This window comes from Chitinophaga sp. CC14 (assembly GCF_048957795.1).
GTDB lineage: Bacteria > Bacteroidota > Bacteroidia > Chitinophagales > Chitinophagaceae > Chitinophaga > Chitinophaga ginsengisegetis.
The window spans coordinates 115,344-230,686 of record NZ_JARBFY010000003.1 but is presented as its reverse complement, the minus strand read 5'-3'; the positions used below and the strand labels follow the sequence as shown (position 1 = coordinate 230,686).

General features: G+C 47.3%; 102 protein-coding genes (2 of these 102 cut by a window edge). 45 read left to right on the top strand and 57 right to left on the bottom strand.

The window, feature by feature from the left end:
- The 4 genes from PV783_RS10925 to PV783_RS10910 all read right to left on the bottom strand — a co-directional run.
- Nucleotides 1-406: the beginning of a RagB/SusD family nutrient uptake outer membrane protein gene (locus PV783_RS10925; RefSeq protein ID WP_079468706.1), read on the bottom strand. 1,385 nt of this gene lie to the left of the window's left edge; only the first 406 of its 1,791 coding nucleotides appear in the window; it begins with the start codon at nt 404-406; its stop codon lies off the left edge, out of view.
- A gap of 17 nt (nt 407-423) precedes the next feature.
- Complete coding sequence (locus PV783_RS10920) at nt 424-3,807, bottom strand: SusC/RagA family TonB-linked outer membrane protein (RefSeq protein ID WP_420987968.1); 3,384 nt, start codon at nt 3,805-3,807, stop codon at nt 424-426.
- A gap of 91 nt (nt 3,808-3,898) precedes the next feature.
- Nucleotides 3,899-4,858, bottom strand: a complete 960-nt coding sequence (locus tag PV783_RS10915; protein WP_420987967.1) for a FecR family protein — start codon at nt 4,856-4,858, stop codon at nt 3,899-3,901.
- A 76-nt stretch (nt 4,859-4,934) separates the two neighbouring features.
- Entirely contained in the window at nt 4,935-5,522 is a 588-nt protein-coding gene (locus PV783_RS10910; protein ID WP_168771485.1) for an RNA polymerase sigma factor, read from the bottom strand.
- 197 nt (nt 5,523-5,719) lie between these two features.
- Here PV783_RS10910 and trhA point away from each other — a divergent pair, with 197 nt between their 5' ends.
- On the top strand, nt 5,720-6,364 hold the full coding sequence (gene trhA, locus PV783_RS10905) for a PAQR family membrane homeostasis protein TrhA (protein WP_420987966.1): 645 nt from the start codon (nt 5,720-5,722) through the stop codon (nt 6,362-6,364).
- Between the two features lie 16 nt (nt 6,365-6,380).
- Here the strand turns inward: trhA and PV783_RS10900 are convergent, their stop codons facing one another.
- Nucleotides 6,381-7,265 (bottom strand): AraC family transcriptional regulator, encoded by an 885-nt coding sequence (locus tag PV783_RS10900; RefSeq protein WP_079468710.1) that lies wholly within the window; start codon nt 7,263-7,265, stop codon nt 6,381-6,383.
- Nucleotides 7,266-7,365: 100 nt separating this feature from the next.
- Here PV783_RS10900 and PV783_RS10895 point away from each other — a divergent pair, with 100 nt between their 5' ends.
- From PV783_RS10895 to PV783_RS10880, 4 genes are all read left to right on the top strand, one after another.
- Nucleotides 7,366-8,319: an NADP-dependent oxidoreductase gene (locus PV783_RS10895; RefSeq protein WP_336386551.1), complete on the top strand. Its 954-nt coding sequence runs from the start codon at nt 7,366-7,368 to the stop codon at nt 8,317-8,319.
- Between the two features lie 64 nt (nt 8,320-8,383).
- Entirely contained in the window at nt 8,384-9,424 is a 1,041-nt protein-coding gene (locus PV783_RS10890; protein WP_420987965.1) for a hypothetical protein, read from the top strand.
- A gap of 113 nt (nt 9,425-9,537) precedes the next feature.
- Nucleotides 9,538-10,422: an NAD(P)H-binding protein gene (locus tag PV783_RS10885; RefSeq protein WP_420987964.1), complete on the top strand. Its 885-nt coding sequence runs from the start codon at nt 9,538-9,540 to the stop codon at nt 10,420-10,422.
- Nucleotides 10,423-10,424: 2 nt separating this feature from the next.
- Nucleotides 10,425-11,339: a helix-turn-helix domain-containing protein gene (locus PV783_RS10880; protein ID WP_079468714.1), complete on the top strand. Its 915-nt coding sequence runs from the start codon at nt 10,425-10,427 to the stop codon at nt 11,337-11,339.
- Between the two features lie 26 nt (nt 11,340-11,365).
- On the opposite strand, the gene PV783_RS10875 is transcribed toward PV783_RS10880, so the two are convergent.
- Nucleotides 11,366-13,057 (bottom strand): sodium:solute symporter family transporter, encoded by a 1,692-nt coding sequence (locus PV783_RS10875; RefSeq protein WP_111579609.1) that lies wholly within the window; start codon nt 13,055-13,057, stop codon nt 11,366-11,368.
- Nucleotides 13,058-13,197: 140 nt separating this feature from the next.
- Nucleotides 13,198-14,079 (bottom strand): inositol oxygenase family protein, encoded by an 882-nt coding sequence (locus tag PV783_RS10870; RefSeq protein ID WP_079470001.1) that lies wholly within the window; start codon nt 14,077-14,079, stop codon nt 13,198-13,200.
- 129 nt (nt 14,080-14,208) lie between these two features.
- On the opposite strand from PV783_RS10870, the gene PV783_RS10865 reads away from it, so the two are divergent.
- A complete protein-coding gene (locus tag PV783_RS10865) occupies nt 14,209-15,225 on the top strand; it encodes a LacI family DNA-binding transcriptional regulator (protein ID WP_420987963.1) in 1,017 nt (338 codons plus the stop codon).
- Here the strand turns inward: PV783_RS10865 and PV783_RS10860 are convergent.
- The 15 genes from PV783_RS10860 to PV783_RS10790 form a co-directional block, all read right to left on the bottom strand.
- Nucleotides 15,220-15,774, bottom strand: a complete 555-nt coding sequence (locus PV783_RS10860; RefSeq protein ID WP_079468718.1) for a DUF1415 domain-containing protein — start codon at nt 15,772-15,774, stop codon at nt 15,220-15,222. The genes PV783_RS10865 and PV783_RS10860 overlap by 6 nt on opposite strands.
- A 20-nt stretch (nt 15,775-15,794) precedes the next feature.
- A complete protein-coding gene (locus PV783_RS10855) occupies nt 15,795-16,712 on the bottom strand; it encodes a hypothetical protein (protein WP_420987962.1) in 918 nt (305 codons plus the stop codon).
- A 28-nt stretch (nt 16,713-16,740) separates the two neighbouring features.
- Nucleotides 16,741-18,339 carry an IPT/TIG domain-containing protein gene (locus PV783_RS10850; protein ID WP_420987961.1) on the bottom strand — a complete coding sequence of 533 codons (1,599 nt, stop codon included), beginning with the start codon at nt 18,337-18,339 and terminating at the stop codon, nt 16,741-16,743.
- Between the two features lie 18 nt (nt 18,340-18,357).
- Nucleotides 18,358-19,056, bottom strand: a complete 699-nt coding sequence (locus PV783_RS10845; protein ID WP_079468721.1) for a fasciclin domain-containing protein — start codon at nt 19,054-19,056, stop codon at nt 18,358-18,360.
- A gap of 18 nt (nt 19,057-19,074) precedes the next feature.
- Complete coding sequence (locus PV783_RS10840; RefSeq protein ID WP_420987960.1) at nt 19,075-20,544, bottom strand: RagB/SusD family nutrient uptake outer membrane protein; 1,470 nt, start codon at nt 20,542-20,544, stop codon at nt 19,075-19,077.
- Between the two features lie 21 nt (nt 20,545-20,565).
- Nucleotides 20,566-23,805 carry a SusC/RagA family TonB-linked outer membrane protein gene (locus PV783_RS10835; protein WP_420987959.1) on the bottom strand — a complete coding sequence of 1,080 codons (3,240 nt, stop codon included), beginning with the start codon at nt 23,803-23,805 and terminating at the stop codon, nt 20,566-20,568.
- A 39-nt stretch (nt 23,806-23,844) separates the two neighbouring features.
- Nucleotides 23,845-24,888 carry a DUF5007 domain-containing protein gene (locus PV783_RS10830; protein ID WP_420987958.1) on the bottom strand — a complete coding sequence of 348 codons (1,044 nt, stop codon included), beginning with the start codon at nt 24,886-24,888 and terminating at the stop codon, nt 23,845-23,847.
- Between the two features lie 2 nt (nt 24,889-24,890).
- Nucleotides 24,891-26,033 carry a carbohydrate-binding protein gene (locus PV783_RS10825; RefSeq protein WP_420987957.1) on the bottom strand — a complete coding sequence of 381 codons (1,143 nt, stop codon included), beginning with the start codon at nt 26,031-26,033 and terminating at the stop codon, nt 24,891-24,893.
- Between the two features lie 12 nt (nt 26,034-26,045).
- The gene (locus PV783_RS10820; RefSeq protein ID WP_159454228.1) at nt 26,046-27,521 is read right to left on the bottom strand and encodes a RagB/SusD family nutrient uptake outer membrane protein; all 1,476 of its coding nucleotides are present in this window, start codon (nt 27,519-27,521) and stop codon (nt 26,046-26,048) included.
- A 17-nt stretch (nt 27,522-27,538) separates the two neighbouring features.
- Entirely contained in the window at nt 27,539-30,538 is a 3,000-nt protein-coding gene (locus PV783_RS10815; RefSeq protein WP_420987956.1) for a SusC/RagA family TonB-linked outer membrane protein, read from the bottom strand.
- A 530-nt stretch (nt 30,539-31,068) separates the two neighbouring features.
- The gene (locus tag PV783_RS10810) at nt 31,069-31,257 is read right to left on the bottom strand and encodes a hypothetical protein (RefSeq protein ID WP_420987955.1); all 189 of its coding nucleotides are present in this window, start codon (nt 31,255-31,257) and stop codon (nt 31,069-31,071) included.
- Nucleotides 31,258-31,274: 17 nt separating this feature from the next.
- Nucleotides 31,275-32,237 carry a polyprenyl synthetase family protein gene (locus PV783_RS10805; protein ID WP_420987954.1) on the bottom strand — a complete coding sequence of 321 codons (963 nt, stop codon included), beginning with the start codon at nt 32,235-32,237 and terminating at the stop codon, nt 31,275-31,277.
- Between the two features lie 64 nt (nt 32,238-32,301).
- A complete protein-coding gene (locus tag PV783_RS10800) occupies nt 32,302-33,051 on the bottom strand; it encodes a DNA-binding domain-containing protein (protein ID WP_111579603.1) in 750 nt (249 codons plus the stop codon).
- Nucleotides 33,035-33,862, bottom strand: coding sequence for a DUF692 domain-containing protein (locus PV783_RS10795; RefSeq protein ID WP_079468731.1), 828 nt, complete (start codon nt 33,860-33,862; stop codon nt 33,035-33,037). Before PV783_RS10795 ends, PV783_RS10800 begins: the two co-directional genes overlap by 17 nt.
- Before the next feature lie 78 nt (nt 33,863-33,940).
- On the bottom strand, nt 33,941-34,279 hold the full coding sequence (locus PV783_RS10790) for a hypothetical protein (protein WP_079468732.1): 339 nt from the start codon (nt 34,277-34,279) through the stop codon (nt 33,941-33,943).
- A 325-nt stretch (nt 34,280-34,604) separates the two neighbouring features.
- On the opposite strand from PV783_RS10790, the gene PV783_RS10785 reads away from it, so the two are divergent.
- On the top strand, nt 34,605-35,327 hold the full coding sequence (locus tag PV783_RS10785) for a hypothetical protein (protein WP_420987953.1): 723 nt from the start codon (nt 34,605-34,607) through the stop codon (nt 35,325-35,327).
- 23 nt (nt 35,328-35,350) lie between these two features.
- Here the strand turns inward: PV783_RS10785 and PV783_RS10780 are convergent, their stop codons facing one another.
- Nucleotides 35,351-36,334: an acyl transferase gene (locus PV783_RS10780; RefSeq protein ID WP_336386560.1), complete on the bottom strand. Its 984-nt coding sequence runs from the start codon at nt 36,332-36,334 to the stop codon at nt 35,351-35,353.
- Nucleotides 36,335-36,483: 149 nt separating this feature from the next.
- Here PV783_RS10780 and PV783_RS10775 point away from each other — a divergent pair, with 149 nt between their 5' ends.
- The 4 genes from PV783_RS10775 to PV783_RS10760 all read left to right on the top strand — a co-directional run bounded on the left by PV783_RS10775 (nt 36,484) and on the right by PV783_RS10760 (nt 40,594).
- Nucleotides 36,484-36,915, top strand: a complete 432-nt coding sequence (locus PV783_RS10775; RefSeq protein WP_079468735.1) for a hypothetical protein — start codon at nt 36,484-36,486, stop codon at nt 36,913-36,915.
- 91 nt (nt 36,916-37,006) lie between these two features.
- Nucleotides 37,007-38,545, top strand: coding sequence for an acyl-CoA carboxylase subunit beta (locus PV783_RS10770; RefSeq protein ID WP_079468736.1), 1,539 nt, complete (start codon nt 37,007-37,009; stop codon nt 38,543-38,545).
- Between the two features lie 54 nt (nt 38,546-38,599).
- Nucleotides 38,600-39,433, top strand: coding sequence for a UbiA family prenyltransferase (locus PV783_RS10765; RefSeq protein ID WP_079468737.1), 834 nt, complete (start codon nt 38,600-38,602; stop codon nt 39,431-39,433).
- 60 nt (nt 39,434-39,493) lie between these two features.
- Nucleotides 39,494-40,594 carry a M42 family metallopeptidase gene (locus PV783_RS10760; RefSeq protein WP_111579600.1) on the top strand — a complete coding sequence of 367 codons (1,101 nt, stop codon included), beginning with the start codon at nt 39,494-39,496 and terminating at the stop codon, nt 40,592-40,594.
- Nucleotides 40,595-40,948: 354 nt separating this feature from the next.
- Here the strand turns inward: PV783_RS10760 and PV783_RS10755 are convergent, their stop codons facing one another.
- Nucleotides 40,949-41,725, bottom strand: a complete 777-nt coding sequence (locus PV783_RS10755; RefSeq protein ID WP_079468739.1) for a hypothetical protein — start codon at nt 41,723-41,725, stop codon at nt 40,949-40,951.
- A gap of 157 nt (nt 41,726-41,882) precedes the next feature.
- On the opposite strand from PV783_RS10755, the gene bioB reads away from it, so the two are divergent.
- Nucleotides 41,883-42,857: a biotin synthase BioB gene (bioB, locus tag PV783_RS10750; RefSeq protein ID WP_079468740.1), complete on the top strand. Its 975-nt coding sequence runs from the start codon at nt 41,883-41,885 to the stop codon at nt 42,855-42,857.
- Between the two features lie 229 nt (nt 42,858-43,086).
- Here the strand turns inward: bioB and aroQ are convergent, their stop codons facing one another.
- From aroQ to ytxJ, 3 genes are read right to left on the bottom strand one after another with little or no spacing between them, the layout of a single operon-like run.
- Nucleotides 43,087-43,512 carry a type II 3-dehydroquinate dehydratase gene (aroQ, locus tag PV783_RS10745; RefSeq protein ID WP_079468741.1) on the bottom strand — a complete coding sequence of 142 codons (426 nt, stop codon included), beginning with the start codon at nt 43,510-43,512 and terminating at the stop codon, nt 43,087-43,089.
- A 39-nt stretch (nt 43,513-43,551) separates the two neighbouring features.
- A complete protein-coding gene (locus tag PV783_RS10740; RefSeq protein ID WP_079468742.1) occupies nt 43,552-44,133 on the bottom strand; it encodes a UbiX family flavin prenyltransferase in 582 nt (193 codons plus the stop codon).
- A gap of 42 nt (nt 44,134-44,175) precedes the next feature.
- Complete coding sequence (gene ytxJ, locus PV783_RS10735) at nt 44,176-44,508, bottom strand: bacillithiol system redox-active protein YtxJ (protein ID WP_079468743.1); 333 nt, start codon at nt 44,506-44,508, stop codon at nt 44,176-44,178.
- A 310-nt stretch (nt 44,509-44,818) separates the two neighbouring features.
- Between ytxJ and PV783_RS10730 the strand changes: the two genes are divergently transcribed.
- The 9 genes from PV783_RS10730 (at nt 44,819) to PV783_RS10690 (ending at nt 54,837) form a co-directional block, all read left to right on the top strand.
- On the top strand, nt 44,819-46,180 hold the full coding sequence (locus PV783_RS10730; protein WP_420987952.1) for a UDP-N-acetylmuramate--L-alanine ligase: 1,362 nt from the start codon (nt 44,819-44,821) through the stop codon (nt 46,178-46,180).
- A gap of 34 nt (nt 46,181-46,214) precedes the next feature.
- Nucleotides 46,215-46,988 (top strand): 3'-5' exonuclease, encoded by a 774-nt coding sequence (locus PV783_RS10725; RefSeq protein WP_079468745.1) that lies wholly within the window; start codon nt 46,215-46,217, stop codon nt 46,986-46,988.
- 71 nt (nt 46,989-47,059) lie between these two features.
- Nucleotides 47,060-47,800, top strand: coding sequence for a polyprenol monophosphomannose synthase (locus PV783_RS10720; protein WP_079468746.1), 741 nt, complete (start codon nt 47,060-47,062; stop codon nt 47,798-47,800).
- Nucleotides 47,801-47,884: 84 nt separating this feature from the next.
- On the top strand, nt 47,885-48,760 hold the full coding sequence (locus PV783_RS10715) for a DMT family transporter (RefSeq protein WP_079468747.1): 876 nt from the start codon (nt 47,885-47,887) through the stop codon (nt 48,758-48,760).
- 59 nt (nt 48,761-48,819) lie between these two features.
- Nucleotides 48,820-51,666 carry an alpha/beta hydrolase family protein gene (locus PV783_RS10710; RefSeq protein WP_420987951.1) on the top strand — a complete coding sequence of 949 codons (2,847 nt, stop codon included), beginning with the start codon at nt 48,820-48,822 and terminating at the stop codon, nt 51,664-51,666.
- A 114-nt stretch (nt 51,667-51,780) separates the two neighbouring features.
- Entirely contained in the window at nt 51,781-52,533 is a 753-nt protein-coding gene (locus tag PV783_RS10705) for a zeta toxin family protein (protein WP_420987950.1), read from the top strand.
- A 131-nt stretch (nt 52,534-52,664) separates the two neighbouring features.
- Nucleotides 52,665-53,504, top strand: a complete 840-nt coding sequence (locus PV783_RS10700; protein WP_079468750.1) for a helix-turn-helix domain-containing protein — start codon at nt 52,665-52,667, stop codon at nt 53,502-53,504.
- A 161-nt stretch (nt 53,505-53,665) separates the two neighbouring features.
- Nucleotides 53,666-54,169 carry a cupin domain-containing protein gene (locus tag PV783_RS10695; RefSeq protein ID WP_079468751.1) on the top strand — a complete coding sequence of 168 codons (504 nt, stop codon included), beginning with the start codon at nt 53,666-53,668 and terminating at the stop codon, nt 54,167-54,169.
- Between the two features lie 50 nt (nt 54,170-54,219).
- Complete coding sequence (locus PV783_RS10690; protein ID WP_420987949.1) at nt 54,220-54,837, top strand: DUF4230 domain-containing protein; 618 nt, start codon at nt 54,220-54,222, stop codon at nt 54,835-54,837.
- Here PV783_RS10690 and PV783_RS10685 read toward each other — a convergent pair whose 3' ends face one another.
- Nucleotides 54,838-55,557, bottom strand: a complete 720-nt coding sequence (locus tag PV783_RS10685) for a hypothetical protein (protein ID WP_079468753.1) — start codon at nt 55,555-55,557, stop codon at nt 54,838-54,840.
- 253 nt (nt 55,558-55,810) lie between these two features.
- Between PV783_RS10685 and PV783_RS10680 the strand changes: the two genes are divergently transcribed.
- Nucleotides 55,811-56,131: an RNA recognition motif domain-containing protein gene (locus PV783_RS10680; RefSeq protein WP_079468754.1), complete on the top strand. Its 321-nt coding sequence runs from the start codon at nt 55,811-55,813 to the stop codon at nt 56,129-56,131.
- Nucleotides 56,132-56,265: 134 nt separating this feature from the next.
- On the opposite strand, the gene PV783_RS10675 is transcribed toward PV783_RS10680, so the two are convergent.
- The 4 genes from PV783_RS10675 to PV783_RS10660 form a co-directional block, all read right to left on the bottom strand.
- Nucleotides 56,266-57,585, bottom strand: a complete 1,320-nt coding sequence (locus PV783_RS10675; RefSeq protein ID WP_079468755.1) for a dihydrolipoamide acetyltransferase family protein — start codon at nt 57,583-57,585, stop codon at nt 56,266-56,268.
- A 70-nt stretch (nt 57,586-57,655) separates the two neighbouring features.
- The gene (locus PV783_RS10670; RefSeq protein ID WP_363433729.1) at nt 57,656-58,903 is read right to left on the bottom strand and encodes a CinA family nicotinamide mononucleotide deamidase-related protein; all 1,248 of its coding nucleotides are present in this window, start codon (nt 58,901-58,903) and stop codon (nt 57,656-57,658) included.
- Between the two features lie 18 nt (nt 58,904-58,921).
- Nucleotides 58,922-59,332, bottom strand: a complete 411-nt coding sequence (locus tag PV783_RS10665) for an acyl-CoA thioesterase (protein WP_079468757.1) — start codon at nt 59,330-59,332, stop codon at nt 58,922-58,924.
- A gap of 41 nt (nt 59,333-59,373) precedes the next feature.
- The gene (locus PV783_RS10660) at nt 59,374-59,781 is read right to left on the bottom strand and encodes a DoxX family protein (protein WP_079468758.1); all 408 of its coding nucleotides are present in this window, start codon (nt 59,779-59,781) and stop codon (nt 59,374-59,376) included.
- Between the two features lie 291 nt (nt 59,782-60,072).
- On the opposite strand from PV783_RS10660, the gene PV783_RS10655 reads away from it, so the two are divergent.
- The 3 genes from PV783_RS10655 (at nt 60,073) to PV783_RS10645 (ending at nt 65,946) form a co-directional block, all read left to right on the top strand.
- Nucleotides 60,073-63,150 carry a tetratricopeptide repeat protein gene (locus PV783_RS10655; protein ID WP_159454229.1) on the top strand — a complete coding sequence of 1,026 codons (3,078 nt, stop codon included), beginning with the start codon at nt 60,073-60,075 and terminating at the stop codon, nt 63,148-63,150.
- A 41-nt stretch (nt 63,151-63,191) separates the two neighbouring features.
- The gene (locus PV783_RS10650; protein WP_336386568.1) at nt 63,192-64,841 is read left to right on the top strand and encodes a hypothetical protein; all 1,650 of its coding nucleotides are present in this window, start codon (nt 63,192-63,194) and stop codon (nt 64,839-64,841) included.
- Between the two features lie 169 nt (nt 64,842-65,010).
- Nucleotides 65,011-65,946: a hypothetical protein gene (locus PV783_RS10645; protein WP_111579589.1), complete on the top strand. Its 936-nt coding sequence runs from the start codon at nt 65,011-65,013 to the stop codon at nt 65,944-65,946.
- A gap of 3 nt (nt 65,947-65,949) precedes the next feature.
- On the opposite strand, the gene PV783_RS10640 is transcribed toward PV783_RS10645, so the two are convergent.
- The gene (locus tag PV783_RS10640; protein WP_079468762.1) at nt 65,950-66,849 is read right to left on the bottom strand and encodes an SDR family oxidoreductase; all 900 of its coding nucleotides are present in this window, start codon (nt 66,847-66,849) and stop codon (nt 65,950-65,952) included.
- Nucleotides 66,850-66,957: 108 nt separating this feature from the next.
- Nucleotides 66,958-69,051, bottom strand: coding sequence for a prolyl oligopeptidase family serine peptidase (locus PV783_RS10635; RefSeq protein WP_420987948.1), 2,094 nt, complete (start codon nt 69,049-69,051; stop codon nt 66,958-66,960).
- A 171-nt stretch (nt 69,052-69,222) separates the two neighbouring features.
- On the opposite strand from PV783_RS10635, the gene pfkA reads away from it, so the two are divergent.
- The 3 genes from pfkA (at nt 69,223) to PV783_RS10620 (ending at nt 72,883) form a co-directional block, all read left to right on the top strand.
- Nucleotides 69,223-70,203 (top strand): 6-phosphofructokinase, encoded by a 981-nt coding sequence (pfkA, locus tag PV783_RS10630; protein WP_079468763.1) that lies wholly within the window; start codon nt 69,223-69,225, stop codon nt 70,201-70,203.
- Nucleotides 70,204-70,215: 12 nt separating this feature from the next.
- A complete protein-coding gene (pyk, locus tag PV783_RS10625; RefSeq protein ID WP_079468764.1) occupies nt 70,216-71,703 on the top strand; it encodes a pyruvate kinase in 1,488 nt (495 codons plus the stop codon).
- A 121-nt stretch (nt 71,704-71,824) separates the two neighbouring features.
- Entirely contained in the window at nt 71,825-72,883 is a 1,059-nt protein-coding gene (locus PV783_RS10620; RefSeq protein WP_420987947.1) for a linear amide C-N hydrolase, read from the top strand.
- A gap of 15 nt (nt 72,884-72,898) precedes the next feature.
- Here PV783_RS10620 and PV783_RS10615 read toward each other — a convergent pair whose 3' ends face one another.
- Entirely contained in the window at nt 72,899-74,074 is a 1,176-nt protein-coding gene (locus PV783_RS10615; RefSeq protein ID WP_420987946.1) for an MFS transporter, read from the bottom strand.
- 136 nt (nt 74,075-74,210) lie between these two features.
- Between PV783_RS10615 and PV783_RS10610 the strand changes: the two genes are divergently transcribed.
- The 5 genes from PV783_RS10610 to PV783_RS10590 all read left to right on the top strand — a co-directional run bounded on the left by PV783_RS10610 (nt 74,211) and on the right by PV783_RS10590 (nt 78,436).
- On the top strand, nt 74,211-75,566 hold the full coding sequence (locus PV783_RS10610; RefSeq protein WP_420987945.1) for an NAD-dependent succinate-semialdehyde dehydrogenase: 1,356 nt from the start codon (nt 74,211-74,213) through the stop codon (nt 75,564-75,566).
- A gap of 9 nt (nt 75,567-75,575) precedes the next feature.
- The gene (gene coaA, locus PV783_RS10605) at nt 75,576-76,532 is read left to right on the top strand and encodes a type I pantothenate kinase (RefSeq protein ID WP_420987944.1); all 957 of its coding nucleotides are present in this window, start codon (nt 75,576-75,578) and stop codon (nt 76,530-76,532) included.
- Entirely contained in the window at nt 76,533-77,111 is a 579-nt protein-coding gene (locus PV783_RS10600) for a Crp/Fnr family transcriptional regulator (RefSeq protein ID WP_420987943.1), read from the top strand.
- Nucleotides 77,112-77,194: 83 nt separating this feature from the next.
- Nucleotides 77,195-77,641, top strand: a complete 447-nt coding sequence (locus PV783_RS10595) for a DoxX family protein (RefSeq protein ID WP_079468769.1) — start codon at nt 77,195-77,197, stop codon at nt 77,639-77,641.
- Between the two features lie 36 nt (nt 77,642-77,677).
- The gene (locus PV783_RS10590; protein WP_079468770.1) at nt 77,678-78,436 is read left to right on the top strand and encodes an MBL fold metallo-hydrolase; all 759 of its coding nucleotides are present in this window, start codon (nt 77,678-77,680) and stop codon (nt 78,434-78,436) included.
- A gap of 86 nt (nt 78,437-78,522) precedes the next feature.
- Here PV783_RS10590 and tssD read toward each other — a convergent pair whose 3' ends face one another.
- From tssD to PV783_RS10565, 5 genes are all read right to left on the bottom strand, one after another.
- Complete coding sequence (gene tssD / locus PV783_RS10585; RefSeq protein WP_079468771.1) at nt 78,523-78,909, bottom strand: type VI secretion system tube protein TssD; 387 nt, start codon at nt 78,907-78,909, stop codon at nt 78,523-78,525.
- A 154-nt stretch (nt 78,910-79,063) separates the two neighbouring features.
- Entirely contained in the window at nt 79,064-79,588 is a 525-nt protein-coding gene (gene tssO, locus PV783_RS10580; protein ID WP_079468772.1) for a type VI secretion system TssO, read from the bottom strand.
- A 129-nt stretch (nt 79,589-79,717) separates the two neighbouring features.
- On the bottom strand, nt 79,718-80,893 hold the full coding sequence (locus PV783_RS10575; protein ID WP_420987942.1) for a hypothetical protein: 1,176 nt from the start codon (nt 80,891-80,893) through the stop codon (nt 79,718-79,720).
- A gap of 10 nt (nt 80,894-80,903) precedes the next feature.
- Nucleotides 80,904-81,758: a TssN family type VI secretion system protein gene (locus tag PV783_RS10570; protein WP_079468774.1), complete on the bottom strand. Its 855-nt coding sequence runs from the start codon at nt 81,756-81,758 to the stop codon at nt 80,904-80,906.
- Nucleotides 81,759-81,868: 110 nt separating this feature from the next.
- Entirely contained in the window at nt 81,869-82,831 is a 963-nt protein-coding gene (locus PV783_RS10565) for a type VI secretion system baseplate subunit TssG (protein WP_079468775.1), read from the bottom strand.
- Between the two features lie 232 nt (nt 82,832-83,063).
- On the opposite strand from PV783_RS10565, the gene PV783_RS10560 reads away from it, so the two are divergent.
- From PV783_RS10560 to PV783_RS10550, 3 genes are read left to right on the top strand one after another with little or no spacing between them, the layout of a single operon-like run.
- A complete protein-coding gene (locus tag PV783_RS10560; protein WP_420987941.1) occupies nt 83,064-84,119 on the top strand; it encodes a PKD domain-containing protein in 1,056 nt (351 codons plus the stop codon).
- 9 nt (nt 84,120-84,128) lie between these two features.
- A complete protein-coding gene (locus PV783_RS10555; RefSeq protein WP_079468777.1) occupies nt 84,129-84,560 on the top strand; it encodes a GPW/gp25 family protein in 432 nt (143 codons plus the stop codon).
- Between the two features lie 23 nt (nt 84,561-84,583).
- Entirely contained in the window at nt 84,584-86,410 is a 1,827-nt protein-coding gene (locus tag PV783_RS10550) for a type VI secretion system baseplate subunit TssF (RefSeq protein WP_079468778.1), read from the top strand.
- Here PV783_RS10550 and PV783_RS10545 read toward each other — a convergent pair.
- From PV783_RS10545 to PV783_RS10505, 9 genes are all read right to left on the bottom strand, one after another.
- On the bottom strand, nt 86,391-87,491 hold the full coding sequence (locus tag PV783_RS10545; protein WP_420987940.1) for a lytic transglycosylase domain-containing protein: 1,101 nt from the start codon (nt 87,489-87,491) through the stop codon (nt 86,391-86,393). The genes PV783_RS10550 and PV783_RS10545 overlap by 20 nt on opposite strands.
- Nucleotides 87,492-87,500: 9 nt before the next feature.
- Nucleotides 87,501-88,400 (bottom strand): hypothetical protein, encoded by a 900-nt coding sequence (locus PV783_RS10540; RefSeq protein ID WP_420987939.1) that lies wholly within the window; start codon nt 88,398-88,400, stop codon nt 87,501-87,503.
- A 117-nt stretch (nt 88,401-88,517) separates the two neighbouring features.
- Entirely contained in the window at nt 88,518-89,888 is a 1,371-nt protein-coding gene (locus PV783_RS10535; RefSeq protein ID WP_079470003.1) for a DUF5458 family protein, read from the bottom strand.
- A gap of 38 nt (nt 89,889-89,926) precedes the next feature.
- Nucleotides 89,927-90,373, bottom strand: coding sequence for a hypothetical protein (locus PV783_RS10530; protein WP_079468781.1), 447 nt, complete (start codon nt 90,371-90,373; stop codon nt 89,927-89,929).
- Between the two features lie 36 nt (nt 90,374-90,409).
- A complete protein-coding gene (locus tag PV783_RS10525) occupies nt 90,410-92,851 on the bottom strand; it encodes an AAA family ATPase (RefSeq protein ID WP_420987938.1) in 2,442 nt (813 codons plus the stop codon).
- A 371-nt stretch (nt 92,852-93,222) separates the two neighbouring features.
- Entirely contained in the window at nt 93,223-94,233 is a 1,011-nt protein-coding gene (locus PV783_RS10520) for a DUF3137 domain-containing protein (protein WP_420987937.1), read from the bottom strand.
- A gap of 14 nt (nt 94,234-94,247) precedes the next feature.
- Nucleotides 94,248-94,775: a hypothetical protein gene (locus tag PV783_RS10515; protein ID WP_111579577.1), complete on the bottom strand. Its 528-nt coding sequence runs from the start codon at nt 94,773-94,775 to the stop codon at nt 94,248-94,250.
- A gap of 19 nt (nt 94,776-94,794) precedes the next feature.
- On the bottom strand, nt 94,795-95,103 hold the full coding sequence (locus PV783_RS10510; RefSeq protein ID WP_111579576.1) for a hypothetical protein: 309 nt from the start codon (nt 95,101-95,103) through the stop codon (nt 94,795-94,797).
- Between the two features lie 127 nt (nt 95,104-95,230).
- Nucleotides 95,231-96,454, bottom strand: coding sequence for a PmoA family protein (locus PV783_RS10505; RefSeq protein ID WP_420987936.1), 1,224 nt, complete (start codon nt 96,452-96,454; stop codon nt 95,231-95,233).
- A 145-nt stretch (nt 96,455-96,599) separates the two neighbouring features.
- Here PV783_RS10505 and PV783_RS10500 point away from each other — a divergent pair, with 145 nt between their 5' ends.
- A complete protein-coding gene (locus PV783_RS10500) occupies nt 96,600-98,156 on the top strand; it encodes a C25 family cysteine peptidase (protein WP_420987935.1) in 1,557 nt (518 codons plus the stop codon).
- Nucleotides 98,137-98,412, top strand: coding sequence for a hypothetical protein (locus PV783_RS10495; RefSeq protein WP_133256249.1), 276 nt, complete (start codon nt 98,137-98,139; stop codon nt 98,410-98,412). The genes PV783_RS10500 and PV783_RS10495 overlap by 20 nt, the downstream gene beginning before the upstream one ends.
- Here the strand turns inward: PV783_RS10495 and PV783_RS10490 are convergent.
- From PV783_RS10490 to dnaK, 3 genes are all read right to left on the bottom strand, one after another.
- The gene (locus PV783_RS10490) at nt 98,388-99,428 is read right to left on the bottom strand and encodes a dipeptide epimerase (RefSeq protein WP_420987934.1); all 1,041 of its coding nucleotides are present in this window, start codon (nt 99,426-99,428) and stop codon (nt 98,388-98,390) included. The genes PV783_RS10495 and PV783_RS10490 overlap by 25 nt on opposite strands.
- A 62-nt stretch (nt 99,429-99,490) precedes the next feature.
- Nucleotides 99,491-102,103: a 4-alpha-glucanotransferase gene (locus tag PV783_RS10485; RefSeq protein ID WP_420987933.1), complete on the bottom strand. Its 2,613-nt coding sequence runs from the start codon at nt 102,101-102,103 to the stop codon at nt 99,491-99,493.
- Nucleotides 102,104-102,334: 231 nt separating this feature from the next.
- Nucleotides 102,335-104,242 (bottom strand): molecular chaperone DnaK, encoded by a 1,908-nt coding sequence (dnaK, locus tag PV783_RS10480; protein WP_079468791.1) that lies wholly within the window; start codon nt 104,240-104,242, stop codon nt 102,335-102,337.
- Between the two features lie 268 nt (nt 104,243-104,510).
- On the opposite strand from dnaK, the gene PV783_RS10475 reads away from it, so the two are divergent.
- From PV783_RS10475 to argS, 4 genes are all read left to right on the top strand, one after another.
- Nucleotides 104,511-105,875 carry an OmpA family protein gene (locus PV783_RS10475; protein ID WP_420987932.1) on the top strand — a complete coding sequence of 455 codons (1,365 nt, stop codon included), beginning with the start codon at nt 104,511-104,513 and terminating at the stop codon, nt 105,873-105,875.
- A gap of 65 nt (nt 105,876-105,940) precedes the next feature.
- Nucleotides 105,941-106,426, top strand: coding sequence for a GNAT family N-acetyltransferase (locus PV783_RS10470; RefSeq protein ID WP_420987931.1), 486 nt, complete (start codon nt 105,941-105,943; stop codon nt 106,424-106,426).
- Between the two features lie 81 nt (nt 106,427-106,507).
- Nucleotides 106,508-107,083, top strand: a complete 576-nt coding sequence (locus PV783_RS10465; RefSeq protein WP_420987930.1) for a porin family protein — start codon at nt 106,508-106,510, stop codon at nt 107,081-107,083.
- A gap of 106 nt (nt 107,084-107,189) precedes the next feature.
- Nucleotides 107,190-109,118, top strand: a complete 1,929-nt coding sequence (gene argS / locus PV783_RS10460) for an arginine--tRNA ligase (RefSeq protein WP_420987929.1) — start codon at nt 107,190-107,192, stop codon at nt 109,116-109,118.
- Nucleotides 109,119-109,304: 186 nt separating this feature from the next.
- On the opposite strand, the gene PV783_RS10455 is transcribed toward argS, so the two are convergent.
- The 3 genes from PV783_RS10455 to lepB form a co-directional block, all read right to left on the bottom strand.
- Entirely contained in the window at nt 109,305-109,688 is a 384-nt protein-coding gene (locus tag PV783_RS10455; RefSeq protein ID WP_079468796.1) for a hypothetical protein, read from the bottom strand.
- Between the two features lie 77 nt (nt 109,689-109,765).
- Nucleotides 109,766-110,254 carry a cytidine deaminase gene (locus PV783_RS10450; protein ID WP_079468797.1) on the bottom strand — a complete coding sequence of 163 codons (489 nt, stop codon included), beginning with the start codon at nt 110,252-110,254 and terminating at the stop codon, nt 109,766-109,768.
- A 109-nt stretch (nt 110,255-110,363) separates the two neighbouring features.
- Complete coding sequence (gene lepB / locus PV783_RS10445; protein WP_079468798.1) at nt 110,364-111,563, bottom strand: signal peptidase I; 1,200 nt, start codon at nt 111,561-111,563, stop codon at nt 110,364-110,366.
- Nucleotides 111,564-111,718: 155 nt separating this feature from the next.
- Here lepB and PV783_RS10440 point away from each other — a divergent pair, with 155 nt between their 5' ends.
- Nucleotides 111,719-112,609 carry a MerR family transcriptional regulator gene (locus tag PV783_RS10440; protein WP_420987928.1) on the top strand — a complete coding sequence of 297 codons (891 nt, stop codon included), beginning with the start codon at nt 111,719-111,721 and terminating at the stop codon, nt 112,607-112,609.
- Between the two features lie 7 nt (nt 112,610-112,616).
- Here PV783_RS10440 and PV783_RS10435 read toward each other — a convergent pair whose 3' ends face one another.
- Together PV783_RS10435 and PV783_RS10430 are read right to left on the bottom strand one after the other, a co-directional pair.
- A complete protein-coding gene (locus PV783_RS10435) occupies nt 112,617-113,264 on the bottom strand; it encodes an alpha/beta fold hydrolase (RefSeq protein ID WP_420987927.1) in 648 nt (215 codons plus the stop codon).
- Between the two features lie 12 nt (nt 113,265-113,276).
- Nucleotides 113,277-114,461 carry a sigma-54-dependent transcriptional regulator gene (locus PV783_RS10430; protein WP_079468801.1) on the bottom strand — a complete coding sequence of 395 codons (1,185 nt, stop codon included), beginning with the start codon at nt 114,459-114,461 and terminating at the stop codon, nt 113,277-113,279.
- A 102-nt stretch (nt 114,462-114,563) separates the two neighbouring features.
- On the opposite strand from PV783_RS10430, the gene PV783_RS10425 reads away from it, so the two are divergent.
- Both PV783_RS10425 and PV783_RS10420 read left to right on the top strand, forming a co-directional pair.
- Nucleotides 114,564-115,112 carry a GrpB family protein gene (locus tag PV783_RS10425; RefSeq protein WP_420987926.1) on the top strand — a complete coding sequence of 183 codons (549 nt, stop codon included), beginning with the start codon at nt 114,564-114,566 and terminating at the stop codon, nt 115,110-115,112.
- Between the two features lie 88 nt (nt 115,113-115,200).
- Nucleotides 115,201-115,343, top strand: partial view of a serine O-acetyltransferase gene (locus PV783_RS10420; protein ID WP_079468803.1) — the beginning only. 670 nt of this gene lie beyond the right edge of the window; the window shows 143 of its 813 coding nt (coding positions 1-143); it begins with the start codon at nt 115,201-115,203; its stop codon lies beyond the right edge, outside the window.

Sequence of the window (115,343 nt, the reverse complement as noted above, 5' to 3'; positions counted from 1 at the left end):
CTGCGCCGCCGGGCTGGTTAAGTATTTCCTGACACTTATCGGCGTTCTCCATAAAATAGGTAGCAGAACGGATGCCTTTATAATTATCTATCCAGAAATCAAAGAACCCGGAAGTAGGATCCCAGCTCCCGATGTTCATGAAATAGGAGTTGTAGCCGCTCCTGGCCCAGGTCATGTCTGCCTCATCGGAGGCGCCTGTCCACGGGTTACTTTGCCACTGATTGCTTTCATCCCTCACGTAGGAATATACATTGGCAAGATATTCTTCTGTAGTTCTTTTCCTGGAAAAAATTTCTTCGATGGTAATACGGTCATCCGGCACCTGGTCGAGGAAACCCTTTTTACAACCGGCCGCTATCACCAGGATCACCGCCAGCAAAGTATATTTTACAATCATGTTTTTCATCCCTTTAGATTTTAGCTTTAAAACTGAAATGATGCGCCTACGTTATAGGTAGTGAGCTGCGGATACTTAGTACCACGGCCTTCGCCCAGCTCTACGTCCCACAACTGAAAAGGACTGAAGGTAACCAGGTTATACCCCATCACATAAATGCGGGACCGCTGTACCCCTACCCGTTTCAGCCACTGCGGCGGAAGGGTGTAGCTGATCTCTGCATTTTTCAGTCGCAGGTAGCGCCCATTTTTTACCCACCAGGTGCTGGACTTATAATTATCATTCACATCGCCAAACGACAGGCGCGGATAAAACGCATGGTGATTAGGATTTTCGGGCGTCCACCTGTCGGTGATCACATCCATCAGGTTGCCGCGGGTACCGCCCTGCTGGAAGGGCACAAAGCCTTCTCCATAAGCATAGATATCCACATTGGAAATACCCTGGAAAAATAAACCGATGGAGAAGTTTTTATAGGCGGCATTTACGCCAAAACCATATACAATTTCAGGAACGGAACCATACCCGATGGCCGATTGATCGTAGGCATTGATGACACCATCTCCATTGATATCTTTAAACTTCAGGTCGCCGGGACGTACATTACCGTTCTGCACCGGGCTCCGGAGGATCTCTGCAGAATCAGCGAACAGTCCTTCAGCGATGTAGCCAAAACGCTGACCAATCTTTTGTCCTTTTCTTTCCAGGTAGGGATAGGCCCACGCGGGCAAATCGTCATCTATTACCTTGTTACGGTTGTAGGTAAAGTTGCCTTTAAGATTGAGTTGTACGGCGCCGATTTTATGGTTGTAATCTATCGAGATATCGATGCCTTTGTTTTCTGTTTTGCCGAGGTTGCCATAAGGATTGCTGCGCAGCCCTATCAAAGCAGGTATGGAAGAGCGGCGCAGGAAAATGTTCTTCCTGTTCTCTTTAAAAACATCCACCTGGATATTCAGCTTGTCCCTGAACGTGGTGATTTCCATCCCGAGATTTGTTTTCTTCGCGGTTTCCCAGGTTACGTCAGAAGCATATTCACCGATATCATATCCGTTAAACGTATTGTTGCGGTCTTTTCCGAAGGTATACCCGGTGGTAGATGCCACGATAGGGATATAGGCGAAACGGCGGATGTTATCACCATCGAGGATTTCCCCGTTACCTACCAGTCCGTAGGAGAAGCGGAACTTTAAGAACTGGATGGTGTTGGTGATGGATCTGAAAAAGTTTTCACCGGATACTACCCAGCCCAAACCGGCCGAGGGGAAAAATCCATATCGCCTGTTGGGGGAAAATGTTTCAGAGCCATTATAACCAAAGTTCACTTCCGCGAGGTATTTGTCGCTCCAGGAGTAAGTACCCCTTCCTGCCAGGCCGCGCTGCCGGCGTGGAATAGAGCCAATAAAATCATCTTTGAAGGCATCAATTTTATCGCTCTGGTTATACAGCAGTAATCCGCCTACGCGGTGTTTGCCAAAGGTATTGTCGTAGTTCAGCGCGGTTTCTGTATAGAACTGGCGGTTACCTCCGTTGCTCCGGGCGTAAGACAAATAGTTGGTCCCGATACGGGTTTGTTCAAATATAAGTTTACCGTCTGCATCCCTGCCGGTGGCAATCCAGTTATCTACTGTTTTGGTGCGGGCCATTTTATGCAGGTTATAGCTATCGAAAGAAAACATGGTGGTAAACGACAGTCCTTTCACGAGAAAACCGAGATCCTGCCGGAGGCGGATATTTGAAAAGATCTGGTTACGGAACTCGGTGGCATAGCCGGTTTGGGTGAGCAGGTCGTAGGGATTGGTTACGTCGCCGGTCCGTTGTCCGCCGATGCGGCCATCCGAATATTTGGGAGGATGCACGATTGGCGGCAGTTTGATGGCGGCATCAAAAATAGCGTCGGTACCGGTGCCGGGATAGTTACCATTGCCGATATAACCCTGTACGCCAAATTCGAGGCGGGTGGTTTTTGTCACCTTCATGTTCAGGTTGGAAGTGAAATTATACCTGGTAAATTTTATATCAGAATTGTACTTGGCGAGATCATCTCTCTTAAACAATCCTATTTCATCATAATAAGAAACGGACACATAGTAGCTGGTAACATCTGTGCCACCGCGCATATTCAGGTTGGCGCGTTTATTACTGCCATTCTTTCTGAAAATTTCATCTATCCAGTTCACGTTGGGATACAGCTCCGGATCTTCTCCGGTGGCGGTTTTCCGGATCGCTTCTTCCGAATACTGGGCCGTGCCTCCGCGGGTGGTGGTGGCTTCATTCGCCATTTTCATATACGTTACGCCATCGGCATAATGAGGCAGGCGGGTAAATTGGGTGATGCCTTTGTTGAGGTCGGCGTTGATCTGTGTTTTTTGTGCTTTACCGCCTTTGGTGGTGATCACAATAACGCCGTTGGCGCCTCTTACGCCGTATACAGCTGTGGCGGAGGCATCTTTGAGGATATTAAAGCTCTCAATATCTTCGGGGTCAATATTGGAGAAAGGCCGTTCAACGCCGTCTACCAGCACCAGTGGACGGCTGTCTGTAAAGGTGGAGATGCCGCGGATCCATATCTGGGCATCGTCGTAACCCGGCTCGCCGCTGCGTTGTACACCGATGATGCCGGCGAGGCGGCCTGCCAACAGGGTGCTGAGGTTGCGGACCGGTTGTTTGAGTTCTTCTATTTTAATGCCTGTTTGCGCGCCGATCAAACTTATTTTCCGTTGCTTGCCATAGCCTATTACCACTACTTCATTGAGTCCTCCTTCTTCTGCTTCCATCGTGATTTCCATTTCCAGGCGGTTGCGTACCGGCTGCAGCTGTTTCTTATAACCGATGAAAGAAAACTCCAGGGTGTCCAGTGGTTCTGCGTCGATCGCATAATGGCCGGCAGCGTTGGTGATGATACCTTTGCCCGTGCGGCTGATTTTCACCGTTACTCCCGGCAGCGGGTTACCGATACCATCTTTTACATTTCCGGAGATGACGACTGCCGGTTTCCGCGGTAGCTCCGTAACCTGCGCGGCGGGTGCATCTTTTTCTGATGCCGCTACAATGAGATACTGTTTATTATTGAGTTTACTACATCGCAGCTGGTGACTGGTCAATATTTTATCGATGGCTGTTATCAGCGGGGCTGCTTCCAGCTTCAGCAGTTGGCGGGGAAAGGTGATCCCTTCTATTTGCTGATCATTGTAAATAAACAGGATGCCTTTTACCCTGTATATCTCCTCCAGCGCAACTTTTAGCGTTAGCTGCGTATCGCGTGAAACTTTTTCGTTTACCGGCGTATAGGCGTTATGGTTATAACCATTACCGGCAAAGTTTTGCCGTAAGCCGTCGTCTGCGGCAAACACGTTGGTAGTCAGGCATAGCAGTGCCAGTCCCCACGTAAGTGGAAGCAAATTCTTCATAACGGGATTTGATTTATCTGATTTTAATTTTGGTTTTCCTTTTCAGTACACTGTTCCTGCCGGCAGGCTCATTCATTATCGTTCGATCTGTTTATTTTGGTTGAATAATTATTTGTTGTCCATCTTTTATTATCTCTACGCGCATAATAATTGAAATGGCTTTATGGAGACTGGCCTCATCACTAATCGCCATATGCCCGCTCATACTGCGTTGCTGCAATACTTCCGGCTGCCTTACCGTTACCTGGTAGCCATATACCACCTGCAGGATTTCCGCGATTTCGGACATCGTGGTATTATTAAAGTCGAAGTAGCCGGCTTTCATCATCCGGTAGTAGCTGCCATGCACTACCTGTTTGCTGCTTTTTCCATTTTCAAAGAAAACGCCTTCATCGGGTTTCAGCGTCCATTCTTTTCCCGGCAGCACCGCTCTTACCATACCATCGCTCACCGCTGCGGCGGCGGTGGCAGCGCCGCTGTTGGCAATGAAAGAGGTACCCAGTACTATGATGTCCATCTGCTGCATCTTTACCGTGAAAGGATGCTCCGTGTGTTTATTTACTTCAAAAAAAGCGGTTCCTTTCAGCGTCACTTTTCTTTCTTTTTCCCAGCCGGGGGCATAGCTTAGTTCACTGCCTTTCAGTAACCATACCTGGCTGCTGTCTGGCAGCATCACCACTTTGGGAGCGGCGTCCTTATTAAGGATGGTTACCAGGGCGGGACGCGCGGGGAACCAGGTGTATAATATGGCGGCGGCCAGGATCATCAATACGGCTACTGCTGCGGCCACACGGTACCACGGGTATAATACTTTTGCGGTGGCTGGCGCTGCTGCTAACCGGGCGGATACCTGTTGCCAGCGTTGTTCTGTTTCTGCGGCGGTTACGCCGGGTGCGGCGGTATAGTCCAGGATATCCTTTACCTGGAAATACAGCTGTTTATGTTGTTCGTTTTGATGCAGCCAATCCATCACCTGTTCCTTTTCACGGGCATTTGCGTTCCCTTCAATAAACCTGACAAGGAGATTATAATCAAAATCTTGTTCTTCCATGATAATATAAAGACGGATGAGTAAATCAATTCTACGTACGTGGATAAAAAAAAATTTGACCGGCCGGAGAGGGCGATCAGTATAACGACCAGAGGAGGATTTTCACCTTTTTAATACTGGAGCGGAGTTGTTTCATGGCTTTATAGAGTTGTGTTTCTACGGTGCGGGCAGATATGCCCATGATACCGGATATTTCTTTGGTCCGGAGGCCGTCTTTGTAGCGGAGTTCCAGTATAGCGCGGCATTTGGGAGGCAGTTGCCCGATGGCTTGCTGCACCTCATCGTCGCCCGCGGTGAGGACCAGGCTTTGCCGTCCTTTTTCGGGGTCGTACCAGGCTGCTTCTTCCAGGGAAAGGGCGGTAAGGGCGGCATCTACATAGCGCCGGTGTACCATTTCATGTCTCAGGTGATCCACACAGCTGTTGTGTACGGAGCGGAAAAGGTATCCGGGGAGGCTTTGCCTGATATCGCCGGCGGCGCCTTTATGCTGCAATTGTATAAACACATCCTGCACAATATCTTCCGCGGCTTCTTTCGTCACAAATTTGCATGCGTATCCCAGCAGGCGGGGATAATACAGGCGGAACAACTGCCCCAGCGCCTCCCTGTCGCTGCGTTTCAGCGCCTCTTTAATAGTGGCTTCATTTATTTCGTTCGTGTTCACAGGATTGAAGTGCTTTGAAGAAATATATTGGTGGTCTAACTTACGCTTATTTATGCTGAGAATCAACTACCCTTTATAAAACGAATAGTTTTATAAAGGAATAGATAAACTCGATCTGCCTTCTGAGTAATATTAGCTTATTTTTGCAGGGATACTGCACGGAAATGCAGCTTGCTAACATTAGAAAAAAGGAAGGGATGGCAGTTATAATGAAAGAAAAGGGGTACAGCCGTAAACAGGAAATTGTGAACGGGCTGATACATGGGGTAGGCGTTATTTTCGGGGTAAGTGCATTGCCCATGTTGGCGGGTATTGCCGCCACACATGGTAATACGCCGGGCATTGTAGGCGCATGTATTTATACCTTCTGTTTTATATTGTTGTTTACAAACTCCACTATTTACCATTTATCGCAGGAGCTGGCCATAAAAAAACTGTTCCTGATATTTGATCATATCAGTATTTACTTTTTAATAGCCGGCACCTATACACCTTTCCTGCTGGTGTATATGAATAATGCCTTTGGGATTACGCTGTTGTCGATCCTATGGGGGCTTACACTGGTCGGCGTCTTATTTAAAACCTGGTTTACGGGAAAATATGATATTGTGTCCACTATCATCTATCTTTTGATGGGCTGGATCATGGTATTTGGCGGCCGCCGTTTTTTTGACAACCTTCCCCTGCCGGTGATCATTATGCTGGCCATTGGCGGCGGATTATACACAATAGGGGTTATTTTCTATATCTGGGATAAATACACCTATATGCATGCCGTATGGCATTTGCTGGTACTGGCAGCGGCTATCTGTCATTATGTGGCGGTATTGATGGCCATGTAAACGTTCCGGGAAATTATCAGCCGCTTAACCCCGGCTGGTAATTTCTCTCTGCCCACATCTTTTTCCGGTAGTCGGTAGGATTGATACCGGTGTATTTCTTGAACGTCCTGTTCAGATGGCTTTCGTCCGTAAAGCCCAGTTCATCCACAATTTCACTCATCCGCATATCGCTGTATTGCAGCCGCGTTTCTACCAGCTTCAGCTTATAATTGGTTACATACCGTTGAATGCTCTCTCCGGTTAATTTCTTCACATATTCACTGATATAATTCGGGGAGATATTAAACCGCGCCGCCAGTTTTTCGGCACGCAGGTTTTCCGGGTAATAAATATTCTGATGGATATAACCGATGATATCGTTGGATACCTCACTGTTTACCGCCGTTTTTTCCGGTGTGAGCAGCGATACATTACGTGCCACGATGGTGATAATGGTATTTACCAGCTGCTGCACCACCTCGTTGCGCAGGGATTGTTCGCGCGGATACTCCAGCATCAGTGCATTTATCAGCGCATTTACAATCGGTCTGTCTGCTGAATTATATAAAATACAGCCGGGGAAATGATGATTATTATGGAAGATAAACTCCAGTTTCTTTGCCCAGTCGCCCAGGTTACTATGAGTACTGCCCGTACGCTGCGCTTCCAGGTAGATACCGTTAAAACGGATAAACAGGAAGCCGGTCCGGCTTTTTATGCGGGTATACTGTACGTCCTGCGGCATAAGCAGGAACAGGTTTTCCGGCTCATATTGAAAAGCATGCTGGTTGTTGTGGAAGGTGCCAGTCCCCTTCACAATATATACCAGCTCAAAGAAATTGTTACGGTGTTGTCCCATCGGGCATACCTCTTCCTCTATATATGCAATGTCAAACGGCTTAAAAAGATTCAATACTTCCATAACCTATAATTGTACAAAATGTACCCTGATTCGTACAAGGGTATACCTGCAAATTTATTGGAATTTTGACTCATCAAATCATAAAAAACAAAACAAGCATATGAAAGCAATCGTATTAAAGCAGGTAGGCGGTACAGAAAACCTGGAACTCAGGGATATCCCGGTTCCCGCTATTAAGGATAATGAAGTACTGGTACGCAACCATGCCGCAGGCATTAACCCGGTAGATGCCTTTGTAAGGGCCAGTGAAGGCGCACTCAACATGTTCCTGCAACCACAGGAAGGCGAGGATATTATCATTGGATGGGATATTGCGGGAGAAGTAACCGCCACAGGTAAAAATGTAAAACAGTTTAAACCAGGAGACGCTGTATTTGGCATGGTGAACTTTACCGGTCATGGTAAAGCCTACGCAGAATATGTAGCCGCCCCCGAAAGCCAACTGGCACTGAAGCCCGCCAACACTTCCTACGAAGCCGCAGCCGCCGCTTCCCTGGCTGCCCTCACTGCATGGCAGGCACTGGTAACCTATGGCAAAATAAAAAAGGGCGATAAAGTGCTGATCCACGCAGCCGCAGGCGGTGTTGGACATTATGCCGTACAAATTGCCAAACACTTTGGCGCCTATGTAATAGGTACGTCTTCCGCCGAAAAAAGAGAGGCAGTACTCCGTTTTGGTGCAGATGAGCACATCGATTATAATAGCCAGAAATTTGAAGAAGTAGTGACCGATGCAGATATCGTACTCGATTCGCTCGGCGCCCCTGATCATATCGACCGCTCCCTCGCAGCCGTAAAAGATGGTGGCCGCCTGATCAGCCTACTCGTATTTTTCAGTGATGAGCAAAAACAAAAAGCTGCTGCTAAAAACGTGTATACACACCGGATATCCGTGGTTTCCAACGGCGATGATATGAAATCCATTGCCGCGTTGCTGGAACAGGGAGATCTGCACTCTGAAATAGCACATGTGTATGCATTGGAGGAAACAGGCAAAGCGCATGAGCAGGTAGCTACCGGGAAGACGCTGGGAAAGGTGGTGGTGAAGATATAGCTGGATCGCAATAAATCTGTCCTGGCATACATTTTATTTGTATGTTGGGGCAGATTTATTACCTATGAAAGTATATGTTGTATTAATCGCACTGGCCGCGGCCATGAGCAGCTGCCATACAAACAGTAACGAGCCGCTGACAGACGCCACAGATAGCCTTCCCGGCGGATTCCCTCCCGTTATAGCTATTGAAAAATTAAAGACTACCGTATTTGTACCCACACTAGAAAGCAGGATTCCACATGATAAAAATGTGATTTATACGCCTACACTATTGTTTGCATGGGATGAGGTAAAGGAACATCTTCCTGGCGGGGTTTTGCCTTCTGATGGAAGTTCAGCGGATTTTTTATTGCTCAATAAATCCGCCAGCCATCAAGCCTCTCTGGGCAAGGCGGAGTTTAAAACAACCGTGTATGTTAGCCGCGACACGATCCGCGCTACCGCTTCCTTTAACAAATCACTCCCCTTTTACACTTCCATGCAACGATGGGATACTTTACTACGGTTTAACAAGCAGCCGGTGGTTTCTTTTGGCATTTACGATTATAACTACACCTTGACACAAAATGTAGATATCGTGTATTATAAAGATGATGATCACTTCTGTATTAAACTAATTCCCGCAGACAGCACCCAGGAAATTATTTTAATGAAAGGGATAGACACAGCCACCAATCTTGATGATATTATCAAACAACTGAAAAAACAGGAGCGCCTGGGCCAGGAAGAAGCCAATAACAGTGACTTATATTGGAAACGGTTTCTCACAACGGAAGATAAATTGCTGATACCAGCATTAGCATTCAACATTGCCGCCCATTACCCGCAATTGGAAGGACAGACCTTTACAACCGGCCTCCGTTTTTTCGAGGTAATAACAGCCGCCCAGCGTACTGCGCTTGTATTCAATGAACATGGCAGCATGATGGAAAGCGAAGCAGAAATAGCGGTTTCAGCCGTTGATTCATCAAGACCTCGTCCTAAGACAATGCTATTTGATAAACCATTCCTGCTGATGATGAAAAAAAAGACAGCCGCACAAGCTTACTTCGTAATGCTGGTGAATAACACAGAACTCATGATCCCTTCAAAAAAGGAATAATTACCTCCTGTTTAAATTGATAGCAACCTTCGTTTTGACTACAACAATAGCAGATCCGGCTACAGCTGTTTTCCTGATGCTACGGACCTTCGTAGCATCAAAAAAACAGCAACATGAAAATCATCGTTACAGGTTCCTTAGGGAATATCAGTAAGCCGCTGACAAAGGAGTTAGTACAGCAAGGTCACGCCGTAGTGGTGATCAGCAGCAAACCGGAAAAGCAGAAAGACATTGAAGCATTGGGCGCCACCGCCGCCATCGGCACACTGGAAGATGCGGATTTCCTATCGGCTACATTCACCGGGGCAAACGCCGTGTATTGCATGATACCTCCCGATCTCTCCGAACCCAACCAGGTTGCGTACTATCGCAGAATTGCCGGCAATTACATAACGGCGATTCAACAGTCAGGCGTAAAACGGGTGATCCATCTCAGTAGCTATGGCGCCCACCTGGATAAAGGTACCGGCCTGATTCTCGGCGCCCACCATGTAGAAGTGATGCTGAATGAATTGCCAGGCATAGCTGTTACGCATATGCGCCCCGCTTATTTCTACTATAATTTATTTAGCTTTATAGAAATGATAAAACACACGGGCGTGATAACGGCAAATTATGGCGGAGAAGATAGGATTGTACTGGTATCGCCAATTGATATTGCCGCCGCCATTGCCGGTGAAATAGTAACCCCCGCAGCTCCCGGCAGCAATGTGCATTATGTGGCCAGCGACGAACGTACTGCCAGTGAAATTGCAGGTATTCTGGGCGCCGCTATCGGAAAGCCGGATTTAAAGTGGACGGTTATCACTAATGAGCAAATGCAAAGCGGTATGGAAGCACATGGGGTACCGGCATCCCTCGCAACCAGCTTCGTGGAGATGTTTGCAAGCATTCACAGCGGCGCGTTAACCGCCGACTATTACCTGAATAAACCGGCTATGGGAAAAGTAAAGCTGGAGGATTTTGCAAAAGAATTTGCTGCTGCTTTTAAAAAATAATTATGGCAGGTGTACAACCATATAAAATTAAAACGATCAACGAATTTCACCAGCTCCGGAATTTGTCCAGGCCGCTGCACCCGTTAATCAGTGTAATCAATTTTGAAACGATTAAACGCATCGGCGAGGGTGAACCGAAAAGCCTGATACAGGATTTTTATTCCATCGCCCTGAAAAGGGCCGTTAATACCAGGGTGAAATACGGCCAGCAGGAATACGACTTCGACGGAGGAATCCTTTTCTTTATTGCACCCGGACAGGTGTATTCCATTGAAACGCAGGAAGATTTTCAACATTCGGGATGGATTGTACTGATCCATCCCGATTTTCTCTGGAACACCCCGTTGGCAAAGAAAATAAAGCAATACGAATATTTTGGCTACTCAGTGAATGAAGCCCTGCATATGTCAGAAAAAGAAGAGGAGATTATTACAGGCATTGTGCAGAATATGGAGCAGGAATATCATACCAGCATTGATAAATTCAGTCAGGATGTAATGATAGCGCAACTGGAACTATTATTAACCTATGCAGAAAGGTTCTATCATCGCCAGTTTATCACAAGAAAAATAGCCAACCACACTATTCTTGATCGAATGGAAAGCGTACTCACCGCGTGGTTCAACAGCGATTCCCTCGCAACCAAAGGGTTACCCACCGTTCAATACATCGCCGACACACTCCATGTATCACCCGGCTATTTAAGCGCATTGCTTAAAGTACTGACGGGACAAAGCACCCAGCAACACATCCACGACAAATTAATGGAAAAGGCAAAAGAGAAATTGTCCACCACCGGTTTGTCTGTAAGTGAAATTGCTTACGAGCTGGGGTTTGAACACCCGCAGTCGTTCAGCAAACTGTTTAAGAGTAAAATGAAGGTAACGCCGCTGGAGTACAGGCAGTCGTTTAATTGAAAATAACAAGCAAACAGCAAATCATCTTACCAAAACCTCACATAAATAACCGACAGCAACAATAATATCGTTACAATTAAAATCACGGAAGAAGGCTTCAGCTTAAACATCTCATAATCCAGCTCAAAAGCTTTGGCACTCACCTTTGGCCCCGCCAGGCTGATAGCCACCATTACCAGCACCGTAGTAAGGAAAGACCATCCCAGGCTGATAAAGAAAGGAATTTCGTATTCGCCCTTTGCATTGTGGAAAGCGGAATACAATACCGTTTCAGGACCAAATATTTTCACAGCAATCTGGTTAAAGAACAGCGAAGCAGCAAAACCAGTAATAATCCCCGCTATGGCAGCAGCGCCACTGGTTCTTTTCCAGAACATGCCGAGGATAAAAGTGGCAAATACCCCGGGACTGATAAAGCTGGAATACTTTTGTACAAAAGTATAACCGCCGGCGCCGCCAATATCCAGCACATCGTTCCAGGTGAATAACACGCCGATGACGATAGCGGCTATAATAGTGAGCCTGCCTGTCCATACCAGCTGCTTTTCATCTGCCTTGGTATTGATATATTTCTTGTAAACATCTAAAGTAAAAATGGTGGAAATACTGTTGGACTTACCAGCCAGCGAAGCTACTATAGCTGCCGTAAGCGCCGCAATGGCAAGCCCTTTCAAACCGGCCGGCAGCAGGGTTAAAATGGCCGCATAGGCGCCGTCTTTTTGTCCTCCTTCGAGCTGTGGCAGGTGCCCATGCTGATACAACACATACGCCACAATACCCGGCAGCATTACAATTACCGGCATGAGTATTTTGAGTAAACCGGCGAATAAGATACCCGTGCGGGCGGTTTGCAGATCTGCGCCCAGTGCGCGCTGCGTGATATACTGGTTACAGCCCCAGTAGTTAAGGTTACTGATCCACTGTCCGGCGATGTACATACCAAAGCCCGGCAGGATCAGGTATTTGTTCACATAGTCCTGCGGTGCGCCCACAGCGGGCTTCTTCAGCATCATATGAAAATGATCGGGTGCTTCCTGTATCAGGATATTAAAACCGGCCAACACATCTTTCCCCATACCAAACTTTTCGCTTACTACGGTTAACGCCATCCAGGTAGTGGCCAGTCCGCCGATGATCAGCACGCCCACCTGTATTACATCTGTGTAACCAATTACTTTCATGCCACCCAGGGTAATCACTACAGAGAAGATCGCCAGCGCCACCATCACTTCATGAAAATAGGCGCCCCCAAGTAGTCCGTTGATAGCGAGAGCGCCCAGATACAAAATAGAAGTGAGGTTAACAAATACATATAAAAACAACCAGAATACAGACATAATCAACGCTACGGTTTCATTGTAGCGCGTTTTCAGGAATTGTGGCATGGTGTAGATCTTATTTTTGATATACACCGGCATCAGGAATACCGCCACAATGATCAGCGCTGCTGCACCCACCCATTCATACACGGATACCGCGATGCCCACAAAAAAGCCATCGCCGCTCATCCCGATAAACTGTTCCGCTGAAATGTTGGAAGCAATGATGGAAGCACCAATGGCCCACCAGGTAAGAGATCCTTCTGCAAGGAAAAAATTCTTTGAAGCGCTTACAGCTCCTTTCTTCTTTCTTTTATAAATCCAATATCCGTAGGTAGCAACAATCACAAAATACAACGCAAATACCAGGTAGTCTTTGAACACAAGTTGATTACTCATAAGTGGAGCGGTTGATCAGCAGTTTTTTTAACGTGGGTAATACCTGGATATAATATAACACTTTCCGGCATGTAAAAAAAAGGATCACCGGAGAGACGTCAGCAAGCCGCATCTCCACCGGTAATCCATAATATCACTGTTCAAAACTTCAAGGTGGATGGTAGATATTTTGCTACCAGGTCTTCGTAATATGGTCTTAATACTTTCCAATCAGGTGGAGTGGGGCTCTTCGAGTACAGGTCGTACGGATTAAACAGATCCACCCATTTAAACATTTCCACATCATGCGCATTCATCAGGTGACCGTAAGCATGTTCCCTGTGCTGCGGATAAAAGGAGTGATAGCGCAGCATGTACAGGGCCGGTTCCGGCAAATGATTTTTCATGATCTGGTAAATATATTCGTCGTGTCCCCAGCTCAGGTGTACATTTTCCAAACCGCAGTTAGGTTCATATACGCCATACTTTGTGTTGTAATCCGGGTTGTTGATGTCCGGGTTATTTTTGAAGAATTCCGGGAAAACAATTTTATCGGAGAAGGCGCAGCCAACAGGAAACGTATCCCCTACCACTGCCCATTGCGGTTCGCCGAACAGGCATAATACTTTGCCCATGTCGTGAAACAGGCCGGTGAGCACCATCCAGTCAGGATGGCCATCAGCACGGATAGCTTCCGATGTTTGCAGCAAGTGCTGGAACTGGTCCAGGTCTGTATCCGGATCGGAATCATCTACCAGCTGGTTGAGAAAATCGAAGGCATCCCATACCGACATTTCTCTTTTATTGAAAGAAAGAAATTCCTTCTCTTTTTCTTTTACAAATGCGTAAGACTGGTAAGTATGATTTAACCGGTAAAACTCCCGCACGGTGTCGCGTGGAGGCGCTTCATAATTCCGGAATTCAGCAGTGCTTTTTTCCTTGTTGATATTGGCGGGATCAGGATATCGCTCCAGTAAATCATCTTCCCATTGATCAAGTGAAGTAAGTGGTGCAGGATTTGGCTGCCCGTTAACGCTATCCATAATATCAGATTTTAAAAGTTCGTGGAAATGCAGAAAAATATCCTCCTCTAAATATGCGATCTTTTTAAAAATCTTCCGCATAATAGAATAACTTTATTTACTTAACCGATTAAGTAACACGGCCGTTATATGGAAAACGTCACCATCAGGATGCTTGCGGAAAGGTTGCAGTTATCTACTGCCACCATTTCAAAAGCGCTGAGCAACAGTCATGAAATAAGCGAAGAAACAAAGCAGCGGGTGCTGGCGCTCGCCGCAGAGCTGAATTATGTACCTAATCCATATGCCAGCAGCCTGCGGAAAAAGTCCAGTCATACCATTGCGGTGGTCATCCCCGAGGTAGCCGACAGCTTTTTTGCAGAAGCCATCAACGGTATTGAATCTGTTGCACAGGAGAAAGGCTACCATGTGCTTATTTATCTTACCCATGAAAGTTTTGCGAAAGAAGAGGCTATTTTGAAAGATTTCCAGAGCGGACGGGTAGATGGCGTACTTATTTCTGTTACTACAGAAACATCGGCAGCAGCACACGGACTGACACAGCTGGTGAAAGAAATACCCGTAGTGTTTTTCGACAGGGTTTGTGAAGAAGTAACAGCCGCCAGGATCACCACAGACGACGCTAACGCCGCTTATAACGCCACCACACACCTGATTGCCGGCGGATGCCGTAATATCGGCCTGTTATCGGCATCGAGACAGCTTTCTATCAGCAACAGGCGGGCAGAAGGGTTCCGGCAGGCACTGGCCGATCATCAGCTTCCGCTTACTCCCGCCAGCATTCTCTATTGCTCCAACGATCCCGCAGCTACCCAGCAACTGCTGCAAACAGCCTTACAGCAAAATCATTACGACGGCCTCATTGCCACCACGGAAAAACTGGCCACAGCTGTTTACCTCGCCTGTGAAGAGCTATCCCTCACTATTCCCGGCGATGTACAGGTGATCGGCTTCTCCAACCTGAGCACTGCACGGTTCCTGCAGCCATCGCTGACCACCGTTTCGCAACCCGCCTTCGACATGGGACACGCCGCCGCTACCGTATTGTTCAAAGCGCTCAAAAGCAGCAGCTTCCCGCTACAGGAGCAGCAACAGGTGATTCCTTCTTCACTGATTATAAGAAATTCTACAAAGTCAGGGCTATAAACAACTATCCCGCAGCATTTTCATGTACGTAGTGCCCTTTTCACGGGCAAAGCTGATATTGCGTTCGGGGATGTTTTCAGGGTGGGGATATTGCTGCAACGCTTTCTCTATTTCCGCTTCCCGTAAAAGATGCAGCATCGGGTAAACGGACCTGTTGGTATAATTGGCCGCATCCTCCAGATCAGCGCCGGCAAACTGGTACAGCGGATGAAAACTCGCCAGCTGGTAAATACCGGTGTACTTCTTCTTATAAATCATTTTTTCCACCACCGACACCAGGTCGAGATAATCACGGAACACCGGGAAGCCTGCGGGAAAAATCAGCAATGTAGTAGATACAGCCGGTTCACTGTCCAGCAACAAACACTCCTGTAACAGCTCGTCACTGGCCACCTGCAGCGATACAGCGCCACTCACCTGGTACCGGATGCTGTTCTTCTTTACCTCCCTGTTTGCAAAGGGACAGAAGTTACAACCAATCACAAGTTCCCTGACCCAGTTCTGAGTTTGTGTTATTACCGCTGCTGCCTGTTCCGGATCATATACCATAGCAGTGAAGGTACGGATAACTATCTTCTGGTGATCACGGTACTCCTGAAGTGATCGCCTACTTTGTCGTGGCTGATATCATATTGCGCAGCAGGCAGGTAAGATTCAATCATAGGTAAAGCCGGCGCATAATGGTAACTACCGCCGGTTTGCAGCGATGCCAGTATCTCCATATACTTTTGGGCATAGCTCATATAAGCGCTGTTGCTGCGCCCGTGATGGTGCAGAAAATGATTGGAGAAAGACAGATTGGAGATGATAGTGCCCCAGCTGTTGGGCTCCAGGCGGTATTCCAGCCAGTCGGCAGACCCGAGATAACTTTCCGGCTGTTCAATAAACCGGTCTATTCCATATGCTTTGATGCCCTGTTTACGCAGGTATCGCACCAGGTAAGCATGTTGACCGCAACCGATATCCAGCACAGGACCTTTGATGGTAGCCAGGTTTAGCCGCAGCACGGATAATTGCGTGGCGGGTGTATATTCTGCACACACCACCCTTTTTACATGAGGCTCCAGGTCGCTGTTCAGCTCTTTTACAAATGGATTGGTGTGCAGCAACCACTTTGTTAAGCGTTGCCCATGCAGTTGTTCCAGATCATCGAAATTGGTTTGTTTTCTTTTGAGGCGGGTAACAATATCCTCCATTAAAGTAACATATACCGCCTTTAGCGACTCGCCGGCAATACCGGAAACATTCATATACTGGTTGGCAGCGCAAAAAGTAAGCTGGGCCTGGGTAGTGAGGTAATTAACCAAACCTGCTGTCAACCCATCCGCGTTCAATTGTAAAATTTCACGCGGATAGGTGGCCAGCAGGAACCTGGTATAAGGCGTCCACGCCAGTGCGGCGCTTTTCCCGCCATAAAAAAGATTCAGTTCTTTATGTTGATCATGTTGTGACGAAATACTTTTTATTATCTCCGGTAAAACATACATACCTCAAAGGTACGCTGCTTTTAGGGGATCACGGGTAAGTAATCCGTACAAACCTGTTGGCATCACGGTAATCGAACTTCGTAAAGGTACCTACTACCAGCAGCGACTTCTCTCCCACCTGCGGCAGGATCTGTGTAATACCGCCACTGTTGGCGTTCTGGTCCAGCGTTACACCGCCAATAGTGTTATACGAAGGATGAATAGCGCCTTTGTCGGTGAGCACAATCATGTTGTTGCGAACCAGTCCGCTGAACTCCGTAAAGATACCACTCACAATTACCTCTCCTCCGGGCATTACATGCGCATTGAACAGGTAACCATTGGAGCCTGCACCTACATTAAACGTGGGATCTACCACCCCGTTTTCGTTGATACGGGCTACGTTAGCGAGTTTAAGTCCGCCGAAAGTATTGAACCGACCTACAATAATCAGCTTTCCATCCGCCTGGCGGGTCATATTCAGGATATTCTGATCGGGGCCTGCTCCTGCCGAAAAGGAAGGATCAATAGAACCATCTGCATTCAACCTGGCAATACGGTTCACCGCTTGTCCGTTGTATTTGGTGAAAGTACCTGCAATCAGCAGTTTTCCATCGGGCAGGAGGATAGAACGGTTGATATAACCATTGGGCCCCTCTTTACCCATGTGTTTCGCCAGGTCGTAGTTGTAGGTACTATCCAGGCTTCCGTCGGGCATTAACCGAACCAGTCCGTTAATCTGTACGGAATCAAGATGTACGGAATCCTGACCGGCAGCGCCGGTGAGGTTGTAGTTGGGTTGTACATAAAAACGGAAGAAGCCTGTGAGCAGGATCCTGCCATCTGCCTGCACATGCATATTGGCTACCTGCCCGGAAATGCCGCCCTTCAGGGAAGACACGGTGATTTCCTTCCCGGTAGGACTGAATATTTTATCCGCAGCCAGGGAGCCGTTGTTATTCAACAACGCGATGCTGTTTACAAAATTTACGCCTTCATAGTTATTAAAGGCGCCTGCTACCAGGTATCTCCGGTCGGCGCCGGGCAGTGCGGCGGCGGTAGCCACAAAGGTATTGGTACCGTTTTTCTTCGAAGGGCCAAAACTGCCATCTACTTTACCATCGTGGTTAATCCTGGCCACGCGGTTCAGTTTTCCTTCTTTACCGGAGTTATCGAAGTCTGTAAAATCACCCACTACTAAATACTTCCCGTCTTCCACAGGTATAATATCCGAGATGCCTCCGTTAGCGGCTACTTTACTGGGGAAAAGGGTATCCATCTCGAAAACACCGGTTACGCGGAAGAAAGGACCAAAGAAATACTGCTGGTCTACCTGTGCAGCCACGTTACCAGTGGCTGCCTGCGCAGGCACTTTTACACGCGCGGTGGTATCTGTAAGCGCCAGGATAGGCGCGCTCACGCCGTTAAAAAGGATGGCCAGCTTATCCTTGTTTGCCAGGAAGCCTTTTCCGCTGATCAGCACTTCCTCTCCTACACGTGCACGAGCCGGGCTGATACCATCTTTATTGATATAGATCGCCGGCTTCACCTGCTCTTTATAAGGATCGTCCCCTTTGGAGCTGATCTTATCTTTGGTACAGGCGCCCAACACTGCCAGCAGCGCTATTAAATACGTATATTTTTTCATACTGAATGCGTTAATGAGTTATTGATTCTGCAGTTCCTGTTCCGCTATTCTGACAAATTCTCCCGGCCGGAAACCGAAGTTGTGCCGGAAATTCAGCACATGCAATACACCGTTTGTTGGCTGAATATCGGAGGTCATCACCTGTACTTTCTGATTATTGGCAAAAGTCACCGGATCATAGGTGATGTCTGTGAGCAGCAATACACGCGCACCTACCGCTTCCACGCCGTTATAGTTCTGGTAAATTAACCCGATGTTGAGGATATAGCCACTGTTCATCACGTAGTTAATTCCCGGGTAAGCATATACATTCACCGGGTCTATACGCGCAAATTTATTGGCGGTATACTTCCCTTTGAGCATGTACATACCCAGGAATTTCTTCCATACTTTAGGAGGAATATCAGCCAGTTTCACGCTGTCTTCCACCATCCGGTAACGGTATTCATTCAGATCGTCGATCGCATCCACAATGCTCTGATCTGTTGGGGTAAAGAAGGTAACGGAATCGTTCTGCAACATTTCTTTCAGCCCGGCTTTTTCTACTACATACGCCACGGTATCAAAAAGGTCCGGGTTCTGTACCAGGTACTCGTAAATGGTTCCTTTATAGTGCGGATCTGCAATACCGCTGTCGATATAATAATCTTTTTTACAGGAAGATAACAACAGACCTGTTATCAGCAGAATGCCGGCTATGGGCAATAGCTTTCGCATAGTGAATATTTTTTACAGTTATTGTATCCAGTATTGATTTCTGGTGACCAGCGGATTGTTGTTTACTGCGGATGTGGCTATTGGCCAGGTCCATGCACCTTTCTCCATCAGGTCTGGTGTAAGTGGATTTTCCGTCAGGGTTCTGTCGCCAATCCTGCCGGTGCGGATGAGGTCATACCACAGGTGTCCTTCTCCCATCAGTTCTTTTTCCCTTTCATAGAAAATAGCCGTTTTCAGGGGCTCACCACCACCTCCGGCATACAGTTTTGCGCCTGCCCTTTCACGTACCAGGTTGAGCATCGCTATGGCTTCTGCGTTTCTGTTACCCAGGTTGGCCAGTGCTTCTGCTCTCAGCAGAATTACATCTGCATAGCGGAACAGGATGAAGTTGGCATCGTAGTCCCTGGTAATAGGATTGGTGATCGCAGAAAATTTCAGGAACATCGGTTTCTTCTCTCCCTTGGAGGCATAAGGGTCATCAAACCACAGCTCCAGCCTTCTGTCGGATTCACCGCGGGGATATACCCTGTCCAGGTGCCTTACCATCGGGGTAATTTCGCTGTTACCGTTCAATCCATCCCGGATAATAGGATCGTGTAAAGTCCACTGGCAGATGAGATAGTGGAAAGCGCCGCCATAGTTGGCATCCAGCGACAGTTCAAAGATGCCCTCTTCAGAGCGGCCTTTGAAAATGGTCTGGAAGGTTTCTTTGGTGTAAGGCAGCAGTTTGTATTCGTGCAGATCCATCAGTTCTTTGATCAGATCGGCGGTTTGTGTCCAGTATTTTTGTTGATTGGCGGGATCAAAACCGGCGCTCCACATGTTGATATGTGCCATCAGCGCCAGTGCGGCGCCTTTGGTGCCACGCACAGCCCTGTTGGTAGGGTCATCGTAGGAAATTACCATATCCTCTTTGCATGCTTCGAGATCTTTGAGACAGAAGTCCAGCACGGTCAGCATTTTTTCACGCGGCCTCAGCGTGATATCATACGGGTCTGTTTGCAGGGGCACATCTCCGTATAGCCGTGTCATATAGAAGTAGATGAAGGCGCGGATAAAGCGGGCTTCTGCTACCAGGGCTTTCTTTTCTTTTGAGCTGAAGGCAGGATCTTCAATACCGGGTATCCTGTCGATACAAAGATTGGCAGTAGCAATGGCCTGGTAAAACAATCCCCAATCCGGGATATCTTCAATACCATCACCGCCGGCCTGCAACAGGCGGTTGGCGGCCAGGTTGCGGAACCCGTTCTTATCAAACCAGTTCCAGTTGCCGGGTCTGAAATCACCTACATTATATACAACACCTTTGGTAAATTTCTCCAGCAATCTTGCGTAAGCGCCATTGATGGCCTTCTGTGCATCGCCTCTTGTTTTCCAGAAATCCTTCCCGGAAAGCGTATCCAGTGGCTTTACTTCCAGGAACTTCTTACAGGAACCCACTCCCAGCAAAAGGCAGAAAAGTATTCCTATTTTAAACCAATGTTTCATCTGAAAATAATTTAAGTGTCATTAAAATTGAGCGCCTATACCGAATGTCAAACTGGTGGCATTCGGATATCCATTGATATCGTCCCTGCCGAGTGAAGTCACGGTCTCAGGATTAGGCCCTGTATACTTTGAGAAGATGCCCACATTGTATGCGGTGAGATAAGCACGCAATACCCGCAGTTTTAACTTCTTCATAAAATCAAAATCACGGAACTGGTAAGCCAGTGTGATCTGGTTAATTTTGAAGTAAGAGCCATCTTCCATGTACAGGCTCTGATCCAGCCTGTTAGGCGCTACCTGTGCATCGTGATCAAAAGACCCTACGATGGCAGGATGCGATGCTTTATCGCCCGGATTTGTCCAGTAATCGATTTTACTGATATCATACAGGTTGATAGGGCCGGCGGCGGTACCGTCTTTACTCAACAGTTGGGGATACTGCAGGCGGTAAATCCTCGCAGCAATAGCGTTATTCAGGATGCTGCGATCCGCCAGGAAAGTACAGTTGATATTGAGCGACAGGTTCCGGTAGCTCAATGTATTATTCAAACCGCCGGTGAACATTGGTTCCGGGTTACCCATAATCATATAGTCGGCTCCATCCAGTGCGTAGTCGCCGTTCAGATCTCTCCAGATAGGATCTCCTGCCTGGAAATACTGGGTACCGGGGCCTTTAAACGCTTTGTAACGTACACCCCTGATAGGATCTACCGGTACATCGGAAGTATTGCTGTATACACCATCTGTTTGATACATGTAGTTACTCTGCGGATTTCTGCCTACTTTCAAAGCAATGCTCTGGTAAGTGTTTTGATCCACTGCTATAAAAAGCTGTGAGCCGCCGGGTAATTCCGTGAGCACGCCTTTGTTGTAGGCGCCGTTTATTGAAAAGATCCACTGAAATCCTTTAGGATCGCGGTTCATAATAGGGCGCGTGGTGATAGACAACTCATGACCGTAGTTCACAATAGCGCCACCATTCACCTGCATCTTACCATACCCGGTAGAATTGGGCAACGGGATATCCCGCACCAGGTTGTAGTTGTTTTTATAATAAGTATCATAGATCACTTCCACGCGGCCTTTAAACAAGCCCAGGTCTACCCCGAAGTTGAACTGCGAAGACTTCTCCGGTTCCATGTAGGGGTTAGCCAGTATATTGTAATTAGGATTGATGGAAACGGCGTTGTTGTAGTTTTTCACACTTTCATAAGCGCCCAGTGAATTGAGGATAGTAGCGGTAGGGCGACTGTTAACCCCATACGTTACACGCACCGATCCGTAATCCAGCCAGTTCCAGCGCCGCATCAGGTTTTCTTTATTAAAGTTCCAGCGTACACCTACAGATGGATTTTTCGTATAGGGATTATTGATACCTGCAGAAGAGTTTCCATCTAACCGGTAAGCGAGGTCCAATACATACTTGGTGCGGTAGTTATAAGAGAAGAACCCCGCCCACGACGCGGCATGATACACATAAGATACCGGCGTACCATTTACGTTTATTTCGTTCGCATTGTTCCAGGGATTACCGGGATAAAACCTCGGGGAATAGCCACGGGGACCCCAGTAATAATCGTTCGGACCATTGCGTATGTCTTTCACATGCTGGTCATCTGATTTGATGTTGATTTCACTGAATACGCTGGCGTATATGTTATGGCTTTTCTCCAGGTCAGACGGTCTGCTGCTATAGCTGTAGTTCACGCCATTCCTGGTGTTCAGCTCATCGTGGCGGCCTACGAAACCATACAAACCGGTTTGGTTGTTATTGGAAAACGATTGGTTAAACCGGTCCCTGGTATCTGTATAGTAATCGTAAGAAGTAGTGGAGTTGATACGCAGCCCGTTGATAATTTCATAGTCTACATCCACGAAGCCACGGATATTGAGGGTGTTATTATCGTCTATATTATTTTCATATCCGCTCAGCTGAGGGTTACCTACAAAGGTAGAAGGGCCGGGCATCAGGGAAGAGGTGAAGGAGTTTCCTGCACCATTATTGGTCAAGCCGCCACCGTTACCACGTTGCTTCTGACCCAGTGCGCTGAACAACTGTGCGCCGATACGCAGCTTCTTGCTTGGCTGCATATTCAGTTGCATGTTCAGGCTGTATTTATTAAAGCCCGTATTTTTCAATACGCCCTGGTTCATCTGGTAAGCAAAGTTGGCCTTGTAGTTCATCTTCAGGTTACCCCCGCTGATCTGGACGTTGTTATTGGTATTTAAAGTGGTCTGGTAAAATAATCCCTGCCAGTCGGTAGAATTATTATAGAACGCATTGAGGCTATCTGTCAGGAACTGGGAACCGGGATCACCCAGTATGCTGCGCGCCGCCTGTGCATCCCGTGCATTTTTCATAATGGAATTAATACGATACCTCCGCTCTGCATTACCACCAATAGTAGGCCGCAGATTTGGCGGCAGATTCACAAACAAACTGCTGTTGATGTCAATGATTGGAGTAGGTGAATTACCACGTTTGGTGGTGACCACAATTACGCCGTTGGCGCCGCGGGAACCATACAAAGCAGTAGCCTGTGCATCTTTCATTACTACGATGGATTCTACGTCTTCCGGTGGAATCAACGCCAGCGGGCCGGTGGCGGCACCGGGTTGTAACATCGACTGGGAAATGCCGCCGTCGAAATCTACCGGTACGTTATCAATTACCAGCAATGGGTTATTACTGGTAAGATAAGCGTTATCACCACTACCGCTTACATCGAGCTGGGAAACCCCTCTCACGGACATGGTACCACGAAAACCCGGCGCACCGGAATTATTCTGGATATTAAGACCTGCGATTTTACCCTGCAGCAATTCCTGGATATTGGATACCGGTACATCCTGCAGCGCCTTTCCATCGATCACGCCGGCAGATCCGGAGGATGTTTCTTTGGTACGCTTCTGATAACCGATGATCACCGTTTCTTTCAGCGATTTATTTTCCGGGCTCAGGGTAATATTGAGTGTGGTTATCTTCCCTGTTTTAACCGTTTCCAGGCGGTAGCCGATGTAGCGGAACTGGATGGTTTTATCTGGCTCTACGGAAATGGTGAAACGCCCGGTTGGATCGGTAACACCAAGACCTTTATTATTTTTTATATCGATGATGGTTACGCCCGGAATACCCTCTTTCGAAGCGGCATCCGTCACCCGGCCTTTGATGGTAACAGCCTGTTGGGCATATACCGTGCTGCCGGCTCCTGCAAGTAACAGGAATAGAACAACCAGCGTATGTATGTACCGTTTTTTCATGGCACTAATATTTTAATGTTTCAGAATACAGTTACCAGGTTAATCGTTGGTAAACTTGGGATTTACTTTAAACTTGAAGATCACGTCCCAGCTGCCGGGTTCAAATACGGCAAAGCCATAACCGATACCTGCCTGCCGGCGGATACCGTAGGAAACCCGTTCATAGGTGAACATGATGCTGGCTTTTTCATTAATGCCTACATCGGCCAGTACCGGGTACGGACTGGTTACATCCCAGGTAACGGTGGCACTGTCTGATGAAAACTTCCGGTTAAAGCCAAAATTCACATTCAAGCCGGCGGTATTGCTGTAATATCTCAGGCTATCCCATTTGGTAACATTAAACTTCGACATTTTAATAGGTAAGGAATCCTGATCATAAAATTTAAATGTGAGCGTATTCTTCGTGGTACCTGTTTTAACGAAATACACATTTACCTGTTCACTTTTAATCTCGTTGTTCTGCATATCCTGCACGCCTATTACGGTAGGATGGTTGTAAACAAGGTTATTGCTGTTAGACTCTTTCTTTTGCAGACCGGTGATATCATCAAACTCGTATGGCTCATACGGTCGTGGGCGGCGGAGGTCCAGCTTTCTTTTCTGGAAAGTTTTCTGTCCGCCTTTGTTCTTCACCAGGATATCAAAAGTGTAGATGCCTTGTTTTATTTTGGAAGTATCTGTAGACCAGAACACAAGATCACCTGAAGTGGAGCGCATATCGAGGATAGGCCGTTTCACCTGGATGCGTTTGGCTTCAATTTCCGCTACGGATTTTTCTGTGCCGCTGTAGTATTCTTTCCATTGCCAGGTATTCACTTCTTCCAGTAGCTCCGGCGCAGGCATACCATCCGGCCGGGCGATGTTCTTCATTTCAAAAGTGAGTGGCTGTGTTGAATTATCTGCGTTGAATTTTCCGTAGAACACATTGGTACGACCAAAATTAGCCTGGTACGTATCCCCGTCGAAGTTGGCGTTGTTGCTGAAGTGTTCTTTCTCATCCGGCAACAGTTGCTTGTAACAGCCTGTTGCCATCATTGCCAGTGTGCCGGCTATTAATAAAGTATATACTTGCCTTTTCATTTTTATGGATTTATTTTGGTGAAGATGAGACGGTGCAGGTTAAGATTTGCTTTCTTGATCATCACTTTCATCAGGTGTTTTCCTGCGGGCAGATCTGCCGTACCAAAGGCTCCCTGCCAGTTTTGCCAGCCACCGGTGCCCTGTATCGGGATATCTTCACATACCCTTACTTCATCTATCAGCAGATAAATAAGACCACCGCCATTACCGGCAATCCTCAGTTCCACTTTATACTTTCCGGCTTCTTTGATATCAACGGTGTATCGTACCCAGTCGCCGTCGCTGGTCCAGCCGATGTTGTAGTTGCCACCTGGACTTGTGGAGCCATCACCCTGCGAACAGTTTTCTGTACCCGGATCATCGGGGCGGTAAGTGTGGCCACCATCGGGATTACGGTAATGGTAAGCCACTTCTTTGGGACCTTCATCATAATCCGCTGCGTTTACGATACCGGGTATTTCAATCGGGTAGCCCAGGTATGGCCCCTGCAGCGGTTCCAGCGATTTGGGATAGGCTTTTCCTACAAAGGAGGTAAAGCCAAATACATGTCTGGTTTCCAGGATGTGCATCAAACCATTGGTAGATTTGATATCCACATTCTGCGTGAGCGCAATGGACCAGTCTTTTGTAAACCTCGACTCGTTTTTGTCGCTGTACTGCAATACCGCCGTGCCTGCGCCCACTGCGCCGGAAGCATTGGTGCTGGCGGTTTTGCCGTTCATCTCATGACCGTATAAAGATTCCAGGTCGCTGCCATCCGCATATCTCAGCGAATCGGCAGTTACCAGTCCGCGTACAATGTAGCGCCGCAAAAGACTGTCCCATACTTCAAGCGGAATACTGTCCAACGTCCAGTTGCCTTTATCGCCAAGACGTTCCCTGGAAAAATTCACGTTCCTGATGGCAGTGGTGATGCTGTTATCCTGCGGAACAAAAAAAGTGACCTGTTGACTTTTAAGCGTATCGGTCAGCTTTACGCGGTCTATCAATAATAGCAGGGTGTCGTACAATCCTCCCTGCTGTTTGAGAAAATCATAAGTACTTACTTTCACTTCCGATACGGGCTTTGCATTCCGGTAGTCCTGCATCCCTTTTTCGCATGCAAAACAAGCCGTGACAGCCAGTAGTATTAAATATTTTTTCATGGCAGTGATTTATTATTTCCAGAAAGAATTTTGAACCAGCGCGCCATTGTTGGACAGCGCTTCCTGCGATAGTGGCCACAGGGCCGCTCCCCTGTCTACATCAGCCTGTGTAAGCCTGGTGTATTGCGGGATCTTTTTGAAATGTACCAGGTCGTACCAGTACCATCCTTCTCCCATCAACTCCCTTCTGCGTTCCAGCAAAATAGCATCCATCAGCTCCTGGCCGGCCATAGCTACGTTTACATTTTTGAGTGCGCGGGAGTTACGGATCTGGTTCAGGTCTTTTTGTGCTTCCGCTGTTTGTCCTAACCGCGCTTTGGCTTCTGCGCGCAGCAGGTACAGTTCTTCATAACGGAATACGATAATACAGGATGAATACATTTTCAACACGGGGTCTTTCACCGCGCCATTGATCTGTTTCATCTTAAAGAAGATGGGATAGGCTTCTTCCATTTTTGTGAAGAAGTAAGTAGGCCGTTGTTCGCGCGGTTCACTGTAAATTTTCAGTACACTGTCTTTCGGCACGTAAATTTCAGACTCCCTTTTTGGAATATAGGGTTCGCGCAGGGTCCAGTCTTCCAGCTGACCGGTGGAAGATATTTCCGCATGGTCAAAGTTCATATCTATCTGGAAGATATTGGCCCCGATACGTCCGCGGAAAGCGCCATCCAGCCGGGTAAGGTCGTTCAGGCTTACAAAGCCATAACCGGTGTTCGACTGGTTATTGATAACGGTGTTGGCATACTCCAGCGACTTATCATACTCCCCTTTCCAGTTATAGATATGTGCGAGCAGCGTGTAGGCCATCCCTTTGGTGATGGTGATGGAGATATGATGTGATTCGCCCTGGCCGCGGTAATCGCCCTGTTGTTCCGGCGATTTACCATTGTACTTCCAGGGTAAGCCATCAATACAGGCTTTTGCTTCGGCTGCTGCAAAGTCCAGTACTTTGTCCGATTTTTCACGGGCAATCGTTTTTGAGGTCCCATCAGACGGAGCAGTGACCAGTGGCACATCTCCCCAGATCCTTACTATATAGTAATACAAAAATGCGCGGATGTAAATGGCCTGTGCGCGATCCAGTGTCATCTCATTTTGTGAGTAACGATAGTCGGTAGCAGTTACCTGCGGTAATTTTTGTATAGTAAGATTGCATTGCGCAATAGCTGTATAAAATCTTCGCCAGTCGCGCCATTCTTCCATGGTGGAATAACTGGCGTTCAGGTTATTTTCCACTACTGCACGCAGATCACCGCGTTTGGTCGACTGGAAGTCGCCTCCACGCAAATCCCCGTACACCCAGTGCGCGTTTTCATTTGACATGGCAGCACGCATCAAAGCATAGCAGGCAGACAATCCCGCGCGTGCATCATTTTTAGTCTGCCACATATTTTCTTCTGTCAGGGCACGATGTGACGGCACATCCAGCATTTTTTTACAGGACGGCATACTTACCGCCAGTAATAGTATCAACCCTATCTTTCTCATGATCTTGTTTTTTAACATCAGAATTGAAAATTAAAGCCCAGTGTAAAGGTGCGTGGAGCCGCCCAGTTGTAATACCCTTCGTCGTACCCGAAGTAGCTCACTGCTTCCGGATCACCGCCTTTGTACTTTGTCCACGTAAGCAGGTTGTTACCGGTGGCATAAATGCGCAGGTGTTCAACACCCGAACGTTTCATCCACTCTGTTTGCATGTTATAGGCTACTGTTAATGCGCGGAGCTTTACAAAGGAACCATCTTCAAGGAACAGTGTTTGATTGGGCTGATAGGCATATACCGCGCTCCAGGGATTGTATTGCGGGATCTTGCTGTAGTCGCCTTCTACTTTCGACCACCAGCTGATTTCCTTGATCGCCTTTGGATCATCAATAGCTTCCCTGTTGGCAAAATCAAAGCGATCGGCCAGCGCCTGGTTAATCACTTTACGGCCAAAAGAGTAATTCAGCAGGATATTCACATCCCATGCGCCGTAGTGGAAGGTGTTGGTGAAACCTCCGGTAGCAGCGGGCGACAAGCGGCCTTTCATTACACGGTCCTTGTCGTTGATATCAAAATCGCGGTTTAAATCTGTCCATTTGGGATCACCCTTTTTCAGGGTAACACCCTGGTAGGTCATTTTCCTGCCTGTTTTTGGATTTACGGGCACTTCATCATCGGAGTTGTAAATGCCTTCATTGAGGAGCAGCCAGTAGCGGTCTACCGGCTTGCCTACCAGGAAGCGGCGGTTGTTGATCACCAGGTCGGTAATCCCGTCAGGCAAAGCCATCAGCTTATTCTGGTTTGTATAAATATTGATACCGGTGGTCCACTGGAATTTCTTTCCTTTCACTACATCTGCATCGATAGACAGCTCATAGCCATAGTTGCGGATGTCCATACCATTTTTTACAATCCCGGTGTATCCTTCTTCTTCCAGCGTAGGCACTTTCAGTACCAGGTTGCGGTCTGTTTTGGCGTATACATCCAGCGATGCACGTAACCGGTCGTGAAACAGACCGATATCAATGCCGCCGTTCAGCTGTTCTACTACCGGCCAGGAAGTACCCGGTACTACGTAACCGGTGGTGTAGGCAGCGTTGATAACAGGGAAACCGTTGTAGGTCGACATATTGGGCACACCGTTCCAACCTGCATCCACGTTATATACCGGTCCGCCGGTATACATTTCATCCATCAGCAAACGGCCTACGCGGCCCCAGCTGGCGCGGACATTCAGGTTGCTCAGCCAGGAAGATTCTTTCAGGAAATCTTCCTTATGTACTTTCCATGATGCAGACAAAGTAGGCGATATCAGCCAGCGGTTATCCGCATCGAGGTAAGAGCTGCCATCCCTTCTCACATACAGGGAAACAAAATATTTTTCATTGAAGTTATACCCGATGTTGGTGTAGAAAGATGCCAGCCTTGACTGCGTAAAATCTTTGGTATTAAACATCAGGCGGAAGTTACCGAAGCGGCCTTCTTTCTGCTGATCGGTACCTGGCTGGTAAATCTTCACATAATCGCTGGAGCCCTTGTAGGCGCGGCCGTAGTCATAGCGCCATTTGTCCCATTGACCATATTGACCGAGCGTTATTTCAACATGATGTTTTCCGGGAAAAGTTTTTGCAAACTGCAGGGAGTTATCGAGAATCATCCGCCTGTTCAGGCCATCGTAGTTTGATACATAGCTGTTGCCTTCACCGAGCGCCGTAGGCACAAAGAAGTCGCGGAAGTTTTGCCCGTAGTCAATAGCGAAACGGGTATTCCAGGTGAAGTGCGATAAGAAGCTGTACTTCGCATTGGCAATGATACGGGCTGAATTATTCTTGTTCCGGTTAATGGTATTTTCCAGCGCCGTATAATATTGTTGCAGGTAGGCTTTGTTAGGTGATAAGGGGGCGTCGTAGTTAAAGAGATAGTCTTCATCCCCGGCACGGTCGCGGATAAACTCATTCCGCTTACGGTTTTGATTAGCTACGGAAATATCTGTTGTAAAAATCAGGTTCCTGACCGGTTGAATATTGATACCGAAGTTTACATCGTAGCGTTTGATTCCTGTTTTATCATATACGCCCTGCTGCGAGGATTGCCCGATGCTGAAACGGAAGTTCGCATAAGGGGTACCTCCGCTTACAGCCGCCTGTATACCTTCTGTAAATGCGTTCCGGAGAAAAAGATCATCCCAGTTAGCGGGGCCATAGTAGCGGGCCTGGGAAGAATCTGCCAGGTAGCGGGGGAAGTTCCGCCATTGTGTTTCATCCGCATATTTCTGGTAGAAGGGCAGGCGGAAATCACTTTCGTATCTGCCGTTAACCGCATCTACCGAGGGTTTCAGCGCCACACCGGCATAAGCATTTACAGACACCCGCATTTGCCCTACACGGGGCGCTTTGGTGGTGATGTTGATAATGCCGTTGGCTGCATTGGGACCGTATTTTGCGCTGGCAGCAAAATCTTTCAGCACTTCAATACTTTCGATATCATTGATATCCAGGAAACCAAGCAGGTTGGTTTCTGTCCCCATCCTGTTAAAATCGAACCGCTGGATGTCGTAGGCAAACGCATGCTCCATGATGAGGGGCACACCATCTACCACATAGGTAGGTTGCGCGTAAAACAAGTCGCGGTTGCTCAATAGCAGGGAAGAGGTGCCTCTTACGAATACGCTGTTGCGTTTTCCGGGTTCTGCGGAAGGAATTCGTACATCCACTCCAGTTACCCTTCCTATCAGCATCTGATCGATACTGGTATAAGGGAGTTTTTTCACTTCTCCAATGTCTACTGAAGAAATAGCCCCGCTGGCACTACGTTTCAGGAAAAGTTCATTGTTGGGAAAATATCCCAGCGTGTCGCGCCTGGTAGATGTCACTTTGGAAAAGGCAAGTGAATCTGCATTCACACCGGAGGTATCTTTTTTATTTTTAAACAACACATTCTGTGCTTCCGATGAGGTACTCACCAGGCACATGGCTGCAAAAAAATAAATACCTCTGTGCAGGAAAAAGTAAAAGTATTTCATACATGCAATATTTAGGAATGAGAATCCCAGGGCGTAAAAGAAGCTTTACACCACATTAATTTTTTTTTGACATGAACGGGCATAGGTTGCCCTGTTCCCTTTCGGGGAATGTCTGTAAATTTAGAGTTCAGGGCACGCCATGGCCACTACAGCACAATATCTGCCATGCAAAATGCCTCGTGCAGCATAAGCAGGATGCCAAAATAATGTCTACTGTGAAAACATAACGCCCGTGAAGTAGTTAGGGACAGCGGGTAACCCTGTCAGGATGTAATGAACGTTGAGTCATGGAAACAAAGATTAATTAACGTGAAATTTTCAATCGATCTGTAATTCTGGTTTTCAATAATTGCTAGTACCAACGCACAGTGGGGAAACTACAGCAAACACAGGGTCTAACTGGTCATTTGTACTATCAATGCTCTTTAAATTCTGGTTGTTTTTTTAACGCTACTGTACCAAATGTAATTAGCTAAATGGATTTTTCATAGTTTTTTGTGAATTATTTTTAAAAATTTAATCCTGTGGGGCTACACCGCCTTCATCTCCATGATCCTTTTTTCAAATTCTTCATTCACCACCACCGACTTATTCTTAATCCGGGTTTTATAAGTGTTGATAGTGTTTACTGAGTACCGGAGGATGTGCGCAATTTTATCTGTATCATGAATCCCCATGCGGATTAACGCGAAGATGCGCAGGTCGGGCAAGCGTGCCACCAGCAAAAATTCCAGGATCAGTATGCCCTGTCGGTGGTATAACGCACTAATTCCTCCAGTGCGGCGCGCGTAGGGGAAGGCGGAAAGGTAAAGAGGATCCGGAATGCTTCATCGCGGTAGTCCATCATTTTTTGGGTGGCATAATCGAGGCCGCCGGAGTGGTTCACGGTTTCCACTACAAAGTTCACTTTGTCTTTATCAGTATGCTGGTGCTTTACAATGTGAAGGATCTTTTTCCGCAGCACCGGGTCGGCATGTTGAACGGTATAGATCAGGGGGAGGGTTACTTTCTTTTCTTTGATATCATTGCCGGTAGGTTTACCGATGTCGGTATTGCCATAATCAAACAGGTCGTCTTTCAGTTGAAAGGCCATGCCTACTTTTTGCCCGAAGTCGTGTAACAGCCGGATGGTTTCCGGGTTATCGCAGGCAGAGGAAGCGCCGGCGGCACAGGCAGCGGCCAGGAAGGAAGCCGTTTTGGCGTTAATAAGATCATAGTAGTCCTTTTCCTCAAAGCTCAGTTTATTGGCCTTGGTCAGCTGCAACAGTTCTCCTTCTATCATTTGCTGGATGGCGGCGGCATAAATTTTAAGCAGACCAGGATCATTATTATCAAGCGCCAGCAGTACGCCTTTGGTAAAGAGCTGGTCGCCCACCATTACGGATACACGATTTTTCCAGAGGGCATTTACAGAAAACGCGCTGCGGCGTTTCATCGCATCATCAACCATATCGTCGTGTACAAGGGAAGCGGTGTGCAGCATTTCCACCAACAGGGCGGCGCGGTAACTACCATCGTTGATAGCGCCACACAAGCGGGCGCACAGCAACACAAACATAGGACGCATCTGCTTCCCTTTGTGGGCCGCAATATCCGCCATAATCCTGTTCAGCAACAGTACATCACTTTGCATGGCATCATGAAAAATCTCCTCAAACCGTTGTAGTTCGCTACCAATCGTTTCCCTGGCTAATTGCATATGATCATCACTAAGAACGGGGCCGAAATTACGATTTCTGCGGGAAAGTATAACCTGACTTTCTTTATTGCTGAAAGCCCAGCACAAAATGTAATTGCTGCATGTGCTTCAGAAAAGCAAGCGTGTCCTGTTCCAGTGTGCCCGTATCCGTTATATTCAGCTGCGGTGCATATTCCAGTATATCCCTTACCGTGATACCTGATGTTAACTGCTCGGTTAAAAAAGCCAGCCAGGGCGACAGGTCCGTGAACTCCACATGCCCTGTTTCCGGGTGGCGGAACAACAACACAAAATAAACACCTTTATTTTTCAGGATGTCTTTGGGCTTCGCTAACAAATGAACCGGGTAATGAAACGATAACAACCGGTGTTCAGGATTGAGTACCAGCGGCGTGTCCAGCCAGTTGCCGGAAAGGGAATACGCGGGTGCAGGTATATCTTCCATGTTATACACCTCCATTTCCGCCCACTCAAAAGCGAGGAGGTCGTTGAGGAAGGGGATACTATAAGTATCTTCCCAGTTATGCGCTACCGCGTAGGTGTAAAACTCCAGTGGAAGCTTCCACACCTGGTACGACTGACACGCATGTTTCGAAAAAAACTCCTTCACCATTTTATTCCACTTTGCGGTGGGAATATGTTTGAATGCAATGGGGAAGGCATTTTCCATTGTGTCATGGATCATGTTAAACACCAGCTGGCGGTAGTGTTTCAGCCGGTGAGGCGCTACGCCGGGCAGCTTTACTTTTTCACCTGTTCTGCAATAGGTGGAAAAAGTTTGCTGGATATGATAAGTGTCAGGCAACAAGTTCATCTTTCCGTTTCCATTGTTTATGACAAATATTTTTCAGTCTTGTTAACTCGCCCTGCAGCTCCGCCATTTCCGGGATATTAAAATCCCTTTCCAGTAAAACCGGTACCGGTTGCAGGTGTTGAATGGTCCATTCAAAAAGGTCGTATACAGGGTCTATAATCGGTTCCCCGTGGGTATCGATGATCAGGTCGGGCGCTACCTGCTCATGACCGGCCATATGGATATAAGCTACTTTGCTGAGCGGCAGTTGTTGTATAAATGCTTTGGCATCATACTGATGATTGAAAGCATTTACATAGATGTTATTCACATCCAGCAGCAGCTGGCAGCCGGATTGTTTTACCACTTCATTGATAAAATCCACTTCACTCATTTCCGCCGCTACAGGTGTGTAATAGGATACAATTTCCATTACCAGCGGGCGTTGCAAATAATCCTGTACCTGCTGTATCCGGCCTGCAATATGCTTTACCGCATCCATCCGAAAAGGGATGGGCAGCAGGTCGTACAGATGTGCATTATCACATTTGGAATAGCTGAGATGCTCGGAATAAATCTGTACGTTGTATTCCCGGAGAAATGTTTTTACATATTGCAGAAATGATTTGTCCAGTGCTTCGGGGCTGCCGATTGACAGGGAAAGCCCATGACACAGCACCGGGTATTTTTCTACTACACGATGTAATACTTTCTTCCAGTATCCGCCGATGTTCATCCAGTTTTCAGGAGCAAACTCAATAAAATCGGGCCGGATATGTTCACCGCTGATCATTTCTTCCGCAAACTCCCTGCGAAAACCTACACCTACCATGATCGTACATTTTAGGAGGTTAAAATAAAGTAAAGACCGGCCTGTGCGTACCACACCGGCCTTTACCTGACCTGGAAATTAATTACCGGATTTGGTAGTGTCTTTTTTATGCTTGTCGCCCTTCTTACCTTTTTTGTCACCACATTTTCCTTCACCACATTTGCCCTGACCGCATTTACCTTCTTTTGTTTTACCTGCCGCGGCGCTGTCTTTTTTTGCGCCGCAAGACAGTTCAATAGCATTGGCTGTATTGCCGGATGCGCCGGTTAATGCGCTTCTTACTGCTGCGCCGGAGCCCAGGTTAGTATACCCGGCGGGCCTTGCTGTTACCTGCAATGCAGCCATACCGAGGATAGCACCGGCAACAAGAGAGCCGGAAAACAGTACTTTTTTGCTGATAGGATTGTTGTTTTTCATCTTCTTAAAAATTTAAAAAACTGGTGAGAAAATATATGTGTTTGAGAGGTAGACATGGCGATTAAAAAATCCTTACAGGTAGTTCAGTTATTTCTCCAGTTGCGCTTGTCTGAAAAGCTTCTGCCCGCATATGATTGTTTTGCCTGTTGTAGCAGAAAGGTTACGGAAAATTACCTGTTTTAGTTTTCTCCGCAACCCAAAAAAATGTTAAAGGCGGATAACCGGCAAGGACAGGAAGCTAAATGGCGGGATAACGGCATCCACTATTCAGCATTTTATCCTATTTTTGGCCTGTACCCAATGAAATATGAATTAAACTCGGCCCATGAAAAATGAAATGTCGCCTGTAACGTCCGTTTACTTTGTAACATTATTGAAAGCATATTTACGTGGTACTAAAACAAGACAGGAAGTAATAGATGAATTGCGCAGCGTATCCCCGCTGCAACAGAAGGCCGGAGAAGAATCAAACACTGAAGTGAGCAGGTTGCTGTTCCAGACTGCCAGTGAAATCAATGAACATTATTACCAGGATATTGTAACTGCTATTTCCCATGCTTCCGATACCACTCCCACACGCGAAGGAGTTATCCACCAGCTGGAGGCAATGCTTACCGGTTATATCACCACGGAACAGCTGATCCAGTGGGCTACCTGGCACAACGAGCCGGATACCGACGATGGAACCGGGTTCTTTGATGATATCGCTGTAGACTATTTCTGTACACAATTATTGCCCGCTTCCGCTGATGAACTGGCAGTAGCCCATTACAAACAGGCGCTGAGGATTTTCCGGTCGGGCCAGCATAACAGCCTGAAAGACAAGGTGGCGCTGGTGTTATTGTCTGAAAAAGAAAGACAACGTTTTCTCTTTTACCTCGGTGATTACATACAGGGGCATACTTCACCGGAGCAACTGGATGTATACCTGCTTCATAAATTTGGGATGGATCATCACTCCTTTCCTTATATGTCGTCTCTTTCCGCTATTATGCACGATCCGGGGAAATTACCGGCGCTCCTGCACCTCGCCGCAATGGACGAATAAATACATCACATAAATTCAACATACTAGCTAACCATCAGGCTGCAGCCTCTCAAAGCAGAATTATCGAGCCGGCCCAGTACTTCAAACCGGCCATCGGCATGCATACGGCCAATATCTTCAGTGGCAATGAACGCACAGGAGTATATATTGGCCAGGTCAATTACATTCATAACACCCGCGCCTTTGCCGGCAGTGAGCTGGAAAGGATCATTCTCATCGCGTAGCAATACCTTCATCCAGGGCGGCGTTTCAAACAAACCATCACATTTGGAATAAGCCTGCGATAACAGCTCCGTCATCCCATATTCCGCATGGATACAGGCTGCTCCCAGTCTTTCTTTCAGGAAAGCATGTACTTCCTCACGGGTCCACTCTTCCCTTCTCCCCTTCATTCCACCCGTTTCCATCACGATGGTATTTTTCAGGGAAAGGGTGTACTGTTCTGCAAAATCAAGTAATCCGAAAGTAACGCCTATCAGCAATACCTTTTGTCCGCGTGCTTCCAGCTCCTGCAACTGATGGAACAACTTATCATGTTCGTACAGGTAAAAGCCGCTTTCCGGATGCCCGCTGCGGATAGTCATTTCCTGTACCATGCGCACCAGCGAGGAATGTTGCCGCTCCAGGTAAGAAGGTAACAGCCCCACTACTACGTAATCGCTCACCGGGCCGTAAAACTGCTCAAAGGCCGTCATGAAGCTCTGGGTATAGATGGCGGAATGTTTAACCAGGTGCCGGCTGTTCACCGTTTGGGTGGTGCCGCTGCTTTCAAAGACCAGTTCCGGCTCAAACCGGCCGCATACCACGGTATGTGATTTGAAAAATTGTATGGGGAGAAAGGGAATTTCAAGAATGCTTTTCACCGAAGCAGGCGGGATGTGCAGGGCATCAGTATAGGCCCTGTACAGGTCATTTTCCCGGTACTGGTACTGAAACAGCTCCAGTGCAGCGGCTTCCAGCCCACTTTCGGTTAATGAAAATATATATTCCGGTGATACGGCGGTCATGCAAAGCTGAATTTAAAATCGCACAAAGTTAGGGAGAAGAATAAATCTATCCGCAGTAAGTAACAATTGTCACAAAAAAACGTTTTGGTATAGATGGATGGCGATAACCGAATATTTGTATATTTCCTAAATTAATGTAGGTTTGTTTTATGAAGAAAATTCTGTTTTTGTTCCTGCTGGCCGGGTTATTTTACGCCTGTAAAAAGGATAAAATAGGTACTAAGCCCACTCTCAGCTTTAAAGGATATTCGCTCGACAGCGTGGTAGCCAATACCCAGGTAATGTTTGTAACGCTTGATGTCCGGGACGGGGACGGTGATATAGAAGATACTTTACAGATAGCCCCCCTCTACGATACTAAAATACAGGATACCTTCTATATTGTAAGACGGATGCCTGAAATTGGCGCCAACAGGGGCAACAGCGTAAAAGCAGAAGTAGCTATCCGGCTCGATCCCGTAGATTTCAGAACCTACCAAAGCCTGAACGACAGCATCCACTTCCTGGTATTTATCCGCGATAATGCCGGAAATATCAGCGATACCCTCGCTACTCCAAAAATACCTTACAACATTCCCTGACAAACGTTACATTCTAAAATATCATACATTTAAGGATTCCTTTTACTAAAGGGATCCTTTTATTTTTAGCTTTACTTTTGATTTTTAGCATATGGATAAAATAGAAGAACTACAGGCAAAGATCGCCGAAGCAATGCTTGGCGGAGGAGATGTACGTATTGCTTCCCAGCATAAAAAAGGTAAGCTCACCGCCCGCGAAAGGATACAGCTGCTGATGGATGAAGGTTCTTTTGAAGAACTGGATATGCTGGTTACTAACCGCAACCGCGGTCTTACGGCCGACCAGGAGCAGTTTCTCGGCGATGGCGTGGTAACCGGCTACGGTACTATCCACGGCCGTTTGACCTATGTTTTCTCACAGGACTTCACCGTATATGGCGGTAGTTTATCCGAACCGCACGCCCGCAAGATCTGCAAGATCATGGACCTGGCTATGCAGAACGGCGCTCCCCTCATTGGTTTAAACGACAGTGGCGGCGCACGTATCCAGGAAGGTGTGGTGAGTCTTGGCGGCTATGCCGATATCTTTTACCGCAATACCAGGGCTTCCGGTGTGATCCCGCAAATCTCCGCCATCATGGGCCCCTGCGCCGGCGGCGCCGTATACTCCCCTGCTATCACCGACTTCATCATGATGGTGGAACAAACCTCCTATATGTTTGTGACCGGGCCTAACGTAGTAAAAACCGTTACCCATGAAGAAGTAACTTCAGAAGAACTGGGTGGCGCCCAAACGCATGCTGCCAAAAGCGGCGTAACCCATTTCGCCTGCGCCAATGAAATAGAATGCATCCAGTATATTAAACAGCTCCTGAGCTATGTGCCGCAGAACTGCGAAGAAACAGCGCCGGTATACCCGTACGAGCCTGGCAATGAATTAAGGGAAGCCCTCAACACGCTGATCCCGGAACATCCGAACCAGCCGTACGACATGAAAGAGGCTATCGCACAGATTACGGATGCCGACAGCTTCTTTGAGGTACATAAAAATTTTGCGGAAAATATGATCGTGGGCTTTGCCCGCATCGCCGGCAGAAGCATCGGTATAGTAGCCAATCAGCCGGCCCACCTCGCCGGTGTACTGGACATTCACGCCTCCGTAAAAGGCGCCCGGTTCACCCGCTTCTGCGATGCGTTTAACATCCCGCTGCTGGTACTGGTAGATGTTCCCGGTTTCCTGCCCGGCACCGACCAGGAATGGAACGGCATCATCACCAACGGCGCCAAACTGCTGTATGCACTCAGCGAGGCCACCGTACCCAAACTTACCGTTACCACCCGCAAAGCCTACGGCGGCGCTTACTGCGTGATGAACTCCAAACATATCGGCGCTGATCTCAACTTCGCTTTTCCACAGGCCGAAATTGCCGTAATGGGCGCTAAAGGCGCTGTGGAAATCATCTTCAAAAGAGAAATCGATGCCGCCGCCGATCCGGAAGCACGCATGAACGAACTCGTGGCCGACTATACGGAAAGGTTCGCAAACCCTTACCTGGCAGCAGAAAAAGGATACATCGATGAAGTGATCAAACCGGAAATGACCCGTATCAAACTGATCAAGGCTTTCAAAATGCTTGAAAATAAAGTGGTAAATATGCCACGAAAAAAACATGGCAATATACCTTTGTAGCAACTGGCTTCCCGCTTTTTAGTGCTAAAAAGCGGGAGGCTAAAAGCTAAACATATGCTCCGCAGCCTTTTCAATCTTATTCTCTTCACTTCCGTTTATATTTCCGGGTGCGCCATCGGGATGATCTGGCAAACCAACCAGTTGCTGGCCCTCGATTACCCGCATAATACCTTTTATCTTTTCGTTTTCTTTTCTACTATCTGCAGCTACAATTTTCACTGGTACCTTACACCTGGTAGCTACTCCGCTTCAGAAAGAATACTTTGGGGTAACCGTCACCGTGCCCTTATGCTCATTTTATGCGGCATTGGCCTGGCGGGCTCTTTATGGTTTTTCTGGCAACTGCGCGAACACTGGCTGGTGCTAAGCGGCAGTGCAGTACTCACCTTTTTGTACTCTGCACCCAAAGTGCCGCACAAAGCATTCCGGTGGCTTAGTAAAATAGCCATCGGCAAAACCTTGTTCCTCACCTTCGTATGGACGTATGTAACCACGGTACTTCCCGCGCTGATAGCCAACAACGTGGTTACACAGCCACTGGTATATCTTACTATACACCGCTTTGGACTCATCTATGCGATCTGTATCTTATTTGATTACCGCGACCTGGAATCTGATAAGAAAGAAGGCATCCGCAGCCTCATCACCGCCCTGGATGAGAAAAACCTGATGCGGCTCTACTATTCATCCCTCGTGATAGCCGCCATAAGCGCCGGTTTGATGTGGTCCTATACAACGCTGCCTGCTGTTGTTACCCTGATGATACCCGTTATCGCCACCGCACTCATCACCCGTAAAGCGCAACGCACCGATTCCGATTACCTGTTCTACTTCGTACTGGATGGCTTCATGGCCTTGTCGGCCGTGTTATATCTCATGATCGTTTAAACCGGGGCAGCACAATCCCGCGTTTTCCTTACATTTGTCGCGTCACAATCTGCAAATATTATGTCTAAAAAACAGAAATCAATATTCAACAAGGAATCCCTGACATTCCTGGAAACCTACCTGAATAACCCGTCTCCTACCGGTTTTGAGAAAGAAGGACAAAAGCTCTGGCTGAAATACCTGACGCCTTACATCGATGAATATTTTGTAGATTCTTACGGATCTGCGGTTGGTGTTATCAATCCTAAAGCGGAATTTAAAGTGGTGATAGAAGCCCATGCAGATGAAATCTCCTGGTTCGTAAACTACATCTCCCCGGAAGGTTTAATCTATGTAATCCGCAATGGCGGCTCTGATCAGCAAATTGCTCCTTCCAAGCGCGTGAATATCCATACCGAGAAAGGTACCGTAAAAGCTGTTTTTGGCTGGCCGGCTATCCACACCCGTATCCGTAGCGGCGATGGTAAAGAACCACAGCCAAAGGTGGAAAACATTTTCCTCGATTGCGGCGCACGCTCCCGTAAAGAAGTAGAGGACCTCGGTATACACGTAGGTTGCGTATGTACATTTGAAGATGGCTTCGAGGAACTGAACTACGATTACTACATCTGCCGGGCTATCGACAACCGTATCGGTGGTTTTATGATTGCAGAAGTAGCCCGCTTGCTGAAAGAAAAGAAGCAGCAGTTACCTTTTGGTCTTTATATCGTAAATGCGGTGCAGGAAGAAGTGGGCTTACGCGGCGCAGAAATGATCGCCAAGCGCATTAAGCCGGATGTAGCCATCATCACCGATGTAACCCACGACACTACCACCCCGATGATCAACAAAAATATTGAGGGAGAAATAAAATGTGGCGGTGGTCCGAGCATCACTTACGGTCCGGCGGTACATAACATTCTCCGTGATCTCATCATCAAAACGGCCAAAAAGAACGACATTCCTCACCAGCTGCATGCAGTAAGCCGCAGTACCGGCACTGATACCGATGCTTTTGCCTACAGCAACGACGGTACGCCTTCCGCCCTGATCAGCTTACCATTGCGCTATATGCACACTACTGTGGAAATGGTGAAGAAAGATGATATTGAAAATACAATTCAGCTGATTTACCAGACATTACTGAATATTACGCCCAAAACGAATTTTCAGTACCTGTAAGATATAAAGAGAAGATCAACGTAATGCCCCCAAAAAGCCAGGCGCTTTTTGGGGGCATTTTTGTTTATACAAGGGCTATATCCTCTGGTAGCGTCCGGCATGCCCCATCATAGGATAAGCCGTATATAAGCCGTATATAACCCGTAGATAACCCGTATCTATATAGATACAGCTTATCTCTGTCTTTGCCGGAAATATAATATGAATATACCCGGGAATATTCCAGGGTAACGCCCGGCTCAGCGTAGCGACGCGCTGCCGCCAGTATTGGTTTTTACCCCCAAAGCAAAGCGGCCAGGATCCGGTGATATACCGGATCCTGGCCGCTTAAACTAATTTTATGCTTGTGTGTACTTAGTTTTTAAAGAAGTCTGCCGCCCTGTTCACCTTCTCTACCCATGCGCCGGAACTGGCCTGCATCACATATTCACTCAGTCCTACCCTGCTGGCGCCCGGCGCCCAGTCGTAGGTATACCCCAGCCGCGTCCACGGATAATGCATATCTGTAGCTGACGTCAGCGGGCGGTAATAAGCAAAAATAATGTAGTTGTTAAACCAGGTGGAAAACTCCGGCGATACACCGCTGATGGGTACGGCACCGGTGGTTTTGGTGGTAATGGCGGGGTTGCCGGCAGGGCGGTACAACCTCGAAGCGCTTACCCACATGGTAGCGATATGGGTATTCGTTTTTGCATTAACGGGTGGCAGGCCCAGTAACTGGCAGATACGTTGAATGGTATCTGAAGTGGCTGTAAAGGAAGGTCCGATCCGGTTCTTCATCTGTTTGGGGATGAACAGCCAGGATTCGCCCCATACTGTGTTGATGGAATCTCCGGCCGGGTAACTTCCGGGGAAACGCATAAAGGTAGCCATCAATACATACTGCTGGCCATTGATGGTTTTCCATTGGAGGTCCGGGTTGTCTGGAGTGATGGGCCACAGTGCATCGGTAATTTCGTTGCTGTCTGCAATCATGGCGTCGTCTACAGCCTGATTGTAGAGTTGATCCAGGGTGTACACCGGCGGCGGAGGCAGGATTGGGTCATCATCATTTTTACTGCAACTGGAAAATGCCATCGCGGCAAATAGAACGAGCACGGACAGCTTGCTGCCGTTGGGGAAATGTTTCATAGAAGTGGTTTTCTGGATGTTGGTTATTTAAATTGAGTCCCGCAATTAAGTGTATTTCAACAGAATAATCAAATTTCCCTCATTTTCACTCCTACTAATTGGTAATTTGTATTTCGTAATAATTTGCTACGTTTGCTATTCAAACAAAATCAGATCTATGATCCGTCATGACTGGACGTTAGAAGAAATTAAAGCTATTTACAACACGCCCTTACTGGAACTGGTGTACCGTGCTGCCTCTATTCACCGTGAATACCAGGATACAGCAGAGGTGCAGGTTTGCACCCTCTTGTCCATCAAAACAGGCGGATGCCCTGAAGATTGCGCTTACTGCCCACAGGCTGCCAGATATAATACTGACATCAATGTGCATGGCCTCCTGAAAAAAGAGGACGTGATGAGTTATGCCCAAAAAGCAAAAGAGGCGGGATCTACCCGTTTCTGCATGGGCGCCGCCTGGCGTGAAGTGCGCGACAACCGCGATTTCGACCGTGTACTGGATATGGTAAAAGGTGTAAATGAACTTGGCATGGAAGTATGCTGCACATTGGGCATGCTGAATGAAGACCAGGCAAAGAAATTAGCCGATGCCGGCCTGTTTGCCTACAATCATAACCTGGATACTTCCCGCGACCACTACGAAGAAATTATCACTACCCGTACTTACGATGATCGTTTGCAAACGCTGGACAATGTGAGAAAAGCAGGTGTAAGCGTATGCTGCGGCGGTATTATAGGTTTGGGAGAATCGCATGAAGACCGTATCGCCATGCTGTGGACACTCAGCAGCTTACCGTCCCATCCGGATTCTGTTCCCATCAATGCGCTCACCCGTGTAAAAGGTACGCCGCTGGAACATCTGCCAAAAGTTGAGTTCTGGGATATGGTGCGCATGATTGCCACCACGCGCATCCTGATGCCAAAAGCAATGGTACGTTTGAGTGCCGGCCGTGCGGAAATGAGTATGTCCGACCAGGCATTATGCTTTATGGCAGGCGCCAACTCTATTTTCACAGGAGAGAAATTATTAACAACAGGCAATCCTTCCTTTGAAGAAGACCACATGATGTTTGAGCTGCTGGGACTGAAGCCCAGAGAGGCTTTCAAAGCACAGGAAGCCAGCTGTTGCTAGCGGGTGGGGATCGCCTTCGGCGATTGTCTTGGAGCAGGATTAGATAGATTAATCGTGACTACCTTGATTTTATTTTCTGGGTTTTTGATAAAAAGATTAGGGGAGATATAAGCGAATTCCGCTTTTATCTCCCCTAATCTTTTTAAAATCAAAACATAATAAAATCAAGGTAGTCACGATTAATCTATCTAATCCTGCTCCAAGACAATTTCCAGCGCCGAAGGCGCTCCTACAAATCATTCATCCCGAAATACTCCACGCCCAGCTGGTACCCTTTCAACCCCAGTCCGCAGATGCAGCCAATACATTTAGGCGCTATCAGTGAAGTATGTCTGAATTCTTCCCTTGCATACACGTTGCTGATATGAATTTCCATCACCGGGGTTTTGATGCCGGCAATAGCGTCGCGGATGGCGATGGAGGTATGCGTATAGGCGCCGGCGTTGAGCAGTACGCCATCGTATGAAAATCCTACTTCATGCAGATAGTTCACAATTTCCCCTTCTATATTACTCTGGTGATAGCTAAAAGTTACTGCCGGAAACTGTTTTTGCAGGTGTTTGAAATACTGTTCGAAAGATTCGCTGCCATAGATGCCCGTTTCACGCTTGCCGAGCAGGTTCAGGTTAGGTCCGTTGATGATAGCTATTTGCATGATAATGGTTATAGAATGAAGAATGAGGGACTAAGATAATTAATCCTGTTTATTATTACTATCGCTTCCCCAGCGGTAAGTAGTTTGTTCCAGGCCGGCCAGGTCTATGATCCGGTCCACAACCGTGGCGGCCATTTCTTCGAGGTTGGCGGGAACGCTGTAAAAGGAAGGAGTGGCAGGGCAGATAATACCGCCGGCCAGGGTAACCGCTTCCATATTTTTGATGTGAATAAGATTATAGGGAGTTTCCCGTACTACGCAGATCAGCTTTCTTCTTTCTTTCAGCACTACGTCTGCCGCGCGGGTAATCAGGTCGTTGGAAATGCCGGTGGCAATGCGTCCCAGTGTGCCCATGGAGCAGGGACAGATGATCATGGTGTTAAAGCGTCCGGACCCGGAAGCAAAAGGAGCGTGGAAATCCTGTTGGGTATAAAAACGGAAAGGCAGGTGTTTATATTCTTCGTCCCTGAGCTCTGTTTCCCATACCGTTTTGGCGTTTTCTGTCATCACCACAGCTACCTGGTCCAGCTGTTCATGTGCTGCCTGCAGCTTTTGTAACAACTGACGGGCATAGATGGAACCACTTGCCCCGGTAACTGCTACTACTATACGATGTTTCATTGGCTATGCTGTTGAATTTACAAAGCTAGCCTATTTGAGTGGTTATACGCCAGCCTGTGCAACTATTTCGTCCATTGCGATGCCGCCATGACTTTCATTATAAACACATTCGCCGTTGCGGATAACCAGTACCTGGGGAGACTCATGCGGAACATCATATACTTCCGCTATTTTATTGGATACCGGCCGGTAGGTGATCAGGTCCAGATAATAAAACGTTAACCCTTCCGGTTCAGCCGACCGTTCCAACCTGGCCTTGGCCATTGAGCTGATAGAGCATCGCGTACTGTGTTTGTAAATAACTACCGGCTGATGCGCTGATGCCGCATTGATTTCAGATAGTTGTTCCTCGTTGGTTAACGTTTTCCAATTCATTTAACATGCTTTGTTATGTTCTATCGCAGGCGACTTGGCCATGCCCTTCATGGGACAGCCTAATTTCTGATGGCTTACGCAGGACGTCAAGAAAGCGGCAAAGATACAAACCATAGCGGTGTAGCCCAAAATTCTTACATAAGATTGCATACTGGCAGTTTTAAATAATTTATGACTAAAACGAAATTTCACAGGAAATATGATACGACCACTTTTTTAATCGTCTTTTGTAACGTTATTTTGCAAATATAGAAAATACATTAAAAAAAACAACAATGTAATTTTCGGCAAGCCGAAAATATCCAGCGTTATGACAAAAGTACATTTTATTGCCATAGGCGGCAGCGTAATGCATCAGTTGGCCATTGCGCTCAAAAATAAAGGTTACCAGGTAACCGGCAGTGACGATGAGATTTTCGAACCGGCACTGTCTAACCTGCAACAGGCGGGCATTTTACCAGCCAGCATGGGTTGGGACCCTGCCCGGATAACGCCGGATCTGGACGCAGTGATCCTCGGTATGCATGCCCGGGACGACAATCCCGAACTGATAAAAGCCCGGGAACTGCAGCTGAAAATTTATTCTTTCCCGGAATATATCTACCAGGAAAGTAAAAATAAAACACGGGTAGCCATCGGGGGAAGTCATGGTAAAACTACCACCACCGCGATGGTCATGCACGCTTTGCAGGTTAATCACCAGTCGTTCGACTACCTCGTAGGCGCCCGGCTGGAAGGTTTTGCCCAGTCCGTAAATATTACAGACGCCCCAGTAATTGTGTGCGAAGCCGACGAATACCCGGCCTCGGCCATTGAAAAACGGCCCAAATTCCACTTCCTGCACCCTCAAATTGCGGTGTTAACAGGCATTGCATGGGATCATATCAACGTATTTCCTACCTACGAAATATATAAAGAACAGTTTGCCATTTTTATCAGGCAGATGGAAGCCGGTCAGGTACTGATCTACAACAATACCGATGCGGAACTCGTTAGCCTGGTAACTGCTACCGGCGGTCACCTGAAACTGGTGCCCTACGGCCTGCCGGAACATACCATTACCAACGGCGTAACCCGTGTTATTTTCGGCGACCAGCAGGCCAGCCTGGAAGTTTTTGGCGATCATAACCTGCTGAATCTCCACGCCGCCAAACTGGTTTGTAATGAACTGGGCCTGTCTGATGCGGAATTCCTGGCAGCAATTGCTACCTTTAAGGGCGCCGCAAAAAGACTGGAACTGGTAGCAAAAAATGATCATTGCGTTATTTACCGTGATTTTGCACATGCGCCTTCTAAAGTGAAAGCCACTATGGAAGCCACCAAACACCAGTTTCCAGACAGGAAGCTGATAGCCGTGCTGGAATTACACACCTATAGCAGTTTAAATGCAGATTTCCTGGAACAATACCACGGCGCCCTCGATACAGCAGATACCGCCGTTGTATTTTACAGCAAACATGCACTGGAAATAAAAAGAATGCCAGACCTGGCGCCGGAACTGATTGCACAGCGGTTTGGCCGTAATGACCTCCACGTTTTCCATAACAGGGAAAAACTGGAAGCATTCCTGGCCGCACAACAATACCAGGACACCAACCTGCTGCTGATGAGCTCCGGAACGTACGATGGCCTCGATTTTAGCAAACTGAAAGCATTATTGCCGTCAGATTAGTAAATACATTAAACTAAATTATAAATTATTCATAATGCCTTCTTTGCTCCTCAAAAGGCCGCTGGCCGTAATCGATCTGGAAACTACCGGTACCAACGTGGCTTCCGATCGTATCATTGAAATTGCTATCATCAAAGTGTTTCCGGACAAAACAACCCAGTCCAAAGTGAAACGCATTAACCCCGGAATGCCGATCCCAGCAGGATCTACAGCAATTCATGGTATTAAAGACGAGGATGTAAAAGACGCACCTACCTTTAAACAGGCCGCTCATGAACTCAAACAGTTCATGGACAACTGCGACCTGGCCGGGTATAACTCCAATCGCTTCGATATTCCCCTCCTGGTAGAGGAATTCCTGCGAGCAGACATCGAGTTTGATGTATCCAAACGCAAATTCGTAGATGTACAGCGCATCTTCCACCTGATGGAAAAACGCACCCTGGGCGCCGCCTACAAGTTCTACTGCGATAAGCTGCTGGAAAACGCACACAGCGCCGAAGCAGACGCACTGGCTACGTACGAGATCCTGGAAGCCCAACTGGGCCGCTACGAACAACTACAACAGGATATCGACTCACTGGCCGATTTTACAAAAGAGGAAGATTATATCGACTTTGCCCGCCGCCTCGTGATGCAGGGCGGACAGGAAGTATTTAACTTTGGTAAGTATAAAGGCCGTCCTGTCAGAGACGTGCTAAAGGCAGAACCTCAGTACTACGACTGGATGATGAAAGCGGATTTTCCGCTCAATACCAAACAGAAACTGACTGAGATCTTCCATAATATGATGTTAAAAAAAATGTAATGTTATTCGGGAACGTCATATCTTGCGCCGGAATTGAATTATTTTCGCAGTCCAAAAATATCATCTGCTGATTGGAAAAGCTTGTCATCATTCCTACGTACAATGAAAAGGATAATATCCGTAACATCATTGACGCTGTATTTTCCTTACAGCAGAATTTTCATGTCCTCATTGTGGATGACGGGTCGCCCGACGGCACCGGCGCTATTGTGAAATCATTACAACAGCAGCATCCCAACGAATTATTCCTGGAAGAAAGGTCCGGCAAACAAGGTTTAGGTACAGCTTATATCCACGGTTTCAAATGGGCACTGGCCCGGGGCTATCAGTACATTATAGAAATGGACGCGGATTTTTCACACAATCCTAAAGATCTCCCGCGCCTGTACGACGCCTGCGCCAAAGAAGGAGCAGATGTATCCGTAGGTTCCCGTTATGTAAAAGGCGGCAAAACCGAAAACTGGCCGTGGGACCGCGCCGTATTATCTTATGGCGCCTCCATTTATGTAGGTATGATCACCTGGATGCCCGTAAAAGATCCCACCGCAGGATTTGTATGTTACCGCAATACCGTACTGGAATCCATTAACCTGGACCAGATACAGTTTGTAGGCTATGCCTTCCAGATTGAAATGAAATTTACGGCATGGAAGCTCGGCTTTAAAATAAAAGAAGTACCTATCACCTTTAAAGACCGGAAAGAAGGATACTCCAAAATGAGCAAAGGCATTGTAAAAGAAGGGATCCTCGGGGTACTCAAAATACAATGGCAAAGCCTCTTCCGCAATTATAAAAGAAGAGTACAGAATTAATTAATAAATCACATCAATTGCATAGCATTTAGGGACCTGTTCATTTAAAAAATGACCTGGTCCCTAAATACATTTTAACGGACCATGAAGAAAGCATTTCTCCAGCTACACCTTTCCGTATTTCTGGCTGGATTTACAGGGATATTAGGTAAACTGATTTCCCTCAACGAAGGATTACTGGTATGGTACCGGTTACTGATCACCTCCGTTACTTTGTATGTTTTATTCCGCTTCCAGGGTACTTTTAAAAAGCTTCCCTGGAAGGATATCCTTCCCATTGGCAGCACCGGCGTGGTAATAGCCCTCCATTGGCTTTTCTTTTACGGCAGTATCAAATATTCCAACGTATCTATCGGGGTGGTTTGCTTTTCGCTTACCAGCCTGTTCACCGCCATATTTGACCCGCTCATTAACAGGCGCCGCTTTGATGTAGCCGAAATGTTACTGAGTATGCTCACCCTGCTGGGAATCCTGCTGATCTTCCACTTTGATACACAATACCGTACCGGCATCATACTGGGCATTATTTCCGCCATGTTTGCCGCACTGTTCACCGTATTCAATAAAAGACTGATCAAACGGTTCGATACGCCCACCATCACTTTCTATGAGCTGTCAACAGGCTTTCTGGTACTGAGTCTCGCTATGCCTTTATACCTCCACTTATTCCCGGCACCTTCCCTGCTGCCCTCATCTATGGATTTACTCTACCTGTTTATACTGGCCTGGTTCTGCACCGTGTTGATGTACCTGCTGAATATGAGTGCATTAAAGAAAATATCCGCTTTTACCGTGAACCTGTGTTTCAACCTGGAACCGGTTTACAGCATCGTGATGGCGTTTATATTGTTTCATGAAAACCAGTTTCTGAATAACGCCTTCTACGCCGGGCTGGGCTGTATCATCCTTTCCGTAGGACTACAAATGCTGCGTGTGGTAAGGGGCAAAACCGCATCGTAGTCCCCCCGCTCATCCTCATTTATTTGTAACTTGAGCGCCGTAATTATTACTTTGCGCTTATGAGAAAAGTTTTATTAGGGGTGTCCCTCCTGGGCTCCTCCCTTCTTACCTATGCACAGCAACCTGCAAAAAAGCCGCTGGACCACAGTGTTTACGACAGTTGGCAAAGCATTGGCACTAAACTGATCAGTAATAACGGACAGTGGGTAGTGTATTCAGTGGTACCACAGGAAGGCGACGCCAGCCTGGTAATTTACGACCGTAAAACCGGTCAGTCAGCTACCATTGCCCGTGGCAGCAACCCGGTTATCACGGAAGATTCCCGCTACGTGATCTGTAGCATCAAACCGTTTTTTAAAGATACCCGCGAAGCAAAGATCAAAAAGAAGAAAGCGGCAGAAATGCCCAAAGATTCCCTGGCGATCATTGCATTGGGACAACCCGGTATCCTGAAATTTCCCGGGGTAAAATCTTTTAAAACACCGGAAAAAGGCAGTGGTTTACTCGCCTACCTTTTGGAAAAACCGGCAGCTGACAGCGCCAGAGGCAAAGGCAACAAAGCGCCTAAGCCGATGGATGACGACGATCGTGCAGATGACGACAAAACGCCTGCTGCCGGCGCTGAAAGCGGCACGCTGGTGATTCGTCAGCTGCTGAGCGGTACACAGGATACCATTAAGAATGTGACTGAATTTGCCTTCAGCAAACCCGGTAACCAACTCCTTATAGAAACAAAAGCAGATAAAAAAGATTCACTATCGCGCAACGGTGTACTCCTGTGGCATACCGCCAACAGGAAAGCCACTGCACTGAGCAATGGCAACAGCGATTATAAACAATTCGCCTTCGACGAAAAAGGAGAACAGGCGGCGTATTTCGGTACCCGCGATTCGGCCAAAGCATTACAGCAATTCTATAAGCTCTATTATTTCAAACCCGGGCAGGACAGCGCCTACGAAGTAGCCGATAAAAACAGCAGCGGCATTCCGGCCAACTGGAGCATCAGCCCCAACAGCCTGATTTATTTCAGCAAAGATGGTCAGCGCCTGTTTTTTGGCACCGCTCCCATACTGCCCGTGAAAGATACCACCCTCGTGGATTTCGAAGTAGCTAAAGTAGATATCTGGAATTATAAAGATGATTACCTGCAGCCCATGCAGTTAAAAAATGCAGATAAAGAACTGAAAAGAAGTTATGCCGCCGTATACTATCCGGGCAGCAAACGGGTGATCCAGTTAAGCGATAAAGACCTGGAAACGGTGATCACCACAGCGGAAGGCAACAGCCCTAACGCGCTCGGCTATACGGACAAAGGCGCGCGCATTCCCATGCAATGGGTGGGCCGCACACTGAAAACTGCTTACCTCGTGAACATACAAGATGGTACGAGAAAAAAGATCAAAGAAAAACTGGACGGTAGCTTTTTCATCTCCCCTAACGGAAAATATATCATCTGGTACGACCTGGCAAACCGGGAGTGGTTCAGTTATAACAACGCTACCGGCGCAGCGGTAAGTGTAAGCAAAGGCATTCCCACCAAAGTATATGATGAGGAAGATGACCATCCCGATGTACCGGATGCCTATGGTATTGCCGGCTGGATGACGGATGATAATTACGTGTACATCTACGACCGCTACGATATATGGCAGGTAGATCCTTCCGGAAAAGCAGCGCCGCTGAACATCACCAAAGGTATGGGCCGTACCGGCAAAATACGTTTCCGTTACCTGCGCCTGGATCCCGATAAGAAATTTTTCCTGCCCGGCGATCGCCTGACGTTAACGGCTTTCCAGGACAGCACCAAATACAATGGCTTTTATTCACTGGAACTGCCACGTAAAAGCGGTAAGGCCGCCAGCCTGCAACCCGTGGTACTTGGGCCTTATTCCTACACTGATTTGCTGAAAGCAAAAGACGCCAACGTGTTTTCGTATACCCGTAGCCGGTATGAGCTTTCCCCGGACGTTTTTACAGGAGATGATATCGCAAAAGCTGTGCAGATCAGTCATACTAATCCCCAGCAACAGGATTATAACTGGGGCACCGCATCGCTATATAAGTGGACTACCTTCAGTGGCAAACCTGCAGAAGGCATTCTTTATAAGCCTGAAAATTTTGACAGCGCCAAACAATACCCGGTTATCTTTTATTTCTACGAGAAGTTAACAGATGGATTGTACAATTACCAGGCGCCTGCGCCAACGCCATCACGACTCAATATTTCATTTTTTGTAAGTCGCGGTTACCTGGTAGTAGCACCGGATATCAGCTATGAAAATGGTTATCCCGGTAAAAGTGCGTACGATTATATTGTGAGTGCCGCAGAAGATCTGGCCAAAAAACCGTGGGTAGATGGAAAAAATATGGGGATCCAGGGTCAGAGCTGGGGCGGGTACCAGGTGGCTTATCTGATCACGCAAACCAATCTCTTTAAAGCAGCGTGGGCCGGCGCTCCTGTGGCCAACATGACCAGTGCCTATGGCGGTATCCGTTGGGAAAGCGGTATGAACAGGCAATTCCAGTATGAGCATTCACAAAGCCGTATCGGCGCTACCCTATGGGAGAAGCCTGAACTGTATATTGAAAACTCACCGTTGTTCAACCTGCCGCGTGTAAACACGCCGGTGGCTATTATGGCCAACGATGCCGATGGCGCCGTTCCCTGGTACCAGGGCATCGAAATGTTTACCGGGTTACGCCGTTTAGGCAAGCCGGTGTGGTTGCTGAATTATAACAATGAAGCGCATAACCTGGTACAACGCCAGAACCGCAAAGATATTCAACGCAGGGAGCAACAGTTTTTTGATCACTTCCTGAAAGGCGCACCGGCGCCGCAATGGCTGGAAAGCGGCGTGCCTGCCACGGAAAAAGGGATCAACTGGGGCTGGGATCCGCAACAGTAAATTAAACGTATTAACAAAAAAAACGCTGCAGGTTTCTGCGGCGTTTTTTGTTAATACAGGACCACTGATAATCCTATTAACAGCTATTAACGATGGTTGACGCATTTTTGAGCAATGCCGGAATTATATATCATAGCTGGTTGCAACGGAGCAGGGAAAACAACTGCCAGTTTCACTTTATTGCCTGAAATACTGGGCTGTAAAGAATTTGTGAATGCAGATATCATTGCTGCTGAGATGTGCCCTCTTAACCCCCAAAGCGTTGCTTTGCCCGCAGGCAGGCAGATGTTACACCGGATCCGGGAACTGATGCTGGAAAAAACCGACTTTGCTTTTGAAACCACCCTGGCCACCAGAAGCTATGTATCACTGATTGAAAAAGCAAAAGAAACCGGGTACACGGTTACCCTGCTTTTCTTCTGGCTGAATTCACCTGAAATGGCGGAAAAAAGGGTATTGAAACGGGTGGAAGAGGGGGGCCATGATATGCCGGCAGAAGTAATTAAAAGAAGATACCACCGGGGTATCAGTAACCTGATGAATTTATATATCCCCATCTGCGACAACTGGCTGATGATTGATAATACCAGTACAGCGCCATTGGAAATAAGTTCAGGTACCAACATCGCTGCGGAATCTTTCGGTATATGGGATATATTCCCGTTGCATTGCGGCAGGGAGGAACCGGAAATAGCCGGCCGGTATGAATTTAAAGTGCGCTCCGGGAAAATAATGGAGGGCCTTAATACAGCGATGTGTAACCTGGTGGAAACGAGTGCCCGCCATAACCGGGAACTGATTATCGGCGATAAAAAAGGGAGTATTCAAAGTATCCCTGCCAGGGATATCCTGTTCAGTGTCAGGTGATTCTATCTCTCCCTAAATATATTTTTCTTAATATAAATTATTTAACATATATTTACAATAACATCGCCACTTTTAGCGTATGGTGTGATCTGCAGCGATAGCGATATCCTTAACACCACATTATTGTACCTATGAACTTCCATATCCATCATCCCGCGGATGCATTACGTCCATTTGTAAAGCAATATTATTATTGGGAAGATGATACCCGTGGTATTATTCAGCTACCACAAAACCTGTTTGCCCTGGGCGATCAGTACATGGTATTCATCCTTGAAGGGAAGGCAGAAGTGAAGCCGGTGAACCACAAAGCATTCACCCTGCCTGCGGGCTCGGTACTGGGTCATATGACCTGCGCCTGCCAGTTGCAGGTACAGGGACCGGTAAAAGCAGCAGTAGTGCAGCTGAACGCCTACGGATGCTACCGACTTTTAGGCATGGACGCCGCTAATTTCACCAACTATTACCGCAACCTGCTCACGGCAGAACAACCTGTGTGGCAGGAACTGATCACTGCCCTGCAACAGGAAAAGGAGCCACAACGTGTGGAATCATTACTCGATGATGCTTGCCTGCAGGCGCTTTCACAGCAACCGGGCAATCTCCGCGAAGTAGATGACATTGCCGATTACCTGGTGATCATGCAGGGCAATGTAAGCATCGCAGAACTCACCGCCCGCTACGGACTTTCCCGCCCAACGCTGGAAAGACTCTTCAGCAAAATAGTAGGTATTCCGCCGCAGTTATATGCCCGGATGATCCGTTATAAAACAGCCCTGAGCGCGCTCCGCCAGCTGAATTTACCAGAGTGGCAAACACCGGTGGCAGCAACGCCGTGGTATAACCAGGCCATGTTTATAAAAGATTACCTGCTGTTTAATCATGAAACGCCTTCTTACTTCACTCCTTCCACAGGAACTATTGCACATATGCAGGTGGATAACCTGCAGCAGGTAGCAGTAGCCAGCTAAGAAAAAGATACTTTTTGCACAAATATGGAAAAAACCAACATTCCGGGAACAGGCCCTGCCTGCTCCCGGAAAATCCACGTGTAGTATAACCTCTACCTATACACGAAAAAGTATAATAACCGCACTTTTTGTTTAACTTACTTTTCCTAACAGGCATTACTATGCAATATTCCGCAGCCCATTGGCGTGAACAACTGAAACTGCAATCCCATGTTGAAGGCGGCGCTTTCCGCGAAACTTACCGGTCAGAGTGGGTGCTCGATATGAAAACCCTGCCTGCCGGCATGAGCGGTAACCGCAATGCTTCTACCTGCATTTATTTTTTACTGGAAGAAGGAGAGTTTTCTGCGTTCCATCGTATCGCAGCCGATGAGATCTGGCATTTTTATGATGGCAATACATTGACGATCTACGAGATAGCTCCCGGCGGAGAGTTGCTGGTACACAAGCTTGGCCGCGATATCCAAAACAACGAAAGCCTGCAGGTGATCATCACCGCGGGCAACTGGTTTGCTTCCCGTGTTGAAGTACCCGGCGGGTACGCCCTTACCGGTTGCACCGTAGCGCCGGGGTTTGATTTTGCAGATTTTGAACTGGCGGAAAAAGCGCCGCTGCAGGCGGCTTACCCGGAACATGCAGCGCTGATTGATAGTCTTACCAGGTAACGGTAACGCCTATCCGCTGCAGGCTCTTTACATTTTTACTAAATTTAGGCATGAAAAAAGTCCTCTACCCCGTTGTATTTATATTATTCGCGCTCCTGATCTTTTGGCTGGGCAAGCGTTTCGGCAGCACCAATGTGAGTCAGCAGGTAATTTCCAACAGCACTATTGTAAAGGAAATTGCAGAACTGGCCAGCCTGGATGTGCAGGGAAGCGCCAGCATTAAAAGGAGTAATATTGAAAACAGCGGCGAATGGACAGATAACCTGAAGAAAGCCTTCCTGGAAAATACGGTGTGGGTTACTATTCCGTACCAGGCCAAATACGGCGTAAATATCGACGATAAGTTGTTTAAAGTGCAAATGACTGATAAGAAGATCATTATCAGTTTGCCGGCGCCCCGTTTGCTCAGCTATGAGCTGAAAATGGACCGGATGGAAACCACCAACCGTAAGGGCTGGCTGCTGTCGCAGGACGACGAAACCTATACCGCTGTACAGAAAGAACTTTACCGGACCTCCCGTGCCCAGCTGGAAAACAATCCTACTTACATCCAGCAATCCAAAGAGAAAATAAGGAAAGTAATGGAGCAGTATTATGCTCCATTTCTGAAGGATCATACCCTGGAAATCCACTACGACGGGGAAACCAGCGCGCCGGCTTTAAAATAGCTACGCTGCTTCCTGCGCAATGTACTTTACCAGGCTTCTTTTGGCGATGGGCAGCAAGGTTTCATCTACCGGCACTACCAACGGCGTTTCCACACAATACACCGCGGGGTTGGGCAAATTGTTCCGCTCCCGGATCAGCATACTTTTAATATGGCTGATGGTATGTACCAGGTCTTTTTTATAAGCCTGGAGATATTGGGTATGAATACCCCGGTATTTTTCATCATGTCTTTCAAAAATAGTAAGCCGGTAGGTATATACCAGCGTTTGCCTGCCACGCCCGTCGCACAGCAGCAGGTAGCCTTCGGCTGTTTCCAGCGGCACCAGTCCTACGGGGAAAATACTGAGGTGTTCCGCCACGTACTCGTAGATCTCCGTTCCTTCCTTAATAGTGCTGTTTAGCTGTGGCAGGGAATAATGGATGATGGATTCCAGTTCTTCCATCAGTTCATCGTCGGCAATCAGCTGCTCGTACAATAATTCCAGCTTCTGGATGTTCACTGCCGTGAGCCTTTTTGGAAATTGCTGCTGTAAAAACTGTTTGTTGTCCCGGAAAGCAACCAAGTTGTTGTAATGAAAGATGATGTCTGACAACTGCGGGTACAGCCTGCTCTGGGTGAAGTGTTGATTAATGTCCTGTAAATAAGCCAATAGCGTGTACTTTTTCAGCTCAAAGTCTATATAACCATCGGCAAACCATGTTTCACTTAACGCTCCCATATGAATTTAATTTAATGGATCATGTACTGAATTTACGAAAAAAAAACCGTAAAAAGGAGCGTTTATAAGCGTCAGAGCAGTATTTTAAATAATATTTCTGTGCCAGTCAAATGGGGTACTACAAAGGATCTGACTATGTCAAATGGTAGTAAAAAACTAGGTAATTACAAAAATATTTTGACGCTAACTTTTTTATTAGCGTAATTTTCATAACTTCAGTATATTATTTTTCATTTTTTTAATTTCAGTTATCATGAACATTTACGTAGCCAACCTGCACTATAGGTTGAACGATGAGGATCTCCATCAGATTTTCAGCGATTTTGGAGAGGTTACCTCCGCTAAGGTTATCAAAGACCACGAAACAGGCCGCTCACGTGGTTTTGGCTTTGTGGAAATGCCTAATCAAGAAGAAGGAGCAAAGGCTATGGATAGTTTGAACGGCAGCGAAATCGAAGGTAAGCAATTGATGGTAAACGAAGCAAGACCTAAACAACCGAATAATAATTTCAAAGGTGGCGGTGGTAATAACCGTGGCGGCGGAGGATATGGTTCCCGCGACCGTCGTTATTAATAATCCCCTTTATTCGGCACTAAGGAACTAAAAGAGACGCTCTTCCGAGTGTCTCTTTTTTTGTTGTCTTTAAAAAACAAAAAATGCAGCAGAAAATGATCCCTGCTGCATTCCTGCTAAATGAATAGCTATCTTTAAATTCCTCTCTTCGGATCAAAATTCTCCAGCTCCTTCGCTACTGCGCTCAGGAAAGTAGAACCCAGGGAACCATCTACAATACGATGGTCGTAAGACATGGACAGGTACATCATGTGCCTGATACCAATGGTATCGCCGTCTTCAGTTTCAATGACCACCGGGCGTTTTTTGATAGCGCCTACTGCCAGGATGGCCACCTGTGGCTGATTGATGATAGGCGTACCCATCAGGCTGCCAAAGGTACCTACGTTGGTAAGGGTGAAAGTACCGCTCTGGGTATCTTCCGGCTTCAGCTTATTCTGGCGGGCGGAATTAGCCATGTAGTTTACCTGTTTGGTTAACCCGGTGAGGTTGAGCATATCAGCGCTTTTAATCACCGGAACAATCAGGTTACCACTGGGCAACGCCGTAGCCATGCCTATGTTAATGTCTTTCTTGATAATGATCTTATCACCGTCGAGTGAGCAGTTGATCAGCGGGAAACGCTTGATACACTTTACGATGGCTTCTATAAACAGTGGTGTGAAAGTCAGTTTTTCGCCTTCGCGTTTTTCGAAGTCGCCTTTTACCCGGTCGCGCCACTTCACCATGTTGGTAACATCTGCTTCGGCGAAGCTGGTCACATGCGGACTGGTTTGTTTGCTCATTACCATGTGGTTGGCAATCAGTTTGCGCATGCGATCCATTTCAATGATTTCCACATTACCGCTGTAGGTAGGGGAAGCCACGGTAGTAGTCACCACCGGCTGACGGGTAGTGGCCGCAGCGGTGGAGGTGGCCGGTTCAGGCGTTACATCCGGGATTACCTTTCCTTCGCGGCGATCGGCTACGTATTGGAGGATATCTCTTTTGGTTACGCGGCCATCGTTGCCGGAACCGGGGATCTTTTCCAGGTCGGAAAAGCTGATGCCTTCCTGTTGTGCGATAGTGAGTACCAGCGGGGAGTAGAATTTGGCTCCGCCACCGGAAACAGGCGCTTCGGCAGCGGGTGTATACGCCGGCGCGGTAGTGAATTTTGGTTCAGTGGCTGCAGGGGCTGCAGGCGTAACAGGGGCGGAAACCGCCGCTGCATCGGCATTGGTATTAATGCGGGCAATGACCGTACCTACCGGTACTACATCATTTTCATTAAAGAGCAGTTCAGTGATTTCGCCCTCCGCAGTGGAAGGAACTTCGCTGTCCACTTTGTCGGTGGCAATTTCAAGTACGGTTTCATCTACTTTTACGTGATCGCCCGCCTTTTTATGCCAACGCAAAATGGTGGCTTCCATGATGCTCTCCCCCATTTTTGGCATTACCAATTCTACAATGGCCATAAGATTGATTTTTGCTTTAGTGCGCAACAAAAATAAGGGAATTGTACCAATTCAAAATACGTGAATATCCCTATTCCAGAATGAGTTTGCGCAACTCATTCATGGCATAAACAGCTGTCATTTGCGTATTCCGTTCCCGGTCGTAACGCAGCTGGTATTTTACGGTAACCGTTCTCTTTGCATTTCCCACTGCTATCCAAACGGTGCCTACCGGTTTTTCCGGCGTGCCGCCATCGGGTCCCATGATCCCGGATACAGCAATGGCGTAGTCGGTTTGCAGCAGTGCCAGTGCGCCGGTCAGCATTTCCTGCACGGTGGCTTCACTCACGGCGCCATGCGCCTGCAGGGTTTCGGGTTTCACGCCTAACATCTTCACTTTCATTTCATTGGCATACGTTACCGCACTGCCTTTGAAATAAGCGGAACTTCCCGGAACGGCCGTAATCCAGCTGGCAATCAGTCCGCCGGTACAGCTTTCCGCGGTACCCATCGTTTTACCTTTCTCCTTTAACAGGTTACCCAATACTTCTCCTATTGAAATATCCTGGTCGGTTACGGTGATATCCGCCAGCAGGTCTTTCAGCTGGTGAAACAGGATACTCACCTCTGCGGCCACTGATAATTTATCTTTACCAAAGCCGGTTAACCGGAGTTTCAGGAGGCTGTAACTGGGCAGGTAAGCCAGTTTGATGTGGGCGGGTAATTTTGCTTCAAAAGCAACGAGCCGTTCGGCGATAAAGGATTCGCCCATACCGGAGGTAACCAGTGTTTGATGTATTACCGCCGGGGTTTTGAAATCCTTTGCCAGCCGGGGTAGCACATAATCCTCCATGATTCCCTTCATTTCATGCGGCACTCCGGGCATGGATACGTAGATCTTGCCTTCTTTCTCAAACCACATTCCCGGCGCGGTACCTCTTTTATTTTCAATGACTGTTGCCGTTTCGGGCACCAGGCTCTGATCCAGGTTCCTTTGCAGGATGGGCAGGCCCCTGCTTTCAAAAATATGCAATACGTTTTCCAGCGTTTCCTGGTGCTGTACCAGCCTGGTATTGAAGTATTCGCACAAGGTAGGCTTCGTGATATCATCGGCTGTTGGCCCGAGGCCGCCGGTGATCAGCACAATATCCGACACTGCCGATTCTTTTGCCAGGGCATCCAGGATATCATCCCGGATATCGCCAATGGCTACACGCCGGTGTACCCAGATCCCCATTGCATTCAGCTGCTGTGCCATCCAGGCAGAATTGGTATCAATCGTTTGTCCTATCAGCAGTTCATCTCCGATGGTGATAATGCTGGTGGTGATTTTATCCATAGTGCGTTGTTTAAACTGCTATCCAAAAAACGGTGCCAGTATTTTCCCCAGATCTTCCGGCAGGCCGGCTTTCTGTTTCGTTTTCACGTCAATGAATACCAGTGTGGTCACCCCAACATTCAGCAATTCATTCTTTTCGTTATACAACTCACTGTGAAACTGTATCTTAGAGCCCTTCGGCATCTCTTTCAGTATAGTCTTCACCGTTATCAGGTCGTCGTAATAGGCAGGCCGCAGGTATTTTACATTCAATTCGGCTACCGGCATAATCACGCCCTGTTCTTCCAGCTCTCTGTAGCTGAACCCCAGTTCGCGTATGGCTTCTGCCCTGCCTACTTCATAATACAGGCCGTAGTTGCCGTAATACAGATATCCCATCTGGTCTGTTTCCCCATAACGTACCCTGATTGTTGTTGTGCTGATAAACATGGTTCCCCGCTATTTTTATCCTAAACGTTTACTTGAATATTTTATTTGCCCAATGCGCCATCCAGTGAAAACCTGCCCGGTCCTGTAAAAAGCAGCGTTACAAATGCTGCCAGGAAGAGAATGGGCATTTCTTTTTCTGATACCGGGTCATGTCCGTGAATCATGAAAATGATCACGCCCATACAAATCACCAATGGCACAGAAGCCAGTCTGGTTAACAGTCCCATGATCAGCAACACCGCGCAGAACACTTCTGCAAAAACCACCATTCCCAAAGAAATTTTATGTCCTACTCCCAATGGATCAGGAAAAGAATTCATTTTGGCAGTAAAATTGATCAGCTTGGGCCAGCCATGCAGGAGGATCAGACCACCGGATACCAGTCGGAGCACGAGCATGGAAAAACTTACAGCGCCATTCGAGTAGCCGGCAGAGAACAGTTTTCTCATAGTAGGTAAGGTTTTTGTACTTAAAAATTATTTTCCGCAAGATAAATGAATAGCCTTTGCCTTGCTACCGGAGTTATCCACATTGTTAGAAACACAATCGGAAAGGAAAAGATATAACTTTTATATTTGCTGATATCACCTGGTTCGTTTCTCATCATGAATGTCGGAGGCACACAGGCACCAAAGAAACGGACTACCAGGGTCAGGCCACGGCAGAGTACTTCCCCGGCTGGAAAATATTTCCTCCCGGGATTCGTTTTAAACGCATATTCAAGAAATAACAGCTATAGCATGCAATTTATAAGAAGAGTTTTTGTTCCCGGACATCTGTATATATCACTCCTGGCCTTTACGGGTACAGGTTTGATAGCACTGCCTGCCGCACAGGCACAGCAAACACGCATTTACACAGATCCGGAAAAAGTATTCAAGGACGCTCAGCAATATTTCCAGCAGGAAAAATATGCCGTGTCCATGCAGCTTTTCAAGCAAACCCTTGATAACATCGACTATTTCCACGAAACCAACCGCGATCTTGTTAAAACAGATGCGTATTACTACTATACCATCTGTGCACTGAAACTGCAACAGGACAATGCGGAAAAACAGGCGCTGGAATTTCTGAAACTGGCCAATAACAATGCCCGTGAAGAACTGGTGAGCTATCAGCTGGCAAAATATTATTTCCGCCAGAATAAACTCAAAGAGGCCATTCCCCTCTATGAGAAAGCCAATATCGAAAACCTCTCCAATGCAGAAATTGCGGAAGCGAAGTTTGAACTGGCCTATTGCTATTTCAATTTAAAAGATTTTAAAAAGGCACAGCCCCTGTTTGCCTCCATCAAAGAAGTACCCGGCAAATACAGCATCCCGGCCAACTATTACTATGGCTTCATCAGCTACTACAATCACCAGTATGCAGAAGCCCTCAATAGTTTCCAGAAAGTAGTGAACGAACCCAAATACAGCAATGTGGTTCCTTATTACATCGCTGAAATTTATTACTTCCAGGGAAAAACGGATCAGCTGATTGCCTACACAGAGCCACTGCTGAGGCAAGGCGGACAATACTACGAAGCAGAACTGAAACAGTTGCTCGGTAAAGCCTACTTTGAAAAAAAGAACTATCCCAAAGCACTGCCCTACCTGCAGGACTTCCAGGATAATGCTGATGAAGTAAGAAACGAAGACATCTACCAGTTATCATACGCTTATTACCAGACAAATAACCTGTCGAAAGCCATTGCCGGATTTAAACAACTGAGTAGCTCCAAAGATTCACTGGGACAAAATTCCATGTACCTGCTGGGCGACTGCTACCTCCGCACCGGTCAGAAAGCCAATGCGCGCAACGCTTTTGCCTTTTGCGCCAACAACAGCTCCAACGCACAGCAACAGGAAATTTCCCGGTTCAACTACGGCAAACTGTCGTATGAACTGGGCTACCCCGATGCCGCGCTCGGCGAGCTTACACAATTTGTAAAAACATATCCGCAATCTGCTTATAACAAAGAAGCCAGGGAAATACTCGTTAATCTTTTCATGAACAGCAATAACTATAAAGATGGTTTAGCGACAATTGAATCGATTCCCGACAAAAACCCTACGGTGCTGAAAGCCTACCAGAAAGTAGCCTACGGCCGCGCCACCCAGCTGATCAATGATCAGCAGCTGGCAGAAGCCGACCGCCTGCTGGATGTTGCCATCAGCAACCCATACGATCCGCAGATCAAACAACTGGCGCACTTCTGGAAAGCAGAAATTGCGCTGCGCCAGAATAAAACAGACCAGGCAGTTACTAACCTGAACGCCTATCTGAATAATACAGCCCCGGTATCCGGCGAAGCGAATGCACAAACCGCCAGCTACAACCTGGGATACAGCCTCCTGAAACAGGACAAATTCACCGAAGCACTGCCTTACTTTGAATCTGCCCAGCGCACCAGCGGCCCCAATGCAGAACGTATTGCCACCGACGCCGCCCTCCGCAGCGCCGATTGCTATTATATGCTCCGCCAGTTCCCGAAAGCATTATCGCTGTATGACCGTATCATCAGCAACAACGCTCCCGGCGCCGATTACGCCACTTATCAGAAAGCCGTGATCCTCGGTTTACAGGGCAAGCAAAGTGAAAAACTGGCACTGCTCAAACAACTGGGTAACAAGTTTCCATCGTCCGGCTTTAATAACGAAACAGATATTGAGATAGCCAATACCTATCTCTCGGAAGAAAAATATACAGAAGCCATCCCCTTCCTGGAAAATGTATTACAGAAGCAACCCAACGGACCGAATGCACCACGCGCACTCCTGAAACTGGGCCTGAGCTACTATAACAAAGACAACGACAGCAAAGCGCTGGCCTATTACCGCCAGGTAGTGGAGAAATTCCCGAACTCACCGGAATCCAATGAAGCATTGCAAAGTATGAAGTCGATTTATGTAAGTCAGGGTAAAACCGACGACTACCTCGCCTTCCTGAAAGCCAGCGGCAGAACCGTTACCACTTCTGCTGAAGACTCCCTCACTTATGCTGCTGCCGAGTCCCGGTTCACCAGCAACGATTGCGCAGGCGCCACCAGCGGCTTCAATAACTATATCCAGAAATATCCGAACGGCCAGTTTATCCTGCCGGCTTATTTCTACAAAGCAGAATGTGCTTATAACAGTAAAGACTATACGAGCGCATTGCCTGCCTACGAATTTGTGTTATCCCGCAACAACAGTTTGTATGCAGAAAGATCTGCACTACAGGCGGCTAACATCAACTTTTACCAGGTAAAAAATTACGATAAGGCAAGAGGCTACTACCTGCAACTGCAGGATCTCGCTACCAGCAAGGAAAACAGTCTTACCGCCACCAGGGGATTACTCCGCAGCAACTACCAGCTGAAACGCTGGGACGAAGTAACCAACTACTCGGAAATGTTACTGGCTGCTGCCAATATCAGTACAGATGATCAGATCATCGCGCATTTCTATCGTGGTAAAGCGTTGCAGCAGGCAAAAGATTATGCCGGCGCCCTGTCTGAATTCAAAACAGTGGCCAACATGACCAAATCTGAAACAGGCGCTGAAGCCCGCTACAACATTGCGGATTGCTACCTGCAACAAAATGAACTGGACGCTGCCGAAAAAGCCGGTTTTGATGTGATTAAAAATACGCCGTCCTACGAATACTGGGTGGCTAAATCATATATCCTGCTGGGAGATGTATACGCCCGCCAACAGGATTATTTCAATGCAAAAGCTACTTACCAGAGTATCGTTACCAACAGCTCTATTCCTGAGCTGAAACAGGAAGCGAAAGATAAACTGGCAAAAGCGGAAGCAGAAGAAAAAGCGGCTGGCAAAAAACCGAAGAAATAATCACCCGGATTCCGGAACCTGACATTTAAGCGCAACAAAGCATGAACATTCAAGCAATATATAACAAACGAACTTTTATTATATCAGCACTGGGCCTGACAGGAATGCTGTTTGCACAAACGGCCACCGCGCAGGAGGTATTGAAACAGGAAACGATTGATATCATTTCCACCAACCAACCCAAACTGCGCGATGCCTACAAACTCAATCTCACGGCTTCTTTGCCGGGGATCGATACCACCCGGCCATCCATGAAGTACGAGATACCGGCGCTGAACCTGAACTTTATGTACCAGGCCATGCCACTGAAACCACTGGCGTTGGGCAAAGATTCATTGTCGTACCTGCAGAACAACTTCGTGAAACTGGGATATGGTAATTATAAGACGCCATACGTACAGGCGGGCTTCGGCAGCGGCAGGCAAGATATGTACAACTACGGCCTGTATGTAAACTATACCGGCTCCAAAGGCAAGGAAATTCCAGACCAGGACTATAGTAACCTGAATGTATTGGCAGCAGGTACCTACCTGTTGCCAAAATTCCGGTTCGACGGAAGCATCGGCTACGACCGCAACACCGTTCACTACTATGGTTATGGTCATGATACGGCCAGCTATAAGAAGAAGGATATCGAGCAAACGTTTAACCAACTCACGGCTTCCGTGGGTATGCAAAACAGGCCGCAAAACGACTGGGCATTTACCTTCCAGCCAAAAGTGAAGTTTATTCTTTTCAACGACTCCTACAAGCGTACCGAAAATACCTTCCAGCTGAATGTGCCGGTACGCAAGCAGGTGTTTGAAGATATCTACATAAAAGTAGAAGGTGTGTTTGATCTTTCTACCTATAAAGAAGATAATAACCGCGCCATCAACAACAACATCGCTTCTATCCATCCTGCGGTAGATATCATGAAACCTGGATTTGTGCTGCATGCCGGTGTAAATCCGACCTGGAGCAACGGCGAATTTTACCTGCTGCCCGACATCGTGAATGAGTCGCACCTGATCCGTAAAAAACTGATCCTGAGCAGTGGATGGATCTCTTATTTTGAAAAGAATTCCTACCGTAACCTTGCCAATAAAAATCCTTTCCTCGCCGGCTTACCGGGAGAAATGATGAATACCCGTGTAGAAGAAAAATATACCGGTATCAAAGGTACGCTGGGCAGCCATTTCAACTACAACACCAAATTCGCTTCCGTTACCTGGTACAATATGCCGCTGTTTGTAAACGATAGCGCCGACACCAAAAAATTCACCACCCGTAACGAAGCCCAGCTACGCGCTTTCCAGCTGCATGGCGAAGTAGGATATATTGAAGAAGAAAAATTCCAGGCGCGCGTTAGCTTCGACTGGTATAACTATAACAAACAGGAAACAGAAGTGCAGCCGTGGCATCTGCCAGCCTTCCAGGGTGATTTGTTTGCACAATACACCATCGCTAAAAAATTACACCTGAATGCCGATCTCTTTGCACTGAGCGGCAGCTATTACCTGCTCCCCAACAAAGACTTTGGCAAAACCAAAGGCGCGTGGGACCTGAATGCAGGCGCCTCTTATGATATCAGTAAAAATTTCGGGCTATGGGTGAATGCAAATAACCTGTTCAATACACACTACCAGCGGTATTACCTCTACCCTACTTATGGGTTCAATATTGTGGGTGGTGTGATGATTAAGTTTTAACTTTATGCGGAGATTGTCTTTCTCAGGATTAACCTGATTTTACTGATTACATTGATCTATTTTTTACATTTGAGATTAATTTAAATTTGAAAACCAAATTAATCAGTAAAATCAGGTTAATCCTGAGAAAGACAACATCCACGGCATTATTCACTAAAAATTTCTCCACTTGATACTTCAGCAATATATCCAGGAAGTGCTGTTTAAACAGCGGATTTGTGTAGTACCACAGCTGGGAACATTTTCTGTACAACATTTCCCGGCACATTATAACTCCCACGCACAAACGCTTACGGCGCCGCGTGAACAGGTGATGTTTACCCAGCAATGGCAGGACGATGGTTCCTGCGTGGAATGGATTGCCCTGAAAGAAAACCTGGTGCCTGCCGTGGCACAGCGGAAGCTGGAAAAATACCTGGAGGAACTGAAAGCGGAGCTTCAATCCGGGAAGCCGCTGGTATTGCCGGGCATCGGCCAGTTACAGGGCGACTTTACCGGCAACATTCATTTCCATGCGGAAGAACTGCCGGTAGAAAAAGAAACCCTGGATCTTACGCCGATTGAACGTACAACGGATAGCCGCACGGCGCCAGCTTTTGTGCCACCACCACCGGAAGCGCTGGAGCCTATTATGACAGAAGAAGTGGAAGATACTCTGGAAGCCGTAACGGAAGAAAGTGGTTTTAAATGGTGGTGGGCTGCTATTCCCATTGCCGCCATTGTAATTGGATTAGCCGCCTGGTGGTATTTGTCTGGTATCTCCAAAGCAGTATCCCAATCCGAAACACCTCCCGATACAGAAGTTAATGCAAAGCAGCTCGCCGCTGCTGCCGCAGATTCCATACAAAAAGCCCTGGCCGACTCCACAGCGAAAGCAGCAATTACACCCATTACTTATTATGCAGTAGTGGAAAGGTATAAAGACAGCACTATCGCGGTGAAAAAACAGAAACAGCAGCTCGCCTGGGGAAAAACGCTGGTGCTCTATAAAAGAGACAGCATGTACAGAACTGCTGTGGAACTGCATTCACTCGTAGCTGATACCACCGTGCAACGCGACAGTATCCGGAAAGTGTTTGGTAATAAAGTATTTCTTGAATTTTAGCTGTTAAGCTTTTATTTCGCCTGCTACAATTTCCAGCCCCTCTGCAAAAGTACGGGGCTTATATCCCAGTTCTTTCGCGGCCTTGTCTATTATCAGCCCTGTTTTGGCAGGACGGGCGGCAGGTTGCGCCAGTGTTTTGGCACTGATCTTTTCTACGAGTGAAGTATCCAGTTTAAAATATTCAGCCGTTTGAATGGCCATATCATAAGGAGTGAGAATTTCATTTCCGGAGATGTTGAAGAAACCGGTTGCTTTCTTATCTGCAATCAGCAAACAACCCTTCGCGAGGTCGTGGCATAAAGTAGGTGTACGCCATTGATCATCCACTACTTTCACTTTTTTACCCTGCTGCAAATTATTTTTTACCCAGGTAATCATGTTATTGCGGTGCGGGTCTGCCACTACGCCATACACCAGTACGGTGCGTACAATGGCCCACTGCAGTTTGCTGTTGATCACCAGTCGCTCTGCGGCAACTTTACTGGTACCATAATAATTGATAGGATTTACGGTAGCGTCTTCACTGTAAGGGCCCTGTAAGCCATCGAATACAAAATCGGTGGACAGGAAGATGAAGAAGGCGTTGCAACTTTCTGCTGCATGTACGAGGTAACGGGTGGCTCCTACATTGGTATCCCAACAGGCATCTTTATTTTTTTCGCAGTCATCCACCTGCGACATGGCGCCGCCATGAATAATGATATCCGGCTGATGTTTTTCTACCAGCTGCTTTACGCTGCCTGCATCGCGGAGGTTTACAGCCTCATAAGTGTATTTATCCCGCAGGGGGAAACGATTAGGGCCTCTGCCTGTGGCTATCACATCATATTTTCCATCTTGCAGAAAAAGCGGGATCAGATGTTGTCCCAATAATCCGTTACTACCAGTTATAAGTACCTTCATAGAGCCATGTTCAATACGCTATTTCTAAAGATAAGAAAAAAAAGCTTTTAGCTGTTCACCAAAATGCGGGGCATTTCAATAACAGCTAAAAGCTAATCACTTGCAACTTTACTTGTGCATGCCCAGGTTGTACATGGTGAATGCCCAGATATCGGCGGCTTCATCAATCATTTTGGAAGTGGGCTTGCCTGCACCGTGCCCTGCCTGTGTTTCAATACGGATCAGGGTTGGATTGGGTCCGGCGTTGTCTGCCTGCAGCGTGGCTGCAAACTTAAACGAGTGCGCCGGCACCACACGGTCGTCGTGATCAGCAGTGGTGATCAGCGTAGCCGGGTAAGCGGTGCCGGGTTTCAGGTTATGCAGTGGTGAATATTTCAGCAGGTATTTAAACTGTTCTGCGTTGTCGCTGCTACCATATTCTACTGCCCAGGCCCATCCGATGGTGAATTTCTGAAAGCGCAGCATATCCATTACGCCTACAGCAGGCAGTGCCACCTTAAACAGTTCCGGGCGTTGTGTCATACAGGCGCCTACCAGCAAACCGCCGTTGGAACCGCCGCGGATCGCTATCTTGCCGGGATTGGTATATTTTGCTTTGATAAGATATTCGGCTGCGCCGATAAAATCATTGAATACGTTCTGTTTCTTTTCCATCATACCCGCCTTGTGCCAGGCTTCTCCATACTCGCTGCCACCTCTTAACGACACCACTGCGTATATGCCTCCCTGTTCCATGAAGTAGAGGTTGGAAACGCTGAAAGAAGGGGTCATGGCAATATTGAATCCGCCGTAGCCGTAAAGCAACACGGGGTTATTACCATTCAGCCGTATACCTTTCTTGTAGGAAAGGAATACGGGCACACGCTCTCCGTCGGCACTTTTAAAGAACACCTGTTTGGTTTCGTACTCTGCGGGGTTGAATTTTACTTCCGCCTTATTATATAAGGTAGAAGCACCGGTGGCCACTTCATATTTATATACAGCGGGCGGAGTAATAAAGGAAGTATAGGTATAAAAGAATTCCTTGTCTTCCTTTTTACTGCCAAATCCACTGGCAGTTCCAAGACCCGGCAGTTTCACTTCATGTTCCAGCTTACCTTTATAATCATATTGATACACCCTGGTAGAAGCGTCTTTCAGATAGGACAGGAATAATTTGCCGCCGGCGAGGCCCACACCCTGGAGGGCTTCTTTCTTTTCGGGAACAATTATTTTCCAGTTGGCTTCCGCCGGGTTGGCGGGGTCTATCAGCACAATCTTATAGTTGGGCGCGTTGTGATTGGTACGCACCAGTAGTTTGTCGCCATCGTTATCTATAACGTCCGGCTCGTTGGCGAAGCCTTTTACGAGCAGGGTAAACTCCTTTTGTGCGGGGTTCTGCAGGTCGCGGAACCACAGCTCCCGGCCGGAAGTGCCTTCCGAGGTGGAGAGGATCAGGAAGCGTTCATCTTCCGTTACGTCCACGCCGGCGTTTCGCAGCGGGTGTTCTTTATCCACATAAATCAGTTCATCCTTCTCCTGCGGATCGCCCAGGCGGTGGTAGTACACTTTCTGGAATTCATTCTTCTGGGATAGCTTGTTTTGTTCATCGGGTTTGTCGTAGCGACTGTAATAGAAGCCGTTACCTTTCCACGAGAGGCCGCTGAACTTCACCCATTCGAGTTTATCGGACAGGACCTGGCGGGTTTCCACATCCATTACAAAACCTTCCTGCCAGTCGGATCCTGCTTTGGAGAGCAGGTAGGCAAAATGTTTCCCGTCTTTGGAGAACGACATGCTGCCCAGCGCGGTGGTGCCGGCTGCCGAGAGCTTGTTGGGGTCGAGGAAAACCTCCGGGGCGCCGCCTAAAGTGGCAGAGCGGTAAAGAATGGACTGGTTCTGCAGACCATCATTTTTAAAGAAGTAATAATAATTACCATGTTTGGTGGGGGCGCCGTTTTTGGGATAATTCCACAATTCTTCCAGTCTTTTCCGGATTTCTGCGCGAAAAGGGATGTTGGAGAGATAGTTTTCTGTTACCTTATTCTGGGCGTCCACCCATGCTTTTGTTGCGGGGCTGTGATCGTCTTCCAGCCACCGGTAAGGATCTGCGATCTGGGTACCGTGATAGTTATCAATGGTATCCACTTTTTTTGTTTCGGGATAAGTAATCGTTTGCTGTTGCTGTGCCATTGCCTGCCCGGCGATTAAACTTACGCTCATAAAGACCCACCGTTTATTATTTTTATTTAACATGCGTAATATTTTTTGAAAAATTTATCTACTTTGTTTGATGGAAATTAAAAATTTAGGTTATTTCATCAGATAACAGTTAGAAAACAATTGCAAAATGTTATTTTTGTGCGCCTTTAAGATATTTTTTTAGCAATTTATATGAAAAAACTGAACAACATTGCAGTCCTTACATCGGGAGGAGATGCTCCTGGCATGAACGCCGCCGTTCGTGCCGTTGTAAGAACGGGCATTTATCATCAGCTGAATGTGTATGGCATTATGTACGGCTATAGGGGAATGTTGAAGAACGAGATCTTCCCAATGGAGTCAAAATCCGTTGCCAACATTATTCAGCGCGGAGGCACCATATTGAAGACCGCCCGGTGCAAAGAGTTCTATGAATATGAAGGGCGAAAAATGGCTTACGAAAATCTGAAAAAACACAACATTGACGGGCTGGTAGTAATTGGTGGAGACGGCTCGTTTAATGGTGCGCAAAAGTTCAGCCAGGAATTTGATATTCCGTGTATAGGCTTGCCTGGTACTATTGACAAGGACATTGCAGGAACTGATTCAACGATTGGATTTGATACTGCTGTGAATACAGCGGTGGAAGCTATCGACAAGATCAGGGACACTGCCGATGCGCATGACCGTTTGTTTGTAATTGAGGTAATGGGGCGCGATGCCGGTTACATTGCATTACACAGCGGCATTTCCACCGGTGCGGAGCACATATTGCTGCCTGAGCGCAAAACCGAAGTAAATGACATTATTGAAGAACTGCAGGCGAACGAACGCCGCAGAAAACTGGTTAACCTGATTGTAGTGGCCGAAGGCGATGAAACCGGCGGTGCTACTGAAGTTGGTCGTATCATTAAAGAAAGGTGCCCACAACTGGATACCCGGGTAAGTATCCTTGGACATATCCAGCGTGGCGGCGCTCCCACCTGCACAGATCGTATTCTGGCCAGCCGTCTGGGCTATGCAGCCGTAGATGCCCTTCTCGAAGGCATCCACAATGTAATGATCGGTGTTGTCAACGACAAGATCCATTACACTCCTCTTGATAAAGCTGTAAAAGCCAAACAGGAAATTGACCCCGAATGGTTTAAGATTGTTAAAATTCTTGCGAGTTAAAAAATTAGACTTATGAGTACAAAGGATCTTTCGAAATACTATCACAAGCAGATGGATAACGCTGCGGGTAGAGAGCACTCTTCGCACAAAACAAAAATCGTGGCCACTGTAGGCCCGGCATGCGATACCTATGAAGGCTTACTGACATTGGTGAAAGCCGGCGTTAACGTTTTCCGCCTCAACTTTTCACACGGCTCGCACGAAGATAAACTGCGGATTATTGAATATATCCGCCAGATCAATAAAACAGAACCTTACACTGTAGCCATCCTGGCCGATTTGCAGGGACCTAAACTGCGTGTAGGTGAAATCGAAAACAATGCGCTCCCGCTGAAGAAAGGTGATATCCTCACTTTCGTAAACGAAAAGCTGGTGGGCAACATGGAAAAAATTTACGTTTCCTACCCTGACCTGTACAAAGATCTTAGAGTTGGCCAGAAAATTCTGCTGGACGACGGTAAAATCGAGACAATTGTAAAAGAAATCACTGCCAGCGGCGAAATCAAAGCTGAAGTATCCCTGCCAGGTGTATTGTCTTCCAAAAAAGGCTTTAACCTCCCGGATACCAAAATCTCCCTCCCTGCGCTGACAGATAAAGATATTATCGACCTGGAATTCATCATCGACCAGGAATGCGACTGGGTAGCGCTCTCCTTTGTAAGAAGCGTAAAAGACCTGGCCGTATTACGCAAACGCCTGGAAGCACGTAATTCTAAAATGAAGGTGATCTCTAAAATTGAGAAACCTGAAGCTATCCAGAACCTGAAAGAAATTATCTGGGAAAGTGATGGCGTGATGATTGCCCGCGGTGACCTCGGTGTGGAACTGCCGGTAGAGCAGATCCCGATGATCCAGAAAGATATCATCCGCAAGTGCATCCACCGTGCAAAACCCGTTATCGTGGCTACACAGATGATGGAGAGCATGATGGACCGTACCCGTCCAAACCGTAGTGAAATCACCGACGTGGCAAACGCTGTACTGGAAGGTGCTGATGCGGTAATGCTGAGCGGCGAAACTGCTACCGGTATGTTCCCGGAACTGGTTATCCAGACCATGAATAAAATTATCCAGGAAGTGGAAAAAGAAGCGATCATTTACAACCGTAACCTGATCCCTCACCGTCACTCTCCTACCTTCCTCAGCGATGCACTGTGCTACAACGCCTGTAAAATTGCGGAAGACCTGGACGCTGATGCCCTCATTGGTATGACCCAGAGCGGTTACACCGGCTTTATGCTGAGTAGCTACCGCCCACGCAGCCCGCTCTATATCTTCACCAAAGAAAGATCACTGGTAAATCAGCTGAGCCTGAGCTGGGGCGTACGCGCTTTCTACTACGAAGAAGAAGAAAGCCTGGATGATATCGTATTTGATCAGATCAATATCCTGAAAGAAAGAGGATTCATCAAATCAGGAGATGTAGCCGTTAACACCGGCAGCACCCCTGTTAAAGAACACCTGCCAACAAACATGCTGAAGATCACAAAAGTGGACTAATAAGCTATAAGGATTTAGTAAAGCGGCGGAGAGGAAATTCCTTTCCGCCGCTTTTTTTTGTGACAGAATTTATTAAAACTTTTCTAACATTTAAAGTGTTATGTTATAAAAATTTCTTTATATGAAAAAATGGATTAAATCCGGACTGTTTGTTGTTTCTTTAGCCACAATTTTTATGTACACGCAACATGCTTCTGCTTGCACAAGGATTGTGTACAAAGGCACGGATGGATTGGTGCTAACTGCCCGATCAATGGATTGGAGTTCTGATCTTCATACAAATCTCTGGATATTACCCAGAGGTATTCAACGTACGGGAGAAGAAGGTTCCCAATCCATCAAATGGACGTCAAAATATGGAAGTGTTATATCTGCTGTTTATGATATGGCGGCGACAGATGGTATGAATGAAAAAGGGCTTGTTGCAAATCTGCTTTGGCTTGCAGAATCCCAATATCCTGAATGGGACGGCAAACGACCAAAATTGTCTATGGCCGGGTGGGTACAGTATGTATTGGATAATTTTGCAACTGTAAATGAGGCCGTGAATGCGTTGAAAAAGGAGCCTTTTATCCTCATGACAGGTGCAATGCCAGGAGAAGGGCCTAAAGCTACACTTCATTTGTCCATCTCAGACCCTACAGGAGATAATGCCATATTCGAGTACATCAATGGAAAATTAGTAATCCACCACGATACAGCCTACACGGTTATGACTAACTCCCCCATATTTGATCAACAACTTGCATTGAACGAGTATTGGAAAGCTATTGGAGGACTTACCATGTTACCTGGAACCAACCGTGCCGCGGACCGGTTTGTTCGTGCATCCTTTTACAGTAGTGTTCTGCCTAAAACCAAAGATGCACACACTGCTGTAGCCGGCATATTAAGTGTAATACGGAATTGTTCTGTACCTCTTGGCATATCGACAGCAGATCAGCCAAACATTGCTTCTACTTTATGGAGAACAGTGTCAGATCAAAAAAACCTGATTTATTACTTTGAATCATCCAAAACGCCTAATACATTTTGGGTAGATTTCAAAACAGTTGATTTTTCTTCCAGTGCTTCTGCCAGGAGGCTCAATTTAACCAATAATGAAGTGTATGCAGGAAATGCTGCCGCAGCGTTTGTGCAAAGTGAATCATATAAAATTAAAGGGAGCCCAAAAGGGTAATAGTGTTAAACCGGGTTAAGCGGTAACTGCTCCTTTTGTTTTTTTATAAGTAGCCAGGTAAATGATCAGTGCAATAGTGATCAGTGAAGTACCGGCCACGCATACACCATTCCATTGCGCAAAAGACCATACCCACAACCCGATACCGGAACCAAGTGACGTACCAATAAAGCTGGTTGTCATAAATACCGTGTTCAAACGGTTCCTTGCATCCGGTAACAACGTGTAGATGCGGGTTTGATTGGATACGTGTATGCCCTGCAAACCGAGATCAATGGCGATAATACCAATGATAATACCTATAATATTGGCTTTGAAAATATAGAAGAGAAAATAACCGAGAAACAAAAAGATGATGCCATAACCAACAGCAATGCGCGGATTCTTTTTATCTGCAATCCGTCCTACCAATGGAGCGCCCAAAGCGCCGGCAGCAGCTGCAAGGCCCATTAATCCGATCTGTTCGCTGGTATATTTAAAAGGAGCATCTGATAATAAAAACACCACCGTTGTCCAGAACATGCCAAACATGGCGAAGCAACAGGCATTAATAGCGGAAGCCTCTCTCAATACCGGCTGTTCTTTGATCAGCGTAAGCAAAGATTTCATCAGGTCGCCGTAACTTCCTTTAAAATTCGGTTTACTCGAAGGAAAGGAAACGATCATGATTACCGCCAGCAAAGCACTGATACCGGCAGCTATCCAGAACATGGCCCGCCAGCCGAAATGATGCCCTACTACGCCGCTGAGCGTACGGGATAATAAGATACCCACAAGTAAGCCACTCATAATAGTACCAATCACTTTACCACGACTTGCAGGATCAGAAAGGCCCGCCGCCAGCGGCAATATCAGCTGCGGCACTACCGAAGTAAAGCCAATCAGCAAACCCGTAATTTTCAACATGGTGATGTTTACAGACTCTGCAGCCGCCACCAGGGCTACTACCGCCGCCAGTGTCATCACTACGATCTGCCACTTGCGCTCCAGTTTGTCGCCCAGCGGCACACAAAATAACAGGCCCAGCGCATATCCAACCTGCGTAAAAAATGTGACCTGTCCTGCGTTACTTTCCGATACGCCAAATTCGTTGCTCATCAACACCAGTAAAGGCTGGCTGTAATAAATATTGGCAACGATCAGCCCTGTGCAAAGGGCCATTATCATGATATTCCATCTGCTAAGCGCCATAAAATTGTACTGTTTTCCGAGAGATGCAAAGATAGCCTTTTCGTGTTTAGCAGTTACGCTTTAGCTTTTAAGACGAGCTTTTACCGGAAAACGGTAAATTTGTCTGACTATTCACGCACAGCTAAATGCTATAAGTATGTTTACAAGCATCAATCCATTTACGCAGGAAACCATCGCTGTATATACAGCACACACACCGGAAGAAATAGAGCAAAAATTACAGCTGGGGCATAAAGCTTACCGGGAGTTATTACAGATTCCCCTGGAACAACGCCGGCAATGGATGGTGCAGGTAGCGCAATCCATGAAAGACAATGCAGATGAACATTCCGCGCTGATCACACAGGAAATGGGAAAAACGCTGAAAGAAGCACGGGCCGAAGTATTGAAATGCGCCACCTCCGCAGAATATTATGCGGAAAACATCGTGGAAATGCTGGCACACAAACCTGTTGGTTCCGACGCGTATAAAAGTTATGTATCGTACGAGCCCAAAGGAATTATCCTGGCCATTATGCCCTGGAACTTCCCCTACTGGCAGGTATTCCGCTTTGCTATTCCCAATATCCTCGCCGGTAATACCGGCATACTGAAACATGCCAGCAATGTAAGCGGCTGCGCACTGGCCATCGAAAAAATCTTCTCTGAAAGTAATTTTCCCGCCGGTACTTTCCAGTCGCTACTCATATCTTCCAAAGATATAGAACCCGTTATCGCAGATCCCCGTGTGCAGGGCGTTACCCTTACCGGCAGTACGCCCGCAGGTAAAAGTGTAGCTGCGCTTGCCGGGAAATACATTAAGAAAACGGTACTGGAGCTGGGTGGCAGCGATCCTTTTATTGTATTGAAAGATGCCGACCTCGAAGCCGCCGCTAAAACAGCGGTACAGGGCCGTATGCAAAATGCCGGTCAGTCGTGCATTGCCGCAAAACGGTGGATCGTAGAAAAAGATATTGTTCCCGCGTTTACTGCGGAAGTAAAACGGATTTTACAGGACCTCAAACAGGGAGATCCCACACAGGAAAGCACACAAATGGGCCCGATGGCCCGCCCCGACCTGGCAGAGGAGCTGGCCAAACAATTACAGGACTCTGTTAACCAGGGCGCAAAGCTTGAGTTGGGTGGCACGCATGAAGGCTGTAACTTTGCACCGACCCTGCTTACCGGGGTTACCAACAAAATGACTGCTTTCAAAGAAGAAACCTTTGGTCCGCTGGCAGTAATCATAGAAGCTGCAGATGAAGCGGATGCTATTGCACTAGCCAATGAAACTGAATTTGGACTGGGCGCAGCACTGTGGACCAGCGATCTCGACAAAGCGGCACAACTGGCCACACAGATAGAAAGCGGCAACGTATTTATTAATGCGATGGTTCGCTCCGATGCACGCCTGCCTTTCGGCGGCGTAAAGCAATCGGGCTACGGACGTGAACTATCACTGGAAGGCACACACGAATTTCTGAATGTAAAGACTGTCTATATACAACAATAAAGCACTGGAATGACCACCTCTCTGAAACGCGACCGCTATACTCCCTATATCAGTTTCTCCCGTAAAGAATGGGCAGAAAGAAGCGATGATGCCATGTTGCAACTACAGGATTATGACCTGGAAGCATTGCACGGTATGAACGAACCACTCACACAGGAAGAAATAACACAGGTATATCTTCCGCTGGCACATCTGCTCAATTTATATGTAACAGCATCGCAACAACTGCATACCGCCACCAGCAATTTTCTCAGTAGCCAGGTACATAAAGTGCCTTATATTATTGGCATCGCCGGAAGCGTGGCCGTTGGAAAAAGTACCACCGCCAGGGTGTTACAGAAATTATTACAGGCATGGCCCAATCATCCGCGGGTAGACCTGGTAACAACGGATGGTTTTCTGTATCCCAACAAAGTACTGGAAGCCAATAATATCATGAACAGAAAAGGCTTCCCGGAAAGTTATGATATCAAAAGACTGATCCACTTCCTGGCAGATGTAAAATCAGGCAAAGAAAAGGTAGCAGCGCCGCTGTATTCCCATCTCGAATACGATATCCTGCCGGGCCAGCTGCAATGGATTGAGCAACCCGATATTGTGATTGTAGAAGGCGTGAACGTACTGCAGGTTCGTCACCGTCAGCAACAAAAAGATCCCGCTGTATTCGTATCCGATTTCTTCGACTTCAGCATTTATGTAGACGCTGCAGAAAAAGATATCCGCAAGTGGTACATTGCACGCTTTGAAACCCTGCGCAGAACTGCCTTTCAGAGCCCGGAGTCTTTTTTCCACCGTTATGCACACCTTTCTGATGCTGCCACTATCGAGTTGGCCACACAAATATGGGACGATATCAATAAGCCTAACCTGGAACAAAATATTGCGCCTACCCGCTACCGCGCCAGCCTGATCCTGGAAAAAGGTCATCATCATTTCGTTCAATCCATTCAATTGAGGAAGACCTGAATGCAAGGCACAGAAATTATCCGGCAACAGCTGCAGGCACTGCTGCAGGAACCAATAGTTCACTGGGAACTGTTTAAAGCCATCCTGCAGCCGGTAACTTTTCCGGCAGGCGATCACCTGTCGGAAGCCGGTAAAACTGCCAACGCCATTTATTATATTGAAGAAGGAGTAGTGCGGGTATATACCCTCCACGACGGTAAAGACATCAGTATGGACTTTGCCTTTCCACACAACTTCACTACTTCTTATGCCTCTTTCATTACACAAAAGCCCGCTGCGGTTAGTTTACAGGCGGTTACGCCGGTAAGTGGATACGCCTGTTATTATGCTGATCTGCAACAGCTGTATCGCACCTCCCACCAGGCGGAGAAGATCGGGCGACTGATAGCCGAGCAGCAATACCTGCGGAAATACAACCGGGAACTATCCTTCCTGCAGTACTCCGCACAGGAGCGGTATACGCAGCTGTTGCAGGAACACCCGGAAGTTGTGCAGCATATTCCTGTCAAACAAATTGCTTCCTACCTTGGAATTGAGCCGGAGAGTTTAAGCCGGATCAGGAAAAAAAGAAGTACCTGAGTTGCTCCCTTCCCCATTAACTAACATTTGTTAGTTTTATTCCTCCGGAAGATGTGGATCTTTGAGTCCTAAAAAATATACAAATGGCTTTCTTTTCCGGGTTATGCAGCATTGCCCTCTTATTACTGGCGATTGGTTATATCTTCCAGATTCCGCTGTTACAGCAACTCCCTGCGGATGCCCGTATATCCGCCGCCGTTATGTTTCTCATGATAGGGGTTACGCATCTGCTCAAACCGCGCAAGCTTACTTATATGATTGAAGGAATGATCCCGTACCCTTTATTCATGGTGCTGTTTACCGGGGCGCTGGAAATACTGCTGGGTGCAGGTTTGCTGTTTCCTGCTACACAATATTATGCCGGATGGGGATTAATAATACTCCTGGTAGCCATGTTTCCCGCCAACATCCGCGTGGCAGTACTGAACTTACCGGCGCCTGGTGGATTACCTTCAAAACCCTGGTACATATGGAGCCGCTTATTATTTCAACCTGTTTATATTTTATGGATATGGTGGGCCATCAATTAATCAATAACTTTATGCCATGCTATAAAAAATTTAACCATGCGCATACATTATTTACGCAATGCCACATTGCTGATAGAATGGAATAATAAGAAAATACTGGTTGATCCCATGCTCGGCGTTAAAGACAGCCTGGACCCCGTTCCCAACGCAGCCAACAGCATCCGGAATCCCATGACCGACCTTCCGCTCGACGACGACGCTTTAAAACAATTGTTATCTTCCCTGGATGCTATACTGGTTACCCACCGGCACCGTGACCACTGGGATGTAACGGCACAGGCTATACTGCCTAAAAGTATTCCCTTGTTTTGCCAGCCGGAAGACGAAGCCGTTATCAGGGAACAGGCTTTTACGCAGGTGATTCCTGTTGTTACATCGGTTAATTGGGAAAACATAGAGATTACCCGTACAGGCGGGCAACATGGCACTGGTGAAATAGGTAAAATGATGGCGCCTGTTTCCGGCTTTGTACTGAAAGAGGGGAACACTACATTATACATCGCCGGTGATACGATCTGGTGTGAGGACGTAGTGGCTGCGCTGGATACTTTCCGCCCCGGTTACGTGGTAGTAAATGCAGGCGCTGCACAATTCCTGCAGGGAGATCCCATCACCATGACTGCAGCAGACGTTATTAAAACCATCCGGCATGCCACGCAACCGAAAGTAATAGCGGTGCATATGGGTGCTATTAATCACTGCTTCCTCAGCAGGGAAGCGCTGAGGGAAGCTGTTGCCGCTGAACAGTTGTCGGCAATTATCCCTGAACAAGGTGAATGGATTAGTCTTTCATAAAAAGGATTTCATGCGGAGCTTTTGCCCGCAAAAAAAGGGGCTGTTACCTTCCGGTGACAGCCCTTTCTGCATAATGTAAGGAGTTTTTATACCCACTCATTAACATGTTTTGCATTACCCATGCTAACTTCACGGGCCGAAATGGTAAAGGAAATTACCATTGGATTTTTGTTTTCGTAGTCAAAAGACTCTTCAAACTTTACCAGATACCCTTCTTTAAATTCGAGGGTTTTCAGTTTGGAATCAGTGTCTCTTTTGTAAAAAGTAATGGTACCATCTTTTCTTTCAAAGTTGTTTACCATCCACTCAAAGAGATCTGTTTTTCCGGTAGATTCTACGGTCAGCTTAATACGTCCGCCACGCGTAATGGCTGAAGGGCGACCGGTTGCATCTACTTCTTGTGTGAGATCGTAGGCGACATGCTGTACATTGTACTCGTTGCCGCCGGCTTCAAATTTGGCTTTGAATGACATGTTGGGTTAATTTTTAAGGTTACAATAAAGAAAAAATAATTAGTATTTATTTATGAATTATAAGTACCAAATATAGGATGAAAATTTTAATAGTCAAGAGTCCTAACAAATAATTATTATTCCAATATTTACCGGATTAATACCCTTCTTAAAGTTAGTGAGCGCGGCTGTTTAACAACATCATCTGCCTGCAGTTATCAAGGTCCCTGCTCTTACTTTCCAGCTTCGCATTCAGGTCGGCCACCTGCTCTTTCAAACCTGCAATATTTTGTTGTGCATTCTGTAATTCGCGGAGCTGTTGTTTTGTTTGTTGCAACGATAAACAGTTCTGCACAATGTTATCATACAAGCCATAATGCGTTACCGCATTTTTTGGAATAGAGTTGCGCATATCCGCCAGGGATGCGGCAATCACCTGATCCATGTAATTCGCATTCTGGTTAGGCAGGTTAATAGAATCGAGGTTATGTTTTACCTTATCCAGCTTTTGCAGGAACTCCGACTGGAACGCCTGCTCTTCCCTGAATGAAGTTAATTCTTTCCGCAGGGATGCGTTTTCCCTGGCAGGCACCTGGTAATTAAAGAATACAGCCAATACAAATAAGGCGACTGTTATGATGAAAAATAACAGGAACCAAATAAAGGAAACATTTCTTTCCTGCCTGTTTAATACTTGCATATTGCGGATCGTTTTTTTTGATGGAAATTATCTTGTTGATTTATCTGCTGAATTCCTGTTGAAACATATAGTGTTATGGCAGCTGGCTTACACGTTTATGGTAGCCGTTATATTACTGCAGTAACCATATTAGTCTGTAAAAAACCAGCGTTTGGTTTTATGCTTCCGCAGATATTCTGCATCTTCCTGTGATTCTTCTTTTACGAAAATATTGCTGTCCTGCTTGCGTCCGATATAATCCAGCCTGCTCAGGCTTTCAAACAGTTTATTCACGGCCCTTACAAAAGGAATCATTGGTTGCAGGCACTCTCTTACATCCAGGTGTTTATATTTGATATTGGCGCAGTTGATCATGAGTGTTTCCAGTTCACCCTGACGCAGCTCACACCATTCGGATAAGTAGTTCAGCAGTTCCTCTTTACCTGCGCCGGCACGCTGATCAATAGCGTTTTTCATGGTACGGGCCAGGCCCGCAATAATTTCCAGCATTTGAGCCGGTGGTTGTTGTAATGCCAGCCACCTGAATTGTGTGATCCTGGTGCCAAGGAATTGTACCATTTTTTCGGTGATATACAACACAACAAGCGCCAGGTCATTCTGCTGGTTTCTGCCATAGATCTTCTGCACAATATGCACACCGTATAATTCCATTTGTCCGAGGAACTGATCCAGTTCATGAAAGAGATCTATCAGTGCAGGATGCGCGCTAACAATGCTGCAGGGTGGAATGTAATCATCATCCATCTGGGGACGGCCGTCGGCCACGCTGATGCGGCCCAGTACCATCTGGTAGCTGCCTAACTGGCCGGAAGGCAGCTGCGACGCCGGCGCCACATAAAGGCTGTATTCCGGTGTAGCATAAGGCAGTCTTGGCGGATCTTCATCCAGCAAAGGTTCTCCACTGGGTTGCCTATTAAAGGGATTTACCTGTATTAATATGTAGTAGGTGTTTTCTGTGTGCTGCGGGTCCCAGGTGTAAGTGGCCTCCGGGAAAGTGGTGGCATACTTCAATGAATGCACGGTATGTTCAGGGATCTCAATACGGCCGCCGCCAGGGGTTACCGCACGGCACTCTGTTAGCTTGATCCTCCACTGCTGCTGGTTGTCGCTTACAAACCAGCAACGCAGCGACTCTTTATTTTCTGCTTTGGGTGGCAGCAGTCCATAATTAAGTGCATGGATACCACACGCCAATGCATCCCTGATCTGGTCCAGCAAAGCATTTTCCGTATCAATGAAATGCTGCTTTTTTATCTTCATACCATCAACCCAGTTAACGGGAAAATGCTTTAGCGGTTCTGCCATAATACTGCTTTTACGATAACATAATTCTGTTGCAAATAATCACACTGTTTTCTTTGATGCCATTCATAAACACGGCCTTATTGGGGTCCAGTGTTTTGGCGCTGCCAAACCAGCGTGGTTTCAGGTGAAAAACCCAGCCATATGGCTGCCCGGTGTGATCCACAAAATCAATCGGGGTATTGGGATAACGGTCGTTGTAGTCATTGATAAAATGATAGAACAGGTCGCCCAGGTCCATCTTGATGGGGGTACGTGCGCGGAAGTAAGTACGGCTGTTGTCAAGCGGTCCTTTTTCCATTTCCAGGCCAATGACAATCAGATCTTTCATTTCTTCCTCATTCACTTCCGGTACATCTTTATAAACAGGATACTGCCACCACTTATGCACCTTTACCGGGATGGCCATCATCTTTTCAAAAGTTTTATAAACGAAGGTGGGCAGTACAAAGGAAAACATGCTGGTGAGCATCGGATAGTAAAGAAAGGTGTCCTTATCCAGGAAGCGGTTTACCAACACAAATCCGGCGCCTCCAAATAGCCAGATGGCCAGTATAAAAGCCAGTTCAGATACCAGGGTGGTTTCGTTGGCCCAGAAGCGGGTATACATAAAGTGACAATGCACTACACCTAATCCCAGGAACCATACTTCATAAAAAAGATACTGGTTCATGAGGTTCTGGTGGGTAAACAGGAAAGGAATGGAACTGATTACAGCAAATACCAGCGTCATACACACTAAATACAGCAGTGCTTTCTTCTTATAAAGACTGAAATTTTTGATGTACCTGCTGAGCAGAGCCACTATAAAGGAGCCTATAGCCAGGGCGCCGGCCAGCATGATATAAAACTTAGCGGTGTATCTCATAGTTCTGTTGGTATGTCAAGGTTTTTCGGGTTTGGGTACTAACATTTCAGGTTTTTTCAGATGGTCGTTAATAGCAAAAATGATTCCATGTAAGCTGCTGCCCGCTGTTTTCAGAGAAAAAAATTATAACCCATAATTCCCTGCTCAGGTTGCTTATCAGACAGGATTACTTTTTTCTCCCCGGAAGAAGGCACCAGCAAGGTATTAATTTCCACATCCGCCGGAAACAGGTAGCCATAGCAGGTTTCCAGCAGCTTCCCATAGGGTTGCCAGGGCAGGTAATCGTATATCCGTTGGCGTTTTACCGGGCCAATACTCACCGTTACCACCGGCATGTCAGTATAGCACGTTGTTCCTACCATCGCATCTACCCCAAGCATACATTCGCCCAGCGGAACACTGTTCCCTGTGCTAACCATCTGCGGCTGGCGTTGCCAGCTGATTGTTACCGTTTCCTCCAGTACCTGTTCCAGGCAAAGTTTAACCAGCGTCATGTTACCTGCTATCCGGTGAACATATGGCAACAGCTTTACCAGCCTGTTCACGGCGGCATCAGGAAGCCCGGCGGGCAATTTCCAGAATTCATGAAATAACTGGTCCGTATCCTTGCCGAATACATCAAACAACAGGTGCTTTTCCCGTTGCTCCAGGTATACACGTTGCAGGAAGAACTCATTTTCCAGGGGCTGAAAAAAGCGGCGCGCCTGCTGTTGCTGCTGTTGCTGCCTTTTATACCGCACCACCATTTCGGCAACAGCGTTCTGCCTGGAAGAAGGCTCCTGCTTAAATTCATGAAACATTCCCTGCGGCAGCCGGTCGTAAATACCATCGCGCGAAAGGGAAAAACTAATAAACGGCTGATAGGGCTGGCTGTCGTCCAGCTTCACCCCTGTAATATCTGTTGCAAAAGAACGGGTAAACACATTTTGCAACTGCACTACAATTTCCTCCTCCCGCACATGATTATCGAGTAATTCCCCCACCACTACCTCGGCTCTTACGTCGTATGGTAAAGCATTGACGTGGTCAATCACTTCTTCCAGCACGGCAGCCTTCTGCGCATTATTTACCATGAGGTCATATTTAGGTTTCTCTGATTCTGCTATTAGCGGTAAACTGTTAGCATAACTATCTTTCGTCTATGATTCCGGGCTAACAACTCCAGTAACAAAAATAGCGGTTTGATTTTATTATTATGAATATTACGGCTTAAATTTTGAACCGGGAAAAAATTTTTTCTACGGTCATTTATCTTTGGCAATTTATCTAAAAAAAACACTAAAATTGTAAAAACCTGAAAAACCGATGGCCCCCCGTAAACCCGAAAATGAACGCAAGGTAAATTCATTCAGACCCTTTGGAAAAATTGCCAGTCATGTTGACCCGATGGTACTGTGGACCTTCCTGGGCCTGTTCCTCATTAGCATTGTGCTGCTGGCTTTTCAGCTCGACGGCCGGGAAGATTGCAGTAATACAGATATAAAACTCAGTCATATTCAAAATAGTAACAGTAAAGCATATGCCGTAGGAGAAGTGATCACCTTTAATGCAGAAAGCGCTGATAAAAAAATTGCAGACTACTCCTGGGAATTCGGCGACTCCAGTGCCAGGGCCACCGGCAGACAGGTATACCACTCTTTTAACAAAGCCGGCAGCTATATGATCACCCTCACTTCCGGCAAATGCACCTGGCGTAAAGAAGTACTGGTGATCATGAATACGCCTGCCGCCACCAGCAGTCAACCCGATATCTTCCCGGTTATTGATGGCCCCGCTGAAGCATTTGCAGGCAGGCCGGTTACCTTCACCAACTCTACTCCAACTGCCAAAAGCTGGACCTGGCGCCTGTTACAGGATAATGCAGAGCCTCATGGCGGTTCTTCTGTTACCTATACTTTCTCCTCTCCCGGTGAAAGGACCCTGTCACTGATCATCAACGGCGACAGCAGCCATATGGTGCTGAAACATATCACCGTATTCCCTGCAAGAGCCCCGCAGCATGAAGAGCAGCCAGAACCGGCTTTTAACCCGGTACCACTGCCTGCACCAACGCCTGAAGCACCGGTAAAGAAAGAAGAGCCACGGCCTACCATCTCCGATGATGAGTTTAAATACATGCTCACCCAGGTGACGCTGAAACAAAAAACGGCTACCGACTTCGCTCAATACCTCTGCAATAACCTCAACGCAAGAGTAGTACTCAATACCAACGACGTGGATAACTTCACGCACTTCTGCCAACGGATTTATGGAAAGAAGAAATTCAAGATCGAAAGAGTAAACCTGGCAAAAGACGAGAAAGGATGTGTAAAGGAAATTCTCATCATGTACGACCGCAAAAAAGTGCTGGGCATATTTTAAGCTAATATCATGAAAGGAAAATATTATCAATTACCCATCGACTTTTCGCAGCTGCTGCAGAAAAAAGATATGCCGGCCATTTCGCTGGAAGACTCTATCGCACAGCATATCCACCTGCTCATTACTACCGTACTGGGGGAAAATAAAGATGATCCCAATTACGGCTGCCAATGGTGGGACAGCGACTTTGACATCAAAGCTTCCAATAACGAAGTAAAAGAACAGATAGAAAATGCGGTTAAAGCATCCATTACCCGGTACGAAAAACGGATTTCGCAAATAAGGGTAGTGGCCGCTGTGAACCAGGAAGAGCTATTGCTGCCATCTACCCGTAAGATGAAAAAGAAGATCCGGGTAACCGTTTCAGGAAACGTTACCAAAAACAATCATCCGTTTCAGTACAGCAGCTTCTTTTACATCAGCCCGTTGTCGTACGATTGATTACTTGTTTATTAACCGCTCTCATGAAAGAAAAAAAAGAAAGAATAAAAGACCGCATGCTGAAAACAGCTGCACGTTTATGGGGATATCCGGATGCAGAAGTGGAAACTTCTTTTGACCCGGTGGTGCAACTGCTGCTGGAAGCCTGCGCCAGCGAGCTGGAGAAAATTTCAGGAGAAGTGGATGTTTCACATGCCCGGCTGGTGGAGCGGCTCGCACAGATCATGATGCCGGAGCCAATTACCAGCAGTCAGCCTGCCTATGGCATCCTCCACGCCATTGCCACTGAACCGGTAGCCGATATTCATGCCGATCACCAGTTTTATCATCATACCAAATCAGGCACGCATAACCGCGACCTGTTCTTTGCGCCGGTGACCAGTCACCGCCTGTTCCGCGGACAAGTACAATACATGGCCATTGGTAATAAGCTGTACGAAACCCGCGATCACTGGTTCAAAGAGCAGATATTACAGGGTCAGGTTTTCCCGGATATGGCCCCCAATCATTTATGGATAGGCATTTCACTGGAAGATGTACCGAACTCCTGGGAAGGCATGTCCTTCTTTTTTGACCTGCGGAATATCCATCAGCAGGAAATGTTTTATCACTATCTCCCGCTGGCAAAAGTATTCAGCGGCAACAGGGAACTGATGATAAAAGGCGGCTATCACCACAGCCGGAGCGTGGCAGAAGAAGAAACTGATAATATGATCCAGGTGGCGGTAAATAATAACTCCCGTTACAGCCAGCATATCCTGCAACGTTTCCGCCGTCACTTCCTTACCATCACGGATACGCAGCCTCCTCTTGCCTCCCGCACACCGGAAGCCCTCACCAGGATCTTTGGTCAGGATACCGCCCGTTTAAACAAAGAGGTGCACTGGTTACGCATCGAGTTTCCCGAAGCGCTGCACCATACCCTGCTGGAAGATCTGTATTGCAGCATCAACTGTTTCCCGGTTATCAACAAAAAAAATAACGAGCAGTCCATGAAACTGAATCGTTATCTGAATATCATTCCTTTGCAAACACCGGATATCTTCTTTGATATCAAACGCGTGTACGATCTGGAAGGAACCGATTATTATGTGCGCAACTTCTCTACAGCCGGACAAATGCAGGAAGGGGAGCTGGTGATCCGCAGCAGTGGCATCGGGCGTTTCGATACCCGCGAAGCCAAAGAAGTGATTGCCTATCTCGTGGAAGTAATCCGCGACGAAAGCTCTTTATTTGAAGAAGTAAAGAATGATTTTGTTACCAACCGCATGCGGGAACTGCATCAGTTGATTGCCTCACTGGAAGAACAGCTGCAACCCGGTAACAATAAAGGAAATATTCCTTATGTGATGGTGAAGCCCAAAGAAAATGCAGAATACATCTTCCTGGAATTCTATTCTACCAACGGCACCGCCGCCAATAATATCCGCATGGGTACGCGGCTGCTGGAATATGGCAGCATCAATGCCCGTCCCAACAGCATTACACTGCTGAGCAATACGCAGGGAGGAAAAGACAGGCTGAATATTGATGAGAAAATTAACCTGTACCGCTCTCATTTACTGTCGCACAACCGTGTGGTTACCCCGGAAGATATCAAGGCGCTTTGCCGTACTATTTTCGGAAGGGAAATGAAATCGGCCGCTGTTGTTAAAGGGATGGCCTTGCAGCCAGGCATGAATGCGGGGTACAGCCGTACGCTTGATATCCGTATTTCATTATTCCAGCAAACCGAACGTTATCCTGCTGCCAATTTGCAATACATGAAAGAGGAATTGCTTTTACAGCTGGAAGAAAAGTCCAGCAATACTTTTCCATTCCGGGTGTTTATTAATGAAGTGTTGATGTAAGTGCATCAGCTGGTGAGGAGAGTGCCGAAATAGCGCTCCTGTTATCGCTTCTTCCGCGCAACTGTACATCTCCGCCGGTTTTCAGCAAATCGGCGGGCACTCCTTTTTTGCCATCCGCGGCATATAACACCACGGCATTTTCAAAGCCAAGATCTACATAGATCCGGTTCCCCACCATCCAGCCTTTGCCGGAGAGGCTCGCATTTTTGCGGATGTACACGCCATTCGCCTGCAGGTCGTCCAATAGCTGGATGCTTATCAGCTGGCCATCTTCAAAGGCTTTGCTGATTTTCAGCCGGGCAGCATATGTCACCATTGCCGGCCGGATAGCAGCCTGTTTACCTACAGAGATACGGATAGAATTAAAATCTTTGTCGCCCGTTTTGCTTACTGGTGCGGGCGTAGAGAAGACGGAACCGTTAGCAGAACTTTTACTGAACACATTGTATCCAAAACCCGGCAGGTATAACTCGGGACTTTCAAAAAGCTGTTTTATAGCGATGATCTTATAGATATACTGGGCTGTTTCGTTATTCAGCAGTAGCTGGTAGTAATCACTGCTCCCCTGGCGTTTTATGTTCCGGGAGATGTTACCCGAACCGGCGTTATAGGCTGCTGCGGCCAGTGTCCAGGAGTTGAGCTGCTGGTGCAATAACCGTATCAGCTTACAGGCGGCGTGTGTGGCTTTGATCAGATGATTCCTTTCGTCGTAGCCTGCGCTAACGGTTAGTCCCAGTTCAGCAGCAGTACCGGGCATGATCTGCCACACGCCTTGTGCGCCAACAGGTGAGGTGGCATTGCTTAAACCGCTTTCTACAATAGGCAGGTATTTGAAATCCAGTGGTACCTGGTATTGTTGCAATATGGGTTCTATCACCGGGAAATATTGTTCCGCTTTCAGCCGCAGTGCCGGCAGATAGCCCTGGTAGCGCAGGTTGCGTTTAATAACATCCATGAGGCGGTAAGAAACAAAGTCCCTTTCCATTGGCACCACCTCACCACAGAAATCCACCTGCTGCGCCGTGGTGTAACGCGGCAGCAGCAACAGCAGTATTCCTATCAGAACAACCTGTTTCTTCATTTGGTTTTTCTATTGCTTCGCCAGCATGTATTTCGGGAACACGGTTACCGGTATATACAATACCAGCTGTTGTTTTCCTTCGGTGGTTTGCAGTACAATGATCACTTCATCTTCCTTCCTGAATTGTTTGGAAGGCACCACAAATACTTCGTTGGCCTCTTCTTTTGGCGCTATGGTTTCCGGTCCTTTTTTATAGAGGATAGGCATTGCATGCAGCAGGGCGGTATCTTTCTTTTCCTTATGCAGCAGGCTGGTCTTCACTATTTCAAAGGGTACCTTTCCTTTATTGCGGATACGGAAACAGAAGTAGTTCATGTTGTTCAGTGTCATGGCCTGTGCATATCCAACGCTCACATCTTCCACTTTCACTTCGTACTGGCGGTTCACTTTACGGTCTTTCCCGAAGTCTTCCGCAATTTTGCCTACTGTTACAGTATCAACACTGATCAGGTGTCCGGTTTCTTCGGGCACTTCTGCCAGGGAGATCTGTCCGTCCCTCTCACCATAGCCGGCGCGGGGCGCCTGTGGCGCTGTTTCGGGTGTGGTAAACGCGCCGGTTGTTTTATTTTTACCGGACAGCGTATACTTCAGGCGGGCCAGGTCCACTTTATCGCGGAAGGCAATAATCATGTAATGGATATTTTCTCCCTCTCTCACTATCAGGTTGGTAGGCCGGGGAGTAGGCGTTATAGGGCGCAGAAAAACCATGTTACCATCCACGATACGGTAATCGTAGTCGGTGTTTTTCCCGTCGCCGATCTGGAAAGTGCTGATAGGTGCACCGGATGTGATCAGCGTCACAGCCCCTTTGGTGGTCAGAATACTATCTGTGCCCGTTTGGGCACTTACCGTTGACAAGGCGCCTGTGATTAACAAACAAAGCAGCAAACTGCACAGCACATGTTTCATCGTTTCAATTGGCTTTAATGCTTATGATATTTTATCTACGGGGGTTAAAGCAATCAGCTCCGGGATGGGAGGTTACTCCCAAATGTACATTTGAGCCCCAAAGCTGACCGCTGACGGCTATTTACCATCCTGTTCGTAAGTAGTATCCCAATCTGCCGCATCATCGCCTCTTTGCCCCTCCATTTTGATCAGGAAGTTCTTGGCAGGGAAATAAGGCTTCAGATGTATATCCAGGTGGATACGGTCTTTCTGTATCGGGTCCTGCTCGAAACGGCGGATATTAAAATCTTCGATCAGCTTGTCCGGTCCGGTGATACCATCAAGGAAGCGGATGATCTGTTTCATCAGGTCCTTGCGGGTATTGGCGTTGAAGTTTTCAAAAGCCCTGCGGTTCAGGAAGTCCATGAGCACTTTGGTTACAAAGTCGAACACACGTACTACCGAATAGGTCTGCAGGCCCAGGTTATCCCCGTTGAACAGTGTTTTGGCACTGAACGCCATTACTTTTCCGTATTCTTTCACCATTGGTACCAGGCCCATTTTTTCGAGGCTGGCGATTTCACTTTTCTTCAGTTCAAATTTCACCCCATCTACTTCGTTCATGCCACCGAATTTCTTACCGGCGGTCACCTGCGACATCAGGGTTTTATAGATCTTACCTGCCAGTGCGCCGGAAGGTGGTACATACAGGTGTTCCTGCTCTCCGACTTCATCAAATTTCCCGCGGCCAACCAGCCAGTTGCAGGACATGATTACATTGGAGCGATGAATTTCCCCACCGGTCAGATTCGCCAGTTCAAACATCTCCATTACATCATCCGGTGCGTCGAGATGCGCGAAATCTGTTACCAGCATGGCTTTATTTTCATGCGCAATTTTTGCCCATTTTTCTATCACCTTGTTGGAGCCCAGGTAGCCGGGAATTACCAGCAGGCTGTAGTTGGTACGAAGATCCAGGCGATCATAGTTGTTCACCAGTTCGGTACTGATGGCATCAATAAACCGGGTGTTATCCAGGTCTTTGAGCTGCTCCAGTTCCACGTTGATGAAGGATATATTTTTCACCTTGTCCGACTCTGTATTTTTGAAGAAGAGGGCTACATTGCGGTACGACTGCTCCAGCTCGCGGGTAGCCTCTACTGCTTCCCCGAGATTAGTTGACAGCACCTTCTCCGCTTCTTCTGCATGAGACGTACAGTAGTCCACCATTTCAGGCAGTTCGTTTGTTTCGGACAATACTTTTTCCCAGAGGGACAGTATCTTCTTTAATTTATCTCTTTCTGTTTTTTTGCCGGCTTCGGTCAAAAAGATATTGCGGCGCGCCTTACGATCGGGGTTCAGGTTTTGCGCACCTTCCACGGCTGCTTCCAGCAGGTCGAAGCCGCCATACTTTGCCAGGTCTTCAATACTTCCGGCAAGGTTTACTTCAGATTGCTGTGAAGACAGGCTTTCATTCTGCAGTTCCTCGTTTTTCTGTAATTCTGCCATAATCATTGAGGTTATGTTCCCGTATAGGCAACGGTTAATTATTTGGTATTAAGGTCTTTCATCATTCCACGAATAGCGTTCAGCATGGCTTTACGGGCGTCCGGATCTGCCAGCGCTGACTTCAGGATCTTATTCGTTTTCAGTTGTTTCATAATTTTCAGGTACTGTTCCTTTTCAGTGGCCAGGTCGTTCAGAAAAGCGCTTTGTGCAGTAATACCTTTTACGCCGAAATCGCCCAGGTGGTGGAACTGTAATTTTTCCGGCACAGGGCGGCCTTCTGCATCATGGAAACTTACATTCACTGCCGGTTTGAAGTGTTCAAACACACTTTCTACGGAAGTAAGCCCTTCCACTATTTCCGGTTTAACAGGTGCCTGCTGGGTTAACTTTTCAGCAAACAAGGTACGGTTGTGCGAAATTTCCGCGATGGCTTCGTTGGCGTCCAGCTTCACTTCTGTGCCGCCAATTCCGTAGTTGTCGTTCATTTGAGATAAATTTAGAATTTTGGAATCTGACAATCATCAAATTATTGTCCAGTCTAACTGATCATTTTTTATATCCAGTGTTACCGTCATATCTTTCCGGAGGCTGCCGTCGATGATCATTCTCGACAATGGCTTCCGTAATTGTCCCCGTATCACCTCCCGCAGTGGCCTTGCGCCATACTGGGGAGAATATCCCATCAGCGCCAGGTGCCGGCGGGCATCTGTTGTTACGGTAAAACTGATCTGCTGTTGCTGCAGCAGTTGCAGTAAATGCTGTAAATGAATATCGAAGATCTTTTCTACGTTGGCAGACTGGATAGGTCCGAAGGGAACGATCTCCGTGAGCCTGCCTAAAAACTCCGGCCGGAAGTGACGGGCCATTAACTCCATCAGCTGTTGTGAAGCAGGAATCACTCCTTCCTGGAAAGAGCGGCTAATGGCTTCACTGCCTATGTTGGAAGTAAACAGCACCAGCGCATTGGAGAAGTCGCCTGTTTTCCCCAACCTGTCGTGCAGCTTCCCTTCATCCATGATCTGCAGAAAAATATCAAATACAGACGGATGCGCTTTTTCTATTTCATCAAACAACACTACTGCGTAGGGTTGTTGCCGTATTTTATTTACCAGTAATCCGCCTTCCTCATATCCCACATATCCGGGAGGGGCGCCATATAACAACGCTGCGGCGTGTTCTTCCTTGAATTCTGACATGTCGAAACGGATCATGGAGCGTTCGTCCTGGAAGAGAAAATCCGCCAGTGATTTTGCCAGTTCCGTTTTACCGGTTCCTGTTGGCCCCAGGAAAAAGAAGGAGCCTATTGGTTGCCCGGGGCGGCTCAGGCCGGAGCGGGATTCCAGGATCGCATCTGCTACTGCTTTGAGGGCATGGTCCTGCCCTACTACCCGTTTACGCAGCTGCGCTTCCATATTGATCAGCCGTTCCCTTTCCTGCGATTGCACCTTTCCCAGGGGAATGCCTGTTATGGCGGCAATCATGGTGGCCAGATCCACCGGGGTTACTTCCTCCTGCCGGTTGGCGGCTATTGTTTCCAGCTGCTCCAGCAATTGCTGCAATGAAGATTGCAGTTCCGGAACAGATGTTATCTTATCAGGATCAGTATCTGTATGCAAACGGGATGATAACAGTACCCCCAGTCTTTCTTTCATTTGGCGGTAAAACCAATGAAGATCGGTTTCCTGTAAGGATTCCTTACTATTTAAATCAGCAAATTCCTGTTGTAAAGTTTGCAGCAGCGGCTGGCTGGTATCTTCCATCGCTCTAACTGCGGCCATTGTACGGTCCAGCAGGTTTACGGCGCTATCCGGCAGGCTTCTTTCCTTCAGATAACGTTTTGACAAACGGATGGCTTCGTATATCCCTTCGGGTGAAACTTTGAGCTGGTAGAAGTTTTCATACACCGGTACCACGGCACTTACCATTCTTCCTGCCAGCGTTTCATCGGGCGCTGCCAGTGTAATCGTTTCAAAACGGTGCCGCAGGATAGCATCCGGCTCAATAAGTTTACGGAAACCTTCCGGTGTGGTGGTTCCTATCAGGATGATCTCCCCTTTACCCAGCGCTGCTTTCAGCACATTGGCCATGCCGGTACCGGATTGTTTATCCAACAGGCTGTGAAGATTATCAATAAAGAGGATATGCCTGCCTGATTGTTTAAGTTGCTGGATGATCTGGAGGAGACGGTCTTCCAGTTCACTTTTATAGGCGGCGCCTGCTATAAATGCGCCATAGTCCAGTGCGTAAATTTCAGAGGACTGCAACTGCAGCGGTACCTGCTTCTGCACAATCGCGCGGGCCAGCCCTTCTACCATTGCGGTTTTCCCTACCCCGCCTTCACCAATGATCAGTACACTGGCGCGGTCTTTACGTGTAAGCACTTCCGTTACTGCCCTGATTTCCCCGTCGCGGCCAATTACCGGGTGAAAGGATTTCAGCAGCTGCGGATCGGTGATACGATATACATATTTCAGTGCGCCCGGCTTAATAGCGCCCGGCGCAACGGTATTAGCAGTATTGGTTTCTTTTCCTTTTTTGCCGGCGCTCATAAGCTGGTCGCGTGTGAACGGAAATGTTTTGAGTTGCTCATAGGAAAAGCCAACACCCGGTGTGCACAAAGCGATGAGCAGGCTCCACGCATCCGGTTCACTGTCGTTATCCTGCGCTATGCTGATGGCCTCATTCAACACTGCGGCTGCGGCTTCATCGGGCTCCGGTTCATCCGGAATACGCGATGCCCTGGGCATCTCATCCAGCCGCACTTCCGCCCATTCTTCCAGGTAGTATACATCGATATCCATTTGATGCAATGCGGGAGCCAGACCTGTTTCCTTATGCAAACAGGCGCGCAATAAGTGCGCAGGCGTAAACTGCGGATGATGATACTCCTTTGCAATGGCTGTTGCAATTCTAATAGCAGATTGCAATGCCGGGCCGAATATGGTCAAGGTTGACAGGGTCATTTGGATGATTCCAGGTTTTTCAGAATTCAGTTAACAATTACAATTACCGGGTTGCCTCTTTTGGAAGCAAAGTAAAGATACAGCGAAAACATATACGTAGAATTCATTCCGGAAAAAAATGCACTCTTTTTTTAAGCGCACCGGCACCGGATATATATCTTATTCCCCGCAATAAACAAAACCCACCAAACACAATACAGTAAAGGGTTTTAAAGAACGTCAATAACCAAACAATATTATTTAATATTTTACTAATATAAATAATCATTAAAAAATAACAGCGGATATAGGGAGGATGTCTACCAATTAAATAGGAACGTGCGGTCTTTAAATCTCCCGAAAAAAAATCCAGGCATACTCATCCGGAATTTTCAAGACGGGGAAAACGAACGGGACGTCCAGATAGGCAGATTACTTTTCAGGTCTTCTGCCAGTTGTAACATAGACATAAAATCGAGGTAAAAATTATTCAGCATCTGCCGGTTATGTAGTGACTTATTCAGGGTCGTTTCAAAGTAATCCGTTCCATGATCAATGCCCACATAAACACGGTTATTATAAAAAGAAATAAACAATTTTGCCGCCGTGCGTTCATGCAGCGCCACAATCCTTTCCATCAACGCCGGCGTAAGCAGCTGTTGTGCTGCCGCATCATCAGGAGCGTACACCATGAACAGTTTATTAAAAGCGGCATCAGCCGGTAACACTTTCTTACCAAGATGCCAGGTTTGGATATACCCGTCGCCGGCAGCGTTATTGTTGCGCGACAGTACATACACCGGCGTACTGAAGTACCGTGGAAATTGCGCGATAAAATAACTGCCGCAAAAAACGGTATCCGGTCCTTGTCCGCGTACGGTTACAACCGGCATATGCGTCACCGTGAGATCGCAGAACTGAAAATTCATCTCCCCCAATTTACCATACACCTGGTCGTTACCGGTCATCTGATATGCTTTCTTTTCAAACAGCCCGCTTTCTGTAAACTCTTCGTAGCTGGCATGATTGAGAGGCTGGTAGTGATAGTCCGGATGGAGGAAGCTGATCAGTGGTTTTACAATCCTGTTCTTAAAATCAGGCCGGTAATCTGTTGCTTCGTTTACCCCTCCCCGTTTCATCATAAAATAGCGTGTTACATAACTGCCCAGGGTAACGAGCACTACCAGTGCAACTATGATGAACGTTCTGTTCCCTTCATTTCCCGAAGCGGGCTGCAGGGAAAAACGCACCATAAAAAAAACAAAAATAGCAAACGGCACCAGGGAGGCGACCCACATCCGGCGTACCCAGTTGCGGCCGGTAATACGCTGCTGTTCCAGCGACTCTACTTCATCCCCGAGCTGCTGATCCAGGAAGGCATTGAATTCTTCCAGTGTTTTCATTACAATTGCTGTTATCAGTTAGAGGACCAGTGTGCAGCAGTGCCACCTATGCTGTTTACCACCTCGCCTGTAAATGGCTGGCTGATGAGCGCTTTAAACGGTTGCACATTTTCCGCAGACAAAGGCAGTTTGAAAAACGACCGGCTTTGTCCCAGTTGTATATGCGCATATTCCATAGGAAATAAACGCACCCTGATAATCCGCAGTGGCAAAGTAAGTTTATAGTCCGTATAGGTATTCACGTTATTCACAGCTTCGCCTCTTTCAAGACGGCTCACCAAATCATTGATTTTCTCCGGCCGTTTCCTGATCTGTGCAAACATAAAAAGATAGGGGATCAATACGCCTACCGGCATAAACAGCAGTATAAAAAGAACGGCTGTAGGTGTTTCAGTGCTTTTACCGGCAAAGATGCTGTAGCCGATGAGCCCAAACACCAGTACCGCCAATACTTCTGCGGTAATGAGGGCGGTGATGGTCTGCTTTTTATCTTTCTCATGGATTTCCAGCAGCGTTGTTTTCAACTCGGAGAAGTTATTCATCAGATACGGTTTTGAGAAATTATTTTGCCCGCAGTTTGCTGTAATTACTGATAGCAAGATAGAATCCTGCCAGCGCTACCAGCCCATAGGCAGCCATCAGTGCCCAGATGCTTTCACCTGTTACTTTATAGATCAGCATTTCAATTTTGGTGATACTGATACTGGCGTCGCTAATGGCGTGAAATTGTTTATAACGGTAGAAGATCAGCACGATACCGGCTATGCCGAGTAACAAGCCAACAATAACGCCACCCCAGGAAGGCGGATCATCGTCTTCTTCAGGACTGTCAGGACGCACGTCTTTACCAGGTTCATTTAAATTACTCATTTGGATGATGGTTAAGGGTTATTAAATACAGGGCTGCTGTTCACATGGCTTCTCCGAGGTTAACCGAATTGAAACCGAATCACTCACGTTACGAAAATAAATGAAAAAGAGATAATTCACAAACACATTACGGCGCTGTGATCACTTCCGGGGGATACGCATAATCCTGCCAGGCCGCCTCTGCTTCTTCCGCGGTGATATCATCGTTGTACACCATTACCCGGTACTTCAGCTGGTAGCGGGCATCCGGATAAAGCTGCCACGGCTTCATGCGGGTGGGGGTATAATTGAACATCAGTTCGCCGCCTTCCGCATTTTCGGGCCATACACGCAGCGGTTCCGGAGAATCAAAATTATCAGGATAGTTCATGATCAGCAATCCTGCCTTTCCGTTTGGGGTGGCTCCGGATATTTTTACCCAGCGGGCGCGGGTGCTGTCGGCGTCGCGGCGCGTTTTGCCTTCGGAGGTAAGCACCTGGCTTGTTTTATCCGTAAAGTCGGCAGTGGTTCTTAATCCGAATCCGCCGCCATAGCGGTACTGCAGCAGCGTGATGCCGGTAGGAGTTGCCGGTGTAAAGGTAGAAGTAAAATCCCACAGGCGGCGGGCGCCATCGTTGGTGGCGGGATACGCCTGTACCAGCCAGGTTTCATGAATGGCTGTTTTTTCGGTACCATCTTTCAGCAACGCGATATGATCCTGGCTGGCGCTGAATCCGCACCATACATTTCCGGAAAAGGTTTCCATTTTACCGGCAAAGCGAACCTTACCTTCTTTCTTCTGCACGTTCCAGAAATCAGTTTCACGTCCTTCAAAAAGCGTATGCGTCCACGGGTTCCAGATGCCCATATGATGGCGGTGACCAGCGTTGGGGAAGATATTGGTGAGCACGACTCCATTGGGCGCCCAGAGCGGGTGGATAAATGCGTTGCGGTTATACACGGTGTCTGCACCGGCAGGCGCGGGTACCGTTTTAAAATTATACTGCAGGATAGGCTCCGCGGATTGTTCCAGCAGTACGTGCCCATCCTGGCGAAGCGCTTTCATAAGGGTGCCGGCGGTGCCCTTACCTTTGCTCAGTTCATACTTCCTTTCTGCACCGGCCGCAGTGGCTCCTGTAAGGATCCAGCAGAGCTGGCCCGCCTGCCGGCTAACGGCAACGGGCATACGTTTATTGCCGGTTACTTCCTCCAGCATTACCGGACCGGTGGCAAACGAAGGAACGCCCGTATATACAATACTGTTATAACGGTTTAGTTTCCCTGCCTTTACAGTAAAGTGTGCAATTACCTGTGCATAAGTGCCGGTATAAAAGAAAACAGATAGTAACGATAACAGGTGGAATTTTTTCATATAACGCGCCGGTAGATTCCCTGAAAAATACGGTTTACTTTTTCAGTATGCAAATACCTTGCGCAGGGAAATATTAATATTGTTTGGAGACCGGTACCATATTACCCTTTAATTCAATATTTTTGAACGCTTAATCAGGATAATTATGGCCGGCCCTCACATTAATATGCTGACAACAAAACTCATTATAACCAATAAATCCGCCCTTCAACAGAAATACGGCGACACTCACCAGCAGATCCTGGATGATATAAACGCATTACAGGCATTTGATAACAACAGGCACCTGGATGCCCACATTATCTTCCTTGATGATGCGGCACAGATGCAAGCCTGCCAGTCTACCGCAGTGACACAGGCTACGGACGACGCCCAGAATAAAAAAGCGATTGATGAGTTGTACCACTTCTTTTCACCCGGATATATCCTGTTGCTGGGCTCACAGGACATCATTCCATTTCAGCGGCTGAAGAATTTATTACCGGGAGATAATGACCCCGATACCTTTATCCCCAGCGATCTGCCCTATGCGTGCGACACGCCATATGATACGGATCCTGGTAAGTTTATTTCACCTACCCGGGTGGTAGGCCGCCTGCCGGATATTCCCGGCGTGGCGGATGCTTCTTACCTGCACACGCTCATTACCAATATTATGGCGGCAGTGCCCTCCAAACAGGGCGACTACCTCCCCTATTTTTCCATGAGCACTTTCGACTGGCAGAACTCTACCCAGAACACGCTCCAGAACATTTTTGGCAGTACTGCCAACCTGCTGATATTTCCCGGCAGCGATGAAACGCTGAATGGCACCAACTGGACTGCCGCACAACTACAGGCAAAAACACATTTCATCAACTGCCACGGGGCAATTTATAATCCGGGGTTTTACGGACAAAAATCCACCGAGTTTCCGCTGGCGCTCAGATCGGATATCCTGAAAGATAAAATCACCCACGGTACCATCGTAGCGGCAGAATGCTGCTATGGCGGCCAACTGTTTGACCCGAAGAAAAACAGCGGTAAGCGGATCAGCATGGCCAACAGCTACCTGCTGAATCATGCCCTCGCTTTTGTAGGCAGCTCCAATATTGCCTATGGCCCGCCCACCGGGCAGGGACTGGCAGATCTGCTCACACAGTATTTTGTGATCAATGTGCTGAACGGCGCCTCTACCGGCAGAGCCCTGCTGGAGGCCAGGCAACGGTTCCTGAATGAAATGGGCCCCACGCTGGACCCCTACGAACTGAAAACAGCTGCACAGTTTTACCTGCTGGGCGACCCATCGTGGCAGCCGGTGATCAACGACAAAGATCCCAGCAGCCCCGGTGATACACAACTTTTTGTGAACACCCTGCAAAACCGCCGCGATAACCTCGAAGCACGGGGTAAAATGCTGGACGACTTTATCGCCGTGCCTCACCCATCCGACGGCTCGCATGCCACAGATCCCGCGCTGCACAATGCGATGCACAAGCTGTTGGATGAAAAAAACTTTGCCGAAAAAAGAGATCCGAAAGTATTTATAAACAAGAAAAATAACCCGGCAGTGAAAGAAGATGTGAGCGGTTCCATGCCATCTGTAAAATTTCACGTATTTTCGGAATCTGCCACCATTGGGGACTCTCCTTCAACAAAGGTGATAGTGGTGAAAGAAAAGAATAATCAAATACTGGGGTATCGTGAATATGTCAGCAGATAACAGCAACAGGGACAAAAACAGTCCCTTTATTACACTTACCGGGCGTTTGGTGCTCCGTACATTTGGTAAACACAGTAAAAGTGAACACCTCGGCGTATTCCTGGTAACAGATCAGGGAGACTACCTGATACGCCCGTCAGGGGCAAATCCTTTTATGCCTAACCCGCTGATGCCACTGGCCGGCAAAATAATAGTAGCCACCGGCTGCATTGAAGACTATGTTTTCCTTGCTCAAACGTGGAAAGAAGAAGAGTGATCTTCATGTAACAACTCAGCACCGGTTCCCCACCTGTCGGCGTAAATAATACGACCGTTTTCCATCTTAATACCATCGGCGCTGTCTTCTGCCAGTAGCAGCGGTCCGTCCATATCCACATAATCCAGCAGCGGCAGCAGATGCGCCACTGCAGAGGTGCCCACGGTGCTTTCGTTCATACTGCCGGTCATTACCTTCATGCCTGAACGCTTCGCTTCCGCAATCATCCGCAGCGCCGGCGTAATGCCACCACACTTGGTGAGCTTGATATTGATGCCGTGAAAATAGCCGTGGCATTGGGCTACATCCTGCTCTACAATACAACTTTCATCGGCAATAACCGGTAACACTACTTCATCATATACCCGTTTCATACCCTCTTTATCTGCTGCAGCCATTGGCTGTTCAATAAACTCCACGCCCAGTTCTTTTAAGGCAACCGCGTTACGCAGGGTTTCCTCTACTCCCCAGGCACAATTGGCATCCACCCGGAAAACAGCCGTGGTGTGCTTTCTCAACTCTTTGATAATGGCAATATCTTCCTTTGTGCCAAGTTTAATTTTATAGATAGGCCACGGAAATTCCTGTAGTTTCCGCACCATATTTTCAATGGTATCAATACCGATGGTATAGTCGGTGAGTGGGTTATGCGAAATATCCAGTCCCCATACCTCGTAGAGTTTCTGTTGTTGTTGTTTGGCGTACAGGTCCCACGCGGCGATGTCCAGCGCGCATAGTGCAAACATGTTATCTTTCAGCAGCGGGTACATATCCTGCCAGAAAAGCTCAGGTGTGTGCAGGGTATAATTTTCAATAAAAGAACGGTGCTGTTCAATATCTGCCATCAGCCGTGGTACAGTCATCTCATAATAGGCATTGTCGGCGGTTTCACCCAACCCGCTCTTGCCCTCCTGTTCCAGTTTTACTACCAGCAGGGGTTGCAGATCTTTTGACTTACGGGAAATCGTAAAAGTATGCCTGAATTTCAGTTCAAAAGGAAAAAGGGTGAGCTTCATTTTACTAACGGGTTCTTTCTGTGAAAATACAACGCATTTATGATATTGTTAACTGCGCCCGGTCATCTGTCGGCAAGGTTCCGTGGGATGCGGTAACGCCAGTAATACGATGCTACTGCGGGAATATTGATCCTTTCCACATCAGGATGCCCGTTACTTTCCGGGGCTTCCGCAGCTAACAGGTCCTGTACCTGGAAGATGCGCCACATGGCAGGAGCCGCCATATGCCGGCTGATAATTTCGCGGATCAGCTCCGGCGTGGCGGTGGCAGGAGCTGGTCCGGTATGTTGCAGTTGTTGCTGATAGTATTTCCGGGAGACAGATGTGTTTTCCTTCCACCACCCTCTCAGGGTGCTCATGTCGTGCGTGGAAGGGGTTAAAACAGACAAGTAGGGCGCCTTTGATATGTCTGCGAAGAGGGCATCTCCTGATTTGGGCATGCGTTCAATTTCCAGGCTTAAAATGCCTTGTGCCTGCATCACGCCGGGCACGCAGGTGGGCACCATGCCGAGATCTTCTCCGCAGATGAGCATATGCGTGGCCCTTTTTATCAGGGGGAGCTTATCAAGCGCTTCCCTTCGCCAACAGCTTTCCTGCCGCAGGTAGAAGTAGTCGTGGTACAATGCAGACAGTACTTCCCGGCTATTGGCATCCAATGCAGCAAACGACCTGGTGGCGGCCATATCATAACGGGGATGGTACAACGTTTTGCCGGCGTCAGTAACTTTTATAAACAACACCTCCGCAATCAGGGTATAGAGGATTGTTTTTATTGCTTCCGGCAATGCTGATTCCGCTACTTTTCGTTGCGTGCTGTATGCCGGCAATAGCTGGTAGCGCCCATCCGGCAAGGGATGCATCAGCTGTTCTTTCATCATGCCTGCGTAGTTGCCAAATAATTCCCCGAGGATGGCGTCTGTTATATAAGGCAGGCAGTACCTGCTTTCGTCAAAGTGAATGCCGCGGCGGTGTATTTCCTCCGGGGTAACGGGAACGGCTGGGTGAAAATATCCCAGGATTCCCTGTATCGCTTCCCGCGGAATCTGCCAGATGCGGAAGAAACCGAGGATGTGATCAATGCGGAATGCGTCAAAGTAAACAGACATATGACGGAGCCGTTGCTGCCACCACTGCAACCCGTTTTCCATCATGCGTTTCCAGTTATAGGTGGGAAATCCCCAGTTCTGGCCTTCGCTGGTAAAGCTGTCTGGTGGCGCGCCTGCCTGCATATCCAGGTGGTAATGATCCGGGTTCATCCAGGTATCCACGCTGTGGCGTGCTACCCCAATGGGGATATCCCCTTTCAGCACTACATTGTAGCTGTGTACCGCGGTGCTGGCGGCAACCAGTTGCCGGTGCAGGTGATACTGTACAAAGAAGTGATACTGCACGGCCGCTGCAGCATTTTTATCTGCCGCCGCCAGATATTTTACAGCCGTATAGTCATATACGTTATACTCCGGCCACAGCGTAAAATCGCCGGTTCCATAGCGGTCGCGCAGGAAACAATACACGGCATAAGGCAGCAACCAATATTCATTGGCACCCAGCCATTGCCGGTATTCAGGTGTTTGCAGCCGGTTGCCTTCCACTTCAAACAGCGCCCGCAGATAGGCCAGTTTAAACGACATCACTTCTTCATAGTCCACGGTTTCCTTTTCGTTGAGCCATTGCCGTAGCCGGTCGAATTGCCGTTGCAACGGGTGTTGTGCGGGCAGGCTGCCTACGTCCTGTAAGCGGATATATTGTGGATGCAGCGCAAAGGAAGAAATGGCGGCATATGGATAGGAATCTTTCCAGGTACCGGTTTGTATAGTATCATTTACCGGTAGCAACTGTATCAGTTGCAGTCCTTTACGCTGCGCCCATTGCGCAAGTGCGGGCAGGTCTGCAAATTCGCCGGTACCAAATCCTTCCGGGCTGCGCAGGCTGAACACGGGTACGGCCACACCGGCGCCTTTCCAGGGGGTATGCACAACGCGCAAAAATCCATCGTGTAAAATTACCTGCCGCCCTACTACGGCAGTGGTGTGTAATTCACGGTTGCTGCCGGTTTCATACTGAACAAATTGTTGCCGCTCCAGGTCGTAGATGCCGTATTTATAATACACAGGCGCCGTTACGCCGGAAAGATCCAGCGCTATAGAAAACCAGCCCTGTTCATCGTATTGCAGCAGCAGGGGGTTACTGGTGTTCCAGTTACCCATCAACTGATCATTACCCAGCAAACAAACGGTTTTACCGGCAGCTAACAGGGGGGCCTGTACGCGGAATATATGCGTAGCCGTTAGTACAGCAGTAATCGCAGCGGCAGGCCTTTTATAAAAAACACGTGAAAAGGGAGCCGTTAACCAGGCATTCTCCGGGCGATAAGCATCATTCCAGTTATCTATGAAAACAATATCGGGGTGTTCTCCGGGGATGAAAACAAATTCGCGCACAGCGCCTTCATATACTGCTTCTTCCCCTTCTTTTAACAGATACTGGTATCGCAGGGTAAAAGTACCACCGGGTGTCAGCTGGATATCCGTATACCACCATTCTTCATTTCCCCATTGCATACAGCGGGCATTCAGGGGTACTTCATTACCCAACGCGGGTAAATTACCAAGCAGGTATAAATCCTGCCCGTAATAAGTATGATAACGGAGATAAAAACGTACACTATAACTCATCTGGTCCCGGCTAAGCCGGAACAAAGTAGGAAAAAATAGGCGGATTTTGTCTTTCTCCGGATTAGACTGATTATGCTGATTCAGGGATTTGATCACAGTGATTTAAAAAGATTAGGGGAGACATAAGCGATTATATTCGCCTATATCTCCCCTAGATCATTTATAATCTAAAAAGTAAAATCAAAGAAATCAGCATAATCAGTCTAATCCGGAGAAAGACAACATATGCGCTTATTTTACTTCTTCGAATTCTGCGTCGGTAACGCCATCGTTGCCACCACCCTGAGGTTGGCCCTGTTGCTGACCGCCGTTAGGCTGGCCACCTTCCGGTTGACCCTGAGAGGCTTTGTACAGCTCTTCAGAAGCAGCAGTCCACGCAGCTTCCAGTTCTGCGGTAGCAGTATCCAGTTGTGCGCTATCCTGTGATTTGTGTGCTTCTCTCAGCTTTTCAAGTGCCGCTTCGATAGTTGCTTTCTTATCAGCAGGCAGTTTGTCGCCGTATTCTTTCACCTGTTTTTCGGTTTGGAATATCAGGCTGTCTGCTTTATTCAGCTTTTCGATCTTTTCACGTTGTTCCCTATCTGATGATTCGTTGGCTTTTGCTTCAGCTTTCATCTTTTCGATTTCTTCCTTGCTCAAACCGCTACCAGCTTCAATCTTGATGTTCTGTGTTTTTCCGGTGCCTTTATCCTTTGCAGTTACGTGCAGGATACCGTTGGCATCGATATCGAAAGTTACTTCGATCTGTGGAACGCCACGCGGAGCAGGAGGAATATCACCTAAGATAAAGCGGCCCAGGGTTCTGTTCTGGTTAGCCATTGGCCTTTCACCCTGCAGTACATTGATTTCCACGCTAGGCTGGCTATCGGCTGCAGTAGAGAAGGTTTCAGATTTCTTGGTAGGGATAGTGGTATTGGATTCGATCAGTTTGGTCATTACACCACCCATTGTTTCGATACCCAGTGACAGCGGAGTAACGTCCAGTAACAGTACGTCTTTCACTTCACCTGTCAGTACACCACCCTGGATTGCAGCACCTACGGCTACTACTTCATCCGGGTTTACACCTTTATTAGGTTTCTTACCGAAGAATTTTTCTACTACTTCCTGGATCTTAGGAATACGGGTAGAACCACCTACCAGTATAATTTCGTCGATTTCAGAAGTGTTCATACCGGCATCTTTCAGTGCTTTGCGGCAAGGTTCCAGTGTTCTTTCCACCAGGCTGTCGCTCAGTTGCTCAAATTTAGCGCGGGTTAATTTTTTCACTAAGTGTTTGGGAACACCATCCACTGCGGTGATATAAGGAAGATTGATTTCAGTTTCCTGAGAAGAAGATAATTCGATCTTTGCTTTTTCAGCAGCTTCTTTTAAACGCTGCCATGACATTGGATCTTTGTGTAAATCTACTGCTTCATCTTTTTTGAATTCGTCTGCCAGCCAATCCATGATCACTTTATCGAAGTCGTCACCACCCAGGTGAGTATCACCATTGGTAGATTTTACTTCAAATACGCCATCACCTAATTCCAGGATAGAGATATCGAAGGTACCACCACCGAGGTCAAATACAGCGATTTTGCTGTCGTGGTGTTTTTTGTCCATACCATAAGCCAGTGCCGCAGCAGTAGGCTCATTGATAATACGGCGAACAGTTAAACCGGCAATTTCACCGGCTTCTTTGGTAGCCTGACGTTGTGCGTCATTAAAGTAGGCAGGTACAGTGATTACTGCTTCTGTTACTTCCTGGCCCAGGTAGTCTTCGGCCGTTTTCTTCATTTTCTGCAGGATCATTGCTGAAATTTCCTGCGGAGTATATAATCTGCCGTCTATATCGATTCTTGTGGTATTGTTGTCCCCTTTTACCACTTTATATGTAACGTGGCTCACTTCACTGGCAACTTCGTCAAAATGACGGCCCATGAAACGCTTCACTGACATAATAGTGTTTACGGGGTTGGTAATAGCCTGACGCTTTGCGGGGTCACCTACTTTCCTTTCTCCGTTCTTTAAAAAAGCCACTACAGATGGGGTTGTTCTCCTGCCCTCATCATTGGCAATCACTACCGGTTCGTTACCTTCCATTACGGCAACGCATGAATTGGTAGTTCCTAAGTCAATGCCTATTATTTTTCCCATAGTATTAAAGATTATCCTTTAGTTGTAAGTATTTTCGTGTTTGTCGTTGGTTTGTCAATGATTATGCCAAGCAAAAAAATATGAAATTATGTCAGTCAGGTACCCTATATTTGATCATAGATCGCAGTTAGCCTGTTGGTAAACACACCTGATTACTAATAACTGTATCGTTTAATTTGTTCATAACCTCGCCTTCCTTTAAGCTATTTTATTCCTGATCCTTTGTTTTAATAATTGTACAAATTGTGTAACCTAACCGTTATTTCTTATGAACACATCCATTTTATGGAGGGCTGCGTGCTTGTTGTTAGCAACCACCCCAATGATGAGCCAGGCTCAGGATCAACCTTCTGCCACTTCCGCGGCTGTACCCACAGCGAAATTATTCAGTGGCCCCAGTGACTATAAAACATGGTCAATCGGCGTAAACGGCGGCGTATTGGCGCCAGTTGCTGCCACCGGTGGCAGTAACGACTTTACCAAGTGGAAAGGGTCTGCCGGTTACGGCGCCTATGTGAAGTACCAGATCCTGCATTTCTTTGCCCTCCGGGCCGATTATGTAGGCGGTAAACTCCAGGCCGATAACAGCAAGGAACTAGGCAATGGCTCCCTTCCTGTCAGACCATATAAATCCTACGAAACCAAACTAAACTGGTCAGGAACTTTAAACGCCGTATTTAATATCACCACGGTCAACTGGTTATTCCGGGAGAACTTTGTTCAGCTGTATGCCTCTGTGGGCGGCGGATTGGCCGGATATAAACCAACCGTAACCAGGAATGATAACACCAGCTTTCCTTATAAAGCAGAAGATAAAGCCATCAAGGAGCTGATTATTCCTGTAGGCGCTGGGCTCAAATTCAAACTGTCAGAAGCTGTTAACCTGGACCTGGGCTATACCATGTATTACACCGACGGTGATAACCTCGACGGTTACAACTACGGTCCCAATAAGGATAAGTACTCCTATGGCTACGCAGGACTGGAGTTCGCCCTGGGAAAGAAAGGCAAAAAACAGCTGCAGTGGTCCAATCCGGCCAAAGTGATGTACGACGAGCTGGAAGCCCAGAAAACCACCCTCGCAGCCTCACTGGATGCTGCCAATCAGAACAATGCCAGGTTGACGGCTGATGTGGATAAACTGACAAAAGACAGTGACGGAGACGGCGTTTCCGACTTCTTCGATAAATGCCCGGGCACACCTGCCAATACCAAAGTAGACGGCTCCGGCTGTCCGCTGCCGGTACCGGAAGTAGTGAAAGAAGAAAAAATAGTGATTACAGAAGAAGATAACCGTCTTGTAAGAGAAGCCATTCAGAACCTGGAGTTTGAATTTGCGAAGGCCAGTATCAAACCCAGCTCCTATCCGGCTCTCGACAGGGTGGCGGAACTGCTGAAACGCAAAAACCTTAACCTCAAGCTGGCCGGCCATACCGACAATGTAGGCAGCAAATCACGGAACCTCGCCCTGTCAAAGGAAAGAGCGGAATCCGTTAAAGCTTATTTTGTGGGAAAAGGCGTGAACGCTTCTAAAATTGAAGCCGTAGGTTATGGCATGACACAACCTATTGCCTCCAATAAAACAGCGGCAGGCAGACAGAAAAACAGAAGAGTAGAGTTTACAATATTCTAACAGGCTGACTATAAGATGATAGGGATTTTTTGATGTAAAAATCAAAAAATCCCTATTTTCATTTTATGGAACCATACATCATCAGAACAATAGCACCAGCAGACGATCTGGCAATTGCCCACATAGTAAAAACCACGTTGACAGAATTCGGCATGAACAAGGCCGGTACTGCGTTTTCAGACCCTACCACCGACCACCTTTCCCAACTGTTTGATATTCCCCGTGCAGTTTATTACGTAGCAGTGGCAAACAATGAAATAATCGGCGGGGCCGGCATCCACCCACTGGATGGCGGTGAAGCGCACGTATGCGAACTACAGAAAATGTACCTCCTCCCCGAAGCCCGCGGAAAAGGACTGGCAGGCAAGCTAATCACCTTATGCCTAGACTACGCTAAACAAAACGGCTACACGCAATGCTACCTGGAAACTGCCCCCGAATTGGCCAGGGCCAGAAAAGTATATGAACAGTTCGGATTCCGGTACCTGACAGGTCCGATGGGTAATACCGGCCATTTTGGCTGTGACAGCTGGATGCTGAAGGATTTGTAGTTTTCCTCAACAGGTGGATTTCTATTCCTCTTCGTAAACCGGCACACTTCTTGCCAACTGGGGCTTACAAAATAACATATCATGAAAAAACTTATTCTGTCTGGTGTATTAGCCATTGGAACTATGCTGGCAGTACAAGCACAAAATGTAAAGTTCGGTGTTAAAGGTGGTTTGAATATCTCCAAACTAACCGATACCGACGGCTCCAAAACCCTCGCAGGCTTTCACGCAGGAGGTCTTGTTAACATCGGGCTGGATAAAAGCTGGGCTATCCAGCCGGAAGTATTGTATTCTACCCAGGGCACCAAAGCAGAAAGAAGTGTATTATGGTTAACCACTTCCAACACCGTAAAGGTTAACTATATTAATGTACCCGTAATGGTGCAGTATTCCATTGTGCCTGAATTTTACCTGGAAGCAGGTCCGCAGGTAGGCTTTCTCACAGCAGCCAAGGTTAAATCCGGCGACGTAACGGTAGATATCAAAGATGATATGCAATCCGTAGACTTTGGACTGGGCTTCGGCTTTGGTTATAAGTTCGATATGGGCCTCGGTGTTAGCGGCCGGTATAATTTTGGACTTACCAATGTGTATGATTCCGACAAAGTGGACAGCAAAAACTCCGTAGCACAGATCGGTGTGTTTTACACTTTTTAATGCAGGAATAAAATATTCCGGATAAGCGAAGGTTGTCTGATAAAGACAACCTTCGCTGCTTTCGGCTAATTAACTATCTTTGCCCCTCGCATTAATCATTTTCAGCATGAGTGTTGTACAATCCATCAGAACGGCCGCCGTGGCCGCCATTAATTCACTTTACGATCAGCAGTTAACAGCAGCAGATATTGCTATTAATACCACCAAGCCTGAATTCGAAGGTGAGTATACCATTGTCGTTTTCTCTTTTACAAAATTCAGCCGGCAGAAACCGGAAGAAACTGCACAACGTATCGGAGAATACCTGACTGCCCACTATCCGGAACTGATTGCGCGATTCAATGTAGTAAAAGGATTCCTGAACCTGAGTATTAACGATACCTACTGGACAAAATTCCTGCAGCAACATTATAGTGACGTAAACATCGGGATACAGCCTGCCAATGGTAAAAGGATCATGGTAGAGTATTCATCTCCCAATACCAACAAACCTTTACACCTCGGTCACCTGCGTAATAATTTCCTGGGATATGCTATCGCTGAAATTATGAAAGCCAATGGCTACGAAGTGATCAAAGCCAACCTGGTAAATGACCGCGGTATACACATCTGCAAATCCATGCTGGCATGGCAAATGTTTGCGCATGGCGATACCCCGCAATCTACCGGTATAAAAGGCGATCACCTGGTGGGCGACTACTACGTGAAGTTTGAATCTGTAGTGAAGGAACAGGCAGAGATTATCATCGACCGCGTACTGGAAAATGACTTCCGTGACTTCGACAGCGCCGAAACTGAAAAACTGGAGAAGCTGGTTACTGCGCTGCATAAGCCGGAAGTAAAAGACGATAAAGAAAAGTCTGCCAAGATCATGGACGACATCAAAGAGATGTCGCGCAATAAAACAGAGATCATGCAGCAGGCGAAGATCATGCTGCAGCAATGGGAAGCCGGCAACCCCGAAGTAAGGGAATTGTGGGCTACTATGAACGGCTGGGTGTATGAAGGCTTTGATCAAACCTACAAACGGCTTGGTATTGATTTCGACCAGATGTACTACGAGAGTGAAACCTACCTGTTAGGTAAAAACCTCGTAGCCGAAGGACTGGAGAAAGGCGTGTTGTTTAAAAAAGAAGATAACTCTGTATGGATAGACCTGACCGCCGACGGCCTGGATCAGAAACTGCTACTCCGCGGAGATGGCACCTCTGTATATATGACCCAGGACATGGGTACGGCGCGTTTGAAATATGAGCAGTACCACATGGACCAGAGTGTATATGTAGTGGCAGATGAGCAGAACTATCACTTCAAAGTACTCCAGCTGATTATGGAGAAACTGGGAGAACCTTCTGCCAAAGGTATCCACCACCTCAGCTATGGCATGGTGGAATTACCGCATGGCCGGATGAAAAGCCGGGAAGGTACCGTAGTGGATGCAGATGATATGATTACAGAAATGGTGAATACTGCCGCCGAAAAAACACAGCAATCCGGCAAAAACCTGGATATGTTTTCCGATGAACAGCTCAACGAACTGTATGATACTGTAGGCATGGGGGCCATGAAATTCTTCCTGCTTCGCGTAGATCCTAAAAAGAAAATGATCTTCAATCCGGAAGAATCAATCGATTTGCATGGATTCACTGCGCCGTTTATCCAGTATGCATACGCGCGTATCAAATCCATCTTACGCGATGCCGGCACAACGGAAGGGCTGGAGGCATACACCTACGCAGGAGAATTGCTGCCGCTGGAAAAGGAACTGATCATCCTGAACGAACAGTTTCCGGGTATACTTGCAGAGTCGTACCGCGAGCTGAGTCCTTCTGTGATTGCCAACTATGCGTTCCAGTTGGCCCAGTTATTCAATTCCTTTTATGCCGAGAAAGTGGAAGGGGTACCTACCTATTCCATCATCCGCGCAACCAGTGAAGAAAAGAAGAAGCTGCGTTTACAGATTATCATGCTCACCGCCCACACTATTGCTCAAAGCATGAAATTACTGGGTATCCGTGTACCGGAAAGAATGTAATAACGATTTAAATTATAAACAGAAAAAGGAAGGCGCAATGCCTTCCTTTTTTGTTTCATTAAAACGCTGCAGCCCTTACGGGTTGCAGCGTTAGCAACTTGCGGCCGCCGTAGCCGAAATTGCCGAAGAAAATACCACAGTAAGCAGCGCAGCGAAAAAGGAGCTTGCCTATCCTTTATGCGCTGTTTAAAGTCCCTCTACACTGTGGCAAATATTTTTATCATGTAGTTCTCCCATTATGATGGCCTCATCGCACAGGCGTTCTCCCTTCTCCTGCTCACCCGCACCCATATACGATTTTCCGAGCATAAACATAGCAAAAGCATTGGTAGGTTGCAAGTGTAAAACTTTTTTCCATTGCACTATTGCCTGTTTAAAAAGTTTCCTTTCGTACAAGTCGTGTGCCAGATGCTGATAACGGTTAACTCTTTTCAGGGTATCCTTAAAAACGTATAGCCCCGGACGGTAGTTCACTTCTTTTTTATCAAAGTAACAGGCTGCCGGTTCACTATACACTGCAGTAAGTAATACAATACAACAGATACTAACTGATAGCTGACAGGGTTTCATAGGTCGCAGCACTTGTGGGGCGCCGGACAAATATATAAAGAATATATTGCAAATGAAAACTTATCTATATGTAGTAATCACAAACCCAGTTCATCCCCGCTAAATGAAAGGGGCAGCAAGTCGTTCGCACGGCTGATCACATATATCTTACCGCTTAATCCCCCCATAATCACCCGGATAGGGCTTTCCTGTTTTCTTTCGTACTCCGACAATGTTTGCCGGCAGATCCCGCAGGGAGAAATAGGATGCGTACTCTCCCCATTGAGATTATTATAACTGATAGCAATGGTATCAATATCAATATTGGGATATACCGACGCAGCAGAAGCCAGCGCCACTCTCTCCGCACATAACCCGATCGGATAAGAAGCGTTTTCCTGGTTGGAACCGGCAATGATTTCACCGTTGGCCAGCCGGATCACTGCCCCCACCTGGAAACGGGAATAAGGCGCATAGGCGTATTCCGTTACTTCCCTTGCTTCCTTCAGCAGCCATGCATCAGCGTCGGAAAGACCGGCAAGATCATCATATACCTCGTATTCGATATGCAGCAATTGTTTCTCCATAACAACAGTTGAAAAGGGTTCTTCGTATAGCCGTTGTCGGGGTAAGACAACGACGGACCGGCATAGTGCCGGTCCGTAATTTACTTTAAATTATATTTCGGGCGGTTGCTTACTTGATATTTCTGAAGATACGGCTCCAGCGGATACCGCCTTCTCCATAACTCATCCAGATCAGCCAGGCTTTACCCACCACGTGATCTTCCGGCACAAAACCCCAGAAACGGGAATCCAGGGAGTTGTTACGGTTATCCCCCATCATCCAGTAATAGTTCATTTTAAAAGTATAGCTATCAGCGGGTTGACCGTTGATGATAAATTTACCGTCTTTTCTTTCCAGTGTATTGCCTTCATATACGCGGATAATGCGGTCGTATAAAGCAATGTTGCTTTCATCCAGCTTAACCGTAACGCCCTTTTTAGGAATATACAACGGACCGAAGTTTTCTTCTGTCCATTTGAAATGGGCAGTATCGTGCGGGAAAACGTTATTGTAATTGAAATCTGTAAAATCAGACTCCTGGTATATTTTAATGTCTTTTACGATCGGCTTAAATTGTTCCAGCGCTGCAACATTGGCCGGTGTGAGGTTGTAAATGAACTTGCTGGCATCGAGCTGGTAGAAGTCAGAACCGGAAGTAGCAATGCCCAGGTCTTCCAGGCGGCTGCTGTTAAGCTGATCGCCGGTAGTTTCCACTACATATTTATGCTGGCTGCCAGGGGGAACCGGTGCTGCCTGTCCGTTTACATATACTGCACCTTTAATGATCCGGATCGTATCGCCGGCTTCGGCCATGCAGCGTTTGATATAGTTTTCCCTTTTATCTACCGGGCGTTGAATGATTTTGTAAGAATTCTGGACCGACTGCCAGCCGAACTGCCGCACCATGCCATAATAGCTGGGATCGGGCGAATCAATGGCCACAGTATCTCCTTCGGGGAAGTTGAATACCACTACATCATACCGCTTGATTGCTGAAAAACCGGGTAAACGTCTGTATTTCCATTTTACCGCCTCTGAATAGGCTTTGGCAGATTTGGTGAAAGGCAGCGTGTGATGCACAAAAGGTACTGCCAGTGGGGTCATTGGGATACGTGGTCCGTAACTGATCTTGCTCACAAACAGGAAGTCGTTCACAAGTAAGGTTTTTTCCATTGAAGGGGTCGGGATCGTATAGGCCTCAAAAATAAAGGTGCGGATAAGCGTGGCTGCTATAATAGCGAAGATCGCAGCGTCTAACCATTCTCTAACCGCAGATTTCTTTTTCTTAGGCTGACTGTCTTTGTTTTTTTTCCAAAATGCCAGGTTCATTCAGTTACGCTTATTAGATGCTTAAAAAGGCAAATATAATATTCTGTTGCTAGCCAGTTGCTATTACTTTACAAAAGTTTTCTTAAAAATAGATTAAAAGATTGTTTATTATAATTTTTAGGTATATGGTGTACCCTACGCCGAATTGCCTAAATTTGACGTTTACTATACCTCCGTTGAATACATTTACGATTAAGGATATTGAGAACTTTACCGGTATAAAGGCGCATACCATCAGGATCTGGGAGCAGCGGTTCCAGTTATTCTCCGCCAGGCGGAAGGATACCAACCACAGGATCTATGACGGGGAGGATCTGAAAACCTTACTGCGTATTGCGTATTTATATCATCACGGGATCAGGATCTCGCGCATAGCTGCTTTGTCGGACGAGGAACAAAATAAACTGTCCTTGCAGCTGGCCGCTGAAGGATCTTCCGCCGGCCTCCAGGTAAATGAGCTGATTGCCGCCACACTCGACTACGATTACTTCCGCTTTGAACGTGTTTTTTACAGCCAGGTACTGCACCTGGGATTTGAACACTGCATTACAAAAATCATTTACCCTTTCCTTGAAAAGATAGGCGTACTATGGCTTACCGGCAACGTGATTCCGGCACAGGAGCACTTCTGCTCCAATATTATCCGTACTAAAATAATGACGGCTATCGACGGCCAGCAGATGAACCAACAGGCTACCGCCCATTACCTGTTATTTCTCCCGGAGGGAGAATTTCATGAAATACCTTTGTTATACGCACAATACCTGCTGAAGAAGAGTGGCAAACTGGTCACCAGTTTTGGCGCCAATGTTCCCCTGGCAGACCTGGAAGCATTTGCCCCGGCCCGTCCGGTGACCCACATCTATACCCATCTGCTTACCAATGTTACGCAACAGGTAATGAACCGCTTTGCTGCCACACTCTCACAGCAGTTCCCGGGCATTAAAATCCTGTTATCGGGGCCACAGTCCTGGCAATTGACCATGCCGCTGCCGGCGAATGTATTTGTAATAAAAAGCCTGGAAGAGCTGCAGGCATTCAGCTGACCATTTCTCAGAGCACTTCTTCGAGGATACGATTAATGGCTTCCGAGCGGTTCAGCACCATAAAATGGCCACCATCGGGGATCAGGTGTGTAGGTTGAAGATATTTAACCGGGAAAGGCATATCGCGTGCACCGTGAATATGCACCACGCCCTCCGGTACCTGCTCGTTTTCCCAATGCAGGATAGCATTTACCGCCCACCGTCTATAAGTGTAATCACGCTTCGCCAGATATTCGTTTACCAGTGTACGTTCTTCCGGTGTTTCAATATTGAGGAATTTCCTGACAATAGCGCTTCGCCGCTGGTACAGCAGGCTGTCGGGCAACTTGTGCAGGCCGAGTTTCTTTACCCAGTTATAGTAGGGAGGTTTTTCCGAGCTTCGTTTAATGCTTGATAGCAGGATATTCTTTTCTACAGGGATGTGCCGGGCTATTTCCAGGCTCATGATACCGCCAAAAGACACGCCTATTAAGGTAACCGTCCCATCAGCCGTAATGTTTTTGGCCATACGTGCCGCATAACGGCTGATGGGTTCATCCGGCAATGGAGGGATCCAATGCAGGTGATGCACCTGGTAGCCGGAGGGAAAACGCAGGTTGTTGAAAATGCGTTCATCCGCTCCCAGCCCACTGATCAGATACAGGTGTTTTTGCATATTGTTAGCCGGTTAAGAGCTTACTTTCCTTTTGTCGCGGCTCGGTACCACGAAATCGTCCACATCTTCCGCAGTGATGGTTTTACCGGAAAGGATCACGAGCCTTTCCACCACGTTCCTCAGCTCACGGATATTACCGGTCCAGTTGTGGTTTTGTAAAGCCTTCATGGCCTCTTTATCTGCTACTTTGCGGGTAATGCCATATTCACTGCAAACGCTGTCCAGGAAGCTGTCTACCAGCAAAGGTACATCATCCCGGCGGTCGTTCAGGGAAGGTACGTGGATCAGGATCACGCTTAAACGGTGATAGAGATCCAGGCGGAAGTTCTTGTTTTCCACTTCCTGCAGCAGATCTTTGTTGGTAGCGGCTACCACCCGTACGTCTACACTTATTTCCTTATCTCCGCCTACGCGGGTGATCTTTCCTTCCTGCAGGGCGCGCAGTACTTTTGCCTGGGCACTGAGACTCATATCGCCAATTTCATCCAGGAAAAGGGTACCGCCGCTGGCCTGTTCAAATTTTCCGATCCGCTGCTTTACAGCAGAGGTAAAGGAACCTTTTTCGTGACCAAACAGTTCACTTTCTATCAGCTCTCCGGGGATGGCGGCGCAGTTCACTTCCACCATCGGGCCGGCGGCGCGGTTACTGCGTTCATGCAGCCACCGGGCTACCAGTTCTTTACCTACCCCGTTATCTCCGGTGATGAGTACCCTGGCATCCGTGGGCGCTACTTTCTCTATCGTTTCTTTAATTTTCAGGATCGGGCTGGACTGACCAATCATTTCCGGTACCTTATTCACCTTGCGGCGCAGGGTTTTGGTTTCGGTAACCAGGGTGGTTTTATCCATTGCATTACGCAGGGTAATGAGTAAGCGGTTCAGATCCGGCGGCTTTGAAATATAATCATAGGCGCCTTTTTTCACCGCATCTACTGCCGTATCAATATTCCCGTGGCCGGAAACCATGATAATAGGAATATCTCCGTTCACCTCACGGGCTTTCTCGAGAAACTCCAGTCCGTCCATTTTAGGCATTTTGATATCGCAAAGAACGGCATCATATGACTTTGCCTGGAACATTTTAAATCCTTCCATACCATCCGCGGCCTCATCTACCTTATAACCTTCATAAGTTAAAATTTCCGTGAGTGTTTTACGAATACTTTTTTCGTCGTCTATTATTAAAATGTTAGCCATAATCAGTTTTATTTTGTACGACCGGCAATACCTGCCTTTTATACAACGGGCAAAAATAAAGATTAATCCCTTAAAATTGCATTATATCAGGGATCATTTAACATGTCAGAAACAATTGAGATATTACCATATAGTCCGCGCTGGCCGGAAGAATTCCTTGAAATAGCCCGGGAGCTGGGCGATGCGGCCGGTGAATACGCGCTGGCTATTGACCACATTGGTTCTACGAGTGTGCCGGGGTTGCCGGCGAAAGATATTATTGACGTACAGCTTACAGTGGCTTCGCTGGAAGCGCCCCTGCAGCCTGCATTGGAGCTGCTGGGCTATCAGCGTAAATTACACCTGAAAGATCACCGCCCACCCGGCAGGGATGACCTGGCGGAGGATGAACTGGAGAAACATTTTTATTTTAAAAAAGACAGAAGAGTAAACCTGCATGTACGGGTAGCCGGGAAGTTTAACCAGCGCTATCCTTTGCTGTGCCGCGATTATCTCCGTGCACATCCGCATGCGGCGCAGGCTTACGGCGTAGTGAAGCAGCAGCTGGCAAAATACTTCCCCAACGATGCAAATGCTTACTACGATATCAAAGATCCTGTATTTGATATACTCATGGAAGGAGCCTATATCTGGGCAGACAAGAAGGCTTGAATATTAGCAGACAGTCTACTACCTTTACAGGATTAATGCGTAATTTCAGTAACTATTAAAGTGCCAATACCTGTAATTCGATCCGCATATGAATGATTTTCTGGAAGAGTTGAAGCGGCGGCATCAGCTGGCAGCGGCGAACGCCTATCCTGCCACGGGTGCAGTAGATGAATTTGTGAGCCACCTGTTAAACTGGTTATTCCCTGAACATACCGGTCAGGTAATTGCTGA

Coding starts and splice junctions, on each gene's coding strand:
- PV783_RS10525 (WP_420987938.1), bottom strand. CDS start 92,851: ATGACCCTGTCAACCTTGACCATATTCGGCCCGGCATTGCAATCTGCT.
- lepB (WP_079468798.1), bottom strand. CDS start 111,563: ATGAACCTGGCATTTTGGAAAAAAAACAAAGACAGTCAGCCTAAGAAA.
- PV783_RS10425 (WP_420987926.1), top strand. CDS start 114,564: ATGTCAGAAACAATTGAGATATTACCATATAGTCCGCGCTGGCCGGAA.
- PV783_RS10530 (WP_079468781.1), bottom strand. CDS start 90,373: ATGAACGACAACTACGGAATTGGCGGCACAGAAGTGAAGCTGGACGCC.
- PV783_RS10550 (WP_079468778.1), top strand. CDS start 84,584: ATGAAAGAAAAAAAAGAAAGAATAAAAGACCGCATGCTGAAAACAGCT.
- PV783_RS10770 (WP_079468736.1), top strand. CDS start 37,007: ATGGATAAAATAGAAGAACTACAGGCAAAGATCGCCGAAGCAATGCTT.
- PV783_RS10795 (WP_079468731.1), bottom strand. CDS start 33,862: ATGGTAGGTGTAGGTTTTCGCAGGGAGTTTGCGGAAGAAATGATCAGC.
- PV783_RS10860 (WP_079468718.1), bottom strand. CDS start 15,774: ATGGTATATGATCCGGAACAGGCAGCAGCGGTAATAACACAAACTCAG.
- PV783_RS10825 (WP_420987957.1), bottom strand. CDS start 26,033: ATGAAAAAATATTTAATACTACTGGCTGTCACGGCTTGTTTTGCATGC.
- PV783_RS10500 (WP_420987935.1), top strand. CDS start 96,600: ATGGCCGGCCCTCACATTAATATGCTGACAACAAAACTCATTATAACC.
- PV783_RS10650 (WP_336386568.1), top strand. CDS start 63,192: ATGAACATTCAAGCAATATATAACAAACGAACTTTTATTATATCAGCA.
- PV783_RS10575 (WP_420987942.1), bottom strand. CDS start 80,893: ATGGCAGAACCGCTAAAGCATTTTCCCGTTAACTGGGTTGATGGTATG.
- PV783_RS10540 (WP_420987939.1), bottom strand. CDS start 88,400: ATGAAACATGTGCTGTGCAGTTTGCTGCTTTGTTTGTTAATCACAGGC.
- PV783_RS10450 (WP_079468797.1), bottom strand. CDS start 110,254: ATGGAGAAACAATTGCTGCATATCGAATACGAGGTATATGATGATCTT.
- PV783_RS10600 (WP_420987943.1), top strand. CDS start 76,533: ATGCAAGGCACAGAAATTATCCGGCAACAGCTGCAGGCACTGCTGCAG.
- PV783_RS10785 (WP_420987953.1), top strand. CDS start 34,605: ATGAAAAATGAAATGTCGCCTGTAACGTCCGTTTACTTTGTAACATTA.
- PV783_RS10555 (WP_079468777.1), top strand. CDS start 84,129: ATGAAAGGAAAATATTATCAATTACCCATCGACTTTTCGCAGCTGCTG.
- PV783_RS10560 (WP_420987941.1), top strand. CDS start 83,064: ATGGCCCCCCGTAAACCCGAAAATGAACGCAAGGTAAATTCATTCAGA.
- PV783_RS10855 (WP_420987962.1), bottom strand. CDS start 16,712: ATGTATGTTTTACCGGAGATAATAAAAAGTATTTCGTCACAACATGAT.
- PV783_RS10665 (WP_079468757.1), bottom strand. CDS start 59,332: ATGTTTATCAGCACAACAACAATCAGGGTACGTTATGGGGAAACAGAC.
- PV783_RS10700 (WP_079468750.1), top strand. CDS start 52,665: ATGAACTTCCATATCCATCATCCCGCGGATGCATTACGTCCATTTGTA.
- PV783_RS10535 (WP_079470003.1), bottom strand. CDS start 89,888: ATGGCAGAATTACAGAAAAACGAGGAACTGCAGAATGAAAGCCTGTCT.
- PV783_RS10545 (WP_420987940.1), bottom strand. CDS start 87,491: ATGAAGAAACAGGTTGTTCTGATAGGAATACTGCTGTTGCTGCTGCCG.
- PV783_RS10465 (WP_420987930.1), top strand. CDS start 106,508: ATGAAAAAACTTATTCTGTCTGGTGTATTAGCCATTGGAACTATGCTG.
- PV783_RS10505 (WP_420987936.1), bottom strand. CDS start 96,454: ATGAAAAAATTCCACCTGTTATCGTTACTATCTGTTTTCTTTTATACC.
- ytxJ (WP_079468743.1), bottom strand. CDS start 44,508: ATGAATTGGAAAACGTTAACCAACGAGGAACAACTATCTGAAATCAAT.
- aroQ (WP_079468741.1), bottom strand. CDS start 43,512: ATGCAAATAGCTATCATCAACGGACCTAACCTGAACCTGCTCGGCAAG.
- PV783_RS10755 (WP_079468739.1), bottom strand. CDS start 41,725: ATGAAACATTTCCCCAACGGCAGCAAGCTGTCCGTGCTCGTTCTATTT.
- dnaK (WP_079468791.1), bottom strand. CDS start 104,242: ATGGGAAAAATAATAGGCATTGACTTAGGAACTACCAATTCATGCGTT.
- PV783_RS10885 (WP_420987964.1), top strand. CDS start 9,538: ATGAAAATCATCGTTACAGGTTCCTTAGGGAATATCAGTAAGCCGCTG.
- bioB (WP_079468740.1), top strand. CDS start 41,883: ATGATCCGTCATGACTGGACGTTAGAAGAAATTAAAGCTATTTACAAC.
- pyk (WP_079468764.1), top strand. CDS start 70,216: ATGAGTACAAAGGATCTTTCGAAATACTATCACAAGCAGATGGATAAC.
- PV783_RS10800 (WP_111579603.1), bottom strand. CDS start 33,051: ATGAACTTGTTGCCTGACACTTATCATATCCAGCAAACTTTTTCCACC.
- PV783_RS10680 (WP_079468754.1), top strand. CDS start 55,811: ATGAACATTTACGTAGCCAACCTGCACTATAGGTTGAACGATGAGGAT.
- PV783_RS10845 (WP_079468721.1), bottom strand. CDS start 19,056: ATGCGAAAGCTATTGCCCATAGCCGGCATTCTGCTGATAACAGGTCTG.
- PV783_RS10875 (WP_111579609.1), bottom strand. CDS start 13,057: ATGAGTAATCAACTTGTGTTCAAAGACTACCTGGTATTTGCGTTGTAT.
- PV783_RS10640 (WP_079468762.1), bottom strand. CDS start 66,849: ATGAAGGTACTTATAACTGGTAGTAACGGATTATTGGGACAACATCTG.
- PV783_RS10895 (WP_336386551.1), top strand. CDS start 7,366: ATGAAAGCAATCGTATTAAAGCAGGTAGGCGGTACAGAAAACCTGGAA.
- PV783_RS10565 (WP_079468775.1), bottom strand. CDS start 82,831: ATGGTAAATAATGCGCAGAAGGCTGCCGTGCTGGAAGAAGTGATTGAC.
- PV783_RS10870 (WP_079470001.1), bottom strand. CDS start 14,079: ATGGATAGCGTTAACGGGCAGCCAAATCCTGCACCACTTACTTCACTT.
- PV783_RS10570 (WP_079468774.1), bottom strand. CDS start 81,758: ATGAGATACACCGCTAAGTTTTATATCATGCTGGCCGGCGCCCTGGCT.
- PV783_RS10590 (WP_079468770.1), top strand. CDS start 77,678: ATGCGCATACATTATTTACGCAATGCCACATTGCTGATAGAATGGAAT.
- PV783_RS10515 (WP_111579577.1), bottom strand. CDS start 94,775: ATGAATAACTTCTCCGAGTTGAAAACAACGCTGCTGGAAATCCATGAG.
- PV783_RS10775 (WP_079468735.1), top strand. CDS start 36,484: ATGAAGAAAATTCTGTTTTTGTTCCTGCTGGCCGGGTTATTTTACGCC.
- PV783_RS10815 (WP_420987956.1), bottom strand. CDS start 30,538: ATGAAATACTTTTACTTTTTCCTGCACAGAGGTATTTATTTTTTTGCA.
- PV783_RS10520 (WP_420987937.1), bottom strand. CDS start 94,233: ATGAAAACACTGGAAGAATTCAATGCCTTCCTGGATCAGCAGCTCGGG.
- PV783_RS10510 (WP_111579576.1), bottom strand. CDS start 95,103: ATGAGTAATTTAAATGAACCTGGTAAAGACGTGCGTCCTGACAGTCCT.
- PV783_RS10840 (WP_420987960.1), bottom strand. CDS start 20,544: ATGAAACATTGGTTTAAAATAGGAATACTTTTCTGCCTTTTGCTGGGA.
- PV783_RS10890 (WP_420987965.1), top strand. CDS start 8,384: ATGAAAGTATATGTTGTATTAATCGCACTGGCCGCGGCCATGAGCAGC.
- PV783_RS10850 (WP_420987961.1), bottom strand. CDS start 18,339: ATGAAAAAATATACGTATTTAATAGCGCTGCTGGCAGTGTTGGGCGCC.
- coaA (WP_420987944.1), top strand. CDS start 75,576: ATGACCACCTCTCTGAAACGCGACCGCTATACTCCCTATATCAGTTTC.
- PV783_RS10690 (WP_420987949.1), top strand. CDS start 54,220: ATGAAAAAAGTCCTCTACCCCGTTGTATTTATATTATTCGCGCTCCTG.
- tssO (WP_079468772.1), bottom strand. CDS start 79,588: ATGCAAGTATTAAACAGGCAGGAAAGAAATGTTTCCTTTATTTGGTTC.
- PV783_RS10430 (WP_079468801.1), bottom strand. CDS start 114,461: ATGGCTAACATTTTAATAATAGACGACGAAAAAAGTATTCGTAAAACA.
- PV783_RS10490 (WP_420987934.1), bottom strand. CDS start 99,428: ATGAAGCTCACCCTTTTTCCTTTTGAACTGAAATTCAGGCATACTTTT.
- PV783_RS10865 (WP_420987963.1), top strand. CDS start 14,209: ATGGAAAACGTCACCATCAGGATGCTTGCGGAAAGGTTGCAGTTATCT.
- PV783_RS10740 (WP_079468742.1), bottom strand. CDS start 44,133: ATGAAACATCGTATAGTAGTAGCAGTTACCGGGGCAAGTGGTTCCATC.
- PV783_RS10685 (WP_079468753.1), bottom strand. CDS start 55,557: ATGGGAGCGTTAAGTGAAACATGGTTTGCCGATGGTTATATAGACTTT.
- trhA (WP_420987966.1), top strand. CDS start 5,720: ATGGCAGTTATAATGAAAGAAAAGGGGTACAGCCGTAAACAGGAAATT.
- PV783_RS10710 (WP_420987951.1), top strand. CDS start 48,820: ATGAGAAAAGTTTTATTAGGGGTGTCCCTCCTGGGCTCCTCCCTTCTT.
- PV783_RS10435 (WP_420987927.1), bottom strand. CDS start 113,264: ATGCAAAAACACCTGTATCTGATCAGTGGGCTGGGAGCGGATGAACGC.
- PV783_RS10615 (WP_420987946.1), bottom strand. CDS start 74,074: ATGGCGCTTAGCAGATGGAATATCATGATAATGGCCCTTTGCACAGGG.
- PV783_RS10805 (WP_420987954.1), bottom strand. CDS start 32,237: ATGCAATTAGCCAGGGAAACGATTGGTAGCGAACTACAACGGTTTGAG.
- PV783_RS10835 (WP_420987959.1), bottom strand. CDS start 23,805: ATGAAAAAACGGTACATACATACGCTGGTTGTTCTATTCCTGTTACTT.
- PV783_RS10675 (WP_079468755.1), bottom strand. CDS start 57,585: ATGGCCATTGTAGAATTGGTAATGCCAAAAATGGGGGAGAGCATCATG.
- PV783_RS10780 (WP_336386560.1), bottom strand. CDS start 36,334: ATGACCGCCGTATCACCGGAATATATATTTTCATTAACCGAAAGTGGG.
- PV783_RS10760 (WP_111579600.1), top strand. CDS start 39,494: ATGTCTAAAAAACAGAAATCAATATTCAACAAGGAATCCCTGACATTC.
- PV783_RS10695 (WP_079468751.1), top strand. CDS start 53,666: ATGCAATATTCCGCAGCCCATTGGCGTGAACAACTGAAACTGCAATCC.
- PV783_RS10730 (WP_420987952.1), top strand. CDS start 44,819: ATGACAAAAGTACATTTTATTGCCATAGGCGGCAGCGTAATGCATCAG.
- PV783_RS10475 (WP_420987932.1), top strand. CDS start 104,511: ATGAACACATCCATTTTATGGAGGGCTGCGTGCTTGTTGTTAGCAACC.
- PV783_RS10915 (WP_420987967.1), bottom strand. CDS start 4,858: ATGGAAGAACAAGATTTTGATTATAATCTCCTTGTCAGGTTTATTGAA.
- PV783_RS10725 (WP_079468745.1), top strand. CDS start 46,215: ATGCCTTCTTTGCTCCTCAAAAGGCCGCTGGCCGTAATCGATCTGGAA.
- PV783_RS10470 (WP_420987931.1), top strand. CDS start 105,941: ATGGAACCATACATCATCAGAACAATAGCACCAGCAGACGATCTGGCA.
- PV783_RS10670 (WP_363433729.1), bottom strand. CDS start 58,903: ATGGATAAAATCACCACCAGCATTATCACCATCGGAGATGAACTGCTG.
- argS (WP_420987929.1), top strand. CDS start 107,190: ATGAGTGTTGTACAATCCATCAGAACGGCCGCCGTGGCCGCCATTAAT.
- PV783_RS10660 (WP_079468758.1), bottom strand. CDS start 59,781: ATGAGAAAACTGTTCTCTGCCGGCTACTCGAATGGCGCTGTAAGTTTT.
- PV783_RS10765 (WP_079468737.1), top strand. CDS start 38,600: ATGCTCCGCAGCCTTTTCAATCTTATTCTCTTCACTTCCGTTTATATT.
- PV783_RS10455 (WP_079468796.1), bottom strand. CDS start 109,688: ATGAAACCCTGTCAGCTATCAGTTAGTATCTGTTGTATTGTATTACTT.
- PV783_RS10715 (WP_079468747.1), top strand. CDS start 47,885: ATGAAGAAAGCATTTCTCCAGCTACACCTTTCCGTATTTCTGGCTGGA.
- PV783_RS10790 (WP_079468732.1), bottom strand. CDS start 34,279: ATGAAAAACAACAATCCTATCAGCAAAAAAGTACTGTTTTCCGGCTCT.
- PV783_RS10830 (WP_420987958.1), bottom strand. CDS start 24,888: ATGAAAAGGCAAGTATATACTTTATTAATAGCCGGCACACTGGCAATG.
- PV783_RS10635 (WP_420987948.1), bottom strand. CDS start 69,051: ATGAGCGTAAGTTTAATCGCCGGGCAGGCAATGGCACAGCAACAGCAA.
- PV783_RS10820 (WP_159454228.1), bottom strand. CDS start 27,521: ATGAGAAAGATAGGGTTGATACTATTACTGGCGGTAAGTATGCCGTCC.
- PV783_RS10880 (WP_079468714.1), top strand. CDS start 10,425: ATGGCAGGTGTACAACCATATAAAATTAAAACGATCAACGAATTTCAC.
- PV783_RS10705 (WP_420987950.1), top strand. CDS start 51,781: ATGCCGGAATTATATATCATAGCTGGTTGCAACGGAGCAGGGAAAACA.
- PV783_RS10595 (WP_079468769.1), top strand. CDS start 77,195: ATGGCTTTCTTTTCCGGGTTATGCAGCATTGCCCTCTTATTACTGGCG.
- PV783_RS10920 (WP_420987968.1), bottom strand. CDS start 3,807: ATGAAGAATTTGCTTCCACTTACGTGGGGACTGGCACTGCTATGCCTG.
- PV783_RS10610 (WP_420987945.1), top strand. CDS start 74,211: ATGTTTACAAGCATCAATCCATTTACGCAGGAAACCATCGCTGTATAT.
- PV783_RS10900 (WP_079468710.1), bottom strand. CDS start 7,265: ATGGAAGTATTGAATCTTTTTAAGCCGTTTGACATTGCATATATAGAG.
- tssD (WP_079468771.1), bottom strand. CDS start 78,909: ATGTCATTCAAAGCCAAATTTGAAGCCGGCGGCAACGAGTACAATGTA.
- PV783_RS10485 (WP_420987933.1), bottom strand. CDS start 102,103: ATGAGTTATAGTGTACGTTTTTATCTCCGTTATCATACTTATTACGGG.
- PV783_RS10620 (WP_420987947.1), top strand. CDS start 71,825: ATGAAAAAATGGATTAAATCCGGACTGTTTGTTGTTTCTTTAGCCACA.
- pfkA (WP_079468763.1), top strand. CDS start 69,223: ATGAAAAAACTGAACAACATTGCAGTCCTTACATCGGGAGGAGATGCT.
- PV783_RS10655 (WP_159454229.1), top strand. CDS start 60,073: ATGCAATTTATAAGAAGAGTTTTTGTTCCCGGACATCTGTATATATCA.